This window comes from Pseudomonas sp. SLFW (genome assembly GCF_009905615.1).
Lineage (GTDB): Bacteria > Pseudomonadota > Gammaproteobacteria > Pseudomonadales > Pseudomonadaceae > Aquipseudomonas > Aquipseudomonas bambusae.
This window is the reverse complement of sequence record NZ_JAAAKW010000001.1, coordinates 690764-799213: the sequence shown is the minus strand read 5'-3', so window position 1 is coordinate 799213 and position 108450 is coordinate 690764. Positions and strand designations below refer to the sequence as shown.

At 59.9% G+C, this 108450-nt stretch carries 82 protein-coding genes (1 of these 82 running past the window's edge); 39 read left to right on the top strand and 43 right to left on the bottom strand.

The features are described from left to right. Window positions 1-251: 251 nt before the first annotated feature. From recC to recD, 3 genes are read left to right on the top strand one after another with little or no spacing between them, the layout of a single operon-like run. A complete protein-coding gene (gene recC / locus GVN17_RS03345) occupies window positions 252-3737 on the top strand; it encodes an exodeoxyribonuclease V subunit gamma (protein WP_166593788.1) in 3486 nt (1161 codons plus the stop codon). Then, window positions 3734-7432, top strand: coding sequence for an exodeoxyribonuclease V subunit beta (gene recB / locus GVN17_RS03340; protein WP_371928470.1), 3699 nt, complete (start codon window positions 3734-3736; stop codon window positions 7430-7432). Before recC ends, recB begins: the two co-directional genes overlap by 4 nt. Beyond that, window positions 7429-9516, top strand: coding sequence for an exodeoxyribonuclease V subunit alpha (recD, locus tag GVN17_RS03335; RefSeq protein ID WP_166593787.1), 2088 nt, complete (start codon window positions 7429-7431; stop codon window positions 9514-9516). Before recB ends, recD begins: the two co-directional genes overlap by 4 nt. Window positions 9517-9671: 155 nt before the next feature. On the opposite strand, the gene GVN17_RS03330 is transcribed toward recD, so the two are convergent. From GVN17_RS03330 to GVN17_RS03305, 6 genes are all read right to left on the bottom strand, one after another. After that, window positions 9672-9944 carry a Rho-binding antiterminator gene (locus tag GVN17_RS03330; RefSeq protein ID WP_166593786.1) on the bottom strand — a complete coding sequence of 91 codons (273 nt, stop codon included), beginning with the start codon at window positions 9942-9944 and terminating at the stop codon, window positions 9672-9674. Window positions 9945-9997: 53 nt separating this feature from the next. Further along, entirely contained in the window at window positions 9998-11548 is a 1551-nt protein-coding gene (locus tag GVN17_RS29790) for an amino acid ABC transporter permease/ATP-binding protein (RefSeq protein ID WP_166593785.1), read from the bottom strand. Window positions 11549-11710: 162 nt separating this feature from the next. Next, window positions 11711-12529 carry an ABC transporter substrate-binding protein gene (locus tag GVN17_RS03320; protein WP_166593784.1) on the bottom strand — a complete coding sequence of 273 codons (819 nt, stop codon included), beginning with the start codon at window positions 12527-12529 and terminating at the stop codon, window positions 11711-11713. Window positions 12530-12588: 59 nt separating this feature from the next. Next, window positions 12589-13665 (bottom strand): isopenicillin N synthase family oxygenase, encoded by a 1077-nt coding sequence (locus GVN17_RS03315; protein ID WP_166593783.1) that lies wholly within the window; start codon window positions 13663-13665, stop codon window positions 12589-12591. Between the two features lie 13 nt (window positions 13666-13678). Beyond that, complete coding sequence (locus tag GVN17_RS03310) at window positions 13679-14530, bottom strand: sugar phosphate isomerase/epimerase (RefSeq protein ID WP_166593782.1); 852 nt, start codon at window positions 14528-14530, stop codon at window positions 13679-13681. 379 nt (window positions 14531-14909) lie between these two features. Further along, on the bottom strand, window positions 14910-15857 hold the full coding sequence (locus GVN17_RS03305) for a LysR family transcriptional regulator (RefSeq protein ID WP_218576054.1): 948 nt from the start codon (window positions 15855-15857) through the stop codon (window positions 14910-14912). A gap of 263 nt (window positions 15858-16120) precedes the next feature. Between GVN17_RS03305 and GVN17_RS03300 the strand changes: the two genes are divergently transcribed. The 3 genes from GVN17_RS03300 to mmsB all read left to right on the top strand — a co-directional run bounded on the left by GVN17_RS03300 (window position 16121) and on the right by mmsB (window position 20080). After that, window positions 16121-17452, top strand: coding sequence for an MFS transporter (locus tag GVN17_RS03300; protein ID WP_166593780.1), 1332 nt, complete (start codon window positions 16121-16123; stop codon window positions 17450-17452). Between the two features lie 54 nt (window positions 17453-17506). Next, window positions 17507-19033, top strand: a complete 1527-nt coding sequence (locus GVN17_RS03295; protein WP_166593779.1) for a CoA-acylating methylmalonate-semialdehyde dehydrogenase — start codon at window positions 17507-17509, stop codon at window positions 19031-19033. Window positions 19034-19192: 159 nt separating this feature from the next. Next, entirely contained in the window at window positions 19193-20080 is an 888-nt protein-coding gene (gene mmsB, locus GVN17_RS03290) for a 3-hydroxyisobutyrate dehydrogenase (protein ID WP_166593778.1), read from the top strand. 171 nt (window positions 20081-20251) lie between these two features. Here the strand turns inward: mmsB and argH are convergent, their stop codons facing one another. The 4 genes from argH to GVN17_RS03270 form a co-directional block, all read right to left on the bottom strand. Next, on the bottom strand, window positions 20252-21679 hold the full coding sequence (argH, locus tag GVN17_RS03285; RefSeq protein ID WP_166593777.1) for an argininosuccinate lyase: 1428 nt from the start codon (window positions 21677-21679) through the stop codon (window positions 20252-20254). 313 nt (window positions 21680-21992) lie between these two features. Beyond that, window positions 21993-22256: a glutaredoxin 3 gene (gene grxC / locus GVN17_RS03280; RefSeq protein ID WP_166593776.1), complete on the bottom strand. Its 264-nt coding sequence runs from the start codon at window positions 22254-22256 to the stop codon at window positions 21993-21995. A gap of 250 nt (window positions 22257-22506) precedes the next feature. Beyond that, a complete protein-coding gene (locus GVN17_RS03275; protein WP_166593775.1) occupies window positions 22507-22851 on the bottom strand; it encodes a cupin domain-containing protein in 345 nt (114 codons plus the stop codon). Between the two features lie 62 nt (window positions 22852-22913). Continuing rightward, a complete protein-coding gene (locus GVN17_RS03270; protein WP_166593774.1) occupies window positions 22914-23852 on the bottom strand; it encodes a LysR substrate-binding domain-containing protein in 939 nt (312 codons plus the stop codon). A gap of 254 nt (window positions 23853-24106) precedes the next feature. On the opposite strand from GVN17_RS03270, the gene GVN17_RS03265 reads away from it, so the two are divergent. After that, on the top strand, window positions 24107-24871 hold the full coding sequence (locus GVN17_RS03265) for a sulfite exporter TauE/SafE family protein (protein ID WP_166593773.1): 765 nt from the start codon (window positions 24107-24109) through the stop codon (window positions 24869-24871). Between the two features lie 10 nt (window positions 24872-24881). Here GVN17_RS03265 and GVN17_RS03260 read toward each other — a convergent pair whose 3' ends face one another. Then, window positions 24882-25196 (bottom strand): putative quinol monooxygenase, encoded by a 315-nt coding sequence (locus tag GVN17_RS03260; protein ID WP_166593772.1) that lies wholly within the window; start codon window positions 25194-25196, stop codon window positions 24882-24884. Window positions 25197-25423: 227 nt separating this feature from the next. Between GVN17_RS03260 and GVN17_RS03255 the strand changes: the two genes are divergently transcribed. After that, window positions 25424-26008, top strand: a complete 585-nt coding sequence (locus GVN17_RS03255; protein ID WP_166593771.1) for an NAD(P)H-dependent oxidoreductase — start codon at window positions 25424-25426, stop codon at window positions 26006-26008. Window positions 26009-26047: 39 nt separating this feature from the next. On the opposite strand, the gene GVN17_RS03250 is transcribed toward GVN17_RS03255, so the two are convergent. After that, complete coding sequence (locus GVN17_RS03250) at window positions 26048-27019, bottom strand: alpha/beta fold hydrolase (protein WP_166593770.1); 972 nt, start codon at window positions 27017-27019, stop codon at window positions 26048-26050. Window positions 27020-27100: 81 nt separating this feature from the next. Beyond that, window positions 27101-27745, bottom strand: a complete 645-nt coding sequence (locus tag GVN17_RS03245) for a glutathione S-transferase (RefSeq protein WP_166593769.1) — start codon at window positions 27743-27745, stop codon at window positions 27101-27103. 145 nt (window positions 27746-27890) lie between these two features. Between GVN17_RS03245 and GVN17_RS03240 the strand changes: the two genes are divergently transcribed. Continuing rightward, window positions 27891-28460, top strand: a complete 570-nt coding sequence (locus GVN17_RS03240) for a TetR/AcrR family transcriptional regulator (RefSeq protein WP_218576053.1) — start codon at window positions 27891-27893, stop codon at window positions 28458-28460. Continuing rightward, window positions 28457-29353 carry a LysR family transcriptional regulator gene (locus tag GVN17_RS03235; RefSeq protein ID WP_166593768.1) on the top strand — a complete coding sequence of 299 codons (897 nt, stop codon included), beginning with the start codon at window positions 28457-28459 and terminating at the stop codon, window positions 29351-29353. The genes GVN17_RS03240 and GVN17_RS03235 overlap by 4 nt, the downstream gene beginning before the upstream one ends. Window positions 29354-29377: 24 nt before the next feature. Here GVN17_RS03235 and GVN17_RS03230 read toward each other — a convergent pair whose 3' ends face one another. Further along, window positions 29378-30424, bottom strand: coding sequence for a hypothetical protein (locus tag GVN17_RS03230; RefSeq protein WP_166593767.1), 1047 nt, complete (start codon window positions 30422-30424; stop codon window positions 29378-29380). A gap of 217 nt (window positions 30425-30641) precedes the next feature. Between GVN17_RS03230 and GVN17_RS03225 the strand changes: the two genes are divergently transcribed. Together GVN17_RS03225 and ggt are read left to right on the top strand one after the other, a co-directional pair. Further along, window positions 30642-31541, top strand: coding sequence for an NAD-dependent epimerase/dehydratase family protein (locus GVN17_RS03225; RefSeq protein ID WP_166593766.1), 900 nt, complete (start codon window positions 30642-30644; stop codon window positions 31539-31541). Window positions 31542-31702: 161 nt separating this feature from the next. Then, window positions 31703-33370 carry a gamma-glutamyltransferase gene (gene ggt / locus GVN17_RS03220; RefSeq protein ID WP_166593765.1) on the top strand — a complete coding sequence of 556 codons (1668 nt, stop codon included), beginning with the start codon at window positions 31703-31705 and terminating at the stop codon, window positions 33368-33370. A 187-nt stretch (window positions 33371-33557) separates the two neighbouring features. On the opposite strand, the gene GVN17_RS03215 is transcribed toward ggt, so the two are convergent. Next, window positions 33558-35141: a peptide chain release factor 3 gene (locus GVN17_RS03215; RefSeq protein WP_166593764.1), complete on the bottom strand. Its 1584-nt coding sequence runs from the start codon at window positions 35139-35141 to the stop codon at window positions 33558-33560. 331 nt (window positions 35142-35472) lie between these two features. Here GVN17_RS03215 and GVN17_RS03210 point away from each other — a divergent pair, with 331 nt between their 5' ends. The 5 genes from GVN17_RS03210 (at window position 35473) to GVN17_RS03190 (ending at window position 40789) form a co-directional block, all read left to right on the top strand. Beyond that, the gene (locus GVN17_RS03210; protein ID WP_166593763.1) at window positions 35473-36186 is read left to right on the top strand and encodes an ABC transporter permease; all 714 of its coding nucleotides are present in this window, start codon (window positions 35473-35475) and stop codon (window positions 36184-36186) included. Between the two features lie 26 nt (window positions 36187-36212). Then, a complete protein-coding gene (locus GVN17_RS03205) occupies window positions 36213-37169 on the top strand; it encodes a glycine betaine ABC transporter substrate-binding protein (protein WP_166593762.1) in 957 nt (318 codons plus the stop codon). Continuing rightward, the gene (locus tag GVN17_RS03200) at window positions 37166-37819 is read left to right on the top strand and encodes an ABC transporter permease (RefSeq protein WP_166593761.1); all 654 of its coding nucleotides are present in this window, start codon (window positions 37166-37168) and stop codon (window positions 37817-37819) included. Before GVN17_RS03205 ends, GVN17_RS03200 begins: the two co-directional genes overlap by 4 nt. A gap of 11 nt (window positions 37820-37830) precedes the next feature. Beyond that, a complete protein-coding gene (locus GVN17_RS03195) occupies window positions 37831-39000 on the top strand; it encodes a betaine/proline/choline family ABC transporter ATP-binding protein (protein ID WP_166593823.1) in 1170 nt (389 codons plus the stop codon). Window positions 39001-39625: 625 nt separating this feature from the next. Then, window positions 39626-40789: a type III PLP-dependent enzyme gene (locus GVN17_RS03190; protein WP_166593760.1), complete on the top strand. Its 1164-nt coding sequence runs from the start codon at window positions 39626-39628 to the stop codon at window positions 40787-40789. Between the two features lie 54 nt (window positions 40790-40843). Here GVN17_RS03190 and GVN17_RS03185 read toward each other — a convergent pair whose 3' ends face one another. The 6 genes from GVN17_RS03185 to GVN17_RS03160 form a co-directional block, all read right to left on the bottom strand. Then, window positions 40844-41620, bottom strand: a complete 777-nt coding sequence (locus GVN17_RS03185; protein ID WP_166593759.1) for a hypothetical protein — start codon at window positions 41618-41620, stop codon at window positions 40844-40846. A gap of 28 nt (window positions 41621-41648) precedes the next feature. Further along, window positions 41649-42716 carry an alpha-xenorhabdolysin family binary toxin subunit A gene (locus tag GVN17_RS03180; protein ID WP_166593758.1) on the bottom strand — a complete coding sequence of 356 codons (1068 nt, stop codon included), beginning with the start codon at window positions 42714-42716 and terminating at the stop codon, window positions 41649-41651. Between the two features lie 210 nt (window positions 42717-42926). Beyond that, complete coding sequence (locus tag GVN17_RS03175; protein WP_166593757.1) at window positions 42927-43925, bottom strand: alpha-xenorhabdolysin family binary toxin subunit B; 999 nt, start codon at window positions 43923-43925, stop codon at window positions 42927-42929. 3 nt (window positions 43926-43928) lie between these two features. Then, a complete protein-coding gene (locus tag GVN17_RS03170) occupies window positions 43929-45116 on the bottom strand; it encodes an alpha-xenorhabdolysin family binary toxin subunit A (RefSeq protein WP_166593756.1) in 1188 nt (395 codons plus the stop codon). Between the two features lie 262 nt (window positions 45117-45378). Beyond that, on the bottom strand, window positions 45379-46170 hold the full coding sequence (locus GVN17_RS03165; protein WP_166593755.1) for a tetratricopeptide repeat protein: 792 nt from the start codon (window positions 46168-46170) through the stop codon (window positions 45379-45381). 3 nt (window positions 46171-46173) lie between these two features. Beyond that, a complete protein-coding gene (locus tag GVN17_RS03160) occupies window positions 46174-46854 on the bottom strand; it encodes a Fe2+-dependent dioxygenase (RefSeq protein WP_166593754.1) in 681 nt (226 codons plus the stop codon). 197 nt (window positions 46855-47051) lie between these two features. Between GVN17_RS03160 and GVN17_RS03155 the strand changes: the two genes are divergently transcribed. Both GVN17_RS03155 and GVN17_RS03150 read left to right on the top strand, forming a co-directional pair. Next, window positions 47052-49376, top strand: coding sequence for a TonB-dependent siderophore receptor (locus GVN17_RS03155; RefSeq protein WP_166593753.1), 2325 nt, complete (start codon window positions 47052-47054; stop codon window positions 49374-49376). Window positions 49377-49601: 225 nt separating this feature from the next. Beyond that, a complete protein-coding gene (locus GVN17_RS03150; protein ID WP_166593822.1) occupies window positions 49602-52166 on the top strand; it encodes a sulfite reductase flavoprotein subunit alpha in 2565 nt (854 codons plus the stop codon). 298 nt (window positions 52167-52464) lie between these two features. Here GVN17_RS03150 and GVN17_RS03145 read toward each other — a convergent pair whose 3' ends face one another. From GVN17_RS03145 to GVN17_RS03095, 11 genes are all read right to left on the bottom strand, one after another. Beyond that, a complete protein-coding gene (locus GVN17_RS03145; RefSeq protein ID WP_166593752.1) occupies window positions 52465-53439 on the bottom strand; it encodes a peptide ABC transporter ATP-binding protein in 975 nt (324 codons plus the stop codon). Further along, entirely contained in the window at window positions 53439-54407 is a 969-nt protein-coding gene (locus tag GVN17_RS03140) for an ABC transporter ATP-binding protein (protein ID WP_166593751.1), read from the bottom strand. Before GVN17_RS03140 ends, GVN17_RS03145 begins: the two co-directional genes overlap by 1 nt. Window positions 54408-54417: 10 nt before the next feature. Then, window positions 54418-55329, bottom strand: coding sequence for an ABC transporter permease subunit (locus GVN17_RS03135; RefSeq protein ID WP_166593750.1), 912 nt, complete (start codon window positions 55327-55329; stop codon window positions 54418-54420). A gap of 11 nt (window positions 55330-55340) precedes the next feature. Continuing rightward, window positions 55341-56351, bottom strand: a complete 1011-nt coding sequence (locus GVN17_RS03130) for an ABC transporter permease subunit (RefSeq protein WP_166593749.1) — start codon at window positions 56349-56351, stop codon at window positions 55341-55343. A gap of 75 nt (window positions 56352-56426) precedes the next feature. After that, complete coding sequence (locus GVN17_RS03125) at window positions 56427-57989, bottom strand: ABC transporter substrate-binding protein (protein WP_256665059.1); 1563 nt, start codon at window positions 57987-57989, stop codon at window positions 56427-56429. A gap of 154 nt (window positions 57990-58143) precedes the next feature. After that, window positions 58144-59526 (bottom strand): OprD family porin, encoded by a 1383-nt coding sequence (locus tag GVN17_RS03120; RefSeq protein ID WP_166593747.1) that lies wholly within the window; start codon window positions 59524-59526, stop codon window positions 58144-58146. A 156-nt stretch (window positions 59527-59682) separates the two neighbouring features. After that, the gene (locus tag GVN17_RS03115) at window positions 59683-61284 is read right to left on the bottom strand and encodes an ABC transporter substrate-binding protein (RefSeq protein WP_166593746.1); all 1602 of its coding nucleotides are present in this window, start codon (window positions 61282-61284) and stop codon (window positions 59683-59685) included. A gap of 340 nt (window positions 61285-61624) precedes the next feature. After that, on the bottom strand, window positions 61625-63256 hold the full coding sequence (locus GVN17_RS03110) for an ABC transporter substrate-binding protein (RefSeq protein ID WP_166593745.1): 1632 nt from the start codon (window positions 63254-63256) through the stop codon (window positions 61625-61627). 284 nt (window positions 63257-63540) lie between these two features. Beyond that, a complete protein-coding gene (locus GVN17_RS03105) occupies window positions 63541-65139 on the bottom strand; it encodes an ABC transporter substrate-binding protein (RefSeq protein ID WP_166593744.1) in 1599 nt (532 codons plus the stop codon). 103 nt (window positions 65140-65242) lie between these two features. Next, a complete protein-coding gene (locus GVN17_RS03100) occupies window positions 65243-67414 on the bottom strand; it encodes an HET-C-related protein (RefSeq protein WP_166593743.1) in 2172 nt (723 codons plus the stop codon). Between the two features lie 270 nt (window positions 67415-67684). Then, the gene (locus GVN17_RS03095) at window positions 67685-68401 is read right to left on the bottom strand and encodes an SIMPL domain-containing protein (protein WP_166593742.1); all 717 of its coding nucleotides are present in this window, start codon (window positions 68399-68401) and stop codon (window positions 67685-67687) included. Between the two features lie 328 nt (window positions 68402-68729). Between GVN17_RS03095 and GVN17_RS03090 the strand changes: the two genes are divergently transcribed. The 7 genes from GVN17_RS03090 (at window position 68730) to garD (ending at window position 77673) form a co-directional block, all read left to right on the top strand. Next, window positions 68730-69989 (top strand): ATP-binding protein, encoded by a 1260-nt coding sequence (locus GVN17_RS03090; RefSeq protein ID WP_166593741.1) that lies wholly within the window; start codon window positions 68730-68732, stop codon window positions 69987-69989. Then, entirely contained in the window at window positions 69986-70546 is a 561-nt protein-coding gene (locus tag GVN17_RS03085; RefSeq protein ID WP_166593740.1) for a response regulator transcription factor, read from the top strand. The genes GVN17_RS03090 and GVN17_RS03085 overlap by 4 nt, the downstream gene beginning before the upstream one ends. A gap of 99 nt (window positions 70547-70645) precedes the next feature. Continuing rightward, window positions 70646-72382, top strand: a complete 1737-nt coding sequence (locus GVN17_RS03080; protein WP_166593739.1) for an ABC transporter ATP-binding protein/permease — start codon at window positions 70646-70648, stop codon at window positions 72380-72382. A 121-nt stretch (window positions 72383-72503) separates the two neighbouring features. Further along, window positions 72504-73253, top strand: coding sequence for a FadR/GntR family transcriptional regulator (locus GVN17_RS03075; RefSeq protein WP_166593738.1), 750 nt, complete (start codon window positions 72504-72506; stop codon window positions 73251-73253). A 268-nt stretch (window positions 73254-73521) separates the two neighbouring features. Continuing rightward, window positions 73522-74433: a 5-dehydro-4-deoxyglucarate dehydratase gene (gene kdgD, locus GVN17_RS03070; RefSeq protein ID WP_166593737.1), complete on the top strand. Its 912-nt coding sequence runs from the start codon at window positions 73522-73524 to the stop codon at window positions 74431-74433. Between the two features lie 283 nt (window positions 74434-74716). Beyond that, complete coding sequence (locus GVN17_RS03065) at window positions 74717-76090, top strand: MFS transporter (protein WP_166593736.1); 1374 nt, start codon at window positions 74717-74719, stop codon at window positions 76088-76090. A gap of 29 nt (window positions 76091-76119) precedes the next feature. Next, window positions 76120-77673 (top strand): galactarate dehydratase, encoded by a 1554-nt coding sequence (gene garD / locus GVN17_RS03060; RefSeq protein WP_166593735.1) that lies wholly within the window; start codon window positions 76120-76122, stop codon window positions 77671-77673. Between the two features lie 155 nt (window positions 77674-77828). Here the strand turns inward: garD and GVN17_RS03055 are convergent, their stop codons facing one another. After that, window positions 77829-78833, bottom strand: coding sequence for a ketopantoate reductase family protein (locus tag GVN17_RS03055; protein ID WP_166593734.1), 1005 nt, complete (start codon window positions 78831-78833; stop codon window positions 77829-77831). A 271-nt stretch (window positions 78834-79104) separates the two neighbouring features. Here GVN17_RS03055 and GVN17_RS03050 point away from each other — a divergent pair, with 271 nt between their 5' ends. Then, entirely contained in the window at window positions 79105-80325 is a 1221-nt protein-coding gene (locus GVN17_RS03050) for a zinc-dependent alcohol dehydrogenase (RefSeq protein WP_166593733.1), read from the top strand. A 61-nt stretch (window positions 80326-80386) separates the two neighbouring features. Here GVN17_RS03050 and GVN17_RS03045 read toward each other — a convergent pair whose 3' ends face one another. From GVN17_RS03045 to cra, 5 genes are all read right to left on the bottom strand, one after another. Further along, window positions 80387-81157, bottom strand: coding sequence for a S9 family peptidase (locus tag GVN17_RS03045; protein WP_166593732.1), 771 nt, complete (start codon window positions 81155-81157; stop codon window positions 80387-80389). Then, the gene (locus GVN17_RS03040; protein WP_166593731.1) at window positions 81141-82262 is read right to left on the bottom strand and encodes a DUF3182 family protein; all 1122 of its coding nucleotides are present in this window, start codon (window positions 82260-82262) and stop codon (window positions 81141-81143) included. The genes GVN17_RS03045 and GVN17_RS03040 overlap by 17 nt, the downstream gene beginning before the upstream one ends. 218 nt (window positions 82263-82480) lie before the next feature. After that, window positions 82481-82909 carry a low affinity iron permease family protein gene (locus tag GVN17_RS03035; RefSeq protein WP_166593730.1) on the bottom strand — a complete coding sequence of 143 codons (429 nt, stop codon included), beginning with the start codon at window positions 82907-82909 and terminating at the stop codon, window positions 82481-82483. A gap of 106 nt (window positions 82910-83015) precedes the next feature. Beyond that, window positions 83016-83789 (bottom strand): TatD family hydrolase, encoded by a 774-nt coding sequence (locus GVN17_RS03030; RefSeq protein ID WP_166593821.1) that lies wholly within the window; start codon window positions 83787-83789, stop codon window positions 83016-83018. Window positions 83790-83796: 7 nt separating this feature from the next. Then, on the bottom strand, window positions 83797-84792 hold the full coding sequence (cra, locus tag GVN17_RS03025) for a catabolite repressor/activator (protein WP_166593729.1): 996 nt from the start codon (window positions 84790-84792) through the stop codon (window positions 83797-83799). A 286-nt stretch (window positions 84793-85078) separates the two neighbouring features. Here cra and ptsP point away from each other — a divergent pair, with 286 nt between their 5' ends. The 5 genes from ptsP (at window position 85079) to GVN17_RS03000 (ending at window position 93598) form a co-directional block, all read left to right on the top strand. Beyond that, entirely contained in the window at window positions 85079-87955 is a 2877-nt protein-coding gene (gene ptsP, locus GVN17_RS03020; RefSeq protein WP_166593728.1) for a phosphoenolpyruvate--protein phosphotransferase, read from the top strand. Continuing rightward, entirely contained in the window at window positions 87955-88923 is a 969-nt protein-coding gene (gene pfkB, locus GVN17_RS03015) for a 1-phosphofructokinase (protein WP_166593727.1), read from the top strand. Before ptsP ends, pfkB begins: the two co-directional genes overlap by 1 nt. Continuing rightward, window positions 88923-90665, top strand: a complete 1743-nt coding sequence (locus tag GVN17_RS03010; RefSeq protein ID WP_166593726.1) for a PTS fructose-like transporter subunit IIB — start codon at window positions 88923-88925, stop codon at window positions 90663-90665. The genes pfkB and GVN17_RS03010 overlap by 1 nt, the downstream gene beginning before the upstream one ends. A 191-nt stretch (window positions 90666-90856) precedes the next feature. Next, window positions 90857-92419 carry an alkaline phosphatase gene (locus tag GVN17_RS03005; RefSeq protein WP_166593725.1) on the top strand — a complete coding sequence of 521 codons (1563 nt, stop codon included), beginning with the start codon at window positions 90857-90859 and terminating at the stop codon, window positions 92417-92419. Between the two features lie 237 nt (window positions 92420-92656). Beyond that, window positions 92657-93598, top strand: coding sequence for an AEC family transporter (locus GVN17_RS03000; protein WP_166593724.1), 942 nt, complete (start codon window positions 92657-92659; stop codon window positions 93596-93598). 23 nt (window positions 93599-93621) lie between these two features. Here the strand turns inward: GVN17_RS03000 and GVN17_RS02995 are convergent, their stop codons facing one another. The 5 genes from GVN17_RS02995 to gatC form a co-directional block, all read right to left on the bottom strand. Continuing rightward, complete coding sequence (locus tag GVN17_RS02995; RefSeq protein WP_166593820.1) at window positions 93622-94674, bottom strand: calcium/sodium antiporter; 1053 nt, start codon at window positions 94672-94674, stop codon at window positions 93622-93624. 49 nt (window positions 94675-94723) lie between these two features. Further along, on the bottom strand, window positions 94724-95098 hold the full coding sequence (locus GVN17_RS02990; protein WP_166593723.1) for a septal ring lytic transglycosylase RlpA family protein: 375 nt from the start codon (window positions 95096-95098) through the stop codon (window positions 94724-94726). Between the two features lie 244 nt (window positions 95099-95342). Continuing rightward, window positions 95343-96788 (bottom strand): Asp-tRNA(Asn)/Glu-tRNA(Gln) amidotransferase subunit GatB, encoded by a 1446-nt coding sequence (gene gatB, locus GVN17_RS02985; protein WP_256665045.1) that lies wholly within the window; start codon window positions 96786-96788, stop codon window positions 95343-95345. 11 nt (window positions 96789-96799) lie between these two features. Continuing rightward, window positions 96800-98251: an Asp-tRNA(Asn)/Glu-tRNA(Gln) amidotransferase subunit GatA gene (gatA, locus tag GVN17_RS02980; protein ID WP_166593721.1), complete on the bottom strand. Its 1452-nt coding sequence runs from the start codon at window positions 98249-98251 to the stop codon at window positions 96800-96802. Window positions 98252-98266: 15 nt separating this feature from the next. Next, window positions 98267-98554: an Asp-tRNA(Asn)/Glu-tRNA(Gln) amidotransferase subunit GatC gene (gene gatC / locus GVN17_RS02975; protein ID WP_166593720.1), complete on the bottom strand. Its 288-nt coding sequence runs from the start codon at window positions 98552-98554 to the stop codon at window positions 98267-98269. Between the two features lie 207 nt (window positions 98555-98761). Here gatC and mreB point away from each other — a divergent pair, with 207 nt between their 5' ends. From mreB to GVN17_RS02940, 7 genes are all read left to right on the top strand, one after another. Next, the gene (gene mreB, locus GVN17_RS02970; protein WP_020292894.1) at window positions 98762-99799 is read left to right on the top strand and encodes a rod shape-determining protein MreB; all 1038 of its coding nucleotides are present in this window, start codon (window positions 98762-98764) and stop codon (window positions 99797-99799) included. Window positions 99800-100018: 219 nt separating this feature from the next. Beyond that, window positions 100019-101155, top strand: coding sequence for a rod shape-determining protein MreC (gene mreC, locus GVN17_RS02965; RefSeq protein ID WP_218576083.1), 1137 nt, complete (start codon window positions 100019-100021; stop codon window positions 101153-101155). Then, window positions 101155-101646, top strand: a complete 492-nt coding sequence (gene mreD / locus GVN17_RS02960) for a rod shape-determining protein MreD (protein ID WP_065990112.1) — start codon at window positions 101155-101157, stop codon at window positions 101644-101646. Before mreC ends, mreD begins: the two co-directional genes overlap by 1 nt. Before the next feature lie 174 nt (window positions 101647-101820). Next, window positions 101821-102432, top strand: a complete 612-nt coding sequence (locus GVN17_RS02955; RefSeq protein WP_166593719.1) for a nucleoside triphosphate pyrophosphatase — start codon at window positions 101821-101823, stop codon at window positions 102430-102432. Then, window positions 102429-103886, top strand: a complete 1458-nt coding sequence (gene rng, locus GVN17_RS02950) for a ribonuclease G (protein WP_166593718.1) — start codon at window positions 102429-102431, stop codon at window positions 103884-103886. Before GVN17_RS02955 ends, rng begins: the two co-directional genes overlap by 4 nt. Window positions 103887-104088: 202 nt before the next feature. Next, window positions 104089-107904, top strand: coding sequence for a YhdP family protein (locus GVN17_RS02945; protein ID WP_166593717.1), 3816 nt, complete (start codon window positions 104089-104091; stop codon window positions 107902-107904). Window positions 107905-108095: 191 nt separating this feature from the next. Then, on the top strand, window positions 108096-108450 hold the beginning of the coding sequence (locus GVN17_RS02940) for a carbon-nitrogen hydrolase family protein (protein WP_166593716.1). 497 nt of this gene lie beyond the right edge of the window; only the first 355 of its 852 coding nucleotides appear in the window; it begins with the start codon at window positions 108096-108098; the stop codon falls past the right edge of the window.

Here is a 108450-nt window from a genome sequence, read left to right as displayed (position 1 = left end):
ACTCAGAAGTGAAACGATGTATCGCCGATGGTAGTGTGGGGTTTCCCCATGTGAGAGTAGGTCATCGTCAAGATTAAATTCCAGAACCCCATTTGCGAAAGCAGATGGGGTTTTGTTTTTGCGCGCGGAAAAAGATCGCATTCCACCTCGGGATGCGATCTTGCCTATAGCAGTGCCGGCAAGTCGAACGGCTACAGGTCAAGTGCCCCCTCTGTTAGTCTTCTCCCTCTCCAAACGCCAAGGAAGCAGCCATGCCGGTGACATCCAACCTCAACCCTGGGTTCATGGTGGTTCATGGCAATCGCCTGGATGAACTGCGTAGCCTTGTGGTGTCGTGGATGCGGCGTTACCCGCTGACCCCGCTGGAAAACGAAGTCGCGCTGGTACAGAGCAACGGCATCGCCCAATGGCTGAAGCTTGCCCTCGCGGATGATGCACAGGACGACGACCAGGGGGGCTGCGGCATTGCTGCCGCCATCGACGTTCAACTCCCCGGCAGCTTCATGTGGCAGCTATATCGCGCTGTCTTGGGAAAGGACGAAATTCCCGAAACCTCGCTACTCGATAAAGCCCCGCTCACCTGGCGTTTGATGCGACTGCTGCCTGCATTAATCGACCAACCCCACTTCGAGCCCTTACAGCGCTTCCTCACCGCCGACACTGACCTGCGCAAGCGTTATCAGTTGTCCGAGCGACTGGCCGATCTGTTCGACCAATACCAGGTGTACCGCGCTGACTGGCTTGAAGACTGGGCCGCTGGACGGCACCAACTCAAGAACGTCAGGGGAGAGGCCAAACCGCTCAAACCTGAAAACTGCTGGCAAGCCGAGTTGTGGCGAGCGCTGCTTCATGATGTCGGTGCCGAGGGGATGGCTCAGAGCCGTGCCGGGGTGCATCAGCGTTACATGGAGCGGATCAATACCCTGACCGAGGCCCCCGCAGGCTTGCCCGCCCGGGTCATTGTGTTTGGTATCTCCTCGCTGCCTGCCCAAGCGCTTGAAGCCCTCGCCGGTCTGTCACGTTTCAACCAAGTGCTGCTCTGCGTGCACAACCCCTGCCGTCACCATTGGGCGGATATCGTTGCTGACAAAGACTTGCTGCGGCACGAGTACAAACGTCAATCGCGCAAGGCTGGGATGCCGGTGGTACTCAACCCGGACGCTTTGCACCAGCACGCCCATCCACTGCTCGCCGCATGGGGCAAGCAGGGCCGCGACTACATCAATCTCCTCGACAGCCACGACGACCCTAACAGCTACCGCTCGATCTTCCGCGACGGGCGTATCGACCTGTTCAGCGACGGCGACCCCCAAACCATTCTCAGCCAGATACAGGACGACATTCTCGAACTGCGCCCCTTGAGCGAGACCTACGAGCTGTGGCCCGCCGTCGACATCAAGAAAGACCGCTCGATCCGCTTCCACGTGGCCCACAGCGCCCAGCGCGAAGTGGAAGTGCTGCACGACCAGTTGCTCGCGCGGTTCAGCGCCAATCCTGATCTGCGCCCTCGTGATGTGATCGTGATGGTCCCGGACATCGACAGCTACGCCCCGCACATTCGTGCCGTGTTTGGGCAACTGGACCGTGATGATCGCCGCTTCATCCCCTTCACTTTGGCAGACCAGGGCCAGCGCGGTCGTGACCCTTTACTGATTGCCGTCGAGCACCTTTTGAAGATCCCCGACAGTCGGTTTCCGGTCAGTGAAATCCTCGACCTGCTGGACGTTCCCGCCCTGCGCGCACGTTTCGGCATCGACGAACGCGACCTGCCAACCCTGCATCGCTGGATCGAAGGCGCAGGCGTGCGCTGGGGGCTGAACGCCAAGCAACGCGAGGGTTTGGGCCTTCCTGAAGCCCTTGAACAGAACAGCTGGCATTTCGGTCTGCGACGCATGCTGTTGGGGTACGCCGTGGGTGCAGGCATTGCCTACGATGACATCGAACCCTATGACGAAATCGGCGGCCTGGACGCGGCGCTCATCGGCCCGTTGGTCGCCTTGATCGACGCCCTTCAAGTCGCCCACGCCGAACTGTCGCAGCCTGCCACCCCGCCGGTCTGGGGCACGCGTCTACAAGCGCTGATGCAGCTGTTTTTCACGGCGGACAGCGAGCACGACGACTATCAGCTCAGCCAACTCGAAACCCTGCGTGAAACCTGGCTGGAGACCTGCGAAACGGTCGGCCTGCTGGAAGAATTGCCGCTGACGGTTGTGCGTGAAGCGTGGCTCGCCGGGCTGGATCAAGGAAAACTGTCGCAGCGCTTCCTCGCAGGCTCCGTCAACTTCTGCACCTTGATGCCGATGCGTGCGATCCCGTTCAAAGTGGTCTGCCTGTTGGGCATGAACGACGGCGATTACCCCCGCGCACAACCGCCGCTGGACTTTGACTTGATGGGCAGCGATTACCGCCCCGGCGACCGTTCCCGTCGCGAGGACGACCGCTACCTGCTACTCGAAGCGCTTCTGTCCGCCCGAGATCAGCTCTACATCAGTTGGGTCGGACGCAGCATTCGTGACAACTCTGAACGTCCGGCGTCAGTGCTCATTGGCCAACTACGTGATCATTTAGCCAGCGGTTGGCGGTTGGCAGACGCTGTCGAACCCGAGGACGCGAAGAAGCGCGACCCAGGTCAGCAACTGCTGCACAAGCTGACCCTTGAACACCCGCTGCAACCGTTCAGCGCCAAATACTTCCAGGAGAATCTGGAGTACTTCAGCTTTGCCCGTGAATGGCAGGTCTTGCATGAAGCAGCGGTCCAGTCGGGCGAAATCAAAGCACTGGAAAAGTACGAGCAAGAAGAGCCGCTCAGCCTGATGCAGCTGCAAGATTTCTTGCGTAACCCGGTCAAACACTTCTTCAGTCAACGTCTGAAGATTTTCTTCGAAGTAGCCGAAGCGCCTTTGGCCGACGAAGAGCCGTTTGTGCTCGATGCCCTTGAGCGCTACGGATTGAGCGATAGCCTGCTGCAAGCGGCGCTCCTGGACCCTGAAAGCGCTGACCAATCCCTCAAGGCCCAAGCCGTTCGCTTGCAGGCCAGTGGGCTGTTGCCGATGGCTGGATTCGGCGCGCTCCTACAGGACGAGTTGATCGAGCCGCTGCCGGATCTGGTTCAGCGCTACCATGACCTGTTGTTCAAATGGCCGGAGCGGGTTCACAGCGCGTTGCCCGTGAGCCACGAACATCAACACGTCGCCCTCGACGGTTGGCTCGATGGCCTCTATCAAAATACGCAAGGCGAGTTGCTGGCTGTGACGGCCATTCCCAATGCCATCGGCGGTAGGAAATCTCGGAAGTGGCATCGCCTGACCAAGCCGTGGGTCAATCATCTGGTGGCGTGCGCCTGCGATTTGCCGCTGACCACCGCACTGGTGGCTAGCGATGAAACCCTGCTTTTGCCCCCGTTGGATAAGGCAAAAGCCACAAGCACCCTCAACGATCTGCTGCTCGCCTGGCAACACGGCATGCAGCGCCCGTTACCCGTCGCCGTGAAGACTGCGTTTGCCTGGCTCGGTGAAGCGGACGACGTCAAAGCCGAAGCCGCCGCCCGCAAAACCTACGACGGCGACGGCCAGAACATCGCGGGCGAGCACGCCGAAAGCACAGCGCTCGCTCGACAATTCCCCACGTTCGACACGCTGCTCGACAGCGAAGAGTTCGTCGGCTGGTGTGAGTCGCTGTACAAACCGATTTACGAAGCGCCTTGGCAATCCCTGTCCAGCGTGGAGGCCGGAGCATGATGGACCTTCAAAAACCGTTGGCCCTGCGCTTCCCGCTCAAGGGCAGCCAACTGATCGAGGCCAGCGCGGGCACTGGCAAGACGTTCACCATTTCCGCGCTGTACCTGCGTTTGGTGCTTGGCCACGGCGACGAGGTTTCAGGCTTCGGTCGCGAGTTGCTGCCGCCGCAGATTCTGGTGGTGACCTTCACCGACGCCGCGACCAAAGAGCTGCGCGACCGCATCCGTACACGCCTGGCCGAAGCGGCGCGTTTCTTCCGTCAAGAGATCGAAGCCCCTGACGCTTTGATCGACGACCTGCGCAACGACTTCGCGCCGGATCAGTGGGCGGGCTGTGCGAGTCGTCTCGACATCGCGGCGCAATGGATGGACGAAGCGGCCGTTTCGACCATTCACAGTTGGTGTCAGCGCATGTTGCGCGAGCACGCCTTCGACAGCGGCAGCCTGTTCACTCAAAGCCTGGAAACCGACCACAGCGATTTGCTCGGCGAAGTGCTGCGCGATTACTGGCGCAAGTTCTGCTATCCGATGACCGGCGACGCGCTCAACTGGGTGCGTGAACACTGGGGTGGCCCGGCGGCGTTGTTGCCACGTGTTCGTGCGATGTTCGGCAGCGATCGCGCGCCGGTCACGCAAACCCCGACGCAACTGATCGAAGCTTCGATCACCGAACGCCGCGAAACCCTGAAGACGCTCAAATCGCCGTGGGCCAATTGGGCCGCCGAGTTGCATGCGATCTGCATCGACGGCGTGAACTGCAAGGTTGTCGACGGTCGCAAGATGCAGGAGCGCTACTTCAGACCCTGGTTCGACAAGCTGATCGCCTGGGCTAACGATGACGAACAGGAACAGCTCGATCTGGGCACCGGTTTCACCCGTCTGACCCCTGATGGCATCGCCGAAGCCTGGAAGAGCAACCCGCCGTCGCACCCGGCCTTCGAGGCGATGGTTGAGCTGAAAGTCGCCCTCGACACGCTGCCAACGCCTGACGCGGCCGTACTCGAACACGCCGCGCAATGGGTCGGTGCGCGTTTTGAAGAAGAGAAACGTCGTCGTGCCGAAATGGGTTTTGACGACATGCTGTTGCGTCTGGACGCAGCGTTGCGAGGGAGTGGCGGTGAGCGCCTGGCGACCCTGATTCGCGAGCAGTTTCCAGTTGCGTTGATCGATGAATTCCAGGACACCGACCCGGTCCAGTACCGGATTTTCGACTGTATTTATCGCCTCGAAGCCCATGACGAAAGCACCGGCCTGTTCCTGATCGGCGACCCCAAGCAGGCAATCTACGCCTTCCGCGGCGCCGACATCTACACCTACCTACGCGCGCGCACGGCGACCACCGGACGCCTGCACACATTGGGCACCAACTTCCGCTCCAGCCACGGGATGGTCGAGGCTGTGAACCACGTGTTCGTGCGTGCCGAACTCAACCCCGTTGGGCGCGGCGCGTTTCTGTTTCGCAGCGCCGATCACAATCCTGTGCCGTTCCAGCCTGTTAATTCACAGGGCCGCAAGGAAGTGTTTCAGCTCGACGGCCAGGCCATTCCAGCGCTGAATGTCTGGCAGCTGGAAAGTGATCAGCCGGTGTCCGGCACGCTGTATCGGCAGCAGTTGGCCGCCAGTTGCGCGAGTGGAATCGTGCGCTTACTCAATGCCGGTCAACAAGGCCGTGCGGGCTTCGCCAAACCGGGCGAAGCGCTGAAAGGCGTGATGCCGTCGGACATCGCGATTCTGGTGCGCGACGGCAAGGAAGCCCAAGCCGTGCGTGGCGAATTGTCGGTCCGTGGCGTACGCAGTGTGTATCTGTCGGACAAGGATTCGGTGTTCGCCGCGCAAGAGGCTCACGACCTGTTGGCCTGGCTCAAGGCGTGTGCAGAACCCGATGCAGAACGCACACTGCGCGCCGCCTTGGCCTGCATCACGCTCGACCTGCCATTGGCTGAATTGGAACGTCTGAATCAGGACGAACTGGCGTGGGAAAACCGCGTCATGCAGTTCCGCGATTACCGTCGCATCTGGCGCACCCAAGGCGTGCTGCCGATGCTCCGTCGCCTCTTGCACGACTTCAAACTGCCGCAGACGTTGATCCAGCGCAGCGATGGTGAGCGGGTGTTGACCAACCTGCTGCACCTCTCTGAATTGATGCAACAGGCCGCTGCTGAACTCGATGGCGAGCAGGCGCTGATTCGTCATTTGAGCGAGCATCTGGCGTTGTCCGGCCAGGCGGGCGAAGAGCAGATTTTGCGGCTGGAAAGCGACGAGCAGCTGGTCAAGGTCGTGACGATTCACAAGTCCAAAGGGCTGGAATACCCGTTGGTCTTTCTGCCGTTCATTTGCTCGACCAAACCGGTCGATGGCAGCCGTTTGCCGTTGCATTTCCATGACGCCGAAGGGCACGCGCAGATCAGTCTCAAGCCGACGGCAGCGCTCATCGAGCAAGCGGATGACGAGCGTCTGGCCGAGGACTTGCGCCTGCTGTACGTCGCCCTGACTCGTGCGCAACACGCTTGCTGGCTGGGCGTCGCCGACCTCAAGCGCGGTAACACCAAAGGCTCGATTCTGCACCGCTCGGCGCTGGGTTACTTGCTCGGTGGCGGCAACGTATTGGCAGAGTCGACGCAGCTCGTTCAATGGCTTCACGCGCTGGCCAGCGATCAGCCGACCGTGCACGTCGAAGCCGTACCTGCGCCGACTGAAGACACCTTCAGCGCCCCGCGCAGCGAGGTCGCGTTGAGCAAGCCGCGCATACCCCGCCGCAGCGCGCGGGAGAATTGGTGGATTGCGTCCTACAGCGCCTTGCGCATCGGCGACACGATCACCGACAGCGGCGACCAATCCCCGGACAGCCCGCAGGCGCAGAAGCTGTTCGACGACGAACGCCTCGACCCGGATGCGCCCCGCGAGACCCTGGTCAGCGGCGGCGACATTCATCGGTTTCCCCGTGGCCCGAACCCTGGCACCTTCCTTCATGGCTTGTTGGAGTGGGCGGGGGAAAAGGGCTTCGCGGTCGCCGCCAGCGATCCCGTGGCACTGGAAAAGGTCGTCGCCCAGCGCTGCAATCGTCGCGACTGGAAGGGCTGGATCAACACGCTGACGGACTGGCTGTCTCACCTGTTGAGCTTGCCGTTGCGTCTCGGCGCTGACGTGCCGCCGGTCGCCTTGAGCGCGCTGGATCAACCCAATCAGTACCGGGTCGAGATGGAATTCTGGTTCGCCTGTTCGAAAGTCGACGTGGCGCAAATGGACGCATTGGTGCGTCGGTACACCCACAAGGGCGCGCCCCGTGCGGCGGCGGAAACCGTTTCGCTGAATGGCATGTTCAAGGGCTTCATCGACCTGACGTTCGAGCATCAGGGCCGCTATTACGTGGCGGATTACAAATCCAACTGGCTGGGCGTCGACGACGATGCCTACACAGAAATGGCGATGGAAAACGCGATTCTGGACAACCGCTACGACCTGCAATACGTGCTTTATCTGCTGGCCTTGCATCGCCAACTCAAGGCGCGGCTGGCCGATTATGACTACGACCGCCACATGGGCGGCGCGGTGTACCTGTTCGTGCGCGGCAGTCGTTCGGCCAGCCAGGGCGCATGGTTCACACGGCCGCCACGTGAATTGATCGAAAGCCTCGATTTGCTGTTTCAGGGGCGAGCCTTGGTTGAGGAAGAAACGCTGTCAGGAGACCTCGCATGAACCGCACCTTCGCGCATTTGCTGCCCACGCCGCTGGACGCCGAGAGCCTTGCCGCTCTCCAGCCACTGAGTCGGGTTGAGGACTTGCTGCTGTTGCTGGAACGCTGGGTCGAGCGTGGCTGGTTGCGAGCGCTGGACAAGGCCTTCGTGGGTTTTTTGGCAGACCTCGATCCAGCGGCCGATTCGCTGGTGCTGCTTGCGGCAGCGTTGACCAGCCATCAGCTCGGTCACGGTCATGTCTGCCTCGACCTCTTTGAGACCCTCAAAGAGCCAGACTTCGCGCTGTCGCTGCCGCCCGAAGGTGACGTGCTGCAAACGCCGATGTTGCTGCCCTCCACACTGCTGAAGGCGTTGGACGGCGCGACCTGGTGTCAGGCGTTGGCGGACAGCCCGCTTGTCGCGAAGGCGGGCGACAGCAGCACGACGGCAGCACAGAAGCCGTTGGTGTTGTCAGACCGTCGCCTGTACCTGCGGCGGTATTGGACGTATGAGCGCAGGATCGACGCCGCCCTGCATCGTCGTCTCTGCCAAACCGAACCCACGTCGAGCGACCTGGCCCAGCGTCTGGACGCTCTGTTCGGGAACGCAAGCACTGCACCGGATGCGCTGATCGACTGGCAGAAACTCGCCTGTGCCATTGCCACTCGCGGTGCGTTCAGCATCATCACCGGCGGTCCCGGTACGGGCAAAACCACCACGGTCGTGCGTCTTCTGGCGCTGCTGCAATCCCCTGCGGTGGAGCGAGGCAAACCGCTGCGCATTCGACTCGCAGCGCCGACGGGCAAGGCAGCGGCGCGCTTGACCGAGTCCATCAGTCATCAGGTGCAAACCCTCGATGTATCCGAAGACGTGCGGCAGAAAATCCCCAGCGACGTGACCACGGTGCACCGTTTGCTCGGCAGTCGGCCCGGCACGCGTCACTTCCGTCATCACGCAGGCAACCCTTTGCCGCTGGACGTGCTGGTGGTGGACGAGGCGTCGATGATCGACCTGGAGATGATGGCCAATCTGCTCGACGCTTTGCCGCCCCATGCGCGCATGGTGTTGTTGGGTGACAAGGATCAACTGGCGTCGGTGGAGGCCGGTGCGGTGCTGGGTGATCTATGCCGGGATGCCGAAGCGGGGATGTACAGCGCGGACACGCAGGCGTGGCTTGAATCGGTCAGCGGCGAGGACTTGAGCAAAAGCGGGCTGCAACAGGGCGACCCGCAGCAACATGCTCTGGCGCAGCAGGTGGTGATGTTGCGTCACTCGCGGCGTTTCGTGGCGGGCAGCGGCATTGGGCAACTGGCGAAACGGGTCAATCAGCAGCAGGACCAGGACGCCCGAGCGCTGTTGGTCAATGGCGGCTACCCGGACTTGTATGCATTGGCGCTGAAGGGCGAGCAGGATCGGGCGTTGTCGCGTTTGTTGCTCGACGGCCACGGCGGCGGCCCTCAGGGTTATCGGCATTATCTGACCCTGATGCGCGGCGAGCGGCCACAAGGGCTCACGTCGATCGAAGACCCGCGCTGCGTCGAATGGGCGCGCCAGGTGCTGAACGCGTTCGACGAATTCCAGCTGTTGTGTGCCGTGCGCAAGGGGCCGTGGGGCGTTGAGGGGTTGAATCAGCGCATCACCCAGACGCTGTTTGCTGCCGACCTGATCGAGAGTGATCACCAGTGGTACGAAGGCCGCCCCGTGTTGATGACCCGCAACGATTACGGGCTGGGTTTGATGAACGGCGACATTGGTATCGCGCTCCGTTTGCCGGAAGGCCCGGTCGAGGAAAACCGCACGGCCTTGCGCGTCGCCTTCCCGCGTAACGACGGCGAGGGCGGCGTGCGTTTCGTGCTGCCGAGTCGGCTTAATGATGTGGAAACGGTGTATGCCATGACCGTGCACAAATCCCAGGGCTCGGAGTTTGCGCACACGGCGTTGATTCTGCCCGAAGCGCTGAACCCGGTGCTGACGAAGGAGCTGATTTACACCGGCATCACGCGGGCGAAAAACTGGTTCAGCCTCATCGAACCGCGACAGGGCGTGTTCGAAGAAGCGCTGCGGCGCAAGGTGAAGCGGTTGAGTGGGTTGATGTTGGCGTTATAGCCTTCGCTTTATGGGGGGGCCGCGAGGGATCAACCTGTGGGAGCGAATTCATTCGCGAAAGAGTTATCAGGCGATGAGGGTGTTCCGGCTGTACCAACGCTTCGCGAATGAATTCGCTCCTACAGGGATTGAGGCGTCCTCCTGACTGAATTCCCTCACGTCGCGCAAAACGAATTGCCCAACTCCACCCGACCAAAACTGGCGCCGTCGTCCAGCGGGGTGATGGCGAGCATCTGGTCCATCCGCACTTCATCGAGGCCGTCGGCGAATTGCAGGAATTCTTCCTTGCTCGGCGCAGTGCGGGTGGTGACGGGCCGGCCTTCGAAGGTTGTGCCGTCGATCATTTCGACCTTCAAGCGATAACCGTGCATGCAGGCGATCTCCAGGTAGTCGTAGAGATCGCAGTTCAGTGGGGTGTAGTTGTCCATTTCAGGCTCCGGGGTGACGTGATGCAGGGATCATGTCGCTCCACGATAGCCGCTCACGCTTCCTTGCGCACGGGCTCCGGTTGAGTGGCCAGGCTGTCCAGCCCCATGAACTTGCGCACCCGCTCGCCGCACTGGTCGGCGAGGATGGTCTGTGGCGAAGCATCGACCTGCACCACACCGTTTTCCATGAAAATCACACGGTCGGAAATCGACAGCGCAAAGTCCATTTCGTGGGTGACGATGAGCATGGTCATGCCTTCTTTCGCCAGGTCGCCGATGACTTTCAACACCTCGCTGACCAGCTCAGGATCGAGCGCGGACGTCGGTTCGTCGAACAGCATGATCTGCGGGTCCATCGCCAGCGCGCGGGCAATCGCCACACGCTGTTGCTGACCGCCGGAAAGCTGGTGCGGGTATTTGTGCGCGTGGGCCAGCAAGCCGACCTTGTCGAGCAGGGCATAGGCGCGCTGTTCGCTGATGGCCTTGTCGCGGCCGTGATAACGCGGGGCGAGGGTCACGTTGTCCAGGATCGTGCGATGGGGGAACAGGTTGAAGTTCTGGAACACCATGCCGATGCGCTGCACACCCCGGCGAATCTGCGGCGCGTTGGGGCTGTCACCGGCATGGATGAAGCCTTCACCGAAGAGAATGATCTCGCCCTTGTCGATGCTTTCCAGGCTGTTCACTGTGCGGATCAACGAGGTCTTGCCCGAGCCGGACGGCCCGATGATCGAGATCACCTGCCCCGGATTCACGTCCAGACTGATGCCCTTGAGCACCTCGTGATGGCCGTAGCTCTTATGAATGTTCACCAGTTGCAAGGCAGGGGCCGAACCCGGACCTGCGTCGGACTGGCGGGCCTTGGCGGGCTGTGCGATCAGCGTCGAGCGCAGACGGGCGAGGGCGCTGTCGTCGAGGGTTTGCGGCTTGCGGTTGTTCAGTTCCAGGTGCTGTTCGAGCCAGTGAAACAGCCAGCCGAACACGGTCACGATCATCACGTAATACACCGCGACCGCCGACAGGGTTTCCATCACCAGGAAGTTTTGCGCGTACAGACGCTGGCCGACAGTGAGCAGCTCGGTCAGGGAAATCACTGACACCAGCGAGGTCAGTTTCACCACGGTGATGTATTCGTTGATCAGCGTCGGCAGGGAAATGCGGAAGGCCTGCGGGATCACGATCAGACGCTGCATGCCGATCAGTCCTACGCCCAATGCACGCCCGGCCTCTTTCTGACCCTTGGCCACGGAAATCAGGCCGCCCCGGTGGATCTCGGCCATGTACGCCGCTTCGGTGACGACCAGCGCCAACAGGCCGGAGTAGAAGGGATTGGACAGCACTTCACGGGTGATGGGAAACATCTGCGGCAGGTTGTAGGTGAACACCACCAGCACCAGCAGCGGGACGCTACGGAAGAACCAGATATAAATCGACGCAGGCACGCTGATCCAGCGCGCGGTCGAGAGCTTGGCCGAGGCCAGCAGAAACCCCAGCAGCATGCCGATGAACCAGCCCAAGGCGCTGAGTTCAATCACCGTGATGCAGGATTCCCAGAAGTCCGAGACCGAGAACAGCGAAAAAAAGTAGGACCATTCGAATTGCATACACACCTCAGCGGGGCCAGACCCTGCGGGGAAATCTCTATCAAGCGCAATTTCTGTAGGAGTGAGCTTGCTCGCGATGGCGGTTAGTCAGACATATCAATGTTGACTGATTCAACGCCATCGCGAGCAAGCTCACTCCTACAAGGGGTAGAGCATCAGCCTTTAATTACTCGGCTCTTCCAGGTTGTACTTCTTCAGCAGCGCCGCGTACTCACCGGATTTCTTGGTTTCGTCGAAGGCCTTGAGCAACGCCTGATACAGCTCGTCGTTGCCTTTCTTCACGTAGATGCCCAGGGTCTGTTGGTAGATCGAGTGCTCGGTGCTGACCACCACACGGCCTTTGGTGCGTTCGGCGATCATGCCGGCGGCGCCGTCGATTTCCACTTGGGCCTGAACGTTGCCCGACAACAGCGCCTGGGTCACTTCAGGAGCCGACGGGAATTCGCTGACCGAAATCGCGCCCTTGTTGTTCGGCACGCAGTAATCGGTGGACAGCTTGTTGAACTGGGCAACCCACGTGGTGCCTTTCTCCAGGCCGACTTTCAGGCCGCAGAGGTCTTCCGGCACCTTGGGTTTGATCGTGCTGTCTTTCAGGACCATGATCGCCGCGCCGGTCTTCGCGTAAGCGATGGTCTGGGCCTGGGTCTGACGCTCAGGGGTGATGTACATGCCCGAGATGATGGCGTCGTAGTGACCGGCGTTCAGGCTCAGGATCAGGCTGGAGAACTTGGTGTCGACGAACTCGGCCTTCAGGTCCATGTGCTTGGCCAGCAGGCGCGACAGGTCAGGGTCGGAGCCGACGACGTTTTTCTTCTCGTCGTAGGATTCGAAGGGCGGGTAGGTAATCTCCATGCCGACCTTGAACTGGCCAGGTGTCACAGTGGTGGCAGCGTGGGCAACCGTAGCCTGTAACAAAGAGCTGCCGAGCACGGCGGTGGCAAGAACGGTCAAGCGAACAGCAGTGTTCAAAGTGTTGCGCATCGTCGGTGACTCCACATCAGGAAAGTAAGGCACGGTGTGTTGGGATGGGGTGTGGGGCATCAGGATGCGTCCTGTGCCTGATGCTTCAAATGGCCGAAGCTCGAAGGCTTGCGCGCCTTTTCGTACAGCTTGAGTTCGCCGTTCTCGACCTTGCGACGCAGGTACTGATACGTCTGCAAAGCCTGGCCGAACATGTGTTCGCCGATGGTGATCGCTTCGTACTCCGTGCCCTCTTTCTCGAATTGAGGCAGCGGTTTGATCTGGGTGTGGAAGTCGCAGGCGAAGAACAGCGGGAAGGAATAACGCTCCTCGCTGACCGTGCGTACCCGATGAGCCGTAGCAACGAACGTACCAGCGGTCATCACCTCCAGCATGTCGCCGATGTTCACCACGAACGCGCCTTCCACTGGCGGCGCGTCGATCCACTGGCCCAGATCGTTCATCACCTCAAGCCCCGGCTTGTCGGCCAGCAGCATGGTGAAGCACTCGTAGTCGGTGTGCGCACCAATACCGGGCGCATCCTGCGCGGCGCCGTCGAAGGGGTAGTGGATCAGGCGCAGCTTGGACGGCGGACGCGTGACCATCGCCTCGAAGTAGCCTTCCTCAAGGCCCAAGGCCAACGCGAAACCGTCGAACAGGCGACGACCCAAGGCGAACACGGCGGCGTAATAGGCTTCGACGGCGGCGCGGAAACCGGGCAAATCCGGCCATTCGTTCGCGCCGATCAGTGGGGTCTTGGCGATCACCAGCGGGTCTTCGTCGCCCACTTCGAAGCCGATGTCGAAGGCTTCCTTGTGATCGGGCTTGCCCTTGGCATACACCTCTTCACCTTCCGGGACGAAGCCTTTATGGCTGCGGGACGTGCCGATGTAATGCTGCATCTTGTAGTCGAGGGACTGGGCAAACAGATCCTTGGCCGCCTGGCGCAAACCCGCGATCAGCGCGGGCTCGATGCCGTGATTCTTGACGTACAGAAAGCCCACCTCACGCGCGGCCTTGCCGAGCTCGTCGGCCACGGCCTGACGGTCGGTGATGTCGGCGCTGAACAGACCGGCGATGTCCACCACCGGAATGCTGCTGAAGTTGGCCACTCTTGATTCGGTTGAGACGGCGGCCGCTTGAGACTCATCAGGCATGGCGAAACGCTCCTTATCGGCTTGTTGTGTGGGTGAAGCGCTGGAAATGTTCACGTTCGATCTGGGCCATGCACACGTTCAGCGACCACAGATCGGCCACCGGAACGTTGGTGAAGGGCAGGTGATGCAGGTAACCGTCCGCACCGAATTCCGGGGTCAGCGTGGTGACCTGGTAGCCGCGTGCCTGTTGGGATGTCCAGACCGCTTCCCAGTGCTGCTGATGGAACGCCAGTTCGACGGCGCGCTCCGGCGCGGCGGGGTGCGGGACTTGCGGACCTTGGTCGTAACCGACCCGGGCTTGAACGTGATGAACGCGCTCGACGAAAGCACTGAGGTCGTCTTCCGGGTCGTTGAGCAGGCGCTCGCAGGTGACGATCCAGTGGCTGATGTCGCTGGTGAAACGCAGATCCGGCAACTGACGAATCAGCTCCAGCGTCACCCACGGGTTGAACAGCGAGCGGGCGCGGTGGGTTTCGAAGGTGACGGTCTGGCCATGCTTGCGCGCCAGTTCCAGCGCCTGACCGAAGAACTCAACTTGTTGCGGCAGCTGCCAGCGGTCGTTCCCGGCCAGCACGTTGACGAAGCGCGGCGTCAACTCGGTGGACCAGGCGAGTTTCTTTTCGAGGTCGGTCAGGTGTTCGGCGAGGGTCGCCGATTGTTCAGGGAGGACGTCGTAGGCGGTGAAGACCGTGGCGATGTAAGGCAGGTGATTGGCCCGCAGAAACGCACCGAATTCGGCACGCTCGACCGGCGTCAGCGGCAGGCGCGCTTCCATGCCGTCGAACCCGGCCTCAAGCAGCTCGTCCAGCGCCTGAGCCTTGCTCGCAGCGTAGCCCCACATCGTGCGGAAGATTTCCAGTTTCATCGAACGTCCCCAAAGATTGCGTCTTGCGACTGACACGTGACCTCAGACATGGCTCCGCCACGGCGCGAGCCAAAACGGGGTACAGCGGCAGTCACATCAGAAAAGGCAATCTTCGGGCCGGGTCTCTACTGGACGGGCTCCTTTATTGGAGCCGATCTTAGGTTCGGCCGATGAACGGAAAGAATAGGAAAGCTCAAATGCATAGTTCAGAGATTTCTAAACTATGGTGGCGAGGGGCGGTTTAGACGTGGATGCACGTTTCTCTGTAGGAGTGAGCTTGCTCGCGATTGCGTTCACTCAATCAACACATCTATACCTGGCGGACAGTCATCGCGAGCAAGCTCACTCCTACAGGGTTGCGGTGAATTAGGTTCCTCGACTAATCCACAAAACCCATTACCCGCGTCTCCCCCAACAAAAACGCCTGATTCTGCTCGGTGGTCTGGCGGATGTAATCCCACAACAGGGTGATCCGCTTGAGTTTCCTCAAGTCCTCGCGGCAATACATCCAGAACTGCCGCGTGATGTTCACCTCTTCGGGCAACACCGGAAGCAGCCGCGGGTCTTGGGCGGCGAGGAAACAGGGGAGGATCGCCAGTGCCCGACCCTGCAACGCCGCGACGTATTGGGCGACCACGCTGGTGCTGCGCAGGTGGGCGTGGACGTCGGGGAGCAAATTGTTGAGGTAGAGCAATTCCGGGCTGAAGGCCAGGTCGTCGACGTAGCTGATGAAAGGATGGCCCACCAGATCATCGGTCTTGCGGATGGGCGGATGTTGGTCGAGGTATTCCTGTGTCGCGTACAGGCGCAAGCTGTAATCGCACAGTTTGCAGACGACATACGGGCCATGTTCCGGGCGCTCCAGGGCGATGACGATGTCGGCCTCGCGCTTGGACAGGCTGATAAAGTGCGGCAGGGGCAGGATGTCCACCGAGATGGCGGGGTAGGTGTCGGTGAAGTGGCTCAATTGCGGGGTCACGAAGAAACTGCCGAAACCTTCGGTGCAGCCCATGCGCACATGGCCCGACAATGCCACGCCGGACCCTGAGACTTGTTCGCAGGCAATGTGCAAGGTGCTTTCGATAGACTCCGCCGAACTCAGCAAACGCTGACCTTCTGCCGTTAGCACAAAGCCGTTGTTGCGCGACTTTTCGAACAGCAACGTCCCCAGCGAGGCCTCCAGCGAGTTGATCCGCCGCGACACCGTGGTGTAGTCCACTGCCAGCCGTTTGGCCGCTGAACTGGCCTTGCGCGTGCGCGCAACTTCAAGAAAAAACTTCAGGTCATCCCAGTTCAATGCGCTCAGGGAGGTGATGTGTTTTTGCATGATAGACCTGCTTTTATGTGCGTTCTTATTAGAAGTTTGCACATCTATACTCCGATGCAACCGATATCGCGAATCCGCTTTTGTAGGAGTGAGCTTGCTCGCGATGGCGGTATTTCAGTCACATCTATGTGAAATGACAGATCGCAGTCGTCCGAATGCGGCCCAGACCAAGCTCACTCCTACAGGTACGCGATCACAACGAGACCAACTGCATCACCCACATGCCATAACACCCTGCACAAAAATAATAAGCGGAGGAGTTTATGAAGGACGCTTTCACAGCGGACGCCGGTGTACCTGACGCCAGCGCTGCGAAGACCAAGACCAAGGCCTATCGGCTTGCCGGGGCGGCGAGCATGGCGGGTACGACCATTGAGTGGTACGACTTTTTTCTCTACGGCACGGCTGCCGCACTGATCTTCAACAAAATCTTCTTCCCTGCACTGGACCCGATCATCGGCGTGCTGGCGGCGTTCGCCACCTACGCGGTGGGTTTTCTCGGGCGTCCGTTGGGCGGCATCGTGTTTGGTCATTTCGGTGACAGAATCGGCCGCAAATCCATGCTGCTCGTCACCCTGATGTTGATGGGTGTGCCGACGATCATCATCGGCCTGATTCCCACGTACCAACAGATCGGCTACTGGGCCGCGGTCATTCTGGTGGGCATGCGCTTTTTGCAGGGCATGGCGGTCGGTGGCGAGTGGGGCGGCGCGGTGTTGATGGCCGTCGAGCACGCCCCTGAAGGCAGGAAAGGCTTCTACGGCAGCCTGCCGCAAACCGGCGTTGGCGCGGGTCTGGTGCTGGCGTCGCTGGCGATGGCCCTCGTCGCCAAATTGCCGGAAGCCGACATGCTCAGCTGGGGCTGGCGCATTCCGTTCCTGGCGAGCGTGCTGTTGCTGGGCGTGGGCTGGCTGATCCGTCTGAAAGTGCCGGAGTCGCCTGACTTCGAGAAGCTGAAAAAGGAAAAGATCGCCGTCAAAGTGCCGCTGTTCAAGGTGTTCCGTGATCACCCTCGCGAAACCCTGACCATCATCGGCGCGCGCACGGCGGAGAACGCCTGGTTCTACATGTCGGTGACGTTCGCCCTGGCCTACGCCGCCAACCAGTTGCAGATCCCTCGGGCCGATGTGTTGGGCGCTATCACCGCAGGCGCGGCCCTGTCGCTGGTGACGATGCCGCTGTGTGGGCATATCTCTGACCTCGTCGGCCAGAAGCGTCTTTACTTTGCAGGCCTGCTGTTGCTTTGCGCCTTCATCTACCCGTTCTTCGCCATGCTCGGCACCCGCGATCCGGTGCTGGTCTGGTGGGCGATGGTGCTGGCGGTAGGCGTGGTGTTCCCGATTCTGTACGCCCCTGAATCGCTGCTGTTCGCCCGGCAGTTCCCCGCCGAAATCCGCTACAGCGGCATCTCGGTGTCGGTCCAGCTGGCCGGTGTGCTGGGGGGCGGTTTCGCACCGATGATCGCCACGCAACTGCTGGCCATGGGCGACGGCAATCCGCATTACGTGATCGTGTACCTGATCGGCATGGCGTTGATCGCGCTGGTGTGTACGGCGTTGATGAAGCGCGATCCGTCGCGTCGTAAGCCCGCCTGAATCCTGCTTTTTCGGCGGTCGTGCAAGACCGCCACCTGAATGGAGAGTCCTGTAATGAACGCGTCACTGAATAAAAACAACACCGCTGTCGCTCACGTGAAACTGCTGATTAACGGAGAATGGGTCGATTCGCAAACCCGCGAGTGGCTGGATGTCGTCAACCCGGCGACCCAGGAAGTGCTGGCCAAAGTACCGCTGGCCACTGCCGCTGAAGTGGACGCTGCCGTCGCTGCTGCACAGGCCGCGTTCAAGACGTGGCGTGACACCCCGATTGGCGCCCGTCTGCGCATCATGCTCAAGCTGCAAGCGCTGATTCGCGAACACTCGAAGCGCATCGCCACTGTTCTCAGCGCGGAACAGGGCAAGACCATTGCCGACGCCGAAGGCGATATTTTCCGAGGTCTGGAAGTGGTCGAGCACGCCTGCTCCATCGGCACGCTGCAAATGGGCGAGTTCGCGGAGAACGTCGCAGGCGGCGTTGACACCTACACCTTGCGCCAACCGATCGGCGTGTGCGCGGGCATCACGCCGTTCAACTTCCCGGCGATGATTCCGCTATGGATGTTCCCGATGGCCATCGCCTGCGGCAACACGTTCGTTCTGAAACCGTCCGAGCAGGACCCGATGTCCACGATGTTGCTGGTCGAGCTGGCAGTGGAGGCGGGCGTGCCAGCGGGCGTGCTCAACGTCGTGCACGGCGGCAAGGACGTGGTGGACGCGATCTGCACCCACAAAGACATCAAGGCCATTTCCTTCGTCGGTTCGACCGCCGTCGGCACTCACGTGTACGACCTGGCAGGCAAACACGGCAAGCGCGTGCAATCGATGATGGGCGCGAAAAACCACGCCGTGGTGCTGCCGGATGCCAACCGTGAGCAGACGCTCAACGCCCTGGTCGGCGCGGGTTTTGGTGCTGCCGGGCAACGCTGCATGGCGACGTCGGTGGTGGTGTTGGTCGGTGCCGCGAAGCAGTGGGTGCCTGATTTGAAGGCGCTGGCGCAGAAGCTCAAAGTCAACGCGGGCAGCGAGGCGGGCACCGATGTCGGCCCGGTCATCTCCAAGCGCGCCAAGCAGCGAATTCTGGACCTGATCGAAAGCGGCGTGAAAGAAGGGGCAACGCTGGAGCTGGACGGCCGTGGCGTGAAAGTGCCGGGGTATGAAGAAGGCAACTTCGTCGGCCCGACCCTGTTCACCGGCGTGACCACGCAGATGCAGATTTACACGCAGGAAATCTTCGGCCCGGTGCTGGTGGTGCTGGAAGTCGACACGCTGGATCAGGCCATCGAGCTGGTCAACAGCAACCCGTTCGGCAACGGCGTGGGCCTGTTCACCCAGAGCGGGGCGGCGGCGCGCAAATTCCAGAACGCCATCGACATCGGCCAAGTCGGCATCAACATCCCGATCCCGGTGCCGGTCCCGTATTTCAGCTTCACCGGTTCGCGCGGCTCCAAGCTCGGCGACCTTGGCCCGTACGGCAAACAAGTGGTGCAGTTCTACACTCAGACCAAGACCGTCACCAGTCGCTGGTTCGATGACGACAGCGTGAATGACGGGGTGAACACGACGATCAATTTGCGTTGAGCCGCCATCGCGGGCAGCGTAACCCTTGTAGGAGTGAGCTTGCTCGCGATAGCAATCTGTCAGTTGCAGATGTTCTGACTGAAAACACCTCATCGCGAGCAAGCTCACTCCTACAGGGGGAGGCGGCGTTCGGATCTGAATCTGATAAGGAGAACAACAATGAAAATCGCATTCATCGGTCTGGGCAACATGGGGGCGCCGATGGCGCGCAACCTGATTCGCGCCGGGCATCAGCTGCACCTGTTCGACCTCAACCAGCAAGTGCTGGCCGAACTCGCCGAACAGGGCGGCCTCATCAGCGACTCGCCCAAACACGCGGCGCAAGAAGCCGAGCTGGTCATCACCATGCTGCCGGCCGCCGCTCACGTGCGTGCGGTCTACCTGAATGAAGACGGCGTGCTGGCCGGTATCCGGGCGGGCGTGCCTGCTGTGGATTGCAGCACCATCGACCCGCAGACCATCCGCGACGTGGCGGCAGCGGCCACCAAGCAGGGCGTGACCCTGGGTGACGCGCCGGTGTCCGGGGGCACGGGCGGTGCTCAGGCCGGGACGTTGACGTTCATGGTGGGCGCCAGTGTCGAGCACTTCAACGTGCTCAAGCCGATCCTGGCGCAGATGGGTCGCAACATCGTGCATTGCGGCGATGTCGGCACCGGCCAGATCGCCAAGATCTGCAACAACATGCTGTTGGGGATTTCCATGATCGGCGTGGCTGAGGCGATGGCCTTGGGCAACACGTTGGGGATCGACACCGGCGTGCTCGCCAACATCATCAACAGCTCGACAGGCCGTTGCTGGAGTTCGGAAATGTACAACCCGTGGCCGGGCGTCGTCGAAACCGCGCCTGCTTCTCGTGGCTACACCGGTGGATTCGGTGCGGATTTGATGCTCAAGGATTTGGGGCTGGCGACCGAAGCCGCGAAAGTGGCGCGTCAGCCGGTGATCCTTGGCGCGCTGGCGCATCAGCTGTATCAGGCGATGAGCTTGCGGGGCGATGGTGGGAAGGACTTCTCGGCGGTGGTTGAGGGGTATTTGAAAAAGGATTGATGGCTGTATCGCGTCTGATGCAGCCTTTCACTGTAGGAGTGAGCTTGCTCGCGATAGCGATGGATCGGGCACTTGGAGGTGTCTGATCTGACGCCATCGCGAGCAAGCTCACTCCTACAGGGATTGGGTTTCAACTCAGCGACTGACGGTGGGAGGCAGGTTTGTGAGGGGTTACCCCCTTGGCCCGTTGTAATCCTTCGCCCATTTCTCCTGCGTGACCAAGTGCTGCTTGAACCGCGCAATCTGCTCGGCAACGCGCGTCGGCGATGTTCCGCCCCAGCCGCTGCGCGCCGCCAAGGCTGCGTCGAGTGTCAAGGCTTCCAGCACGTCCGGCGTCAGCCTCGCATCGGTTTGCGCGAGCATGGCCGGGGTCAGTTCTTCCAGCCCGATCTCCTGCGCTTCACACAGTTGCACAAGTTGCCCGGTGATTTCGTGGGCCTCCTTGAACGGCACGCCACGCACGGCCAGCCAGTCTGCGACTTCGGTGGCGAGGGTGAAACCCAAGGGCGCCTGACGCAGCAATTCATCCTTGCGCACGGTCATCGTTCGCACCATCCCCGCAAACGCAGGCAACACCAGGTTAAGCGTGTCCACGGCGTCGAAAATCGCGTGTTTGTCTTCGCTCAAATCGCGGTTGTAGGACAGCGGCTGCGCCTTGAGGACTGACAGAATCGCCGTCAGCGAACCGATCAAGCGCCCCGATTTGCCCCGCGCCAGTTCCGCGATGTCCGGGTTTTTCTTCTGCGGCATGATTGAGCTGCCAGTGGCGTAGGCATCATCGAGCTCCACCCAGCGAAACTGCCGCGAGGTCCAGATGCAGAATTCTTCGGCCATGCGCGAAATGTTGATGCCGAGCATGCTGGCGCAGAACAGGAATTCGGCGACGTGATCGCGGCTGGCGACGGCATCAATGGAGTTCTCGCAGGGCCCTGCGTAGCCCAGCTCTGCGGCGGAGCTTTGCAGGTCGCGGGCAATTGCCGAACCCGCCATGGCGGCGGCACCCAGCGGCGACAGGTTGAAGCGCTTGTCCCAATCCTGAAGTCGCAGGATGTCGCGATGAATCGCTTGGCCGTGGGCCATCAAATGATGAGCGAAGACGATGGGCTGGGCCTGCTGCAAATGGGTGAAGCCGGGCGCGATGGTGTCCACGTGCTGCTCGGCCTGAGCCACGAGCGCATCCTGCAGGTCGAGGATCGACAGGGTGAGCAGGCGAATCTGATCGCGCAGAAACAGGCGCATGTCGTTGGCGGTCTGGTCGTTGCGCGAGCGACCGGCGCGCAGCTTGCCGCCCAGTGCGCCGAGGCGCTCGGTCAGCAGGCGCTCGATGAAGGTGTGCACGTCCTCGTCGGCCGGGATGGGCTGGATCTGCCCGGCGGCGAAGTCATCGTTGATCGCTTCGAGGGTGGCGATGATGTCGCGGGTTTCGTCAGCGGTCAGCAGGCCTGCACGTTCGAGCTCATGGGCATGGGCCTTGGACCCGGCGATGTCGTACGGCGTCATGCGGAAGTAGATGGCAGGCGAGCGCGACAGGTTGGCCATGGCCGCAGCGGGCCCGGATTTGAATCGCGCGCCCCACAGGCGCTCGGTAGCATCAGACATAAGCCTTTTCCCTCGGGTACGTTGATTGCTGGCAAGCCAGACGTCGAGGAATCCTAGGAAATAGCCGGGATCAGGGGAATGTTACAAATGGCAAGTGGACTTGGCAGAAATGGAAAGCTGTCCGGATCGTCAGCTCGGGATTCTCGATGAAAACCGCGATGCCTCTGTAGGCGCGAGTTCATTCGCGAGAGGCCAGTATTGCTGACACATCTCCAGCGCCGGACCCTCTTCGTCGGAATGCCGCCCAGAATAAATTCGCCCTACAGTGGGTAACGACCGGACCGAAACAAAGTAAGGCGTGGTCGGTTATCAATCAGGCAGGCGAACCCGCCAACAGCGCGTTCAACTCGCCTTTGCGCTCCAGCAGCGCCATGTCGTCAAAGCCGCCGACATGAATGTCACCGATGAAAATCTGCGGCACGGTGCGACGGCCACTGCGCTCCATCATGATGGTGCGCTGTTCCATGGAGGCCTGAACGTTGATCTCGTTGTATTCCACGCCTTTCGCTTTGAGCAGATTCTTGGCGGCGACGCAGTAGGGGCAGCTGTTGGTCGTGTAGAGGGTGACTTCGGACATGACAATGAACTCCGTGGTCGGGCCTTGTGTGGCAGCCCTGGAGGAATATTCGAATGGCTCGATGCTTGGCAGGACCATTCATGACGGACGCAATACTATTCCTGTTTCTGGAAATGTCCGCGCAAATTCACGCTATGGGGTCGATAGATCGTCTGAATCACTCGTGGCATCTACTGCCCGTTGCCTACCGTTTTTGCAAAAAAAAGGAGCTGCGATGGGCAGCTCCTTTGGTCGTTGGCGGCGTCAGCTATCACGCAAACACGAAATACTTGCGCACGGTTTCGACCACTTCCCACGTGCCTTTCATGCCCGGCTCGATGATGAATTTGTCGCCGGCTTTCAGGTGGATCGGCTCTTTGCCTTCAGGGGTGATGATGCAATAGCCTTCCTGGAAGTCGCAGTATTCCCACTTCGTGTACTCGACGTACCATTTGCCCGGCGTGCAGATCCAGGTGCCCATGATCTTTTCGCCGTCGGCGCTGGTGTAGGCGTTCAGGTTGACGGTGTGTGGGTCGCCGCCGATGCGCTCCCATTTGCAGGCGTCGACGACGGGCAGTGGGGTGGTGTCGCGAAGAAGGATGATCGAGTCGCTCATGACAGCTCCAGAAAGGGGTGGCGGGAATTGCGCTCACCCACCTTAGGGGTGTCTGAGGCGCGTCAGTTGTCTGGGCTCGACATCGAGGTGTCCAGAAACGCAGTTTCTCCGGCCAAATGACGCACCAGCGCCTTGGCGTATGTCGGCAGCACGGCAAAGTCAGGCGCGCACAGCAGCAGTTTGCGGTCTGCCCACGGGTCGATCAGCGGTACGCTTTTCAGCTGGCCCGCCTGTTGAAAGCGTTCGACCGCCGCTTGGGGCACGACTCCGAGACCCGCACCGCGCAAGACCATGCGCAACACGCCATCGAAGCTCTCGGCGCGCACGCGGGTCTTGATGCGTCGGCCCAAATGCAACGCCTGTTCTTCAAGGTAAATCGCCATGGCGCTGTTGACCCCCAGCCCGACGAACTCGTAGGCCAATGTCTGGCTGAATCGCAGGCCTTCAAGCGAATCATCGATTTGCTCGGTGAGGGGATGATCGAACGGCATGATCAGGGTCAGCGGGTCGGCGCAAAACGGCAGAGTCTGCAGATCACTGGCATCGACGGCATTGGAGATGATGCCGATGTCCGCTGCGCCGTGGCGCACGGCGTGAAGGATGCGCAGGCTGGGATGTTCTTCGAGGCTGATGTCGATGTTCGGGTGGCGGGCGAGAAAATCAGCCAGCTTTTCCGGGAGGTATTCACTGAGCGCCGAGGTATTGCACAACAGGCGGATCTGGCCTTTGAAGCCGTGGGCGTAATCGGTGAGGTCGGCTTGCAAGCGCTCGACCTGTTGCAGAATCAGCCGCGCATGCTGCGCCAAGGCTTTGCCAGCTGCTGTCGGTGTAACCCCCCGTCGCCCGCGTTCCAGCAGCGCGACGCCCAGCGACGACTCCAGCCCACGAATCCGCGCACTGGCCGATGGCAGCGACAAATGACTGCGAGCGGCCCCGGCGGTGATATTGCCGGCTTCGGTCACGTGGAGAAAAAGCTTCAGGTCGATCAGGTCGAAGTGCATGGTTGCTTGTTTTTCCGAATCGAACTGGATTTCCTGGCCTGACGCAGATCCCCTGTAGGAGCGAATTCATTCGCGATGCAGACGTACAAGCGATACACCTCTGTTGCCTGAACCCTCTTTCGCGAATGAATTCGCTCCCACAGATGACCGCCGCCAGGCATGACAACCGGTTCGCACAAGGCTCTGTTTCAGACAAAGGCTGATTCAATATATCGCAGATTCTAAACCCTGCCCGATTGGCTCATCATCCGCCCATGAATACTTTCTTTTCGCTCTATCAAAACATCGGCTGGAGCCTGACCGCTCTCGTGCTGTTCGCCTTCCTGCTGGCAGGCACCGTCAAGGGGGTGATCGGCATGGGGCTGCCGACGGTCGCCATGGGGTTATTGGGCGTGGCTATGTTGCCGACGCAGGCTGCGGCGCTGTTGCTGATTCCCTCGACCTTCACCAACGTTTGGCAACTGGCGGCGGGCGGGCATCTGCGCGATATCGGCAAACGGCTGTGGCCACTGTTGGCGATGATCGTCGTCGGCACAGGGTTGGGTTCGTACGTATTGGGAATGGGCAGCGCGCACAGCATGGGTCGGGCGTTGGGCGGCGCGCTGTTCGTTTACGCACTGTGCGGGCTGTTTCTGCCGACGCTCAAGGTACCGCCCCGCGCGGAAGTCTGGCTGGGGCCTCTATGTGGGCTCATCACCGGCCTGATCACGTCAGCCACCGGCGTGTTCGTGATTCCGGCCGTGCCTTATCTTCAAGGCCTCGGGCTGGATCGCAATCAACTGGTGCAGGCGCTGGGGTTGTCGTTCACCGTGTCGAGCCTCGCGCTGGGCGCGGGTCTGTTCTGGAACGGTGCTCTGGGCAGCGCTGAAATGAGCGCCTCGTTGCTGGCGGTCATTCCGGCGCTGTTGGGCATGATGATCGGCCAATGGCTGCGGCAGCGCATCAGTGCCGTGACCTTCAAGCGCGTATTCTTCATCGGCATGGCGCTGCTCGGGCTGCACCTGATGATCGCCGGTTGAGAGCGTGAACTCAGCGAACCGCAGACGATGGGCTGAGCATGTCCACGCGGCGAATGTCGAAATCTCGCTCCAGATACTCCATGCGTTTCTCGAAAAACTCGGCCATGTGTGGCAGCGCTGAGTGTACGTCCAGGTGCGCCTTCGATTGCCAGATCTCATAGAAAATGAACAGCGTTGGGTCCTGCTGATCGCGCAGCATGTGGTACTCGATGCAGCCGTCTTCGCTGCGGCTCGCCGCGACATAACCGCTGAATAGCGCTTCGAATTCTGCCGCTTTTTCCGGCTTGGTCTGGGCATGGAGAATGAAACCGTGCATGTCGCTCATAACGCCTCCTGAATGAAAGTGGCGGCATTCTAAGTCAACAATAAGCCATCCACTTGTGCGTCTAGGGCAAAAGCGTTTTGCCTGGTCATGGCTTGGTCAACGACCGTTGGGTCGGTACTCTGCCGTCCATTCCAACGCTCTATTCCAACATTCCATCCCATTTATGAATGCTCGACAGCGGCGTTTTTTCGCAAGCGGCCCGACATCGAGTCACGACGAGGTTTTCAATGAAGAAGGTTCTGTTCATTAACGGCGGCAAGCAATTCGCGCACTCCGACGGCCGCTACAACGCCACCCTGCACGACGCTGCGCTGGCCTTCATGGACCGCGCCGGTTTTGACGTGCAGCAGACGTTCATCGACGGCGGTTACGACGTCGCTGCAGAAGTGCAGAAATTTCTTTGGGCTGACGTGATCGTCTGGCAGATGCCGGGCTGGTGGATGGGCGCGCCGTGGACCGTGAAAAAGTACATCGACGAAGTCTTCACTGAAGGCTACGGCAGCCTGTACGCCAACGACGGCCGCACCCGCTCCGACGCTTCGCAGAAATACGGCAGCGGCGGTCTGTTGCAGGGCAAGCAGTACATGATTTCGGCCACCTGGAACGCGCCGCAGCAAGCATTCGACGACCCGACCGACTTCTTCGAAGGCAAGGGCGTGGACGCGGTGTACTTCCCGTTCCACAAGGCCAATCAGTTCCTCGGCATGACAGGCCTGCCAACCTTCCTGGCGGTGGACGTGATGAAAGTGCCGAACATCGAGGCTGACGTGAAACGCTACGAAGCGCATCTGGCGTCGGTGTTCGGCGTCTGAATAACGCTGCGTGTCGGATAACGACGCAGCGTTTGGGGATCACTTCACGCCGTTGAGAAACAGCGTGGCGTGTTTGACGAACAGATCTGGATATTGGTAGATCGCCCCGTGGTTCGAATCGGGGTAGATCTCCAGCTGGGCGTTCGGCAGGTTCTGTTGCAGGGTCACGTCGTTGGCGGTGTAGAACACGATGTCGTGACTGCCCGCGACAACCAGCGTCGGCTGCTTGATGTTTTTCAGGTAGTCGTTGGCGTGGTCCGACGGCGCACCCCAACCCGCGATGGCGGCGGCTTGCGCGGGTGCCGTCTTGTCGCTGACGTTGACGTCGCGGTTGACCTTGCGCGCACGCAGGCGGGTCAGGAACTCGCGACCGGAAGCCTGGCTTTCAGCGCTCTGGGTGAAGAACACGTCCAGCAGCAACTCGTCCGGCACGTCGCGTTTCTTCGCCAGATAGCCCTGGAACTCAGGTGTCAGCGACGCCATGCCCACGCCGCCCTGTGGCGATGAGCCCACCAGAATCAGGCGACGCACCACGTCTGGATGGTCGAGTGCCACTTGCTGAGCAATCAGGCTGCCCATCGAGAACCCCAACAAGTCAGCCTTCTTCACGCCCAACGCCTGGAGCAGGCCGGCAGCGTATTTGGCCATGTCCTGGATGTTGTTCGGCACTTCACCGCTCGAGCTGGCGACGCCTGCGTTATCGAACAGAATGACTTCGCGATCCTTGGCAAAACCGTCGATGACCTTCGGGTCCCAACTGTCGAGGTTGCCCACGAAGTGTTGAAGAAACACCAACGGTACGCCGCCGGTTTTGCCGAAGCGGCGGTAGGCCAGGCGCGCGCCGTTCACGTCGACGAATTGGGTCGGCGCAGTTTGATGGGTATAGCTGTGCGCGGCTTGATGGCCTGCCGGGGGGGTACTCGCGTGAGCGGGCAGAAATGAACAGGCAGCGCTCAGCGCAGCGATGGCCAGGGTCTGGCGCAACGCCCAATGGGTGTTGAAAACGGTCATGTGGGTGTACTCGAAAAGAGCTGAAAGATCAGTGGATTATGGGAACGCCCCGACCCTTTGCAGGCCGGGGCGCACACGTGGTCAGGCCGGGCTTCTGACGCTGGCGCGTTGCTGCACGTTGGCTTGCCAGGACTTCAGCGCCGTGCATTCTTCAGGGATGTCGATGCTGGCGAAGCCGGCAAATACGAGACCTGCAAGCACGGTAATGTCAGCCATGGAGAACGCGTCACCCGCCACATACGGCTGGCTGCTCAGCACCTGGTTGAAATACTTCATGCCGGCGACGGCTTTGTCCCGTTGACGATTGCCCCAGTCCACGCGGCCTTCCCATTCCGGGCTTTTGTACGGCTGCAAGCCTGCGCCCAGACCGGGAGTGGCGTGGTGGAAGTAAAAGCCCACCGGGTCGGCGAGTTCGGATTCCGCACGTTTCTGCATCATATGGATGACGGCCTTTTCCTTCGGCGTCTTGCCGGTCAGGGTCGGATTGCCGTCGAGGTTATCGAGGTATTCGGTGATGGCGGTGCATTCGGAAATATAGGTGCCGTCATCCAGTTGCAACACGGGTACTGTGCCCGTTGGGTTAAGCGCCAGAAACGCCGGTTGCTTGTGTTCCGCTGCGGGCAGGTCGATCTTCACAAACTCCACATTGGAGGCCAGGCCTTTTTCGGCCAGCACGATTCGGATGCGCAGGGGATTGGGGAAACCGGGAATGTCGAAAACTTTCATGCGAGCTCCATAGCTGTCTATCTATCGGTAGGTATACAATGCGCGCAGATGAAATTTGCTGTCAATGCCTATCTATCGATAGGCAGAATTTTTTTGCCGGGCGAGAGTTTGGCATCGCCCGCCAAGGGGGTAACGGAACATGAACATGAACACGAACATGGACACCCGGGAAACGATCATGACGGTCGCCCGCAAAATGGTGCAGACCCGTGGTTACAACGGCTTGAGTTTTCGTGAACTGGCCAAGGAAGTCGGCATCAAGAGCGCGAGCATTCACTACCACTTCCCCACCAAGGGGGATCTGGGCAGTGCCTTGGCCAAGCGCTACACCGAAGACGGTTTCGCCTATCTGAGCGATTTGCGCGCCAATTCCGACGACCTGGAGACGTGGATACAGGGTTACACCGGAATCTTTCGTGCGGCGTTGGTCAACGACAACCGCATGTGCCTGTGCGGGATCATGGCCGCCGAATACGACGACCTGCCGCCGGAGGTGCGGGTCGAGGTTGATCACTTCACCGACGTCAATGTGAAGTGGCTGAGCGAAGTGCTGGCCACCTGTCGTCCGCAGCTGTCCGAAGACGAAGCGCAGCAGCAGGCGATGGCGATCTACGCGGCGGTGGAAGGCGCGCAATTGGTGGCGCGTGGAAGGGGCGACATCGGCGTGTTCGACACCACCATCCTGGCCTACCGCGCGGCGGGTCTGCTGCCATGAAGGCCCGGTCCGATGAGCTGCAGGTCTTCGTTTCAGTGATCGAAAGCGGCTCGATATCCGCCGCCGCGGAACAGATCGGTCAGACGCCGTCGGCCATCAGCCGCACCTTGTCACGGCTCGAAGCCAAGCTCGGCACCACGCTGATCAACCGCACCACGCGGCGCATGGACCTGACCGAAGAGGGCAAGTTTTTCCTCGAACGCGCCAAGCAGATCCTCGGGCAAATGGAAGAGCTGGAAGAGCGCATGTCGCTGCGCCAACAGACACCGTTCGGACGCCTGCGAATCAACGCCGCCTCGCCGTTCATGCTGCATTCCATCGTGCCTTACGTGGCCGAATTCCGGACGCTCTACCCGGATATCCAGCTGGAATTGAACAGCAACGACCTGATCATCGACCTGTTGGAGCAGAGCACCGATGTCGCTATCCGCATCGGCGCATTGGCCGATTCGACGCTGCATGCGCGATCACTCGGTTCCAGCCCGCTGAACATCCTTGCCAGCCCCGATTACCTGAAAAAGCACGGCACGCCGAAGACGGTCGAAGCGTTGAGCGGGCATTCGTTGTTGGGCTTCACGCAGACCGAAACCCTGAATCACTGGCCCTTGCGGCACAGCGAGGGTGACCGGCTGTTCATTCAGCCGACGGTCGCTGCTTCGAGTGGCGAAACCTTGCGTCAGCTGGCGTTGGCGGGAGAGGGCATCGTCTGCCTGTCGCACTTCATGACCCACGAAGACATCCGCCTTGGTCGCCTGAAAGTTGTCCTGTCACAGGCCAACAGCGGCTATCGCCAGCCGATTCACGCGGTCTATTACCGCAACTCGCAACTGGCGCTGAGGATTCAGTGCTTTCTGGATTTCATTCAGGAGAAGCTGGCGAATTATGCGGCGTGAGGTCCTGTGGCCAACCATCCTTTGCTAGCGGAGCGACTGCAACCGCCCGATCCCGCGCGTGAAGGCGAAATTGGCGATGCACTTGTAATTCACCATCGCGAAGGCCGTGTCGGCGGCTGAGCCGTTTCGCAGCGTCTGACCACAGCTGAGCGCTCCGTCCCCGGTCGGGGACGCCCGAAAGATGTACACGACGACATCTGCGCTGCTTTTGTTGCGCAGTGCGATCAAGTCGTCCATCTGCTCATCCTTGAAGTTCTGCGGGCGCGTGGGTTCTGCACCGGGACGCCTTGCTTTCGGCATGTCGTCGGTCACCTGATAGGCGACCAGTCGCAGTCTGATGCCAACCATGCTGTTGATGTAGCTCTGATTGGCGAGGGCCACGGCCAGTTGCATCAAGGCCACCATGTCGCCCTGATACTCAGCCACTGTGCTCTGCGGCACGACCGTCATCACCTCGATGTGGGTGAGCGTGGGATCAGCGGAGGGCACGAGCGACCTCGAAGACGCGGTCGTCTTCTTGCCCGAGGGAGGTTTCGCAAGCAACGGCTCTTCCCGTTCAGGAGGCATTTTCGTGCCGTCCAGGACGACCACCACATGGCGATCCGCTCCGACCGGACGGATTTCAAACAGCTGCGAGCCTTGCCTGATCATCCCCGTGATCGTTTCTCCGGATTTCACCAGAGTGATGGAATTTTGAGGGTCCTGCCATTGCGGGATGTCGGGCTGAACGCTGGCGTGAGGCTCGAGATTGCCGAACCACAGGATACTTTGTGAGCCATCGGGGTTCGTCACCTCTTCAGTGCGGACTTTGGTGGCGGTGATCGGGTGGTCGATCAACGTGAGGTTGAGGGTTTTCTGATTCAGGGTGATGGCGTGGGGATCGACGCTGACTTCCTGCACGCTTTGTGTGGCGGGGAATGCCTCGATCGTCTTCAAGGCTTTTTGAAAGGCAACGTCAGCCTGGACGGGATCAGGTGCTGCCCCGAGGAAGGGCTGACCTTCCAGGTTCCTGAGGAAAAGCGCGGCGAGGGTGATCACCAGGATCGCCATCAGGGTCGAAATCACTTTCATGAACAATGCTCCGTGCAACGGTATTCGCAGCCATGCGTCTCTTTACCTTAGCCACGTCAACCTGCCGCCAACTGATCGATTCGAAATCAAACGCGCCGTGCTTATCGCGATGATTCGTGCGCACAGGTCAAAAGGCATTTGGTCTGTCCTGCCTTTTTCGTAACGAATCCCAGGCCGATACTGACCGCTATCGCTTACCACGAACGGGAGTCACCTCATGAACATATTCATTACCGGCGCCGCAGGTTTTATCGGTGGCTCCAATGCAACGGGCCTGGCTCGTAAGGGCCATCAGGTCACCGGTCTGGTGCGCAGCGCGGAACAGGCAGAAGAACTCAAGGCGCTGGGCATCGTCCCGGTCATTGGCACACTTGACGATAACGCCCTGCTCACCGAGCAAGCCCGCCAGGCGGACGGCGTCATCAACGCGGCCAGCAGCGATCATCGCGGTGCTGTCGAAGCGTTGATCGAAGGCCTGAAAGGTTCGAACAAACCTTTCTTGCATACCAGCGGATCGAGCATCGTCGGCGACGCATCGGGCGGCAAAGGCACCGACAAGATTTACTACGAAGACCAGCTGCCTGCCGCGACGCCGGACAAGGCCGCCCGCGTCGCCATCGACGACCTGGTGCTCGCCGCCGCGAAAGACGGCGTACGTTCGGCGGTCCTCTGCAACACGCTGATCTACGGCCACAGCCTGGGTGTGAAGCGCGACAGCGTGCAGCTGCCACGATTGGTTAAACAAGCACGCAAGAGCGGCGTCGTACGTCACGTCGGCACCGGCGGCAACATTTGGTCCAACGTGCACATCAACGACGTGGTTGAGCTGTACGCACTGGCGCTGGAGAAGAACCCGGCCGGGACTTTCTACTTTGTCGAAAGTGGCGAAGCGTCCTTCCTCGACATGAGCAACGCCATTGCCGACGCCATGGGGCTGGGCAAAGCGCAGGACTGGCCGCTGAAAGACGCCGAGGCCGAGTGGGGTTATGAAATGGCCAATTACGGTCTGGGTTCCAACAGCCGGGTCCGTGGCAAACACGCGCGTGAGCTGCTGGGCTGGGTGCCGAAAACCACGTCGGTGATCGAGTGGATTCGCAATGAAATGATCCGTGCTTGAATGAGCGCGCTCCAACAATGTTTAGCGGCCACCTACGGGTGGCCGTTTGCGTTTGAGCAATATTTACCGGACATCGCAGAGCACAGAGCGCTAGTCTGGTCAGCATTCAGACAGCCCGGCTGTCACAAGCTGATACCTTTGTTCATTCACAAGGAAGCTCCATGCGAGTCGCGACGTTCAAAACCCTCGCCTTGTCGGTGATTTTCGCCGTCAGTTCTCCGGTGTACGCCATTGCGCTGGAGGGCGGCGCCGTGGCCTCACCTGACCAGTACGGCGCTGAAGTGGCCGCGCAAATCCTGAAAAAAGGCGGTAACGCGGTCGATGCCGCCGTCGCGACAGCCTTCACCCTGGCCGTGACCTATCCCGAAGCGGGCAACATCGGTGGCGGGGGCTTCATGACCCTCTTCATGAATGGCAAACCGTACTTCATCGACTATCGCGAAACCGCGCCCAAGGCCGCCAGCCGCGACATGTACCTTGACGACAAGGGCAACGTGATTCCCGGCATGAGCCTGATCGGCGCCCGTGCTTCCGGCGTGCCGGGCACGGTCATGGGGTTGTGGGAGGCACACCAGAAATTCGGCAAGTTGCCGTGGTCTGAACTGCTGACCCCCGCCATCGGCTACGCGAAGAACGGCTTCACCGTCGCCGAGAAACAGAACATGTACGGCGCCGAGGCGATCAAGCAGCTCAACGGCAAGACCCACTTCGGCGACTATTTCGGCAGCATGAAAAAAGGCGAAATTTTCCGCCAGCCCGAACTCGCCAAGACCCTGGAACGTATTGCCGACAAGGGGGCGGATGAGTTCTACAAAGGCCAGACCGCCGACCTGCTCGTTGCACAAATGCAAGCTGACAATGGCCTGATCACCAAACAGGACCTGGCCGATTACAAAGCCGTGTGGCGCAAGCCGCTGCATGTCAATTTCAATGGCAACACCCTTTACACCGCGCCGCTGCCGAGTTCCGGCGGCGTGGCGCTGGCGCAGTTGATCGGCATAAAAGAGCAGTTGGCCGATGACTTCAAGGGCGTGCCATTGAACTCGGCGCGTTACATTCACTTGCTCGCTGAAATTGAAAAACGTGTGTTCGCCGATCGTGCGAATTATCTGGGCGATCCGGACTTTTCAAAGGCGCCGGTCAGCGAGCTGATTGATCACGTGTACCTGGCCGATCGCGCTCGCGAGATCAACCCGACCGCCATTTCACCCACCGAGAACGTAAAGGCCGGGCTCGAGTCTCACCAGACCACCCACTTTTCCATCGTCGATGCCAAGGGCAACGCCGTCAGCAATACCTACACGCTGAATTGGGATTACGGCAGCGGCGTGGTGGTCAAGGGCGCGGGTTTTTTGATGAACGACGAGATGGACGATTTCAGTTCCAAACCCGGTGTGGCGAATGCGTTCGGCGTAGTCGGTGGTGACGCCAACGCCATCGAACCGGGCAAGCGAATGCTGTCGTCCATGAGCCCGAGTCTGGTGACTCGGGACGGCGCCGTGACACTGGTGTTGGGCACGCCGGGCGGCTCACGGATTTTCACCACCGTGTTTCAGGTGCTGAATAACCTCTATGACTTCCACATGCCCCTGAAAGACGCCGTCGCCGCGCAGCGGGTTCATCATCAATTGCTGCCGAAGGACACGATCTACACCGAGAAATTTGCGCCGCTGAACGAGAAAGTCGCCGACGAACTCAAGGCAATGGGCTACACGCTGAAAGATCAGGGCTGGTCGATGGGCAACATTCAGGCGATCAAGATCGACGGCACGAAAGTCGAAACCGCGTCGGACCCGAGAGGGCGAGGCGTAGGGGAGGTTGTGAAGTAGGGCAGGATCAGCGCGGTCTTACGGTTTTGTGCTTTGAGCAGAGCCAGTCAGCCCCGCAAACCACTGTGGGAGCGGATTCATCCGCGAGACGCCGGTACAGACGACAGAAAATTATCGTCTGAGCGTGAGTCTTGCGAATGAATTCGCTCCCACAGTGTGAAAACCATCAGGCCTTCAGGTCATTTGCTTAGTGATGCTCACGCGTCGCACGGAATTTCACGTCTGGCCAGCGCTCTTCCATCAGGCTCAGGTTGACCCGCGTTGGCGCGAGGTAGGTCAGGTGACCGCCGCCGTCCAGTGCCAGGTTTTCCACGGCCTTGTTCTCGAATTCTTCGAGCTTCTTCTTGTCGCTCGAATCGATCCAGCGAGCTGACCACACGGTGATCGGCTCGTAGGAGCATTCCACCTTGTATTCTTCCTTCAAGCGGCTCGCGACCACGTCGAACTGCAGTACACCGACCGCGCCGAGAATGATGTCGTTGCTGCGCTGCGGGAAGAACACCTGGGTGGCGCCTTCTTCGGCCAGTTGCTGCAGACCCTGACGCAGTTGCTTGGATTTCAGCGGATCACGTAGACGAACGCGGCGGAACAGTTCCGGTGCGAAGTGCGGAATACCGGTAAAGCCCAGGCCTTCGCCTTCAGTGAAGGTGTCGCCGATCTGGATCGTGCCGTGGTTGTGCAGACCGATGATGTCGCCCGCGTAGGCTTCTTCCAGCTGTTCACGCTCACTGGAGAAGAACGTCAGCGCGTCGCCGATGCGCACGTCCTTGCCAGTCCGCACATGGCGCATTTTCATGCCCTTGTCGTACTTGCCCGAGCAGATGCGCATGAACGCGATGCGGTCGCGGTGTTTAGGGTCCATGTTCGCCTGAATCTTGAACACGAAGCCCGAGAACTTCTCTTCCACCGGCTCGACGGTGCGCTCATTGGCCACCCGTGCCAACGGCTTCGGCGCCCAGTCCACGACGGCGTCGAGCACGTGATCGACACCGAAGTTGCCCAGTGCGGTCCCGAAGAACACCGGGGTCAACTGGCCGTCGAGAAACTCTTGTTGATCGAAGGTGTGGCAGGCGCCCTGCACCAGTTCCAGTTGCTCGATGAAGCGCTCGTACTCGTCGCCCAAGTGGGCGCGGGCTTCGTCGGAGTCCAGCTTCTCGATGATTTTGGTTTCGGTACGCTCATGACCATGACCGGCGGTGTAGACAATGATGTAGTCGTCGGCCAGGTGATAAACACCCTTGAAGTCACGGTAGCAGCCAATCGGCCAGGTGATCGGGGCGGCTTTGATCTTCAGGACCGCTTCGATTTCGTCCAGCAGTTCGATAGGGTCGCGGATGTCGCGGTCGAGCTTGTTGATGAAGCTGACGATTGGCGTGTCGCGCAGACGGCAGACGTCCATCAGGGCGATGGTCCGCGGCTCTACACCCTTACCGCCGTCGAGCACCATCAGCGCCGAGTCCACTGCGGTCAGGGTGCGATAGGTGTCTTCCGAGAAGTCTTCGTGGCCCGGGGTGTCGAGCAGGTTGATCATGTGTTCGCGATAGGGGAACTGCATGACCGACGTGGTAATGGAAATACCACGCTGCTTTTCCATCTCCATCCAGTCGGACGTGGCATGGCGGTCGGATTTGCGGGATTTCACCGTACCGGCGACGGCAATCGCCTTGCCCATCAGCAAAAGCTTTTCAGTGATGGTGGTCTTACCGGCGTCGGGGTGAGAAATAATGGCGAAAGTGCGGCGTTTCGCGACTTCGGCGGCCTGTCTGGTCATGGGAAATCGCCCGAGAGGTGATTCAAAAAAGGGCGGCGATTATAGCCCAAACGAAAGCAATAACCGAACCGTTCAGTCAATCAAGGGTGGCCAAATAGCATCTCGCGTGGGAACCTTTGCGGTTCCGGAGACGTCCACTCCCTGGCAATGCAAACCGCCAAGGGACGCAAAATCAGCAAGTTAGCTTGACGAAGCTGCGCTCATGGCTCGTGTTTTCGCCGAGGTTCAACCCTTTCCGGCGACCCACCCGCTGCTCTTCGCGAACGTTCGCAGATGGTCAGAAATGGCCGTTCACGCGAGGCGTTCGCCGACTGAAATAAGGAGTCCGCCCGTGGCTAATCGCTATGGCAAGGGGCTGATGGGAGGTGCGACCGCTGTCGTACTCCTGGCCCTGCTGATCCACTGGATCGGCATCGATACACTCAAGCAGTATCAGGATGATCTGCTGTTCTACCTGCAAGCCCACGTCATGTTGGTGCTGGCGTCCATGCTGGCGGCACTGGTGGTCGGAATCCCGACCGGCATTGTGCTTAGCCGACCGAACATGGTTGGCCGCGCCGAACGTTTCATGCAGATCTTCAACATCGGTAACACCGTTCCCCCTCTTGCAGTGCTGGCCATCGCCCTGGGCGTCCTGGGTATTGGCAGCGGACCTGCGATCTTCGCGCTGTTCCTCGCCTCACTGTTGCCCATCGTGCGCAACACCTACGAAGGCCTTAAAAACGTTCAGGGTTCGCTTAAAGAAGCCGCCACCGGCATCGGCATGACACCGCGTCAGGTGTTGTGGCGCGTCGAGCTGCCCAATGCCGTGCCGATCATCATCGGCGGCGTGCGGGTCGCGCTGGCGATCAACGTCGGGACTGCGCCACTGGCGTTCCTGATCGGCGCCAACAGCCTTGGCAGCCTGATCTTCCCCGGCATCGCCCTGAACAATCAGCCGCAACTCGTGCTGGGCGCCGCGTGTACCGCGCTGCTGGCCCTGTTGCTCGATGGCGCCGTGACCCTGGCGAGTCGTCTTTGGCTGGAACGTGGCCTGGCTCGATAACGGGTCGCGCAGAGAAAGGAATTCGCATGAAGAAGTTATGCACATTAATAGTGGGCGCGGGCCTGCTGCTGTCCGGGTTAGCCCAGGCGGCCGAGATGCCGGTGTTGCGCATCGGCGCGCGAGTCTTCACCGAACAGACGATCCTCGCCGAACTGACCGCGCAATACCTGCGCGACAAAGGCTATCAGGTTCAGATCACCGGCGGCCTGGGTAGCAACCTGGCGCGCAGTGCGCAGGAATCCGGTCAGCTCGACATGCTCTGGGAATACACCGGGGTGTCGCTGGTTTCGTACAACCACATCGACGAAAAGCTCAACAGTGAGCAGACCTATCAACGGGTCAAGGAACTGGACGCGAAGAAGGGCCTGGTGTGGCTGTCGCCGTCCAAGTTCAACAACACCTATGCGCTGGCGCTGCCGGACAAGGTCGCGCAGCAATACCCGCAGATCACCAATGTTTCAGGCCTGACGGCTGTGCTTAAAGACGAAGCCAAACAGGGTCATATCGTCGCGCTCGACACCGAATTTGCTAACCGTTCCGACGGTCTGGTGGGGCTGGTCAAGCACTACGATATGAACTTGGGCCGCGAGAACACGCGCCAGATGGACGCCGGTCTGGTGTACACCGCGTTGAAGAACGGGCAAGTGTTCGCCGGTCTGGTCTACACCACCGATGGTCGCTTGAATGCTTTCAAGCTCAAGGTGCTGGACGATGACAAGCACTATTTCCCGGACTACACCGCCGCGCCGGTGATTCGCAAAGAGTACCTGGACAAGCACCCGCAACTGGCCGAACAGCTCAAGCCGCTGGCTGCGCTGCTGGATAACCAGACCATGATCGACCTGAACGCGCGCATCGACGTCAATCACGAAAGTCCTACCGTCGTGGCGGCCGATTTCCTGCGCAGCCATCCGATCAATCCTTCCGCTGACAGCGTGCCGATCAAACAGACGCCGGTAGAGCAACAGGAGAAGAAACTATGAGCTTCTTCAGCGCTTTTTCTCATCTGGACTGGAATCAGGTGTTTCACCTGACCCTGCAACACATCACCCTCGTCGGTATCGCAGTGACCCTGGCGATTCTGGTGGGCGTGCCGTTGGGCGTGGTCATGACGCGCTTCCCGGCGCTGGCCGGCCCCCTGCAAGCCAGCGCGACGGTGCTGCTGACCGTGCCGTCGATTGCCCTGTTCGGGTTGTTGCTGCCGTTCTACTCCAAGTTCGGCCAGGGCCTTGGGCCATTGCCTGCGATCACGGCGGTGTTCCTTTATTCGCTGCTGCCGATCATGCGCAATACCTACCTGGCGCTGACCGGCGTTGAACCCGGCATTCGCGAAGCCGCCCGCGGCATCGGCATGACCTTCGGCCAGCGCCTGCGCATGGTCGAGCTGCCCATCGCCGTGCCGGTGATCCTCGCCGGTGTGCGCACCGCCGTGGTCATGAACATCGGCGTCATGACCATCGCCGCCACCATCGGTGCCGGTGGCCTCGGCGTCCTCATCCTCGCTTCAATCAGCCGCAGCGACATGTCGATGCTCATCGTCGGCGCCGTTCTGGTCAGCATTCTGGCCATCTTCGCTGACCTGCTTCTGCAATGGCTGCAACGCTCGCTGACTCCAAAAGGATTGCTCAAATGACTGCCAAGACCATGATCGAACTGCAAGACCTCACCAAGACGTTCCAGAGCAATGGCAAGGAAGTGAAGGCCGTCGATTCCGTGAGCCTGACGGTCAATGAAGGCGAAATCTGCGTGTTCCTTGGCCCGTCGGGTTGCGGCAAAAGTACGACGCTGAAAATGATCAACCGCCTGATCATGCCGACCTCCGGCAAGGTGTTGATCAATGGCGAAGACACCACTCAGCTCGACGAAGTGACCCTGCGCCGCAACATCGGCTACGTGATTCAACAGATCGGCCTGTTCCCCAACATGACCATCGAAGAAAATATTGTGGTCGTGCCGAAGCTGCTGGGCTGGGACAAGCAGAAATGCCACGACCGCGCCCGCGAGCTGATGAGCATGATAAAGCTGGAGCCGAAGCAGTATTTGCATCGCTATCCGCGCGAATTGTCGGGTGGCCAGCAACAGCGGATCGGCGTGATTCGCGCACTGGCGGCCGATGCGCCGTTGCTGCTGATGGACGAGCCGTTCGGTGCGGTGGACCCGATCAACCGCGAGATGATCCAGAACGAGTTCTTCGAGATGCAGCGTGCGCTGAACAAGACCGTGATCATGGTCAGCCATGACATCGACGAAGCCATCAAGCTGGGTGACAAGATCGCGATTTTCCGTGCGGGAAAACTGCTGCAGATCGATCACCCGGACACGCTGCTGGCGCACCCTGCAGACGATTTCGTCAGCAACTTCGTCGGGCAGGACAGCACCCTCAAGCGCCTGTTGTTGGTGAAAGCCGAAGACGCCGCCGACAACGCGCCGAGCGTCAGCCCGGAAACGCCGGTGGCCGATGCGTTGGAAGCGATGGACGAAAATGACCGCCGCTACGTGGTCGTCACCGACGCCGCGAACAAGGCCATGGGCTACGTACGTCGCCGCGACCTGCACCGCCAGACCGGCACCTGCGAGCAATACCTGCGCCCGTTCAACGCCACCGCCGCCTACGACGAACACCTGCGCATCCTGCTGTCGCGCATGTACGAGTTCAACCGCGCGTGGCTGCCGGTGCTGGACGCCGAGAACGTGTTCCTGGGCGAAGTGACGCAAGAGTCGATCGCGGCGTACCTGAGTTCGGGGCAGTCGCGGGGTAAGAAGACCAATATCGTTTCGCCAGCAGAAGCGGCGGAGCAGGCGGCGTCGGTTTAAGGTAACGGGATCAGGCGCAACCCCCAGCGCCTGATCCCACAGCTTCGCGAATGAATTCGCTCCCACAGTCAGCGCGCGTTCAGCCTTTATAGCAGCACCACTTGCCACCCTCTGACGGTCGAAATGCAATCGACCTGTGGGAGCGAATTCATTCGCGATGGGATCGCACCGATAACGCTTCTCTCGCCTGAGACCCACCTCTCTCGCCACACGGCTTCCCAAGGCAGCGCCATCGAAATCACAGCCGCTGGCAAGTCGTGCCGCTGCAGTGCGTTCGTCTGCCTATTCGATCAGCGGGAACATCAGCCTGTCACATCGGTCGGTTACTACAGGGTGATTGAACGAGCGTACTGGCCCGTCTGGCAAAAACGGGCAGAAACGCGACATTTTTTGTTGATCTCCAGCCCTTCAGGTCCTAAAGTTCGCGCCGAACGTCCATGCTGGAAACGATCCATCCGGCTCAAGTACTGACGACGAGACAGCAAGGCCAACCGGGGATGCATGACCGGATGGCCTTTTTGCTTTCGGTCAACGGCCTTGGGAAGTAGGCGAACCAAAGTGGGGATACGGAGGACGTTCATTTGCACCCATTGTTTTTTACCGTTTGCCAACAGGAGTCCCCCGCATGTCGATCCAGGTCGAAGACTATTTCGAGAAAAGCACCTTCGCCAAAATGAAGGCGTTCGCCGACAAGCAAGAAACCCCGTTCGTGCTCATCGATACCGCCATGATCAGTCAGGCCTACGATGACCTGCGTGCCGGTTTCGAATTCGCCAAGGTTTACTACGCGGTCAAGGCCAACCCGGCCGTCGAAATCATCGACCTGCTCAAAGAGAAAGGTTCGAGCTTCGACATCGCCTCGATCTACGAGCTGGATAAAGTGATGGACCGCGGCGTTGGCCCGGATCGCATCAGCTACGGCAACACCATCAAGAAATCCAAGGACATTCGCTACTTCTACGAGAAGGGCGTGCGCCTGTACGCGACCGACTCCGAAGCCGACCTGCGCAACATCGCCAAGGCCGCTCCGGGTTCGAAAGTCTATGTGCGCATTCTGACCGAAGGCTCGACCACCGCTGACTGGCCTCTGTCGCGCAAATTCGGCTGCCAGACCGACATGGCGATGGATCTGCTGATCCTGGCCCGTGACCTGGGTCTGGTGCCTTACGGCATCTCCTTCCACGTGGGTTCGCAACAGCGCGACATCTCCGTGTGGGACGCCGCGATTGCCAAAGTGAAGGTGATCTTCGAGCGCCTGAAAGAAGAAGACGGCATCGAACTCAAGCTGATCAACATGGGTGGCGGCTTCCCGGCCAACTACATTACCCGCACCAACAGCCTGGAAACCTACGCTGAAGAAATCATCCGCTTCCTGAAGGAAGATTTCGGTGATGACCTGCCGGAAATCATTCTGGAACCGGGCCGTTCGTTGATCGCCAACGCCGGTATCCTGGTCAGCGAAGTCGTACTGGTTGCACGCAAGTCGCGCACCGCCGTCGAGCGTTGGGTCTACACCGACGTGGGCAAGTTCTCCGGCCTGATCGAAACCATGGACGAAGCCATCAAGTTCCCGATCTGGACCGAGAAGAAAGGCGAAGTCGAAGAAGTCGTGATCGCCGGTCCAACGTGCGACAGCGCCGACATCATGTACGAGAACTACAAGTACGGCTTGCCACTGAACCTGGCCATCGGCGACCGCTTGTACTGGCTGTCCACGGGTGCGTACACCACCAGCTACAGCGCTGTTGAATTCAACGGCTTCCCGCCGCTGAAATCGTTCTACATCTAAGCGTCAGCGCTCATAAGAAAACGGCATCCATTGAGATGCCGTTTTTTTTGCATTTCAAAAACTGAATCGCAGGATATAGGCGAACGTGTAGTCCACCAGACGTTGCGCCTCACGGGCAGAACTGGCAGCTGATTGACAGGACACCTTCATACGCCGAGGTGACTGATTTGCCTTCAAACCCCGGACTTCCCGAACCGTGGCGTTCAGAAGGCCAGACAGGCGTGAGCAATAAGCGCCCATATTGCCTGCCGAGAGAATCGTCGTGTTGTAAGCGCGTCGATGCCATTCAAGGCTGCTTCTTGCCGAGGCCAGACGGCTCTCATCTCTTAGCGCGCTGTTGAGTGTCTCGGGAAGTGTTCTGGAGGCTCCTTTGATCAGCAGCCCTTTTCGTTTCGCGTATTCGTACGTCCTCATGTTCATGAAGTCCATGAACCGGGGGATGGTCTGTTTGGCGCAAACGATGATGCGCTCGCATTCTGCCTGTTGTCGTCTGAATGCCTCTTCGTGACGTGACAGGTCCTGCGTGATTTGCCTGATCCGGCTGTCGAACGGGTTGCTGTCCAACAGGGAAATCGCCTCGCTCAGTGTCTTCTTGGTGTCTTGGTGGATCGCGCGAATCTGCGTCGCACTGGTGCGCCAGAGCGGAGCGCCCTGCCGCGCCGTCGCAACGGTCTGATCCATCGCGGGCTCTTTGTATTTGCCGTACTCGGCCTGTGGCACCAGGTCGAGTTTGATCTTGAAGGCTTCGATGTACTGAGGAAGCTTATCGAGATAGCCGATGTTGAATCCAAGATAAGCGACGTCTTCGGAATCGATGAGATGCGTTGTCATTGTGCGCCCTCCTTGGCGTTACAGATGGTCATTGATGCCCGTAATCTCTGCGGAACTCACGGTCGGCGTCTTTGAACACCTTCAGCAACAGGTCCGCCTGGGTTTTGATTTGCTCCCAGGGCTTGGCGACCTGATTGAAAGCGTTCAGCAAACGACGAAGACCCAGTGTGCTGTCGATCTTGCCTGCCTCTTGAACCGAATGTTTCAGGTACGTGTCCAGGGCCGCCCATACGACCGCCATGTTCGTGGTCGCAGTGTAGGCGTCGACAATGACCAGATTAAGGTCCTGCACATCATTGCGTACCCGCTGCAATGAGGCGTGGATAGTGTTTTTCTGCGACAACAGATCGATGCTTTTCTCTTGTTGCAGGCGCAGCGCATTGATCTGTTTGCGCACCTTGTCGGCATCGATGCCGTAGTAGATGCCCAGGCCAATCAGCGCAAAACTTGCGCCAACCGATTTCTTGACCAAGGTCTGGTATTCCCGCTGCATTTCCTCGATATCACTGGCACGTCGATTGATGGCGTTGTTCAGGTCACGAATGTCCTGAGGCAACGAGTGGGTGTCGATGCTTTTTAACTTGCCCGTCAAATCACGCATCACGTCCGCCGACAATTGATCGGAGAAAGTATCGAGGCGACGTTTGAGCGCCACTGTCGCATCCTGGCGGCGCAGGACGAGGGTAGCTACCTCTTGAACGTAGTGCAGGAAATCCGCGTGATCTTCCGGAGCCAATGCTTCGGAAGACTTGGCCTTGATTTCGTCGTAAAGCTGCTGGGCAGCTTTTCCATACACCTGCATCTGATCGGCGAATACCCACAACTCACTGCCGACGTTCATGAGGTCGGTGCGAAGCGGATTCCATTGTGATGCATGACGATGAATGCGGCTGAAACTTGCCTGAAAATCCTTGGCTTCGAGATTAGGGCCCGCACCTTTTTCGTAACCGAGATACCCGACAACCTCTTTAAGCGTCGTCGGCAGCGCGAGGCCATAGGTTTCATAGCGCTTCAAATTGATCAATTGTTCTTTCGTCAGAATGAGGCCGGGCGCGCGAACGGCTTCTTTATCCGTGCCCGCCGCCGCAGCGATCAATGTGCCAGGCAGGCGCTGCGCCAGATCAAGTTTCTCCGTGCGAAGGGGTGCGTCATCCAGTCCATTGGAAGGGTTCATCATGTTGATCCTGTCATGAGAGGAAGTGCGAGAGAGGCAGGGCTGGTGTGAGTCCAGCGGCCTCAGGTAAGAAGCCGGGACGAACAGGCTTCGCTCTTCCCGGCCGGCGCTGTTCAGCGCTGAAGATGAATGTCAGGGGATCACTTTCAGATGTTTCGCCAGTGCCAGCGCGTCTACGATGAGTTGAGCGATAGTGTCCTGATTCTCAGCATTGACAGCGCTGTGCGTGCTCAGGAAAGAGCGCTTGGCGGTAACGATTTTTTCGAACTCGGCGATGTACTGCGCGCGGTGATCGTCGAAATCATGGCATGCGACGATCAGCTGTTTTTTGGACGTGACCAGACGCAGTTCATGGGCCTTTTCCTGAGTGCTGGCGATCAGCGCATCGATCTGCTTGCGCAGCGCGTTGCGGGCTTCGACCATGCCGAGGTAGTTGATCAGGCCTTCGGCTTTTTCCAGGATCTGTTGCACCAGTTCGATGGCGCCTTCCACGGCAATCAGTTGCGGTGGTGTCATGCCCAGTTTCACCAGCTCCTGCGCGGTCAACGCTGTGTCTTTCGCCAATGCGCTGAAACCCTTGGCTTCGATCACCGCCATTGCGTCTGTCAGCGCTTTTCGCTTTTCTTCCAGCGCAGTCTGGCGTTCCTTGATTTCCAGCACTTCCGACGGCAAACGCGCTTGATCGTCTTCGAGTTGCTTGATGTACGACTGGGTGGCGGCGCGGTCAATGGGACTTGCCAAGGCGGTTATCAAATTGCTGAGCGTCATCTCTTTCTTGCCGACGATACCCAGGATGGTTTCAACTCGATGAACGATGTCCTCGATGATTTCTTCCTTATCGGACTCGGGGGCGCTCTGGAACTCCTCATGAAGTTCGCGGAGTGTGCCAACGTTGATGCCTAACAGGATATCCATCGATTGGGCGATGTCGCGAAGCTTGGAATGTGCGTTACGTAGCGAACGATCCAGATCAGAGATTCGGTTATGCAATGATGGCAAGTACTGCGTCTGGGTGAAAAGCCGCTTCACCTCAATGGTGGCGTTCGATGCTTGGGTCTTCGCCTGTTGCAGCGCGTGGATGTCCAATTCGGGGTAATCGGCGCGGGTCGGGAATCGGGAAATAGTGCTCATGGTTTAAACTCCGTAATCTTCTCTGAATTCGCGGTCAGCTTCAGCAAACACGCGTTCTAATTTTTTGGCGTCCACCTCGATGGTTTCCCACGGTTTAACCACCAGGTTGAATTGATTTTTGAACCGGCGCATGGACAGCGCATCGTTGATGCCTTTGACTTCAGCTGCGGAACTGGCGATGAATGTGCCCAGCGAGTTCCAGACACTGATCAGGTTCTTGGTGGCGATGTCAGCGTCAATCACGATGAGGTCAAGGTTCTGAAAGTCCATCCGAACCCGGCCAAGCGACGCCAGGATCCGGTTCTTTTGCGCCATCAGCGCGATGTCCTTTTCCTGCTCTTCGGTCAACTTATTGCGTTCTTTTCGGATCTTTTCGGCTTGAACACTGGAGTAAATCATCATGACCAGATTGCCCGCGACGGCACCGATGGCCTGCTTGACCAGTTCTTTGTATTCCTTGTTTTTCTCTTCGATGGCCAGTGCGCGGTTATCGATTTTTACTTGCAGTGCTTTGATTTCGCTACCGAGCTTGTTGTTGTCAATGAGTGACAGCTTGAACTTGATGGCTGGGCCTACTTGTTCAGACAATTGTCTGCCAAACGCGTCAAGACGCTGTTTGATACGAAGGGCTTCAGTTTCCTGCTCTTTCACTTTATTGAGAACCTGGTCCAGGTAATAACCCAGGTCATTGCGATCTTCGGCCTCAATGCCCGGGAATTTTTTGCCCAGCTGAAGTTCGACTTTGCGCAGGTCTTCAAGTGTCTTGATGTTGTATTTTTCGATCAGACCCAGTGTCTTTATGTCGTCGAAGACCTCTTGCATGCTTGCGCCATAGACCTGGATGGAGCCGGCGAACACCACGAGTTTGGTGTTGACGGTCAGCAGATCTGTGCGCAGAGGATTCCACAGTCGGGCGTGGCCGTTGATGAGTGTGAACGTCTGCTGAAAGTCAGCAGCCTCCAGGCCACGGCCCGCGCCCCTTTCGTAACCCAGATAGGCAATGACGTCTTTCAGAACGGTGGGGAGTGCCAAGCCGGCAATCTCGTATTTCTTGAGGTTTTTGACCTGCTCTTTGGTCAGGATCAGCCCGGTGTCTCGGGCATCGTCTTGCGGGGTCGCTACCGATGAGCCAAACAGTCTCGCAGGATCGTTTGCTGCGTCGGTCGCAAGGTTTTCTGCAAATTGAGACATATCATTAGTCCTTTAATGATGTCGCGTTACTTTTCTGAAGTTAATAAATGCTTCAGATGCAGAGTGTTTAATGTGTCTGCACGAGAAGGAGATTAAGTTGTGCTTTTGAAGAGGTCAAAGCGGAAAAATAGTCTGTGCCTGTAGGACAATTCAGGATTGTGAAAGAGAGAGTCGAGTTCGCTCAATTAAATCAGGGGGGGAAGATGTGATTGCAGGTGTTTTGAAATTTCATTCAGGCAAACCGAGTTACATATTTCGCCCCTCAATCGTTTAAAAGTGCACGATATTCCGCCGCGTCTTCCTGATTGCCCATCTCTGCCGCACGTTGATGGTAATCCAGTGCCAAGGCGCGAACCTGCGGGTGCCTCGCTTGCAACAGCGTCTTGCGGCTCACGCGCAAGTAGTTGAGGTTGCCTATTTGAAGGGCTGTTTTTAGCCAAACGACCGCTTCTTCGATTCGCCCATGATCGGCGAGCACGGCGGCATGGCTGAACTGCCCACGAAAATCACCAGCCTCTGCCGAGCGGCGATACCAGTCGTGCGCGGCCTGCACGTCCTGTTCACAACTCACGCCTTCTTCGAGATAGCGGCCCAGCAGGTTCATAGATTTGGCGTGACCCATGTGCGCAGCCTTGCGATAACACGCCAGGGCGCGGGCCTGATCCTTGTTGACGCCGCGCCCGGTCGCCAGCAGATTGCCGTAGTTATAAAAGCCCCAATCCAGTTCGACTTCTGCGGCTTGCCGGTAATACTCGGCAGCCTTGGTGGCATCGGGTTCGCAGCCCCACCCGTGCTCGTGGCAACGCCCAGCCATGTTGGTGGCCATCGCATGACCGTTGCGCGAGGCGATCTGAAACCAGATCAGGGCCAGCGCTGCGTCCTGTTCGATGCCGGTGCCGTCCAGCAAAATCTGACCCAGCAACGCCTGAGCCTCGACCATGTTCTCCTGCGCCGCAATCAGGATTGCCCGCGCTGCGCTTGCAGGGTTTTCCTGAAGCATGTCACGCAGTTGTTGGCCGTTCAGCACGTCTTCCCGTCGCAGTGTCCAGCTCATGAGTCAGACCTCGACCCATTGGCGCAGCAGGTTGTGGTAGGTGCCTGTGAGTTGAATTAATGACGGGTGATCGGGCACGTCACGGCTGAGCTGTTGAATGGCCGTGTCCATTTCGAACAGCAGCGTGCGATGACCGTCGTCGCGCACCAGGCTTTGCGTCCAGAAAAACGACGCGTAGCGGGCGCCTCGTGTCACGGCGTTGACTTTGTGCAGGCTGGTGGCGGGGTAGAGCAGCATGTCGCCCGCAGGCAGTTTGACCGAGCGGGTGCCGAACGTGTCCTGAATCACCAGTTCGCCGCCGTCATAGTCGTCCGGGTCGCTGAAGAACAGCGTCGACGACAGATCAGTGCGCACGCGCTCGATGCTGCCCTTGGCCTGACGCACGGAATTGTCGATGTGGAAATCAAAACTGCCGCCGCCGGTGTAGCAGTTCACCAATGGGGGAATCACCTTATGGGGCAGGGCGGCGGACATGAACAGCGGGTTCTGCCACAGCCGCTCAAGCATCGCGGCGCCGATTTCCTTGGCCAGCGGATGACCTTCAGGCAATTGCAAATTGTGCTTGGCCTTGGCCGACTGGTGCCCGGCGGTGATCTTGCCGTCCGCCCATTCGGTCTGCTCCAGGGCTTCGCGGATGCGCAGCACTTCCTCGCGAGTGAACAGGGCGGGAATGTGTAGAAGCATGGCCAAAGCTCAGGTGCAAAAAGGTAACGAATGGTAGTGATTCTTATTGGCCGTGTAAAACCCTGCGAGCCCTTGTAGACGAATGAGCGACGAAAATCCGTAAAGCTAAATTGTAAAGATTGTAAGTTTTATGCGAATACAAATTATTCCCAACTATATTTCGCGACCTCAACATTCCTTGGGGAAGGAAATCATTTATGTCGCGCCTCTCATTACAACCGTCTGTCAGCTCACCACGACTACTCGTCTCGGCTATCGGCATGGCCGTGACTGCCATGTCGGCCTCGCAGATGGCCCATGCAGCCGAGGAGTCAGAGAAAGCCAACAGCGGTGCCATTTCGCTGGGCGCGACCAGCATTACCGGTGAGGCCCAAGACTCCACCGACTACAAGACCGAAAAAAGCGCTTCGCAGAAATACACCGCGCCGCTGAAGGACACGCCGCGTTCGGTCACCGTCATTCCTCAGCAAGTGCTGAAAGACACCGCGGCCACCTCGCTGCAAGACGCGCTGCGCACCGTGCCGGGCATCACCTTTGGTGCCGGTGAAGGGGGCAACCCCCAGGGCGATCGTCCGTTCATTCGGGGGTTCGACGCGCAAGGTGACACTTACATCGACGGCGTGCGTGACACCGGTGCGCAGAGCCGTGAAATCTTCGACATCGAATCGATCGAAGTGAGCAAGGGCCCGAACTCGGCCATGGGCGGTCGCGGTTCGGCGGGCGGCAGCATCAACCTGGTCAGCAAGTTGCCGAAAGCCAACGATTTCACCAACGGCGCGTTCACCTACGGCACCGACCAGACACGCCGTTACACCCTGGACGTGAACCGCAAGTTCCTCGACACCGCAGCGTTCCGCTTGAACCTGATGAGCCACGAGCAAAACGTTGCCGGCCGCGACGCGATCAATTACGACCGTTGGGGCGTGGCACCGTCGGTGACCTTCGGCTTGGGCACTGAAAACCGCCTGAACCTCAGCTACTACCACGTTGAAGGCAATGACCTGCCGGATTCGGGGATTCCGTATGGCTACGGCTCGAACTCCCCTACGGCGCCCCATGTGCACGACAAGCCCAACGACGGGGGCAACAGCAACAACTTCTATGGCCTGAAAGATCGCGACTTCCGCAAGACACGCAGCGACATCTCGACCATCAGCTTCGAGCATGACTTCAATGAAGACATGACGCTGAAGAACACCTTCCGTCATGGCAACGTGGGGCAGGACTACATACTGACTCAGCCGGACGACAGCCAGCACAACGTCAACACCCGTGGCACCGTCTGGCGCCGTGCCAATGCCCGGGTCAGCACCACTGAAACCACGACCAACCAGACCGACCTGTTCGGCCAGTTCCAGCTGTTGGGGTTCAAGAACAGCTACTCCACCGGTATCGAACTGACCCGCGAAGTCAGCAAGGTGAGCGGTTATACCTTTGCCAACCCGGCGAACACCAACCCGACGGCAGCCTCTCCGGGTGGCGTCGGTTGCCAGGTGGGTGAAGTCTACGGTGGCACTTGTACGTCGCTGAGCAATCCGAATCCGGATGACGCTTACGGTGGCACCATTGCCCGTAACTACAAAGGCACCAACACCATCGGCTTCACCCGTTCGCTGTATGCCTTCGATACCATCGAGCTGAGCCCGCAATGGCAGGTCAACTTGGGCACGCGTTTCGACAATTTCGATACCTCGGCCAAGGCTGACAGCCTCACCGCCGCGACCACTCGCAGCAAGAACAACAGCAATTTCTGGAACTGGCAGGCGGGTATCGTCTACAAGCCCGTCGAGAACGGCAGCATCTACACCTCGTTCGCGACGTCGGCGACCCCGCCGGGCGGCATGCTCAACGAAGGCATTGATGGCAACGGCCTGGTTGCGGACGGCGGCACCCTGACCAGCGACCTGGAACCGGAAACCACCAAGAACTACGAGATTGGTACCAAGTGGGACTTCCTCAATGAGCGCCTGTCGCTGACGGCGGCGGTGTTCCGTACCGAGAAGGAGAACACTCGGGTATTGGTGAGCAGCAACACGTACGAGAACGCCGGTAAATCCCGCGTTGACGGTGTGGAACTGTCCGCCAGCGGCAAGCTCACCGACCAATGGCAAGTGTTCGCAGGCTATAGCTATCTGGACAGCGAACTGGTGTCTTCCGGTCTGGTCGGCCGTAACGGTGCTGTGACGGCGGGCGCCGCTTCGCAGGATGGCAACGAAATGCCGAACACGGCCAAGCACAGCGCCAGTCTGTGGACCACGTATGACGTTACCCCGAAGCTGACGATTGGCGGCGGCGCGTTCTACGTCGGCCAAGTCTGGGGTGATACGGGCAATACGGTCTACGTACCGTCCTACACCCGCTACGACGCCATGGCTTCTTACAAGCTGACCAAGAACGTCGACCTGCAACTGAACGTGCAGAATCTGACCGACAAGACCTATTACGACAAAGCTTTCTCGACGCACTTCGCCAACCAGGCAGCCGGTCGTACCGCTCTGCTGACCACCAACTTCCACTTCTGATAAAGAAGCGGAATCGAGAAGCCCCACCTGCCCTTGGCGGGTGGGGCTTTTGTGTGTCGAGCGAGTGATGGTTTTCGCATGGCTTGCGGACGTCGTCGAAATTGGGCTTGGCGCAGCTGTTTGTGTCCTGCCTGAAAGCTAATAAAGAATCAGCCACGCATGAGAATGCATTCCGTTTGTGCGCATAATGCGCGCTGCAGCGGGTTATCGAGGTGATCGAGGGTGTTGAAGAAGGTCCTGTTTCAAGTGCATTGGTTCTTCGGGATCACGGCGGGTCTGGTGTTGGCGCTGATGGGCATCACCGGGGCGCTGTATTCCTTTCAAGAGGAAATCATTGATGCGCTCAATCCCGACACGCTGTTCGTGCAGCCGGGCGAACATCGTCTGTCGCTGGCCGAGATGGTCAGCAAAGTCGAAGCACAGGGCCATGACACGGTCTCGATGTTTCGTATCGAAACCGAGGGCAACCGGATCGCTCAGGTCTGGTTCAAACCCGCCCCCGGCGAACGTCGGGGTGTGATGCACAATTTCGACCCCTTCACCGGCGCATTCAAGGAAGACGCGGTCGGTCAGGATTTCTTCGGTTTCATCCTCAACGTGCACCGCTTCCTGGCCGCCGGTGAATACGGCAAGCAAGTCACCGCCGCATGCACGCTGATCCTGCTGTTCTTCTGCCTGTCCGGTTTGTACCTGCGTTGGCCTCGCCAAGCGTTGAACTGGCGCGTCTGGCTGACGCTGGACTGGGCGAAGAGGGGGCGCAGCTTCAACTGGGACCTGCACTCGGTGTTTGGCACCTGGTGCCTGATCGTTTACCTGCTGCTGGCGATCACGGGCCTCAACTGGTCCTACGACTGGGTCAGCAATGGCCTGAACACACTCATCGGCGACCCTCCCGTGGCGGGCGAACAGCGCCGTGGCGGGGGAGGGCCGCGACCTGGGCCGGGCCCGAAAGACGCGACACCTGTCGATACTCCGGCGCCGGACTACGCTGCCATTTGGGCCACGATCCAGAAAGCCGCTGGCCCGGACCTGAAGACTTACAACCTGCGCATGCCTCAGGCGCCGGGTCAGATGGCAACGGTCTTCTACCTTCTCAAAACAGCGCCGCACCCGCGTGCGCTGAACCAGATCACCCTCGACCCGGTAAACGGCCAACTGAAAGCCAACACGCGCTACACCGACAAGGGCTACGGCGCGCAGCTGCTGGTGAGTAACTACGCGCTGCACACGGGCAGTTACTGGGGCCTGACCGGGCGTCTCGTTATTACTCTTGCTGCGCTGATGATGCCGCTGTTTTTCATCACCGGCTGGTTGCTGTATCTGGACCGACGTCGCAAGAAGCTTGAAATCCGCAATGCTCGGGGCGAGGTCGCTGGTTCGACACCTGGCGCTTATGGCAGTCAAGGCCCGGCGTGGCTGATTGGCTTCGCCAGCCAGAGCGGTTTCGCCGAGCAACTGGCGTGGCAGACGGCGGGGCAGTTGCAGTCGGCGGGTTTGCCGGTGCGCGTGCAACGGCTGGCAGACGTGACGGAGCAGGACCTGAATCAAAGCCGCAACGCCTTGTTCGTGGTCAGCACGTTTGGCGACGGCGAGGCGCCTGACAGCGCACGGGGTTTCGAGCGCAAGTTGTTGGGTCGCCCGCTGGACCTGGAAAACCTCAATTACGCAGTCCTGGGGTTGGGGGATCGTCAATATCAACAGTTCTGCGGGTTCGCTCAGCGCCTGCACGACTGGTTGACCGAACGTGGCGGCAACACGCTGTTTGCCCCGGTTGAAGTGGACAGCGGCGACAGTGCTGCCTTGAAACATTGGCAGCAACAGTTGGGAGAGCTGACTGGCTCGACACCGGCCAACGCGTGGACAGCGCCGGAGTACGAAAACTGGGTGCTGGCGCAACGGGATTGGCTGAACCCTGGCAGCGTTGGTTCGAAGGTGTTTTTGCTCGGTCTGATTTCAGCTTCCGACACGCAGTGGCAGGCCGGTGATCTGATCGAAGTGTTGCCACGCAACGCATCCTTGGCGGTCGAGCGATTCCTGGCCGGGTTGGGCATTGCAGCGGACACTCCGGTCACGGTCGATGGCTTGAATGAAACGCTGGGTCAGGCGTTGAGCAGTCGCCAGTTGCCTGCCAATCGCAGCCATCTGGTCGGACTGCACGCGCAGGCGCTGGTCGACGCGCTGGTGCCGTTGGCCATGCGCGAATACTCGATTGCGTCGATTCCCGAAGAGGGCTCGCTGCAACTGATCGTTCGTCAAGAGATTCATCCTGACGACAGCCTTGGCTTGAGTTCTGGCTGGCTCACCGAGCACGCGGCCGTGGGAGACGCGATCAGTCTGCGGGTACGTCGCAACAGTGGTTTCCACTTGCCGGCCGAGTCGGTCCCCATGATTTTGATCGGTAACGGAACAGGACTGGCGGGGCTGCGCAGTTTGCTCAAGGCCCGCATTGCCCAAGGCGAACCACGCAACTGGCTGCTGTTTGGCGAGCGTCATCTGGCTCACGACTTCCATTGTGGCGATGAGCTGAACGGCTGGCTGGCGTCGGGTGATCTGGCGCGGCTGGACCTGGCGTTCTCCCGTGATCAGGCGCAGAAAGTCTATGTGCAGGATCGCCTGCGGGAAGCTGCTGACGAGCTGCGTGTCTGGCTGGCCGAGGGGGCCGCGATTTACATTTGCGGCAGTCTGGAAGGCATGGCGACGGGCGTTGATGAGACGTTGAGGGCGTTGTTGGGAGAGCAGGCGGTTCAGGCGCTGATCGAACAGGGGCGCTATCGCCGGGACGTTTACTGAGGGGGGTAGCGGTTTTCAGAGGGTGGATGGCGTACAGAGATTTTCCGTGCGCCTTGGATCTCCTGTGGGAGCGAATTCATTCTGGGCAGCATCCGACGAGGGGCGAGTACATCCGACACATCTCTAGCGTTCAAAGCATCTTTCGCGAATGAATTCGCTCCCACAGGGACAGTGGCGCTGACGAGAAAATGGGGGCTCAGCTGAATCTCCTGTGGGCCCGGTGTACGTGTCACGGATGAGTGCCAAGCAGCCATAAAAAAGCCCCGCCGAAGCGGGGCTTTTGCTGTTCAGGCGTCGATCACGCCACGAACTGCTCCGCATAGTGGCAAGCCACCTGACGGTTATCCACGGTGCGCAGTTCCGGAATCTCGGTGCTGCAGCGTTCGGTCGCGTACGGGCAGCGCTTGTGGAAGGCGCAGCCTGATGGCGGGTTCAGCGGGTTAGGCAGTTCGCCGACGATCTTGATCTTCGGCTTCAATGGGTCCGGGTGAATCGTCGGGGTCGCCGACAGCAGCGCCTGGGTGTACGGGTGCAGAGGGCGGTTATAAATCTCCTCCTTCGGCCCCATCTCGGCAGGACGACCCAAATACATCACCAGCACCGTGTCCGCCACATGCCGCACCACCGCGAGGTTGTGGGAGATGAACACGTAACCGGTGTTGAATTCCTGCTGCAAATCCATGAACAGGTTCAGCACCTGCGCCTGAATCGACACGTCCAGCGCTGACGTCGGTTCGTCCGCCACCAACACTTTCGGTTGCAGCATCATCGCGCGCGCCAGGGCAATACGCTGACGCTGACCGCCCGAGAACATGTGCGGGTAGCGCTGGTAATGCTCAGGGCGCAGGCCGACCTGCTTCATCATCGCCTGCACTTTCTCGCGGCGTTCTGCTGCCGACAGCTTGGTGTTGATCAGCAGGGGCTCGCCCAGTTGATCGCCGATCTTCTGGCGTGGGTTCAGCGAGGCGTACGGGCTTTGGAACACCATCTGCACGTCTTTGCGCAGTTGCTTGCGTTGCTCCTTGGTCGCGCCGTTGACTTCCTGCCCGGCGATTTTCAACGAGCCCGAGGAAGGCTCTTCGATCAACGTCAGGGCGCGGGCGAGGGTGGACTTGCCGCAGCCGGATTCACCGACCACCGCCAGCGTCTTGCCGGCTTCCAGTTCGAACGACACTCCGTTGAGGGCGCGCACGGTGGCGTGAGGTTTGAAGAAACCCTGGGATACATCGTAGTGACGGGTGAGGTCACGGGCGGTCAATACGATTTCGCTCATTACGCCACCTCCTGATTCAGCGGGTAGAAGCAGCGGGCGAGGCTGTTGGCTTTAGGGTCCAGCGCAGGGCGCTGTTGGCGGCAGGTCTCTTGAACGTACGGGCAGCGCGGCGACAGCAGGCAGCCGCTCGGACGGTCGTAACGGCCAGGGACGATACCCGGCAGCGTCGAGAGGCGCGCGGCGCCCATGCTGTGTTCGGGAATCGCGGCCAGCAGGGCTTCGCTGTACGGGTGCGCAGGCACGTCGAACAGACCGGGCACATGACCGACTTCCACCGCTTGCCCCGCATACATCACGCACACACGCTGGGCGGTTTCGGCCACGACGGCGAGGTCGTGAGTAATGAGCACCAGGCCCATGTCCTGCTCTTTTTGCAGGGCCAGCAACAGGTCCATGATCTGAGCCTGAATGGTCACGTCGAGCGCAGTGGTCGGTTCGTCGGCGATCAGCAGTTTCGGTTCTCCGGCAATCGCCATGGCAATCGCCACACGCTGGCTCATACCGCCCGAGAGTTGGTGCGGGTAAGCCTCCAGACGCTGTGCGGCGCCCGGGATTTCAACCTTCTGCAGCAGCTCCAGCGCACGTTGGCGCGCAGCGCGGCCCGACATGCCGAGGTGGGCGCGCAGCACTTCCTCGATCTGGAAACCCACGGTGTAGCTGGGGTTCAGGGCTGTCATCGGGTCTTGGAAGACCATCGACAGGTCTTTGCCGACGATCTGCCGACGCTGGCGCGGGCTCAACTTGAGCATGTCCTTGCCGTCGAAAATCAGGGAATCGGCGGTGACGATGCCGGGGTGATCGATCAGGCCCATCAGCGCCATCATGGTCACGGATTTGCCCGAGCCGGATTCGCCCACAATGGCCAGCACTTCGCCCTTGTCCACGGCCAGGTCCAGGCCGTCGACGACCGGGGTCGCAGTCGCATCGCCGAAGCGAACGTTGAGGTTTTTGATTTCTAAAAGTGGCATTCGGACGTCCTCAGGCGGCGTTCTTGAGTTTCGGGTCCAGCGCATCGCGCAGACCGTCGCCCATCAGGTTGATTGCCAGCACGCTGAGCAAAATGGTCAGACCCGGAAGGCTCACCACCCACCAAGCGCGTTCGATGTAGTCGCGGGCCGAAGCGAGCATGGTGCCCCACTCAGGCGTTGGCGGTTGTACACCCAGACCGAGGAAGCCCAACGCCGCAGCGTCGAGAATCGCCGAGGAAAAACTCAAGGTCGCCTGAACGATCAGCGGTGCCATGCAGTTCGGCAGCACGGTGATGAACATCAGGCGCGGCAGGGTCGCACCGGCCAGGCGGGCGGCGGTCACGTAGTCGCGGTTCAGCTCACCCATGACAGCAGCACGGGTCAGACGCACGTAGGACGGCAGCGAAACGATGGCGATGGCGATCACGGTGTTGATCAGGCCAGGGCCGAGGATCGCGACGATGGCCACAGCCAGCAGCAGCGACGGCAGGGCCAGCATGATGTCCATCAGACGCATGATGGTCGGGCCGAGGATTCTCGGGAAGAAACCGGCCAGCAGGCCCATGAGAATCCCTGGAATCAGCGACATCACCACCGACGAAAGGCCGATCAGCAGCGACAGGCGCGAACCCTGAATCAGACGCGACAGCAGGTCGCGACCCAGCTCATCGGTGCCCAGCAGGAACCGCCATTGACCGCCTTCGAGCCAGACCGGTGGGGTCAGCAGGAAGTCACGGTATTGCTCGCTCGGATCGTGAGGGGCGACCCACGGCGCGAACAGGGCGCAGAAAACGATCAGCAGCATGAACGCCAGGCCCGCGACGGCGCCTTTGTTCTTCGAGAAATGCTGCCAGAACTCTTTGTAAACGGACGGGTAGAGCAGGCTTTGATCGACTGCTACTACGGGAGTAGGTGTGCTCATAAAAAGTGATCTCAGCGCTGGTGACGAATGCGTGGGTTGGCAAAGCCGTAGAGGATGTCCACCACGAAGTTGACCAGAATCACCAGGCAGGCGATTAACAGGATGCCGTTCTGCACGACAGGGTAGTCACGGGCGCCAATGGCTTCGATCAACCATTTGCCGATACCCGGCCAGGAGAAGATCGTTTCGGTCAGCACTGCACCGGCGAGCAGCGTGCCCACTTGCAGGCCGAACACGGTCAGAACTGGGATCAGCGCGTTGCGCAGGCCGTGGACAAACACCACGCGGGCAGGCGACAGGCCTTTGGCGCGAGCGGTACGCACGTAGTCTTCACGCAGCACTTCGAGCATCGAGGAGCGGGTCATCCGGGCGATCACCGCCAGCGGAATGGTGCCCAGCACGATGGCCGGCAGGATCAGGTGACGCAGGGCGTCGATGAACGAGCCTTCTTCATCGCTGAGCAGGGTGTCGATCAGCATGAAGCCGGTTTTCGGCGGAATGTCGTACAGCAGATCGATACGTCCCGATACCGGGGTCCAGCCCAGCGATACCGAGAAGAACATGATCAGGATCAGGCCCCACCAGAAGATCGGCATCGAGTACCCCGCCAGGGAGATGCCCATCACCCCATGGTCGAACAGGGACCCTCGTCGCAAGGCCGCGATGACACCGGCCAGAAGCCCGATGATGCCAGCGAATATCAGCGCCGCAATCGACAGTTCCAGCGTCGCCGGGAACAGCGAAGTGAATTCGGTCCACACGCTCGTGCGCGTCCGCAGCGATTCGCCCAGGTCGCCATGGGCGAGCTTGCCGACGTAATCGATGTATTGCGCATAAAGGGGCTTGTTCAGGCCAAGACGTTCCATGGCTTGGGCGTGCATTTCCGGATCGACCCGGCGTTCACCCATCATGACTTCGACCGGGTCGCCCGGAATCAGGCGAATCAGTGCGAAGGTCAGCAAGGTGATGCCGAAGAAGGTGGGTATCAGTAACCCCACTCGGCGAGCGATAAAACTAAACATCTTCTCGTGTACCTCATCTGCCGGTTAGGCGTGTTCCAGCGGGGTTCGTTTTTGCGAACCCGCCGGATTCTTCTTCTACTTCACCTGGGTGGTGGCGAAGTTATTAGTGGTCAGAGGGCTAATGTGGTAGCCCTCTACGTTCTTGCGCATTGCGGTGAACATCTTGGTGTGCGCCATGCTGATCCATGGCTGATCCTGATTGAAGATCACTTGTGCCTGCTCATAGAGCGCAGCACGTTCGGCCGGGTCGGTTTTTTCCCGTGCCTGATCGATCAGGGTCTGGAACTTCTCATTGCACCAGCGAGCGTAGTTCTCGCCGTTTTTGGCGGCTTCGCAGCTGAGGTTCGGCGTCAGGAAGTTATCAGGGTCGCCATTGTCGCCTGCCCAGCCCGCCGACACCATGTCGTGCTCGCCGTTTTTGGCACGTTTGAGCATTTCGCCCCATTCCATGACGCGAATATCTAACTTAATGCCGACTTTCGCCAAATCCGACTGCATCATCTGCGCGCCCAGCATCGGGTTCGGGTTGGTTGGACCGCCGCCGTTGCGGGTGAACAGGGTCAACACGGTGCCGTCCGGAACGCCTGCTTCCTTAAGCAAGGCACGTGCCTTGTCCAGATCGTGGGCCGGATTCTTCAGGGTTTTGTTGTAGCCCAGCAGGGTGTCCGGGTACGGGTTGACGCCGACCGTGGCATTGCCCTTGCCGAACAACGCGTTGACGTAGGCTTCCTTATCGAAGGCGATGTCGATGGCCTTCCGCACCCGCACGTCGCTCATGTACTTGTGGGTGGTGTTCATCGCGATGTAGGAGGTGGTCATCGCGTTCAGCTCGTCGACCTTCAGGTTCGCGTCGTTCTTGATACTCGGAATGTCGTCTGGCTTGGGATACAGCGCGACCTGACACTCGTTGGCCTTGAGCTTTTGCAGACGCACGTTGTTGTCGGTGGCGATGGCCAGAATCAGGGTGTCCGCTGGCGGTTTGCCACGGAAGTAATCCGGGTTGGCCTTGAAACGCACCTGTGCATCCTTGGCGTAGCGCTGGAATACAAAGGGGCCGGTGCCGATCGGCTGGCTGTTCAGGCCTTCGAGTTTATTGCTCTTGAGCAATTGATCGGCGTATTCGGCCGAGTAGATCGAGGAGAAGGCCATGGCAACGTCCGCCAGGAACGGTGCTTCGCGACGGGTCAGGGTGAATTTGACGGTGTTGTCGTCAACCTTCTCGACGTTCTTGAGCAGGTCTTTGAAGCCCATGCTTTCGAAGTACGGGAAACCCACGGTCGATTGTTTGTGCCACGGATGGTTCGGGTCCAGCTGACGCTGGAAGCTCCAGACCACGTCGTCGGCATTCATGTCGCGCGTCGGTTTGAAGTAATCGGTGGTGTGGAACTTGACGCCTTTGCGCAGGTGGAACGTGTAATTGAGGCCGTCTTCGCTGATTTCCCACGATTCGGCCAGGGCCGGCTGGATGTCAGTGCTGCCGGGCTTGAAGTCCACCAGACGGTTGTAAATGGTTTCCGCCGCAGCGTCAGCGGTGACGGCGGTGGTGTACAGCGCAATGTCAAACCCTTCCGGGCTGGCTTCGGTGCAGACCACAAGAGGTTTGGCCTGAACGCCGACCGCGGCGCTGAGCAGTGTCATTCCCAGTGCCAATGCGACTGCGTTGCGCAATGTTGCGAGTTTGAATGTCGATTTCAAGAAAACGCCCTCCGCAAGTGATGAAGCCATTACTCAGTGGGTGTTTCGGGGCATTAAGTTCTGTATGAACCTTGCCCCGAAACTGCCCAGCGGTTGATTAAAGGATGTTGAACGGGATGGTGGTCACCAGACGGAACTCGTTGATGTTGCCGTCAGCCTGGTTCGCACTCGCGCGGTGGGTGGTGTACGTGCCGCGCATGGTCGAGGCCTTCAGCGGACCGGACTGCAGGGTGTACGAGGCGCCTACGCCGTATTCGTAGTGGGTTTCGCCGTCCATGCTGCGCACGTCATAGGCGGTGCCTTTGTAGTGCGTACCGTCGATGTCGAAGCCGCGGGCTTGATAGACGTTGAACTTCAGGCCTGGCACGCCGTAGTCGGCCATGTTCAGCAGGTAGCTCAGTTGCACCGACTTCTCGTTCGGTCCGTTGAAGTCCGAGAGCAAGGAGTTGGCGAGGAAGATGGCGTTGCTGTCATGCACGTAGTCGAAGTAGGTGTCACCCTCGACTTCCTGATAGGCAATGCTGAAGCTGTGCGCCTTGTGGGTCGCGGTCAACGACAGGGAGTAGGTGTCGTTGTCGATCGGGCCCATTTTCTTCGAGCCTGAATCTTTGGTTTTGTAGTAGTTCAGGTTGGTGCTCAGGCCCAGGACGTCGGTGTCGCCCAGCTCGTGCAGGAACGAGAAATAGTACTGGTGCCAGAAATCCTGGACGTTCGAAGCGTAGAAGCTGGTCGTCAGGCTTTTGAACGGCTTGTAGTCGACACCGGCCATGTCCACGCGGTCGGCTTCGATGTTCGCGTTGGCGGTGTACTCGGAGCGGAACTTGGTCAGGCTCTGTTCGGAACGCGGTGAGACGCGGTCGAAGCTGCCAGCGGTGAACGACAGGTTATTGAACTCTTCGCTGAGGATGCTCACACCTTCGAAGCTCGACGGCAGCGCACGGTTACCGATGTAGGCCAGTACCGGCGTGTTCAGCGACTGGCGGCCGGCGGTCAGCGTGGTGTTGGAGATGCGTGCCTTGATGTTGCCAAGGCCCAGCTTGCTCCACTGGCCAACGGGGTCGCCGTTGTTCTTGGTCAACGTGCGGTTGGCGCCGCCCATCAGGTCATCCTTGTCGCGGTCCAGCGCAACGGCGTTGTAGACCGCCATCTGCGTGGCGAACCCGACGGTGCCCTGAGTGAAGCCCGAGCTGTAGTCAACGATGGTGCCTTGCACCCAGTTGATACGACGTGGGTCGCGATCGACCACGACGCCGTTCTCGCTGCGGCTGAAATTGCCACCGCGACGCAGCAGTTCATTGGCGTACCAGTTCTTGGTCGAACCGGTGATTTTCGAGTCTTCCAGAAAGCCTTTGGCTTCGCTCTGGGCGTTGGTGGTGGCCAGTGTCGTCGGGACGAACTCCTGACTGGTTGGCTCTGCCTGGGCCGCGACGCTCAAGGCGAGGGCGGAGAGGGCGAATACAGCGGTGCTGGCTTTTTTCACGTGTTGAAGCTCCCTTTTACATCTTTTATAGAGGCCGGTTTTTATGGAGGACCGGCTTTGATGAAGCGGCCTTGTGGGCCTTTTTTCGCTCGTTCCGCGGATTGCGGATAAAGCAGTGCCAAAGGCGAACATTCACCTGTGGCACAGTTGCTCGGGTTAGTCGGCGATGCTGACGCCGGAGAAGTTGTTGCGATTGAACGGACTGACCTGAAACCCCTGAACGTTTTTACGCAACGGCTGAATGACCGTGGAGTGAGCGATCGGCGTGATCGGCACCTGGCTCTTGAGGTAGTGCTGGGCTTGCTTGTAGAGGTCGATGCGCTGGTTTTTGTCCGCCGTGGACACGGCCGACTTGATCAGCGCGTCGTACTTCTCGTCGCACCACATCGAGTAGTTGTTGCCGCCAATGGAGGCGCAGCTGTACAGCGTGCCCATCCAGTTGTCGGGGTCACCGTTGTCGCCGGTCCAGCCGATCAGCGAGATGTCGTGCTCGCCGTTCTTGCTGCGCTTGAGGTACTCGCCCCACTCGTAGCTGACGATGGTCGCCTTGATGCCCACTTTGGCCCAGTCGGCCTGAAGCATCTGAGCCATCAGCTTGGCGTTCGGGTTATAGGGGCGCTGCACGGGCATGGCCCACAGGGTGAGTTCGGTGCCCTCCTTGACGCCGGCAGCGCGTAACAGCTCGCGGGCTTTTTCCGGGTTGTAGGGCGCGTCCTTGACGGTTTCATCGTAGGACCACTGGGTCGGCGGCATAGCGTTCTGCGCCAGTTGCCCCGCGCCCTGATACACCGCGTCGATGATCGCCTTCTTGTCCACCGCCATGTCCAGCGCCTGACGAACCTGCAAGTTGTCCAGCGGCGCATGGCGCACGTTGTAGGCGATGTAACCGAGGTTGAAGCCGGGTTTCTCGATCACCTGAAGATTCTTGTCTGCCTTGATCGACTCGACGTCGGCGGGGCGCGGATTGAGGGTGACCTGACACTCGTTTTTCTTGAGCTTCTGCACACGCACCGAGGCATCGGTATTGATGGCGAAGATCAATTGATCGATCTTCACGCGGCTCGGGTCCCAGAAGTGTTTATTGGCGACGTAGCGAATTTGCGAATCTTTCTGATAACGCTGGAATGCAAACGGGCCTGTACCAACGGGCGAATTATTGATCTCGCGAACATTACCCGATGCCATCAGTTTGTCAGCATATTCAGCCGACAGAATAGAGGCGAAGTTCATTGCAATGTTTTGAATGAAGGCCGCGTCCACTTTGTTCAGTGTGAATACGACCGTCATGGCGTCAGTCTTTTCCACTGACTTGATGTTCTTGTCCAGGCCCATGCTGGTGAAGTACGGGAACTCCGTCGGGTAGGCGACGCGGAAGGGATGATCCCTCTGCAACATGCGATTGAAGGTGAACAGCACGTCGTCGGCATTGAAGTCGCGGGTCGGCGTGAACAGCTTGTTGCTGTGGAATTTCACGCCAGGGCGCAGGTGGAACGTGTAAGTCAGGCCATCAGGCGAGATATCCCAGCTCGTCGCAAGCGCAGGCACCACGCTGGTTTCGCCGCGTTCGAACTCTGCCAGGCGGTTGTAGATCGGCTCGGCGGCGTCGTTGTCAGTGCCCGACGTGTATTGGGCGATGTCGAAACCGGCGGGGCTGCCTTCCGAACAAAACACCAGACTCTTGGTAGCCGCTTGTACGGTTGGAATAGTGGCTAATAGCCCAGCAGTGATTAACGAAGACACAACAATGTTTTTACGCATGACAATCCTTATCGTCTGGGACGTGTATCACTTTTCGATGATGCGGAAAATTCCGGGGCAATCGTTTGCGCAAATGGAATTGTCCGATCAGATAAACCGACCGACGGGAAAACGATAACTATCAGGTGCGGGAACTCAGGACGGTATGTCCGTCCGGCCGCACAGTAAATACTTCAGACTTCTTCGATATTTGTAGGAAAAGTGCATATCGTTAGTAGGCAATTTCTTTCAGCTGCACACTTACTCGTCTAACGATATTCATTTTCGTTTCTGAATCACGCACAAGACGACACGGTCGCGACACCCGAAGGTATCGCGACCGTGCAGTCACAGAGAGTTATTACTTACCGCTGACGCTCACGCCGTAGAACGAGTTCAGACCAAATGGGCTGATCTTGAAGTCCTGAACTTCTTTACGCATCGGCTGGTAAACAGTCGAGTGCGCAATAGGGGTCATAGGGACTGCGGCCTTGAGCAAGTGCTGAGCCTGTTTGTACAGCTCGGTGCGCTTGGACTGGTCGGTGGTTTCCTTGGCCTGGTGGATCAGCTTGTCGAAGCCGTCCTTGTCGCACCATTTGGCGAAGTTGTTGCCGTTGACCGCGTCGCAGCCGAACAGGGTGCCCAGCCAGTTATCCGGGTCACCGTTGTCGCCGCTCCAGCCAATCAGCATCGCGCCGTTTTCGCCGTTTTTGGCGCGCTTGATGTACTCGCCCCACTCGTAGGAAACGATCTTGGCGTTGATGCCAATCTTCTTCCAGTCGTTCTGGAGCATCTCAGCCATCAGCTTGGCGTTCGGGTTGTACGGACGCTGAACCGGCATCGCCCACAGGGTGATTTCGGTGCCGTCGGCCACGCCTGCTTTTTTCAGCAGTTCCTTGGCCTTGGCGACGTCGTACGGTGCATCCTTGATCGTGGTGTCGTAGGACCACTGGGTCGGTGGCATGGCGTTCACCGCCAGTTGGCCTGCGCCCTGGTACACCGCGTCGATGATGGCTTTCTTGTCGACCGCCATGTCCAGCGCCTGACGCACTTCCAGCTTCGCCAGCGGGTTAGGCTTGGTCTCGCCCTTGATTTCCGGCATCACGTTGTAGGCGATGTAGCCCAGGTTGAAGCCCGCCTGATCAGGCATCTTCAGCGCAGGATCGTCTTTCAACGGCTTCAGGTCGGCTGGACGCGGATAAGCGGTGATCTGGCATTCGCCTTTCTTCAGCTTCTGAGCGCGAACCGAGGCGTCGGTGGTGATCGCGAAAATCAGGTTGTCGACTTTGACGTCTTCAGGCTTCCAGTAGTCCTTGTTTCCGGTGAAACGGATGTTGGAGTCTTTCTGGTAGCTCTTGAACACGAACGGGCCAGTGCCGATCGGCTTCTGGTTGATGTCTTCCGGCTTGCCTTCCTTGAGCAGTTGGGCGGCGTATTCAGCGGACTGAATGGACGCGAAGCTCATGGCCAGGTTCTGGATGAACGCAGCGTCGACCACGCCCAGGGTCATCTTGACGGTGTGATCGTCGACTTTCTCGATCTTGGTGATGTTGGTGTCCATCGCCATGTCGGTGAAGTACGGGAATTCAGTCGGGTACGCCTTACGGAACGGATCGTCCTTGTTGATCATGCGGTTGAACGTGAACAGCACGTCATCGGCATTGAAGGTACGGGTCGGTTTGAAGTACGGCGTGGTGTGGAACTTGACACCTTCACGCAGGTGGAAGGTGTAGGTCAGGCCGTCCGGGGACACGTCCCAGCTAGTGGCCAGGCCTGGAATGACGGCGGTGCCGCCGCGTTCGAACTGGCTCAGACGGTTGAAAACGGTCTCGGCCGAAGCGTCGAAGTCGGTGCCGGTGGTGTACTGACCTGGGTCGAAACCAGCGGGGCTGCCTTCGGAGCAGAACACCAGGTTCGATGCTGCTTGAGCGAAGGGAGCGCTGGCGATCAAACCTGCGCCGAGGAGAAACGGAATGACCGCTTTTTTGAGCATGGTGGCCTCAGTTGTTGTCATTTTTTAGTTGAGGGTACGACCTTATGGGTCGGTCCCGCGGATACTTATGCAGGCGCCATACCCAAAGCAAGATGCTGGCGCCAAACAAGTGTCAAAGAGTGGCACGAACGTACACGAATGTCGCAAAAGTATAATTTTTGACGCGGTTGAACGTTTGCGTGTCGCATATCGGCATCTTTGTTGCGCGATTCTGGTGCATCGCGCCGTGGCAAATGCACCCGAATGTCCCGCAAGTGTTACTTCGCTGTTGATAAGCGATGGTGCTATTTGGCCACGCTCACCCCATAAAAGGGCGTCAGGCCAAACGGGCTGAGTTTGAAGTCCTGCACCTCCTTGCGCATGGGCTGAAACACTTTGGAGTTGGCGATCGGCGTAATCGGCACGTCGTTTTTCAGGATGTTCTGCGCCTGCTGATACAGCTTGATTCGCTCGTCGCGGTTGCTGGTCAGCTTGGCCTGGGTCACCAATTTGTCGTAGCTCGGGTTGCACCATTTGGCGTAGTTGCTGCCTTTCACCGCCGCACAGCTATAGAGCACGCCGAGCCAGTTGTCCGGGTCACCGTTGTCACCTGTCCAACCATAGATCATCACGTCGTGTTCGCCAGCCTTGGCGCGCTTGATGTACTCGCCCCATTCGTAGCTGACAATGTTGGCCTTGATGCCGATCTTCGCCCAGTCGGACTGAATCATCTGCGCTGACATCCGTGCGTTCGGGTTGGACGCGCGTTGCACGGTCATGGCCCACAGATTGATCTGCGTGCCCGGCGCGACGCCTGCTTCCTTGAGCAGTTGTTTCGCCTTGTCCGGGTTGTAAGGCGCGTCCTTGATATTCGGGTCATAACCCCATTGCGCAGGCGGCAGCGCGTTTTGCGCCAGTTGACCGGCCCCTTGGTACACCGCCTTGATGATCGCCGGCTTGTCGATGGCCATGTCCAGCGCCTGACGCACCTTGAGTTGATCCAGCGGCGGATGGGTCACGTTATAGGCCAGGAAACCGAGGTTGAAGCCGGGTTGGCTCAGCACTTTCAGGTTCGGGTCCTTCTGCGCTTCCTCGATGTCTTGCGGACGCGGATAGCCGCTGATCTGGCATTCGCCGGTCTTGAGTTTCTGCAGGCGGGTGGCCGCGTCGGTGTTGATCGAGAAGATCAGGTTGTCGAGCTTCACGTCCTCCGGCTTCCAGTAATCCTTGTTGCCGGTAAAGCGGATTTGCGCGTCTTTCTGGTAACGCTTGAACACGAAAGGACCGGTTCCGATCGGCTTCTGGTTGATCTCTTCGGCCTTGCCTTGTTTGAGTAGCTGCGCGGCGTATTCAGCGGACTGAATCGAGGCGAAGCTCATGGCCAGGTTCTGAATGAACGCGGCGTCGATGTTGTTCAGGTGAAATTTGACGGTGTGGTCGTCAACCTTCTCCACCTGCTTGATGGTCTTGTTCATGTCCATGTCGGTGAAGTACGGCGACTCGGACGGGTAAGCCTTGCGGAACGGATCGTCGGCGTTGAGCAGGCGATTGAAGGTGAACAGCACGTCGTCGGCATTGAAATCCCGCGTCGGCTTGAAGTAGTCCGTGGTATGGAATTTCACCCCATCGCGCAGATGAAACGTGTAGGTGAGGCCATCGTCGGAGACGTCCCATTTTGTCGCCAGGCCTGGCTCGACTTCAGTGCCGCCCCGCTTGAACTGGGTCAGGCGGTTGAACACGGTTTCAGCCGACGCATCGAACTCAGTACCGCTGGTGTATTGGCTGGGATCGAAGCCAGCGGGGCTGGCTTCGGAGCAATAGACCAAGGTGCTGGCCGCCTGTACCGACGGCACGCACAACGCCATCGCAGCAGCCAGAAGCAGGGGTTTGAAGGTGTTCTCCATGTGGACCTCATGCAAGTGCGGCATTCATGCCGGAATCATCGACGGATGATAGACCGCGCAGAATGCCGCAGCGTTGAGGGTTCGGAAAAGAAAACCGTCTGGCCTATTTGATGATGCCCAGTGACTCATAAAGCGCATAAAGCGCGGCGCCAGCGGACGTGAGCTTTATCAGTGCCCAGAGTGGCGACTCCTTGTCCAGGAACTCGCCTCTCATGAAGTTCAGATACGCAGCGCCATCTTTGGTCAGGCGATCGAGCGAGGCCTGTCCTGTATCAGCGAGGTGCTCATGAATGGCGCGCAGGTCGAGCTTCGAGGTGGCGCGGCGTACGTTTTCGGGGTTTTTCGTCGCCCATTCAGCGACTTGTGCATCCTGCCACTCACTGTTGTGGGGATGCTTGAAATAGTCGATAGCGATAGCAACGGGATCGGCCTGGGTGTCGCCGTTCCAATGATTGACCATTGCGGTGCCTACCGCTCTCACGGCTTCGGATGCCAGACTGCTTGCCAGCAGGTGCAGTGGGTGTTCTGCATGGTCCTTGGCCAGCTGTGAGTGAGTTGGATCAGTCGAGCCATTGTCGTGCGGATCTTCCCCATACCGGGTCTGCCAGTCCTTGATGTTTTCCCCGAATCGCGTAAGTACACCTTGCATGACGATGCCGAGGGCATTACCCAGCACCGAGGCAGGTCCTGTCAGATAGGCCACGCTTCGCTGAATGAACTCCGCGATGGGCAGGCTGACCCATTCATCACGAGCGTTCAGAAAGGCCTGGAAATGCTTGAGGTAGTCAGGGTTCTCGTGCTCTTCGAGAAGAATCAACAGCACCTGCTCGCGAGGGCTTCGGTCACCCGGTTTGGTCGGCATATAGGTGATGTCGTCGACCGAGAAAAGAATCTTGCCCAGTGGGGCGGCCACACTGGCCAGGACATCGGTGGAGCCGAACATCCCGGTCACGAGCGGCAGGCCCGCTTCACAGTCGGCGGGGGAGGTCCATGGCAGCACCTCGGAGTGGCCATTCTTGATCAGCGCCAGTTCCACGAAGTTGGAGTGAGCGAAAAAGTCTTCGAGTATGTGCAACGCCGAGCCAAAGGCGCGCAAACCCCAGGGCTTGCGCGGGTGCTCCATGGCAAATTGCAGCTGGCGTGCCATGAAGTCAACCGACCTGCCGATGTAGTGCTTCATCGATGTCGTGTAGTCAATTTGCAGGAGTGGATCGCCGTCGAACACCAGCGATTCGAAATCCTGGTCCCTTGACTTCGGGTCTGGGGTATTCCGGTCAATGACGCGCGGGTTGTCGATGTGCTCACTGGGGCGGTACACACCGAGCACATCGGGAGTCACTCTGTACAAATCCCCGCTACCCTGGCGAATCGCCCCGAATCGTTTGATGGAAAGCACGTCGACGATCCGGGTAAGGGCGTCACGGGACAGTACGTCGGGGAAGTCCTTGGGCGTATCGGCGGCCCGAATGATCTTGGGATCGAGCAGCTGCGAATAATCCCGCAGCCAGTTGCCAAAATAGATGGTGTCCAGTTCATAGGGGCTCATCTCCAGGTCGTACAGCACGGCCTCGATCGTCTCGTGGGTATGGTGATGTTCATCGCCATCACCTGCTTCAAAGCGTTCACGCTCTGGGTGCGGGTCGGGAGAGTTTGAGGTTTCGTTGAGGTTCGAGTGGCGCCACACGATGCGTACGCGCACTTTACTCCACTGGGTTTCGATATCCAGCGGGCGGGCTGACCCGAACCGGTAGCTGGCAACGCGCACGCGATCGGTGTCGAACTGGCCGAGCGTAGCCATCGCGAGGGAGAAACGAGTGCCCTCTTCACCGTTGGCATCCTTGGCGAGAGGGATCGAACCCTCTTCCAGATAATCGGCGAAGTCCTGACGCAGCACGTTATCGATGTGATGGCCGAACTCGTGCAGAAGAATATCCAGAAACTCGGCGACCCGAACGTCGCTAAGGGCGTTGTCGATCATTGAGGAATGAATGCGGATGACCCGCTCGCTGTTGCTGTAGTCGGCGAGATGATCGCCGTCCTCGATGAGGATGGCCGGGTTGTCGATTTCTCCGGCAAGCAGCCGGTCTTGCAGGGCGCAGTAAACGCTTTCGGGAATGTCCTGGCCAAAGATGCGCGCCATGTTCTCAATGAACCCATCGGCTGAAAGTGTCGTCGCCACCCGGGTCAGCAGGTCCAGGGCAAACGTGCTGTGCACGAGCGCCTCTGTCAGGTCGGGTTGGTCGAGGAAACGGGTTGTCGCAGGTTGAAAAGCCATGATGGATTCTTCCTTGAATCAGTAATAAACGACCGGTCAGGCGTTGCGGGTCCGGGGATATCCCGACCCATCAGACGCTCCGGTCGTGAAGGTGTTGTTGGTGGTACGGGTGTCGAGTGTACGGATTGCACGGGGCGTGGAAATCGGACAGGGCGCGGCGGTGTGTAGGATGCGCTAGCGCGTCGCAAGGGAAGGGGCGACAGATCGTCTGGAAAAGAGTGCAGCAGGGGGGAGGAAACTGCGGCAGCCCTTGGCTGCCGCGGGCAAGGATCAGGGAATCGCGACTTCGATCACGCCATCGGCGGTCACGCTGACCTGGCTGGTCCCGGCCTCGACATCCGGCGTTGGCGCGGCATCGGCGCGGGCCGCTTTCATCATCATGACTGGCGCACGCATATAAGGCTGTGGGTAGCCCGAGGTGTTGAGGCTCAGGTTCACCAGTTTATAGCCGCTGCCACCCAGGGCATCAGTGACCAGTTGTGCGCGGGCTTTGAATGCGGTGACGGCGTTTTTCAGCAAGGTGTCTTCGCTGGTTTTGCGCGCCGGGTCGGAGATGGAGAAGTCCATGCCGCCCATTTTCATATCACTGCCGAGCAGTTCTCCGGTGAGTTTGGAGAGAGCCGCGAAGTCGGGGCTTTCCAGTCGCAGTTCAGCGCGCTCACGCCAGCCGGTGATTTTCTGACCTTTGTCATCATAGATGGGGTAGCTGTTGCGGCTGCCTTGGCGAATCGTCACTCCCTTGACCTGACGGGCCTCGCCGAGGGCTTTGTTAAGGGATTCGGTGATCCCGGCGGCGAGCTTGGCCGGATCGGTATTCTGCAATTCGGTGTACACGGTGACGGTCATCAGGTCGCGCTGGACTTCCTGATTGACCTCAGCGCGCACGGACACCTGATTGTAATGAACGTCTTCGGCCATGACGCAGGCGCTGGCCAGCGCGGCGGCGCCAAAGGTAAGGGCAGTGGCAGTGGGGCGAAGGCTGAACATGTGAAACTCCTTGTTGGGCGAACCGTCCTGAGCGCAGGTGGGAGCGTTGCTGGACGGATGCCCATCAGACTGTGTTTCCGGGATCTTGTTCCAGCGAGGAACAAACGCAGAACCTCACTGTGGGAGCGAATTCATTCGCGAAAAAATGGCTAAGGCGACAGGGATACGTCGGTTGACTGTCCATTCGCGAATGAATTCGCTCCCACAGAAAGCGTTTGCAGCCTGAAGATCCCTCATCGCTGTGGCGCTTTGACGCACATTGACGGAAAGCGCTGTCGCATTGGTTATACTCGCTCGGATTCCCCTGGAGCGCTCATCAGGAGAGCTCATGCTCGCCCCCGTTCAATTGCTGTCTGCCACGCGCCAGAATCTCTGGCGACTGACGTTCATCCGCATTCTGGTGCTCGGTGCCCAAGCCGGTTCGGTAGGGTTCGCCTACCTGTTCAACCTGCTGCCTTTGCCTTGGCTCCAGTTGGACATCACCTTGGGCTTTTCCGCCATCGTTTGCCTTTTGACGGCGATCAGACTTCGCACGTCCTGGCCCGTGACCGAACTGGAATACGCCGTGCAACTGGCGTTCGACTTGTTCATTCACAGCGCGCTGCTGTTTTTCTCCGGAGGGTCGACCAACCCGTTCGTCTCTTATTATCTTGTGCCGCTGACGATTGCCGCCGTGACCCTGCCGTGGCGCTATTCGCTTATTCTCTCGGGCATCGCCTTGGCCTTGTACACCTTGATGCTGGCGAATTTCTATCCTGTCGAAGCCTTCGCCATCGCTCGGGAGAAGATGCAGATCTACGGCATGTGGCTGAGTTTTGCGCTGGCAGCGGGGGTGATCACCTTCTTCGCGGCGCGGATGGCCGAAGAACTGCGCCGTCAGGAACAGATGCGCGCCCTGCGCCGAGAAGAAGGCGCTCGCGATCAGCAACTGCTGGCTGTCGCGACTGAAGCTGCTGGCGCTGCGCACGAACTGGGCACGCCGCTGGCGACCATGAGCGTGCTGCTCAAGGAAATGCAGCAGGACCACAAAGACCCGGCGCTGCAAGAAGACCTGTCGGTGCTTCAAGACCAGGTCAAACTGTGCAAGGAAACCCTGCAACAGCTGGTTCGTGCGGCCGAAGCCAATCGCCGTCTCGCCGTGCAGGAGCAGACCGTCACCCACTGGCTCGATCAGGCGCTCAATCGCTGGCACCTGATGCGGCCCGAAGCCAGCTATCGTTTCCAGCGTCTGGGGCAGGGCGACGTACCGATGGTCGCGCCGCCTCCCGATCTGACCCAAGCGCTGCTGAACTTGCTGAACAACGCCGCCGATGCCTGCCCCGAAGGGCTGGAAGTGAGTCTGGACTGGAGCGCCTGGGAAATCAGCATCACCATTCGCGACCACGGCGCCGGGGTGCCGTTGGCGGTCGCCGAACAGATCGGCAAACCGTTTTTTACCACCAAGGGCAAAGGCTTCGGCCTGGGCCTGTTCTTGAGCAAGGCCAGCGTGACCCGCGCCGGTGGCTCGGTGAAACTCTATCCTCACGAGGAAGGCGGCACGCTCACCGAGCTGCGTCTGCCCCGGAACGCAACAGGAGATGAAGCATGACTGATGACATTCAGGTCGAGGGCGAAGAACTGCCGCACCTGTTGCTGGTGGACGACGACGCCACCTTCACTCGCGTGATGGCACGCGCCATGGCGCGCCGTGGTTTTCGTGTCAGCACCGCCAGTTCCGCCGAGGAAGGTCTGGTGCTCGCCCAGCAGGACATTCCCGACTACGCAACGGTCGATCTGAAAATGGAAGGTGACTCGGGTCTGGTGCTGCTGCCCAAGCTGTTGGAACTGGACCCGGAAATGCGTGTCCTGATACTGACCGGCTATTCGAGCATCGCCACCGCTGTCGAGGCCATCAAGCGCGGCGCCTGCAACTACCTGTGCAAGCCGGCGGACGCAGATGACGTGTTGGCTGCGCTGCTGTCCGAGCACGCCGATCTGGACACGCTGGTGCCGGAAAACCCGATGTCCGTGGACCGCCTGCAGTGGGAACACATCCAGCGGGTGCTGACTGAACACGAGGGCAACATTTCGGCCACGGCGCGGGCCTTGGGGATGCATCGGCGTACGTTGCAGCGCAAGTTGCAGAAGCGACCGGTTCGCCGCTGAGCGAGGATTGCCAGTTAAAGTTTTTTTCATGGAAGACCGCGTGTAGCGTCTGGCACATTGGTGTCAACGCTACTAAATGCCTGCCGCCGAGCCGTTGCCATGAATGTTGATATCGATGAATCCAGGGTCAATGACGCTGTGAACGGGAGCTTTTTTTCCCGAGTCTGGAAACTGGTCACGCCGTACTGGCGTAGCGAAGAAAAGGGCATGGCCTGGGTGCTGCTGATTGCAGTGATCGTGCTCTCGCTGTTCAGCGTCTTTATCTCCGTGCTGGTCAACAGCTGGTACCGGGATTTCTACAACGCGCTGCAAAACAAGGATCTGGGGGCATTTACCCACCTGATTCTGTACTTCTGCGGTATCGCCGCCATCGCCATTCTCGGCGCGGTGTATCGCCTCTACCTCACGCAAATGCTGACCATCCGCTGGCGTCGCTGGCTCACCGAAAAGCATTTCACCAAATGGCTCGCCCACAAGAATTATTACCGGCTGGAGCAGGGCGGGTACACCGATAACCCTGACCAACGTCTGTCGGAAGACCTCAACAACTTCACCTCTGACACCCTGAGCCTGAGCCTCGGCCTGCTGCGCACCGTCGTGAGTCTGGTGTCGTTCTCGGTGATCCTGTGGGGCGTGTCCGGCAGCATCGAGCTGTTCAGCATCACCATCCCCGGTTACATGTTCTGGGCCGCGCTGCTCTACGCCGCTGTCGGCAGTTGGCTGACTCACCTGATCGGCAAAAAGTTGATCGTGCTGAGCAACCAACAACAGCGTTATGAAGCCGACATGCGTTTCTCGCTGGTGCGGGTTCGCGAAAACGCTGAAAGCATTGCCTTGTCCGAAGGTGAAGCCAACGAAAACCAGCGTCTCAGCGCACGATTTGGCATGGTCTGGAGTAACTTCTGGACCATCATGAAAGTGCAGAAACGCCTGACGTTCTTCACCGCCGGTTACTCACAGATCGCTATCGTGTTTGCGTTTGTCGTCGCTGCGCCGCGCTATTTTGCCGGCAAGATCGAACTGGGCGAGCTGATGCAAATCAACTCGGCGTTCGGCAACGTACAAGAGAACTTCAGCTGGTTCATCGACGCGTACACCCAATTGGCGTCGTGGCGCGCCACCTGTGACCGTCTGCTCAGCTTCCGTCAGGCCATGGACGAAAACGAAGCCCGCGTGCCGTCGATTGAAGTGACCCACCAGAGCAATGCCCTGCACGTTCAGGGTTTGGACCTGTCATTGATCGGCGGTCGCCAGTTGCTGAACAACGCCAACATCGACATCGCCGCAGGCGAGAAAGTCATGCTCAGCGGTCGCTCCGGCAGCGGCAAGAGTACGCTGCTGCGGGCGATGGGCGGGCTGTGGAACGAAGGCCATGGCGCGGTGAAACTGCCGGCCAAGCGTGCGTTCTTCCTGCCGCAAAAACCGTATCTGCCCATTGGCACCCTGCGCGAAGCCCTGAGTTATCCACAAGCGCCGGAGGTCTATCCCGCCGAGCGTTTCGCGCAGGTCCTGGAAACGTGCCGTTTGAGCCATCTGGTGCCGCGCCTGGACGAGAGCAATCACTGGCAGCGCATGCTGTCGCCGGGCGAGCAACAGCGTGTGGCGTTTGCCCGTGCGCTGCTGTTCGCGCCAGACTGGCTGTACCTCGACGAAGCCACCTCGGCGATGGATGAGGAAGACGAAGCCGCGCTGTATCAAGCGTTGATCGACGAGTTGCCAGGGGTGACATTGCTCAGTATCGGCCACCGCAGCAGCCTCAAGCGTTTCCATCGCCGCCATGTGCGCATCGACGAGGGCCAGTTGAAGGAGCAATCCCTTACCGAAACGGCGATCTGATACGGCATCGACAGGCCCATCTGCCGCAAAAACCTACGAACACGCCGGGTTTGTTATGTGATCGTACAACCCGGTTGAGCTATCATTAGCCTTTCACCGTATTTAGAGATGCCTGTTGGATATGGAAAATCAGAGTGCTCCGCCTCGCGCACGTCGAAAGCACCGCAGCCTGGCTCAAGAATTGGTCACCGAACTCTCCGAGCGCATCCGCAACGGCGAATTGAAGCGCGGCGACAAACTGCCGACCGAATCCGCGATCATGGAAGAGCAGGGCGTCAGCCGTACGGTCGTCCGTGAAGCCATCTCCCGGTTGCAGGCGTCGGGGCTGGTCGAGACGCGTCACGGCATCGGTACCTTCGTTCTGGACACCCCAAGCCCAAGCGGCTTTCGCATCGATCCGGCCACCATTGTCACGCTGCGTGATGTATTGGCGATTCTGGAGTTGCGCATCAGTCTTGAGGTTGAATCGGCGGGCTTGGCGGCACAACGTCGCTCCGCAGAACAGCTGGCCGACATGCGTGCCGCGCTGGATGCCCTCAATGAAGGGGCTTCTCACGCCAGCGATGCGGTCGGGGCGGATTTCCAGTTCCACATGGCGATTGCGCTGTCCACGGGCAACCGCTATTTCACCGACATCATGACGCACCTGGGAACCAGCATCATTCCCCGCACCCGGTTGAATTCGGCGCGTCTGGCCCATGACGATCATCAGCACTACATGAACCGTCTGAGCCGCGAACACGAAGAGATCTACGACGCCATCGCCCGCCAGGACTCCGACGCCGCCCGCGCCGCGATGCGCCTGCACCTCACTAACAGCCGCGAGCGGTTGCGTCATGCCCATGAAGAGGCGGAGTCGCAACGCGCCTGAGGTCGTATGACCGACGTCTGTAAAACATCTCCTGTAGCGGTCCGGCTTGCCGGCGGTTGCGATTTCAACGACGCCACCGCCGGCAAGCCATGCTGCTACGGGTTTATTCTCATCCCCGCAAAGCCCCCAAACACCACTCATCCTGTCCGGACATAAATAATTCATCCCCCCTATTGAGAGATGTCATTCCTAGTTGTACGATGACTTACGACATCAGCGCAGGTCTGGTGATCCATTCATACAATTAGCTTCCCAGGGTGTTCGAATAATGAATCCACAAGAACTGAAGTCCATCCTTTCCCACGGTCTGCTGTCCTTCCCGGTTACCGACTTCAATGCCCAGGGCGATTTCCACCGCGCTGGTTACATCAAACGCCTCGAATGGCTGGCCCCGTATGGCGCTTCCGCACTGTTCGCAGCAGGCGGTACAGGTGAGTTTTTCTCCCTGACCGGCAGCGAATACTCCGACGTCATCAAAACCGCCGTTGATACCTGTGAGAAAACCGTGCCGATCCTGGCGGGCGTCGGTGGTCCGACCCGTCAAGCGATTCAACAGGCTCAGGAAGCTGAACGTCTGGGCGCCAAAGGCCTGCTGCTGTTGCCTCACTACCTGACTGAAGCCAGCCAGGACGGCGTTGCCGCTCACGTCGAAGCGGTCTGCAAATCGGTCAAGATCGGCGTGGTTGTCTACAACCGTAACGTCTGCCGCCTGACCCCTGCGCTGCTGGAGCAACTGGCTGAGCGCTGCCCGAACCTGATCGGCTACAAAGACGGTCTGGGTGACATTGAGCTGATGGTTTCGATCCGCCGCCGCATGGGCGACCGTTTCTCTTACCTGGGCGGTCTGCCGACTGCCGAAGTCTACGCCGCCGCTTACAAGGCGCTGGGCGTACCGGTCTACTCCTCGGCGGTGTTCAACTTCGTACCGAAGCTGGCGATGGACTTCTATCACGCTATCGCCAAAGACGATCACGCCACCGTTGGCAAGCTGATCGACGACTTCTTCCTGCCGTACCTGGACATCCGTAACCGCAAAGCTGGCTACGCAGTCAGCATCGTGAAAGCGGGCGCGAAAATCGCTGGCTACGACGCAGGCCCGGTGCGTGCGCCATTGACCGACCTGACGCCAGAAGAGTTCGAAATGCTCGCTGCGCTGATGGACAAGCAAGGTCAGCAGTAACACTCGACCTGCCGCAAAACCGCTGAGCGATCAGCGGTTTTTTGCCGTCGAGGTTTCGCAACACGGACAGGCGTTATCCCATTTCTCGTTTCATGCCATTCGCGTAGGCAAGGTCGCCTGCGCGTGAGTTCGACCCTAGGCGTCACCGTGGCTTCAGCGTGAAGCTGCACCTTTGAAACACGGCTTCAATCGCATCTGGATTTTAGGGGCAGAGGCGAGCAGCACACACACATAAAAAATCGTTTAACCCGCGTAAAAAAATAATGAGTGGGAGTTTTCGAACATGCAAAAAACCAAGCCGACGCACGTCCGCTATTTGATCTTGCTCATGCTGTTTCTGGTGACCACGATCAACTACGCCGACCGTGCCACCATCGCCATCGCTGGCTCCAGCCTGCAAAAAAGCCTCGGCATCGACGCCGTTACCCTCGGTTATATCTTCTCCGCATTCGGTTGGGCCTACGTGGCCGGACAGATTCCGGGCGGTTGGCTGCTCGACCGTTTCGGCTCGAAAAAGATTTACGCCCTGAGCATCTTCACTTGGTCGCTGTTCACCGTGCTGCAAGGCTATGTCGGTGAGTTCGGCCTCTCCACCGCCATCGTCGCGCTGTTCATGCTGCGGTTCCTGGTGGGTCTGGCGGAAGCGCCATCCTTTCCGGGCAACGCACGTATTGTCGCGGCCTGGTTCCCGACGTCCGAGCGCGGCACCGCGTCGGCGATTTTCAACTCGGCGCAATACTTCGCCACTGTGTTGTTCGCACCGATCATGGGCTGGATCGTCTACACCTTCGGCTGGCAGCATGTGTTCGTGGTCATGGGCGGCGTCGGGATCGTGTTCTCGCTGATCTGGCTGAAAATCATCCACAGCCCCCGCAACCACCCGATGATCAACAAGGCCGAACTCGATCACATCGCCAATAACGGCGGCATGATCGACATGGACCAAGAGCAGGGCAAAGGTAAAAGCGGCGGCCCGAAGTGGGACTACGTGAAGCAGCTGCTGACCAATCGCATGATGCTGGGCATTTATCTGGCCCAATACTGCATCAACGGCATCACCTATTTCTTCCTGACCTGGTTCCCGGTGTACCTGGTGCAGGAACGCGGCATGACCATTCTCAAAGCCGGTTTCATCGCCTCCTTGCCAGCGGTCTGCGGCTTCATCGGTGGTGTGCTCGGCGGGATCATTTCCGACTGGCTGCTGCGTCGCGGCAAATCCCTGACCTTCGCTCGCAAGGCGCCGATCATTGGCGGTCTGTTGCTTTCAACCTCCATCGTGACCTGCAACTACGTGGACATCGAATGGGTCGTCGTGGGCTTCATGGCGCTGGCCTTCTTCGGCAAGGGCGTTGGCGCACTGGGTTGGGCGGTGATGTCTGACGCCTCGCCGAAACAAATCGCCGGTCTGAGCGGCGGTCTGTTCAACATGTTCGGTAACATCGCGTCGATCACCACCCCGATCGTCATCGGCTACATCATCAGCTCCACCGGCTCGTTCAAATGGGCGCTGGTGTTCGTCGGCGCCAACGCGCTGGTGGCGGTGATCAGCTATGTGTTCATCGTGGGCGAAATCAAACGCGTGGAATTGAAAGACACCCCAACGCAGGGTGATGTGCGGGCCAGCGACCTTGGCGAAGTTTCCCAAGCCAAAAGCTGAGCGCAAGCAAAAAACTGAGGAATACCGTGATGAACTTGATTCAACATGCCGATTCGCCGCGTTACATCCGTTTGCACGAGCGCGATAACGTCGTCGTCGTGGTCAATGACCAGGGCGTACCGGCGGGGACTGAATTCGACAATGGTCTGGTGACCCTCGACAACGTGCCGCAAAGCCACAAGGTCAACACCGTGGACATCCCCGAAGGCGGGGCGGTGATCCGTTATGGGCAGACCATCGGGTATGCCCTGCAACCGATTCCGCGCGGCAGTTGGGTCAAGGAAGATCAACTGCGTATGCCGAGCGCGCCACCGCTGGACAGCCTGCCGCTGTCCACCGATGTGCCGGGCCGGGGCGAGCCGCTGGAAGGCTTCACTTTCGAGGGCTATCGCAACGCTGACGGCACCGTCGGCACACGCAACATTCTCGGGATTACCACCACCGTGCAGTGCGTGACCGGCGTGCTGGACTTTGCGGTCAAGCGCATCCGCGAGGAGCTGCTGCCCAAATACCCGAACGTCGATGACGTGGTGGCCATCACCCACACCTACGGCTGCGGCGTGGCGATCACGGCCAAGGACGCGTACATCCCGATTCGCACCGTGCGCAACCTGGCGCGCAACCCAAACCTGGGTGGCGAAGCGTTGGTGATCGGTCTGGGCTGCGAGAAATTGCAGGCCGAGCAGGTCATGCATCAGAACGACCCGTCGGTCGACCTGAGCGATGAGTGGATGTACCGCTTGCAGGATTCCAAACACGGCTTCAACGAAATGATCGAGCAGATCATGGCGCTGGCTGAAGTGCGTCTGAAGAAGCTCGATCAGCGTCGTCGCGAAACCGTGCCGGCCTCCGAGCTGATTCTGGGCATGCAGTGCGGCGGCAGCGATGCGTTTTCCGGCATCACCGCGAATCCGGCGCTGGGCTACGCCTCCGACCTGTTGCTGCGCGCAGGCGCGACCGTGATGTTCTCGGAAGTGACCGAAGTGCGTGACGCCATCTACCTGCTGACCTCCCGCGCTGAAACCACGGAAGTGGCCGAGGAACTGGTGCGGGAGATGGACTGGTACGACCGTTACCTGGCCAAGGGCGAGGCCGACCGCAGCGCCAACACCACGCCGGGCAACAAGAAGGGCGGGTTGTCGAACATTGTCGAAAAGTCCCTCGGGTCGATCGTCAAATCCGGCAACAGCGCAATCAATGGGGTGCTGGGCCCTGGCGAGCGGGTCAATCGCAAAGGGCTGATCTTTTGCGCAACGCCTGCCAGCGACTTCGTCTGTGGCACTTTGCAACTGGCGGCCGGGATGAACCTGCACGTGTTCACCACCGGGCGTGGCACGCCTTATGGTCTGGCGATGTCACCGGTGGTGAAGGTGTCGACCCGGACCGAGCTGGCGCAACGCTGGCCGGACTTGATCGACATTGATGCGGGGCGTATCGCCACCGGTCGTGCCAGCATTGAGGACTTGGGCTGGGAGCTGTTCCATTTCTATCTCGATGTCGCCAGCGGCAAGAAGAAGACCTGGACCGAGCATTACCGCTTGCACAACGACATCACCCTGTTCAACCCGGCGCCGATTACCTGATCACATGCGCCGCGAGATCGGCATGGGTCTCAACCTGTGGGAGCGAATTCATTCGCGATACGGTGGTACATCCGGCAAACCTGTGTGGGATGTACCGGCCACTCGCGAATGAATTCGCTCCCACAGGGTGGGCATCAGGCCCTCAATTCCCTATCTCAATGCCGCCCATGCTCCTTATGGTGCGCATGCTCCCCGCAAAACCGCGCCAACGTCAGCACGCTTTTAGTGATCGGCATCGGGATGTTCACTTTCGCCGCCAACTCCACCACCGCATCGCCAATCGCCGCCAGTTCCAGCGGCAAGCCCTTATCGAAGTCCTGCAGCATCGAGGTGCGCACCGGCCCCATGCTGGCGCCGAACTGCATGAAAGTCGTCGGCTCCATGCTCAGCTTCGCGTCATAAGCCGCCGCCACTTGCACCGCCTCGTTGAAGGTCGCCAGCGCCAGCTCGCGCATGTCCGGCAGGCCATAGATTTGCTCCAGCGTTGCGCCGGTCACCACTGAAACCGGGTTGGACGTGAGGTTGGCGATGATCTTGGTCCACAGCTGATCGCGAATCCGGTCAGTGCCTTGGGCTTCGATCCCTGCGCCCTGAATAAGCGACACCAGTCGTTCCAGACGCGGTGTCAGCTCATTGTTCAATTCGCCGAAGATAATGCGATACGGGTTGTGGGTTTTTACGACAGCAGGGGCAGAACTTTGCGCCGTGATGAAGACGACGCAGCCGATGACCTTGTGCAGATCCAGCGTGTCGGTGATGCGCCCATCGGGATCGACCGTTTCTACGCGATTGCCATCGAAACGCCCACCCTCACCATGGAAGTACCACCACGGCACGCCGTTGATCACGGGCACTACAACCGTGTTCGGACCGATCAAAGGGCTGATGTTCGGCAAGAGACCGCTCAGTGAAGGGGCTTTGGTGCACAGAAAAACGATGTCCTGCTCGCCGAGGGTTTCGGCGCTGTCGCTGGCGTTGACCTTCACGTGATGACGGCCTTGCAAATCCTGCAGGTGAATGCCGTTGCGTTGCAGCGCTGCCAGGGTGCGGCCACGGGCGAAGACGTTCACCGGGTGCCCCGTCAACGCGATGCGCGCCGCCAGCGTGCAACCAATGGCGCCAGCGCCAGCAATGCAAATGCGCAAGGGGGAAGAACTCATGGTGGCTCCGGCTGGGGGAATGTTTCAAGGCATTACGCAATTTACACCAATCCTCGCGCATTTCTTTGTAGGCGTGAGTTTTGCTAGCGATTGAGGTGCATCAGTCGCCGTTGTAGGGACCTGCATGACGCTATCGCGAGCAAGCTCACTCCTACAACGCCGCGCACCCATTGGTCGGCTATGGGGTCGTTCCCTGAACTTCATCGCCCCTGCACCTATCCTTGTTGTATGCCTCTGCAAAACGCTCTGGCCTGCGGGCCAAGGAGAAGTCATGCGTGCACTGACGTATCACGGCGCCCACGACGTACGCGTGGAAACCGTCGCCGACCCCATCATCCAGGAAGCCGATGATGTGATCTTGAAGGTCACCGCCACGGCCATTTGCGGCTCGGACCTGCACCTGTATCGCGGCAAGATTCCCGCCACCGAACAAGGCGACATTTTTGGTCACGAATTCATGGGTATCGTCGAAGAAGTCGGGCCCCAAGTCACCGCCGTCAAGCCCGGCGACCGTGTGGTCATCCCTTTCGTCATCGCTTGTGGCAGCTGTTTTTTCTGTCAGATGGATGCCTTTGCTGCGTGCGAAACCACTAACACGGGACGTGGGGCGATTCTGAATAAAAAGTCGATTGCGCCCGGTGCGGCGTTGTTTGGCTACAGCCATTTGTACGGCGGGGTGCCCGGTGGGCAGGCCGAATACGTGCGCGTTCCGAAGGGTAATGTCGGGCCGTTCAAGGTGCCGGGAACGTTAGCGGATGAGAAGGTCTTGTTCCTCTCGGACATCCTGCCCACGGCGTGGCAGGCCGTACTCAACGCGGGTGTGAAACAGGGCTCAAGCGTGGCGATTTACGGCGCCGGACCCGTCGGACTGTTGAGCGCGGCGTGCGCGAAAATGCTCGGGGCTGAGAAGATTTTCATGGTCGATCATCACGCCTATCGCCTCGCGTATGCGCAGTTCACCTACGGCGTGATTCCGATCAACTTCGATGAGGACGACGACCCGGCAGACACCATTGTGCGTCAGACGTCGGGCATGCGCGGTGTCGATGCGGTGATCGATGCTGTAGGTTTTGAAGCCAAGGGCAGCACTACGGAAACCATCCTCGCCACCCTCAAACTCGAAGGCAGCAGCGGCAAGGCGTTGCGCCAATGCATCGCGGCCGTGCGCAGAGGCGGGACCGTCAGCGTGCCGGGCGTTTACGCGGGCTTCATTCACGGCTTCATGTTCGGCGATGCGTTCGACAAGGGGCTGACGTTCAAGATGGGCCAGACCCACGTGCACCGCTACCTGCCAGAACTGTTGAAACTGATCGAAGAAGGCGCGCTGACGCCGGAGGCAATCATTACCCACCGGTTGTCTTTGGAAGAGGCGGCGGACGGCTACAGAATCTTCGATAAACGCGAGGAAGACTGCCGCAAGATCATCCTCACGCCAGGGTTCGACAGCCGGGTGGATGTATCGGCCAATGATGTGGATTTGTCGGGTACCTGACGTTTAGGCGCCGTTGACAGGGCGTGAGCCGACGCCCTCTGGGCGAGCGGCGACTCCAGGATCACGAGTACGCCGCCGAATGATGCGGATAATCGACCAGTCGCGAGCCGATGACCATTTCGCTGATCCAGTCGGTCAACAGCGTCGTGTAGGCATGCTGGCTGGTGTCGCTGCTCAATCCATGATCTGCGCCGTCCAGCAAGCGATAGGTCAACGAATGCGCCAGATCGAACGCCGTGCGGTAACTCATCAACGTCGCGTGGGGCACGTAATCGTCCTGCTCAGACTCGACCAGCAACACATCCCCTTTGAAATCCTTGCACGCCGCCAACGCGCGATTATCCGCGGCGGTTACGGCCGAGCGGCGGTAATGCGCAAGCTTGTCCCGGTCCAGCGCCTGTTTCGGCATGTCCCAATCTGCGTCCCAATACAGCGCCGGAACGCGCAAGGCCAGCCATTTGACCGGGCGCATCCCGCTGAGAATCGTCGCCAGATAGCCGCCGTAACTGCTGCCGATCACAGCAATCGCGTTGTTATCCACAGCGGGGTGACTCGCCAGTCGATCGTACGCGGCAAGCAGGTCTTCCATGCTGTGTTCGCGGGACACCGAGGCGCGCATTTCATGGGTGCGTTCGTGGCCGCGCAAGTCGAAGGTCAGGCACACGCAACCCAGGCCGGTGATGTTCTTGGCCCGAGCGAGGTCGCGCTGCTGACTGCCGCCCCACCCGTGCACGAACAGAATGCCGGGCATTTTCGCGCCGGGCGCCAGGATGGTGCCTGAGATGGTGTCGTCGCTGACGTTGATGTCGATGGTTTCACTGCGTACGGTCATAAGGCTGGACCTGTGTGAATTTGCTGATAAGGCCGACGTCAGGGTCGTCGCCCTCGTAGAGAAGGTGGGCATCGGCCGGCAAGGTAGTCGGCCCGTAGATTTCGTGGCTGGACGCGTGAATTCGCTGCAAGGTCGGGTCGGCGGCAAACGCCACCAGCGCTTCGATCTCGGCAGGGCTGGCGCCACCGATGCGCCAGGATTGCTCCAAAACGCCGGAGCAGACTTCCCCTCGCGAATTGGTGCCATGGGCAATGTCGTAATTGCGCCGCGAGGCGAGGAAATCCGGGAAGCAATCCAGCGCGGCGTTTTCGTAACTCATGGCTTGAGTGACCGAACGCCGCACATCGTCGTCAAGATCGAGCTTGAGCAACGCGTTGTAATCGCCGCGCACCAGCCACAATTGGGAGCCGCCGTAGACAGTTTCGCCATTGTTGTCTTCGGTCAGGCTTTGCGTGCCGTGGTAACTGATGGTGATGCCCGCCACCTGAATCTGGCCCACGCTGTAGGTGATGACGTCGTGCAAATCTTCCTCCAGCACCAGCCCCCATTCCTCCACCTCGGCCATGTCTTGCTGAGCGAGGGCGCTGTCGAGCTCAGCTTCCGTCGTCACCACTAACTGTCCGCGACCTGCTGTGGCTAAGACCGGCTTCACCCGCACCGGGCCGTCTTTGAGCAACAGCACCCCGGCGCGCCTGGCATCGGCCTCGTTGAACACGCTGAAACCTGCAAGCACGGCATCGGCTGCATCTTCGAAAAATCGATCAGACCAGCCTGCCGGTTTCGCGGTTGCGTCTTTGAGGAGAGGATGGGAAATGGCTTTGGTGGCCATGAAGGGATGGTCGATAAGCCCGCCAAAGAAGTCATCGACGCTGCGAATATTCAGCGCGTTGCCATCCTCTTTTCCGATAAGCGTGTCGGACGGGATGTAATACAGCGCATGACCTTGGTGCAGGTCCGGGTCATACGCCCCGACGAATTTCGCTCCCAAGACACCCGCGATCCGTTCGGCCAGAGCCTGTTGGACCACCGTTTCGTGAGTCGCCAAGCGCTTGTGGGTGGCCAGCAGAACGACTTCAGACTTTGCAGTGCTGCGTGATCCGCTCATGGGCGAACTCCCTGGTGAGGCCGAAGTGTTTCGCAATAAATATCTGTAGTCTGATACATCTTTCGCGAATGAATTCGCTCCCACAGGTGCTGTGTCCGTCCACCCGTTTCAGGCGTACGCCAAATCACCTGTAGGAGCGAATTCATCCGCGAGGCGTCAGCACAGACGACACATCCATTTGAGAAAAACCCGACGCCGTGTAGTTCCTCGCCCTCTGATCAATGGTCGGTGGCCGGCTCAGACTTGTCGATGACGACATCGGCATCGCACGCGGGAAACGGCTGGGTGTGGTCGGTGTCTTCACGATCACCCATGGCCTTGTATTTCTTGCGCAGCGCGTGCAGTTCTTTCTGGTCCAGGTTGTCCAGACTCAACACCGCGTTCTGGGCATCCTTGGTGACCCGCAATAGCTCGTCGATCTTGATGTGCAACTCGTCCGTGTCGCGGTTCTGGGTGTTCTGCACGAGGAAGACCATCAGAAACGTGATGATCGTCGTGGAGGTGTTGATGATCAGCTGCCACGTGTCGTTGTAATGGAAGAACGGACCCGTCACGGCCCACACGCAGATCAACAGAACGGCCACGACGAAGGTTTTCGGGTTGCCGGTCCATTTCGACAGCGCCTGCGCGAACTTGGAGAATTTCATTGCCGGTGTCCTTAGCGATCGGGGGTAGGTATGCAAAGGACCGCTGGTCGCGTTTGAAATTTCTTTTTACAAAATGAAATCGGGCGAGTGGTGAGTCAGGCGTGATTCATGCCCAGCCGAAGACTTGGCAGGCGTTCTCGGTGCTGGCGTTGGCGAGGGTGTCGGGCGTGGTATTCATAAGTCCGGCCAAGGCAACGCAAATAGCTGGCAAATGCTCGGGGCTGTTGCGCTGGCCGGGGTACATCGCCGGGGCCATGTCGGGGGAATCGGTTTCCAGCACCACGCTGTCCAGCGGCAGGTCGGCAATCACCCGGTGCATGCGCAGCGCTTGCGGCCAGGTCGCCGCGCCGCCAAGGCCGAGTTTGAAACCGAGCTTGATGTATTCCTTCGCTTCCTCTCGGCTCCCCGCGAAGGCGTGAACGATGCCAGCGCGTTTGAGCTTGAAGCGTTTGAGTGTGGCAATGGTATCGGCGTGACTGCGGCGTACGTGGAGCAGGGCGGGCAGATTGAAGTCAGCGGCCATTTGTAGCTGTTGCTCGAACACGGTTTTTTGGCGATCCCGATCCACCGATTCGACGTAGTAATCCAGCCCGATTTCGCCCACGGCGCAGAGTTTTGGATGGCCCGCCAATTCGGCCAGTCGCTCGCGCAATTCATGAAGGTGCTCCGGGCGGTGTTCATCAAGATAAATCGGGTGTAAGCCCAATGCCGCGTAAATGGAAGGCTCATTGAGGGCCAGATCCCACACCCGCTGCAGATTGCGCTGATAGACCCCCAACACCACGATCCGGTCTACTTGCAGCTCTCGACAATGGCTGAGAACGGCGTCTCGGTCAGCGTCGAAATCATCGAAGTCCAAATGCGTGTGGGTGTCGATCATCCGCACGTCAGGCCTCGTGAATGCGCTGTTTGAACGTGCGCACGATGGCGTGAACGCCCGGCTCGTACAGATCCTGTTCCACGGCCGATAGGGCCAATGCCAGTGCTTTTTCAGCGATCAACTGGTGCTGTTGGGCCATGGCGTTGACCGGCAACGGCAGAAAGTCGAGCAGTTGCGTGTCGCCGAAAGTGCCGAGGTGCAGTTGATCAGGATTGAGACGGCGCGCGTGCAGAAGGTCGAAAACGCCCTGCAACAGAACATAGGACGTGGTGATCAACGCGTCGGGAAAATAGCCGAGGCGATCAAGCATCTCGCCCGCGATGTGCAGGCCGCAATCGCGACTGAACGCTTCGCCATGCTCGACGATCACCGAGCCTTTGAAGCCTTCCAGTGCGTCTTCGAAGCCACTGGCACGGGCTTTACTGACGCTGAGTTCAGGGCGGGCGCCGATGAGGGCAACGTGCCGGGGTCTGGTTTCCAGCAGGCTGCGCGTCAGTTGCTGGCTGGCGTCGTGGTCGTCGCTGACCACCGAGCAGAAATGCGCGGGGTCCATTTCCCGGTCGATGGCGATGACGGGAATGCCATGTTTTTGTAGGTCGCGGTAGCTGTCATCGCTGGCAGGCAGGCAACTGGCAACGAAGAGGGCATCGCAACGACGGGCGCGAAACAACTGCAACAATTGCAACTCGCTGATGGGATCGTCGTCGGAACTGGCGATCAGGAGTTGATAGCCTCGGGCACGGGCGCCTTGTTCGAGTTGCTTGGCGATACGGGCGTAACTCGGGTTTTCCAGGTCCGGCAAAATGAAACCCAATGTGCGGGTGTGGCGGCTGCGCAGCCCCGCAGCCTGTGGATTGGGGCGAAATCCATGGGCCTCGACCACCGCCCGCACACGTTCAACGGTCGCGTTGCTGATGCGTTGCTGCTCGGCCTTGCCGTTGATCACGTAGCTGGCGGTGGTGACGGAGACGCCGGCCAGACGCGCAATATCACTGAGTTTCAAGCGGACCTTCCTTTTATTCTTTGGCACGGACGGAATGCGGTCGGGATTTTCACCGATTTAGAGTCATCATTACAGCAGAGCATTATCGATTACGTTTTCAGAATGCTTTCTGCGCCGGTCAGCAGGATGCGCTTCAATCTGCGCAAGATATCGAGTAACGTGCCCGGCAATCTAGATTAAACGATTCAGCAAGCGCATTTATTGCCGTAATCGTGCAAGAACGCTGGTCTGATGCCGTGTTATCCACGTGCCTCAGGCCCTAAAACAAGAATCACAGGAGAACGCGATGCTCGAACTGACCGTTGAGCAAATTTCCATGGGCCAAACGGCTATGGATAAACCTGCCGCGCTGCAATTGCTCGCTGATCTGCTCGTAGCTGACGGACTCGTCGCACCGGGTTATTTGCAAGGGCTGCAAGCCCGCGAGCAACAGGGTTCGACCTTTCTTGGCCAGGGCATCGCGATTCCCCATGGCACGCCGCAAACCCGCGATCAGGTGTACGCCACCGGTGTGCGTTTGATGCAGTTTCCGGAAGGCGTGGATTGGGGCGACGGGCAGATCGTCTATCTGGCCATCGGCATTGCCGCCAAGTCCGACGAACACTTGCGTCTCCTCCAACTCCTGACCCGTGCCCTCGGCGAGACCGATCTGGGCGAAGCGTTGCGTCAGGCCACGAGTCCAGAGGCGCTGCTCCAACTGCTGCAAGGCGCTCCGCAGGAACTGGCGCTGGATGCACAAATGATCAGCCTCGGCGCGTCAGTCGATGACTTCGAAGAGCTGGTCTGGCGTGGCGCGCGGTTGCTGCGTCGTGCCGAATGCGTGAACAACGGCTTTGCCGCCGTGCTGCAACAGGTCGAGCCGCTGCCGTTGGGCGACGGCCTCTGGTGGCTGCACAGCGAGCAGATGGTCAACAAACCGGGGCTGGCGTTTGTCACGCCGGACAAGCCCATGCGTCATCTGGGGCAACCGTTGAACGGCCTGTTCTGCCTCGCCAGCCTGGGTGAGTCCCATCAGGCGTTGCTCGAAAGGCTGTGCGCGCTGTTGATCGAAGGCCGTGGGCAAGAATTGGGTCAGGCCACCAGCAGCCGCGCGGTGCTGCAAGCCTTGGGCGGTGACGTGCCGCCTGACTGGCCGAGCGAGCGTGTTGCCCTTGCCAACGCTCATGGCCTGCATGCGCGCCCGGCGAAGATCCTCGCGCAACTGGCGAAAAATTTTGAAGGCGAGGTGCGCGTGCGCATTCTCGACAGCGCCGAAAATCCTGTGTCGGTCAAAAGTCTGAGCAAACTGCTGAGCCTCGGCGTGCGTCGGGGGCAGGTGCTGGAATTCATTGCCGAGCCGGCCATTGCCAGCGATGCCTTGCCTGCTCTGATCGCTGCTGTCCGCGAAGGCTTGGGCGAGGAGATCGAGCCGCTGCCGACCGAGTCCGCGCCGAGCCCGATTGCGGCCGTGGTGGAAAAACACCTGAGCGCCCCCTCCGCCGGTTCACAGATCCAGGCCGTTCCCGCCGCCCCCGGCATCGCCACGGGGCCTGCCCATGTGCACGTGTTGCCGGTATTTGATTACCCGCTGCGCGGCGAGTCGTATCACGCCGAGCATGAGCGTCTGCACTCGGCGTTGGGCTTGGTCCGAAGCGACATCGAAGGGCTGATCCAACGCAGCACCGCCAAGGCCATTCGCGAGATTTTCATCACCCACCAGGAAATGCTCGACGACCCCGAGCTGGTGGACGAGGTCACCCTGCGTCTCAAAAGTGGTGAAAGTGCCGCTGCCGCCTGGACGCATGTGATCGACGCGGCGGCGCGCCAGCAGGAACAGCTCAAAGATGCGCTGCTCGCCGAACGTGCGGCGGACCTGCGCGATGTAGGTCGTCGCGTGCTGGCGCAACTGTGTGGCGTGCAGGATCTGGTTGAACCGCACGAACCCTACATTCTGGTGATGGATGAAGTCGGCCCGTCCGACGTGGCACGGCTCGATCCCGCGCGCGTCGCCGGGATTCTCACGGCGCGCGGGGGAGCCACGGCCCACAGCGCCATCGTCGCTCGCGCATTGGGTATTCCGGCGCTGGTCGGTGCCGGGGAAGCGGTGTTGCTGATCAAATCCGGCACCGTTTTGCTGATCGACGGTCAGCGCGGACGCCTGGATGTGGCGCCGGACGACCCGACCTTGGAGCGCGCCTTGCTTGACCGCGACACCCGCGAGACACGTCTGAAAGCCGCTGCCGCGTTGCGCATGGAGCCTGCAATCACCCAGGACGGCCACGCGGTCGAGGTGTTCGCCAACATTGGCGACAGCGCCGGTACGCCCGCTGCGGTAGAGCAGGGCGCCGAAGGCATCGGCCTGTTGCGCACCGAATTGCTGTTCATGGCCCACAGCTCCGCGCCGGACGAAGCCACTCAGGAAGCCGAATACCGTCGCGTGCTTGACGACCTCAAAGGCCGCCCATTGGTGGTTCGTACCCTCGACGTCGGTGGCGATAAACCCCTGCCGTACTGGCCAATCGACAAGGAAGAAAACCCATTCCTCGGCGTGCGCGGCATTCGTCTGACCTTGCAGCGTCCTGACGTGATGGAAAGCCAGCTTCGCGCCTTGCTGCGTGCCGCCGACAACCGTCCGTTGCGCATCATGTTCCCGATGGTCGGCACGGTTGAAGAGTGGCGTCAGGCGCGGGACATGACCGAGCGTCTGCGCCTGGAAATCCCGGTGGCCGACTTGCAACTGGGCATCATGATCGAAGTGCCGTCGGCAGCACTGCTGGCGCCGGTGCTGGCCAAAGAGGTGGACTTCTTCAGCGTCGGAACCAACGACCTGACGCAGTACACCCTGGCCATCGACCGTGGTCATCCGACCTTGTCGGGCCAAGCGGATGGTCTGCATCCCGCCGTACTGCAACTGATCGACATCACCGTTCGCGCCGCCCATGCCCATGGCAAATGGGTCGGCGTGTGCGGCGAGTTGGCAGCGGACCCGCTGGCAGTGCCGGTACTGGTCGGGCTGGGCGTCGGTGAATTGAGTGTCGCGGCGCGCAGTGTGGGCGAAGTCAAAGCCTGCGTCCGTGAGTTGAATCTGACCGGTGCCCGGCAGTTGGCGCAACATGCGCTGGCCGTCGGCAGCGCCGCTGAAGTGCGTGGCCTCGTGGAGAGGCTGTGCGTGGAGAAGCTGTAATGGCGAAGATTTTGACATTGACCATGAACCCGGCGCTGGACCTGACCGTGCAGTTGGGCCCGTTGCAGGTGGGCCAGGTCAACCGCAGCGAGTGCATGCTCACCCACGCGGCAGGCAAGGGCCTCAACGTCGCGCAGGTGCTGGCGGATCTGGGGCACACGCTGACCGTCGCGGGTTTTCTCGGCGTCGATAATCAGATGCCGTTCGAATCGCTGTTCGCCAAACGCCATTTCGTCGACGAGTTCGTTCGCGTGCCGGGCGAGACCCGCAGCAACATCAAACTTGCCGAAAGCAGTGGACGCATCACTGACCTGAACGGGCCGGGACCTGAAGTCAGCGTCCAGGCGCAACAGGCGCTCGCGGCCCGCGTCGACCAGATCGCCAGTGACTTTGATGCCGTGATCGTGGCGGGCAGTCTGCCCCGTGGCGTCGATGCGCAGTGGCTGAAAGCCTTGCTGGTGATGCTCAACAAAAAGGGTCTGAAGGTTGCTCTGGACACGAGCGGCGAAGCCTTGCGTGCAGGCCTTGAGGCGTCACCGTGGCTGATCAAGCCCAACACCGAAGAGCTGGCCGACGCGCTGGATGCACCGATCATTTCCATCGCCGCGCAAGCCGAGGCTGCCGAAGCCTTGCGGCAGCGCGGCATTGAGCATGTGGTGATTTCCCAAGGCTCGGAAGGTGTGCACTGGTTCAGCGCCGATGTGGCGTTGCAAGCGATGCCGCCGAAGGTCACGGTTGCCAGTACGGTCGGGGCGGGGGATTCGCTGTTGGCGGGCATGGTTCACGGTCTGTTGAGCGGCCACGCGCCCGAGCGGACGTTGCGCACGGCGACGGCGATTGCCGCGATGGCGGTGACCCAGATCGGGTTCGGTATCACGGACACCGTGCAACTCAAACGGCTGGAAGGCGGGGTCAACGTTCGCGCCATGGCGAATAACCTCGACAGAACAAGAAAAGAGGAAGAGTGATGAAGTTAGCCATTGTCACGGCCTGCCCGAACGGCAAGATCAGCAGCGTCCTCAGCGCCCGTCTGCTCGATGCAGCGGCGCAGCGTCAGGGCTGGACGACGTGTGTCGAAGTGCACGACCCGCGTCACCCTGAAAAACAGCTCACCGCTGATCAGATCCAAAGCGCCGACTGGGTGTTGGTCGTCAACACCGGCCCTCTGGATTTGAGCCGGTTTGCGGGCAAGCGTCTGCATCAGTCGACGCCCTCCCGAGCGTTGCAGGACATCGACGGTTTCATGCATTCAGCCCAGGAACTGGCGAAGGTGTATGTGCCCAGCGAGCGCGTCGAGTCTGTCGCCGCTGCCAGCTCGGGCAAAATCCCGACACTGGTGGCCGTGACCGCTTGCCCGACCGGCGTTGCCCACACCTTCATGGCCGCCGAGGCCATTCAGCAGGCGGCGAAAAAACTGGGCTACGACCTGCAAGTGGAAACCCAAGGCTCGGTCGGTGCGCGCAATCCGTTAAGCGCTCAGGCGATTGCCGAGGCCGACGTGGTGTTGCTGGCGGCCGATATCGAAGTGGCCACCGAGCGTTTCGCAGGCAAACGAATCTACCGCTGCGGCACCGGCATCGCGCTCAAGCAGTCCGAGGCGACGCTAAAAAAAGCCTTGGCTGAAGCCGAAATCGAGTCTTCTGCGTCGACCTCGAAAGCCCCTGCCAAGAAAGAGAAAACCGGTGTCTACAAACACCTGCTGACCGGCGTGTCGTTCATGCTGCCGATGGTGGTGGCGGGCGGTTTGCTGATCGCGCTGTCGTTCGTGTTCGGTATCACGGCGTTCAAGGAACAAGGCACGCTGGCCGCTGCGTTGATGCAGATCGGCGGTGATGCGGCGTTCAAGCTGATGGTGCCTCTGCTGGCGGGTTACATCGCCTATTCCATCGCGGATCGGCCGGGTCTGGCGCCGGGCATGATCGGCGGGCTGCTGGCCAGCACGCTGGGCGCAGGGTTCATCGGCGGCATTATCGCGGGCTTCATCGCCGGGTACACCGCTGCGGCGATCAATCGTTATGCAAGGCTGCCCGCCAGCGTCGAGGCGTTGAAGCCGATCCTGATCATTCCGCTGCTGGCCAGTCTGGTGACGGGGCTGGTGATGATCTACGTGGTCGGCAAGCCGGTGGCGGGCATGCTCGAAGGGCTGACGCACTTCCTCGACAGCATGGGCACCACCAACGCGATTCTGCTGGGCGTGTTGCTGGGCGCCATGATGTGCGTAGACCTCGGCGGGCCGATCAACAAGGCCTCTTATGCGTTTTCGGTGGGGCTGCTGGCGTCCCAGAGTTATGCGCCGATGGCGGCAGCGATGGCCGCAGGCATGGTGCCGCCGATCGGCATGGGCATCGCCAGCCTCATCGCCCGTCACAAATTCGCCCAAAGCGAGCGCGAAGCGGGCAAGGCAGCGTTTGTGCTGGGGCTGTGCTTCATCTCCGAAGGCGCCATTCCCTTTGCCGCCAAAGACCCGCTGCGGGTGATCCCGGCGAGCATCGTCGGTGGCGCGCTGACCGGGGCGTTGTCGATGTTTTTCGGCTGCAAACTCATGGCACCCCACGGCGGGTTGTTCGTGCTGCTGATTCCGAATGCGATCAACCATGCGTTGCTGTACCTGCTGGCGATTGTGGTCGGCAGCGTAGTGACGGGCGTGTTGTATGCCGTGTTGAAACGGCCGGAAGTGGTGGAACTGGATGCGGTGCCTGCTGGCGCTTGATTCACAAGCGCTGAATACCTTTGTAGGAGTGAGCTTGCTCGCGATAGCCGCCTGCCTATGCCACATGTGGTGACCGGCAGCCAGCAATCGCGAGCAAGCTCACTCCTACAGGTTCTGTGTCATCTGTAATATTCACCCAACATTCGGTTGTTAGGTTCCTGTCTTTGGCATTCGCTGGAGAGGGATGAAACATGACTCAGTTCGACCTGACACGCCGACGCATCATTCAAGCCGCTGGCGCCGGATTGCTCTTGCCGGGCTTGGCCCCGGCGGTCATTGCCTCGGTCAAGGATCGCCCGAAGATGACCGACGGCGTGCAGTCCGGTGACCTCATGGGCGACCGCGCCATCGTCTGGAGCCGCAGCGACCGTCCTTCGCGCATGGTCGTGGAATGGGACACGCGCAGCATGTTCACTAATCCGCGTCGCGCCGTCTCACTGCTGGCTGATCAGCGCACCGACTTCACCGCCCGTGTCGAACTGACCGGCCTGCCCACCGATCAAGCCATTTTCTACCGCGTGTTCTTCGAAGACGCGCAAACCGGTGTCGCCAGCGAGCCGTGGTTCGGTCACCTGCGGAGCATGCCGCAGACCCGCCGTGACATCCGTTTCGTCTGGAGCGGCGACACCGTGGGGCAGGGTTTCGGCATCAATCCGGACATCGGCGGCATGCGCATCTACGAAGCGATGCGCCTGCGTCTACCAGACTTCTTCATCCACAGCGGCGATACCATTTATGCCGACGGCCCGGTGCCCGCCGAGGTGGTCACGGAAGGCGGGCGCATCTGGCGCAACCTCACCACCGAAGCAAAGAGCAAGGTCGCCGAGACCCTTGACGAATACCGCGGCGCCTATCGCTACAACTTGATGGACGAGAACCTGCGCCGCTTCAACGCCGAAGTGCCGCAAATCTGGCAGTGGGACGACCACGAAGTCAACAACAACTGGTCGCCAAGCAAACAGCTCGACGAGCGCTATAAAGTCAAAGACATTCAATTGCTGGCTTCACGCGGACGTCAGGCGTTTCTGGAATACGCGCCGATGCGTTTGCAGAGTGCCGACAATGGCGGGCGGGTGTATCGCAAGCTCAGTTACGGGCCGATGCTCGACGTGTTCGTCCTCGACATGCGCAGCTACCGCGACGGCAACGACGCCAACCTGGCCGACAAACCGGGGTCGACCACGGCATTTTTGGGACGCCAGCAATTGGACTGGCTCAAGCGCGAATTGCAGGCGTCGAACGCGCAGTGGAAGGTGATCGCGGCGGACATGCCCATCGGTCTCGGTGTGCCGGACGGCGAGGTCAGCCCAGGCGTCATGCGCTGGGAGGCGATTGCCAACACTGACAACGGCGCGCCGAAAGGGCGTGAGCTGGAGGTCGCCGAACTGCTGGGGTTCCTGCGTCAGCAGAAGGTCCGCAATACGGTGTGGCTGACCGCCGACGTGCATTACTGCGCGGCCCATCACTATCACCCGGATCAGGCCGTGTTTCAGGACTTCGACCCGTTTTGGGAATTCGTCGCCGGACCCCTGAATGCCGGGAGTTTCGGGCCGAACACGCTGGACAAAACCTTCGGCCCCGAGCTGGTGTTTCAGAAAGCCCCGCCTGCGCAGAACACCTCGCCCTTCGCCGGGTTTCAGTTTTTCGGCGAAGTGAACATCGACGGGCAGAGCGGCGAGATGACCGTGACGCTGCGGGATCTGGACGGGGTTTCGGTGTTTGAGAAAAAATTGCAGCCATCAGTTCTCGTCTAGCCATCTTTCCTGTAGGAGTGAGCTTGTTCGCGATGGCTCAGTGTCAGCCACTACATAAGGCACAGACAGACTGCTATCGCGAGCAAGCTCACTCCTACAGGTCCGTGGCGCATATGAGTTTTTCGCAAAGCCAAGTAGAAATTGGCAGTTGTACGACCTCTACGCATTTCCCGGTAACACTTAGCTCGCCACTCGCCTATCATTAGCCACCTAACGACATCTCAGGGTTTGGTGTGCATGCTGGCAATTTTTTGGGAAACCCTGAACATCACCGCACCGGTCTTCGCCATGCTGTTTCTCGGCGTGTTGCTCAAGCGGATCGGCTGGATCAACGACGGCTTCATTCACACTGCGTCTTCGCTAGTGTTCAACTGCACCATGCCCGCGTTGCTGTTCCTCGGCATTATCCACGCGGACCTGCACGCGGCGCTGCAACCGGGCGTCTTGATCTACTTCATCGTCGCCACGCTGGTGGGTTTCGCGCTGGTCTGGGGCTGGGCGATCTATCGCGTACCCTTCATCGAGCGCGGCATTTACGTGCAAGGGGCGTTTCGCGGTAACAACGGTGTGATCGGCCTCGCGCTGGCCGCCAGCATGTACGGCGATTACGGCATCTCACTGGGCGCGATCCTCGCCGCGCTGGTCATCCTTTTCTACAACACGCTCTCGACCGTAGTGCTGGCGGTCTACAGCCCGGTGATCAAATCCGACCCGTGGAGCATCTGCAAAAGCGTTTTCGCCAACCCGCTGATCATCAGCATCATTGCCGCGACCCCCTTCGCGTACTTCGGCATCAGCTTGCCGAAATGGCTCGACACCTCCGGCAGCTACCTGGCGCAGATGACCTTGCCGCTGGCGTTGATGTGCATCGGGGGGACTTTGTCGCTGAAATCGTTGCGCGAGAGCGGCGGCCTGGCGGTCAGCGCGGGCCTGATGAAAATGGTGTGGTTGCCACTGATCTGCACCGCTGGCGCATGGCTGCTGGGCTTTCGTCACGCAGAACTGGGGATTCTGTTTCTTTACTTCGGCGCGCCCACGGCCTCCGTCAGCTTCGTCATGGCACGCGCGGCCGAGGGCAATCATGAGCTGGCGGCGTCGATCATCGTCATGACCACCTTGGCAGCAGCGGTGACGACCAACCTCGGGATCTTCATTTTGCAGTGGGGCGGATGGATCTGACCGCAGACGTGCAGGCGTTTCCCTCAGTGTTGTCGACGCCATGCGCGAACCGTGCTGAGCAATACCGCCATGCCCAACACCGGCAACGCGTAATGAATCATCAGCCGTTCGAGCCGATCCGCCAGCGGCATACCGGTGGTGAACGACACGATGTGCAGCCCGTACACCGCGTAAAGCACCAACAGCAATAGGCCTTCCAGCCGGGTGATGCGATAACCGGAGTAGAACAGCGGCAGGCACAGGACCGCGACGCCGAGCATCACGGGCAGGTCGAAGTCCAGTGCGTTCGGTGAGATCGACAACGGCGTCGAGGCGATCAGCGAGGTGATCCCCAGCACGCCCAGCAGGTTGAACAGGTTGCTGCCAATGATGTTGCCCACCGCGATGTCACGTTCGCCACGCAGCGCTGCGATCAGTGAAGTCATCAAGGCGGGGAGGGACGTGGCGACGGCGATCACGGTCAGGCCGATCACCCGTTCCGACAATCCCAGGTCCTGGGCGACAACGACGGCCGCGCCCACCAGCAAATGACTGCCAAGGATCATCAAGGCCAACCCGCAGGACATCACCGCCAGGCGGCCAAGGATCGGCCAGACTTTGCGTTTTGGTGTTTCGTCAGTGGGGTTGAAATGCCGGGCGCCGTGGGCGAACTGGCGCACGACCACGACCAGATAACCGGCCATGGCGATCAACAGCACTACGCCATCCAGCCCGCTCAACACCCCATTCCACGCCAGCCCGGCAACCAACGCCGTGGCGCCGATCATCAGCGGCAGGTCCACGCGCACCAACTGCCGCGCCACCCGCAACGGGATGATCAACGCTGACAGGCCGAGGGTCACCAGAATGTTGAAGATATTGCTGCCGATAACGCTGCCCACCGCGATGTCGGTGCTGTCAGTCAGCGCAGCTTGCAAGCCTACGGCCATTTGCGGCGCGCTGCTGCCGAGGGCGACGACGGTGAGGCCGAGAAACAGCGGCCGGGTTTTTAGCAAGGCAGCCAGGACCACCGCCGCGCGCACCGACAGTTCGGCGCCGACGATCATCATCAGCAGGCCACCGATCAGTTCGATCAGCGTGGGCAGTGGCAGGGTCGAGAGCGCGAGAATTCAGGGCACCACTGAGTCAGTCGTCGAGGGCTTGCACCCGCACTTGGGCGGTTCCGCTGCGCAGCATACCCAATTGTTCAGCGGCAGCGCGCGATACGTCGATCAATCGGCCACGGGTATGCGGCCCGCGATCGTTGATGCGGACGATGACCTTGCGGTCGTTGTCGAGGTTGGTGACTTGCACGCGGGTGCCGAACGGCAGTTGGCGGTGCGCGGCGGTCAGGGAATTCTGGTCGAAGCGTTCACCGCTGGCGGTGCGCTTGCCTTGGTGGCGCGAGCCGTAATACGAGGCTCCGCCGGTGGCGTTATAGCCGTGGGGATCGATGACGCCTTCGCTGGCACAACCGGCCAGCAGGGAGAGCAGCGCGCAAGCGCTGAGGAGCCGCCACATGGTTCGCAATCCTTCAGTCCTGATCGTCCCCACGCTTTGCGTGGAAATGCAGCTCGTGACGCTCCGCGTCACAGAAATGGACGCAAAGCGTCCTGAAATGTGCTCCCACGCAAAGCGTGAGGACACTCAAACGTCATCGCGAGCAAGCTCACTCCTATAAGGGCAACGTATTCCATTGTAGGAGTGAGCTTGCTCGCGATTTGGCCGGCCCTGATGTCGAAAGTTCCGGATCAGCGCCTTTGCATCAACCTTCCAGCTTGCGTTTGAGCAGCTCGTTGACCTGACCCGGGTTGGCCTTGCCTTTCGACGCTTTCATGGCCTGCCCGACAAAGAAGCCGAACATCTTGCCGCGTTTGGCTTCATCCGCCGCGCGGTACTGTTCGACCTGCTCGGCATTGGCCGCCAGCATGTCGTCAAGAATCGACTCGATGGCACCGCTGTCGGTCACTTGCTTCAGGCCGCGCTTCTCGATGATCTCGTCCGCACTGCCCTCACCGTTGGCCATCGCCTCGAAGACCATCTTGGCGATCTTGCCCGAGATGGTGTTGTCAGTGATGCGTTGCAGCATGCCGCCCAGTTGCTCGGCGCTGACCGGCGACTCGTCGATTTCCACGCCTTGCTTGTTCAGCAGCGAACCCAGCTCGACCATGACCCAGTTGGCGGCCAGTTTCGCATCGCCTGCAATGCTCACGACCTTCTCGAAGTAGTCCGCCTGCTCGCGGCTGGAGGCCAGCACGCTGGCGTCGTACAGCGACAGGCCGAACTGCGACTGGAAGCGCTCGCGTTTCTGCGGCGGAAGCTCCGGCAGGGTGGCGCGGGTTTGTTCGAGGAACGCGTCCTCGATGATCACCGGCAGCAAGTCTGGGTCGGGGAAGTAACGGTAGTCGTTGGCTTCTTCCTTGCTGCGCATGGCGCGGGTTTCGTTGGTGTTCGGGTCGTACAGGCGCGTTTGCTGAATGACCTTGCCACCGTCCTCGATCAGCTCGATCTGGCGTTCGATTTCGCTGTTGATCGCCTTCTCGATGAAACGGAACGAGTTGACGTTCTTGATCTCGCAGCGAGTACCGAACTCGACCTGGCCTTTCGGGCGAATCGACACGTTGCAGTCGCAGCGCAACGAGCCTTCCGCCATGTTGCCGTCGCAGATGCCGAGGTAGCGAACCAGCGCGTGCATCGCCTTGACGTAGGCCACCGCTTCTTTCGCCGAACGCATGTCCGGCTCGGACACGATTTCCAGCAGCGGAGTGCCCGCGCGGTTCAGGTCGATGCCGGTCATGCCACTGAAATCTTCGTGCAGGCTCTTGCCTGCGTCTTCTTCCAGGTGGGCACGGGTGACGCCGATGCGCTTGATGGTCCCGTCTTCGAGGGTGATGTCCAGGTGGCCCTTGCCGACGATCGGCAATTCCATCTGGCTGATCTGATAGCCCTTCGGCAGGTCCGGGTAGAAGTAGTTCTTGCGGGCGAACACGTTGTGCTGGCCGATTTCGGCGTCAATGGCGAGGCCGAACTTGACCGCCATCTGCACGGCTTCCTTGTTCAGCACCGGCAGCGTGCCGGGCATGCCCAGGTCAACGAGGCTGGCCTGGGTGTTGGGCTCGGAGCCGAACGTGGTGGCGCTACCGGAGAAAATCTTCGATTGGGTGGTGAGCTGGGTGTGAATCTCCAGCCCGATGACGACTTCCCATTGCATGTGTTTTCTCCTTAGAAGCCCGCTGGTGTACGGGTGTGCCATTCAGTGACCTGTTGGTACTGATGAGCAACGTTCAGCAAGCGGCCTTCCTGGAAGTACGGCGCGAGCAGTTGCACGCCTACCGGCAAGCCGTCGGCGAAACCGGCTGGCATCGACAGGCCCGGCAGGCCCGCAAGGTTGGCGGTGATGGTGTAGAAGTCTTCCAGGTACGCGGAAATTGGGTCGGCGTTCTTGGCACCGATTTTCCAGGCCGGGTTTGGCGTGGTCGGGCCGAGGATCACATCGACGTCCTTGAACGCATTCATGAAGTCGTTCTTGATCAGGCGACGGATCTTCTGCGCTTGCAGGTAGTAAGCGTCGTAGTAACCGGCGGACAGCGCGTAGGCACCGACCAGTATCCGGCGCTGCACTTCCGGGCCGAAGCCTTCGCCACGGGAGCGTTTGTACAGGTCGGTCAGGTCTTTCGGGTCTTCGCAGCGGTAGCCGAAACGCACGCCGTCGAAACGCGACAGGTTGGAAGAAGCTTCTGCCGGGGCGATCACGTAGTAAGCAGGGATCGCGTGTTGCAGGTTTGGCAGGCTGACTTCCTTGACCACGGCACCGAGCTTTTTCAGCTCGTCGACGCTGGCCATGACCAGATCGGCGATACGCGAGTCGAGGCCCGCGCTGAAGTATTCCTTCGGCACGCCAATGCGCAGGCCTTGCAGTGAGCCATTCAGACTGGCGCTGTAATCCGGCACGGGTTCGTCGATGCTGGTGGAGTCATTGATGTCGAAACCGGCCATGCCTTGCAGCAGCAGGGCGCAGTCTTCGGCCGTGCGTGCCATCGGGCCGGCCTGATCCAGGCTCGACGCGTAGGCGATCATGCCCCAGCGCGACACACGACCGTAGGTCGGTTTCAGGCCGGTCAGGTTGGTCAGCGCGGCAGGCTGGCGGATCGAACCGCCCGTGTCGGTGCCGGTAGCGGCAGGCAACAGACGTGCAGCCACCGCAGCCGCCGAACCACCGGACGAACCGCCCGGCACGTGTTCGAGGTTCCACGGGTTCTTCACGGCGCCGTAGTGGCTGGATTCGTTGGCCGACCCCATGGCGAATTCGTCCATGTTGGTCTTGCCCAGCGTCACGGTGCCCGCCGCCGCCAGCTTGGCGACGATGGTGGCGTCGTACGGCGCCTTGAAATTGTCGAGCATCTTCGAGGCGCAGCTGGTTCGGATGCCCTGGGTGCAGAACAGGTCTTTATGCGCCAGCGGTGCGCCCAGCAGCGCGCCATTCTCGCCAGCGGCACGGCGGGCGTCAGCGGCCTGTGCCTGAGTGATGGCGAGGTCTTCGGTGACGGTAATGAAGCTGTTGATCTGCGGGTCCAGCTGCGCAATGCGCGCCAGCAGGGAGCGGGTCAGTTCTTCGGAAGAAAACTGTTTGTCGGCGAGTCCGCGAGCGATCTCGGCCAGAGTCATATGATGCATTGCAGGCTCATTCCCTTAGTCGATGACTTTCGGAACCAGATAAAGGCCGTCTTCGACCGCTGGTGCGATGGCTTGATAGGCGTCGCGGTGATTGACCTCGGTAACCGCGTCTACACGCAGGCGTTGCGAGGCTTCGAGCGGGTGCGCCAGTGGTTCGATGCCGGTGGTGTCCACCGCTTGCATCTGGTCAACCAGCCCAAGAATGCTGTTCAGTGCTTCGGTAGTACGCGGGATATCGGCGTCATTGAGCCCCAGTCGGGCCAGATGAGCGATTTTTTCCACGTCGGAGCGATCAAGCGCCATGGGGTTCTCCAGTGGAAGGCGCACGGAATGAGCCGTACGTCAGATTGCGGAACACTACGCGATTTTGACGGTCATAAGGCCGCGATCGTCGAGGGTAGTGCTCGGAAAAACAGCCAATTTAGCATATTGGCTCCTTGCCCAAAATCCCTGTCGTTGTTAGAGTTTGCCGCACTTTTTTACCCACGCGTTCCCTAGGGTCCCTTTCCCATGTTCAAGAAACTGCGTGGCATGTTTTCCAGCGATCTTTCCATCGACCTGGGCACTGCCAACACCCTTATTTACGTGCGTGAGCGCGGTATTGTCCTGAACGAGCCATCGGTTGTGGCCATTCGGACCCACGGAAATCAGAAGAGCGTCGTTGCTGTCGGGATGGAAGCCAAGCGTATGCTGGGCCGTACCCCGGGCAACATCGCTGCCATTCGTCCGATGAAAGACGGCGTCATCGCCGATTTCAGCGTGTGCGAAAAGATGCTCCAGTATTTCATCAACAAAGTGCACGAAAACAGCTTCCTGCAGCCAAGCCCTCGCGTATTGATTTGCGTGCCGTGCAAGTCCACCCAGGTTGAGCGTCGCGCTATTCGCGAATCGGCCCTGGGCGCTGGTGCACGTGAAGTGTTCCTGATCGAGGAGCCAATGGCCGCTGCCATCGGTGCCGGTCTGCCGGTCGAAGAAGCCCGTGGTTCGATGGTCGTCGACATCGGTGGTGGTACCACTGAAATCGCCTTGATCTCGCTGAACGGTGTGGTTTACGCCGAATCCGTACGTGTGGGCGGCGACCGTTTCGACGAAGCGATCATCACTTACGTGCGCCGTAACTACGGCAGCCTGATCGGTGAATCCACCGCAGAGCGCATCAAACAGGAAATCGGTACCGCCTACCCAGGTGGCGAAGTGCGTGAAGTCGACGTACGCGGCCGTAACCTGGCCGAAGGTGTCCCACGTGCCTTCACCCTGAACTCCAACGAAGTGCTGGAAGCGTTGCAGGAATCCCTGGCAACCATCGTTCAGGCCGTGAAAAGCGCGCTGGAGCAATCCCCTCCGGAACTGGCATCGGACATCGCCGAGCGTGGTCTTGTGCTGACCGGTGGTGGCGCCTTGCTGCGTGACCTGGACAAACTGCTGGCCCAGGAAACCGGTCTGCCGGTGATCGTCGCCGAAGACCCGCTGACCTGCGTCGCTCGTGGCGGTGGTCGTGCGCTGGAAATGATGGACAAGCACACCATGGACCTGCTCTCCAGCGAATAACTCGCCGGATGGCTCCATGCTGTCGAACGGGTGGCGCTTCCGGCGCTGCCCGTTTGTGCCTGACCTGTTGACGTCTTCTCTTGACGCTGCAAGGCTGGCACACCTTCTTTCCGTCAATCCGCACCAGGCCGGTTTCATGTCGCATGAATAAGCACAGCCAAACACAAGCATCCCTGGAAGGAGCGGCCCATTAAACCGCTTTTCTCAAAGGGCCCGTCGCTGGGCGTTCGTCTGTTGGTGCTGGTCGTCCTCTCCGTGGCCGTCATGGTCGTGGACGCGCGTTTCACCCTGCTCAAACCTGTTCGCAGCCAGATGTCGCTGGTGCTGATGCAGTCCTACTGGATCGCCGACCTGCCTGAACGTTTGTATCAAGGCGTTGCCAGCCAGTTTGGCAGCCGCACCGAACTCGCTGCCGAAAACGAAAAACTCAAGACTGAAAACCTGCTGCTCCAGGGGCGTCTGCAGAAGCTGGCCGCACTGACCGAGCAGAACGTTCGGCTGCGCGAGTTGCTGAACTCGTCCGCGTTGGTCAACGAAAAAGTCGAGGTCGCCGAGCTGATCGGCATGGACCCTAACCCCTTCACCCATCGCATCATCATCAACAAGGGTGAGCGCGACGGCGTGGTGCTGGGTCAACCGGTGCTCGATGCCCGTGGCCTGATGGGGCAGGTGGTCGAGTTGATGCCGTACACCTCCCGCGTGTTGCTGCTGACCGACACCACCCACAGTATTCCGGTGCAAGTGAACCGCAACGGCCTGCGAGCGATTGCCAGCGGCACCGGGAACCCGGAGCGCCTTGAGCTGCGGCACGTGGCGGACACCGCCGACATCAAGGAAGGCGACCTGCTGGTGAGTTCCGGTCTGGGTCAGCGCTTCCCGGCGGGTTACCCGGTGGCGACGGTCAAGGAAGTGATTCATGACTCCGGCCAGCCATTCGCGATCGTTCGCGCCGTGCCGACCGCCGCGCTGAACCGCAGCCGTTACCTGTTGCTGGTGTTCTCCGATGGCCGTTCGCCGGAAGAGCGCGCCGCCGACGCTGCGCAACAGCAGGAATCACTGGACCGTCAGGCCGCTGATCCGTCTGCCGTGCCGTCTGCCACCGTGCCAGGCGTTGCGCCGGCCGCGACCCCGAACAAACCCGTTGTCCCAGCGACCGTGCCGAAATCCGCTGCGACGGGCCACAGCACGTCGTCAGCCCCGGCCGCGGCGCCTGCAACGACGCCCGCTGCGACGCCAGCCGCCACCCCGGCCAAGCCCGCGAGCAAACCACCGGCCAAGCCGCCCGCCAAGCCCGCTGCGACCAGACCGGCCACGCCAGCGCCTGCCCCTGCGGCAACGCATGAGAGGGAAGAATAATGGCGCGTCATGCCCCTGCACGTAATGGCTGGGTGGTCTGGTTGACCTTCGCCATCGGCCTGCTGCTCAGCGTTTCGCCGCTGCCGCAATTCATGGAAATCTTTCGCCCGCTGTGGCTCGCGTTGCTGCTGGCGTTCTGGGCCCTGGCCTTGCCGCACAAGATCGGCATGGTTACCGCGTGGATGCTCGGCCTGGCTGAAGACGTACTCTACGGGACGTTGCTGGGGCAAAACGCGTTGATCCTGACGCTGATCACCTTCCTCGTCCTGTCGTTGCAACAACGCTTGCGGATGTTCCCGATGTGGCAGCAATGCCTGGTGATTCTGGTGATCTTCGGCTTGGCGCAGTTGGTTCAGCTGTGGCTCAGCGCCCTGACCGGCAACCGCCAGCCGACCCTGGCGTTGGTGTTGCCTGCGCTGGTCAGCGCGTTGCTCTGGCCGTGGGTGAGCTACGGCTTGCGCGGGTTGCGGTTGCGTTTGAAGATTAATTGAAATAGCAGGCTGCGGGCAGGACCCTGTGGGAGCGAATTCATTCGCGATGCGATTTGTCCGGCGACACATCTCTATCGGCTGTACCGGCGTTTCGTCGGAATGCCGCCCAGAATGAATCCGCTCCCACAGGAGTGGCGCTGGCTAAGCTGAAGATCACTGACACGGAGACGTCCCATGCCCCAACTTCTTCTCGCCTCCGGCTCCCCGCGCCGTCGTGAATTGCTGACGCAGATCGGAGTGCCGTTCACCACGCTCAGCGCCGACATCGACGAAACCCCGCTCCCCAACGAAACCCCGACGGCTTATGTCGAGCGCTTGGCCCGTGGCAAGGCTGACGCCGGTTTGCTGCAACTGGCCAACGACCCCGCCTACCCCACCGCCTGCGTTCTCGGCGCTGACACGGCAGTGGTTCTCGACGGTCGCATTCTCGGCAAACCTGCTGACAAAGCCGAATCTCTGGCCATGCTCGCTGCGCTGTCCAATCGCGAACACGAGGTGTTGACCGCCATTGCGGTGGTCGATGAGCAGCGCTGTGAAACACGTGTCGTCAGCAGTCGCGTGCGTTTTCGTCCGATTTCCCCCGAAGAGGCCCGTGCCTACTGGGCCAGTGGTGAGCCACGGGACAAAGCCGGCAGTTACGGCATTCAAGGGCTGGGCGCCGTGTTCGTGGAAAACCTCAGTGGCAGTTATTCCGCCGTCGTCGGCCTGCCCTTGTGCGAAACCGCAGAAATCCTCCAGCGTTTTGGCATACCCTGCTGGCAATGCCTGGAAGGTGAAAAACCATGAGTGAAGAGATTCTGATCAACATCACGCCGATGGAGTCGCGCGTGGCCGTCGTTGAGAACGGGGTTTTGCAGGAAGTCCATGTCGAGCGCACCCAGCGTCGCGGGATCGTCGGCAACATTTACAAAGGCAAAGTTGTGCGTGTGCTGCCGGGAATGCAGGCGGCGTTCATCGACATTGGCCTGGACCGAGCGGCGTTCATTCACGCCTCGGAAATCTCCATGCGCGAAGGCCCGGCGGTGGAAACCATCAGTTCGCTGGTGCACGAAGGCCAGAGCCTGGTGGTGCAGGTCACCAAAGACCCGATCGGCAGCAAAGGCGCACGCCTGACCACTCAGCTGTCGATTCCCTCCCGCTATCTGGTGTACATGCCGCGCACGGCCCACGTCGGGATTTCCCTGAAGATCGAAGACGAAGTCGAGCGCGAGCGGCTCAAACAGGTCGTCAGCGATTGCGTGGCCAAGGAAGGGATCAAGGAGAAGGGCGGTTTCATCCTGCGCACGGCAGCCGAGGGCGCCGGGGCCGATGAGATCATGATGGACATCCGCTATCTGCGCCGCCTCTGGGACCAGATTGGCGAGCAGATCAAGACCATCGGCCCGGCCAGCGTCATTTACGAAGATTTGGGTCTGGCCCTGCGCACGTTGCGCGATCTGGTCAGCCCGCGAATTGAAAAAATCCGCATCGACTCCCGGGAAACCTTCCAGAAGACCACGCAGTTCGTGGCCGAGCTGATGCCGGAAATTGCCGATCGTCTCGAACACTACCCCGGCGAGCGGCCGATTTTCGACCTGTATGGCGTCGAAGACGAAATCCAGAAAGCGCTGGAGCGCAAGGTGCCTCTGAAGTCCGGTGGCTATCTGGTGATCGACCCAGCCGAAGCGATGACCACCATCGACGTCAATACGGGCGCGTTCGTTGGCCATCGCAATCTCGAAGAGACGATTTTCAAGACCAACCTGGAAGCGGCCACGGCCATTGCCCGGCAACTGCGCCTGCGGAATATCGGCGGGATCATCATCATCGATTTCATCGACATGGAAGACGGTGAACATCAGCGTCAGGTGTTGCGCACGCTGGAGAAGCAGCTGGAGCGGGATCACGCGAAAACCAACATCATCGGTATCACCGAGCTGGGCCTGGTGCAGATGACCCGCAAGCGTACCCGCGAGAGTCTGGAGCAGGTGTTGTGCGAGCCGTGCAGCAGCTGTCAGGGGCGCGGCAAGCTGAAAACCCCCGAAACCATCTGCTACGAGATTTTCCGCGAAATCTTGCGCGAAGCGCGGGCCTATCAGGCGTTGGGGTATCGGGTGCTGGCCAACCAGAAAGTGGTGGATCGGCTGCTTGACGAGGAGTCTGGCAACGTCGCCGAGCTGGAAGTGTTCATTGGACGGACCATTCGTTTTCAGGTCGAAACCATGTATTCCCAGGAACAATATGACGTTGTGCTGCTCTGATTGGGCTCAAAACACCGCTTGAACCGCCGCGCCTTGCGCCGCGCGGTCGTTGACCAGACAACCGAGCCTATTGACGGGCGGATGGCAAGGATGCCTTTCAAAGAGAATTTTGCGTGGCGAATGAGCACTTCCCGGACCTACCCGTAACCGCACGACTGAGCCGGATGCCTTTGAAGGGCGCGCTGCCTGGAGGCTCGGCGACATGGAGCGTCTGACACGTTTCCTCGCGACCCTGACGCGTTGGGGCCTGAGCGTGTGCGCCCTGGTTTTGGTGTTGATCGCGCTGTACGTCAGCCTCGGCCGCCAACTGGTGCCGATGGTCGCCGAGTACCGTGCAGATGTTGAGGTCAAGGCGCAGGCGGCGGTGGGTATGCCCGTCAGCATTGGACGTCTCGAAGGCAGTTGGAGCGGCTTTGCGCCGATTTTCACAGCGCGGGACGTCATGGTAGGCCAGGGTTCTGCCTCGGTGCGTCTGGACCATGTGCGTGCGGTGCCGGACCTGTGGGCCAGCCTCAAGGCGCGGCAGGTGCGTATTGCGCGGCTTGAACTCGATGGGCTGCAAGTGGGGCTCAAAGAAGACAAGGACGGGCACTGGGCCCTCCAGGGCTTACCGGTGCAGGATGACAAGCCGTTCGACCCTGAACAGGTGCTGACGCAAATGCAGATGATCTCGACCCTGTCGCTGTTCGACAGTCAGATCACCTTGCAGCCCTATGAGCAAGCTCCGCTGACCCTGACTTACGCCAGCATGACCCTCAAGACCGGGCGCTTCCATCAGCGTCTTGATGCCAAGGTGACGCTGCCGGATGGCCAGCCGCTGTCGCTGAACGTACGCTCTAAAATCCGCGCCAGCGCGTGGCGGGACGCGGAGGCCGAGGCTTACCTGAGCCTGCCTCAGAGCGAGTGGTCCAAGTGGCTGCCCAAGAGCGTGACCCAAGGGTGGAAGATCAAGACCCTCAAGGCCGGTGGCGAGTTCTGGTTGACGTGGGGCAAGGGCACACTGCAATCCGCCGTGGTCCGACTCAATGCGCCACAGTTCAAAGGGGCGTATGCCGCCCGCAAGGCCACGAAGATCGACAACCTGGCCCTCAACGCATGGCTTCAGCGCGATGACGCTGGTTTCAATGTGTCGGTGAGTTCCCTGGCCATGGACCTTGGCGGCAAGCGCTGGGAAAGCCGACTCCAGCTCAAGCAGACGGCGGCGACGTCCGACGCACAAGAGCTATGGAACGTACAGGCTGATCGTCTGGATCTGACGCCGGTGACGCCGCTGCTCGACTCGCTCGCACCGTTGCCTGACAAGCTGATGGTGGTGCTCGATCACCTGAACGTCACCGGCGGCCTGCGCAACGTGCTGGTCGATTATCGTCCGCAGGCCGAGGGCGCCAAGCGTCTGAGCTTTGCTGCCAATCTGGACAAGGTCGGTTTCGACGCCTATCACGGCGCGCCTGCGGCCGGAAATGTCAGCGGCGCCATCAGTGGCGACTTGGGGCAGGGCGAACTGCGCCTGAACGCCGACGATTTCATGCTGCACCTGGACCCGATCTTCAAGAACGAATGGAATTATCACCACGCCGATGCACGCCTGACCTGGGCGTTGGACGATCAGGGGTTCACGCTGATCGCCCCGTACATCAAGGTGGTCGGTGACGAGGGCAAGATCGCCAGCGATTTCCTGATTCGCCTGCATTTCGATCAGGCTCAGGAAGACTACATGGACCTGCGCGTCGGGCTGGTGGATGCCGACGGTCGCTACACGTCCAAATACCTGCCTGCGGTGCTCAGCCCGTCGCTTGATCATTGGCTGCGCACGGCCATTCTCAGCGGCAACGTCGAACAGAGCTTCTTCCAGTATCAGGGCTCGCTGAATCACGATGCGCAGGACGTGGCGCGCGTCATCAGCCTGTTCTTCAAGGTACGGAACGCCAATCTTGCATTCCAGCCCGGCTGGCCGCAGCTGACCGGTGTCGATGGCAATGTGTTCGTCGAGAACAGCGGGGTGCGTATTCGAGCCACCAAAGGCCAGTTGCTCGGCACTCAGGTGAACAACGTGGCGGTGGACGTGCCTCACGTGCCGTCGGGACAATCGAGTCATCTGCTGGTGGACGGTGACTTCAACGGCAGCCTGCAAGACGGCATGAAGATTCTGCAGGAAGCGCCCATCGGCACCGCCCAGACCTTCAACGGCTGGCAAGCGGAAGGGCCGCTGCAAGGGCATATCAATCTGGACATCCCGTTGGTCAAGGGCCAGGAGCCCAAGGTCGCTGTGGATTTCAACACCGACAGTGCCCGTTTGCGGCTGCCTGACCCGGTGCTTGATCTGACCCAGCTCAAGGGCAATTTCCGTTTCGATTACGCCAAGGGCCTGAGCGGCAAGAACATCAAGGCCATGGCGTTCGACAAGCCCGTCAATGCCGAAATATTCGCCGAAGGCAAGCCGGGGGCGCCGCTGACGCGCATCACGGCCAGCAGCCAGATCGCGACCAAACGCCTGACGGACTGGCTGAACGTCACTCAACCGCTGCCAGTGTCCGGGGATATGCCGTACCAGTTGCAACTGACGCTGAATGGCGCCGACAGCCCGCTGCTGATCAATTCCAACCTCAAGGGCGTGGCCATTGACTTGCCTGCGCCGTTCGGCAAAACCGCCGATGAGACCCGCGACACCGATTTTCGTATGAATCTGCAAGGGGCCGAACGGCGCATCGGCGTGGGCTATGGCAACCTGGCCAATTTTGCCTTCGCGGCCCCCGGCGGCAAGTTCGAGGACGGCCGGGGTGAGCTGTTCATTGGCGAGGGCGGGGCGATCATTCCGGACAGCAAGGGCCTGCGTGTACGCGGCTCGCTGCCCGAACTGGACATCGCGCCGTGGCAGGCGATGGTTCAGCGCTATGCAGGTAACGATCCGGGGGGCAGCGCCAAACAGTTGGTCAACAGCGTTGATCTGCAGATTGGCAAGCTGACCGCCATGGGCACGACGCTGGATCAAGCCAACGTGCAGCTCAAGCGCAATGACGCGAGTTGGGGCCTGTCGCTGGACAGCGCAAAGATCAAGGGCACGGCGACGCTGCCAGACGACAAGTCAACACCCGCTGACATCAACCTGCTGTACGTCCGTTTGCCTGCGCCGGACCCGAACGCCGCCGTGGTGGAAAACGCGCCTGACCCGTTGGCGGACGTCGATCCGCACAATATTCCTGCGATGAACATCAAGATCACCCAGCTGTTTCAGGGGGATCAACTGGTGGGGGCCTGGACATTGAAGGCTCGGCCCACGCCTGCAGGCCTTCAACTGAATGACATGGACTTGGGTCTTAAGGGCATTTCGCTGGTGGGCAACGGCGGCTGGGAAGGCACGCCGGGTTCGACGAGCAGTTGGTTCAAAGGCCAGGTGGCGGGGAAAAACCTCGCCGATGTGCTGAAGGCATGGGGTTTTGCGCCGACGGTGACCAGTCAGGAATTTGAGATGAATGCCGATGGCCGCTGGCCGGGTTCGCCTGCGTGGGTGGGGCTCAAGCGGTATTCCGGCAGCCTCGACGCCACGCTCAAAAATGGCCAGTTCGTTGAAGTGGAGGGTGGGGCGCAGGCGTTGCGGGTGTTCGGCCTGCTCAACTTCAACTCCATCGGTCGTCGTCTGCGACTGGATTTCTCGGACTTGCTGAACAAAGGGCTGAGTTACGACCGTGTCAAAGGCCTGTTGGTGGCCAGCGATGGGGTGTACGTGACCCGCGACCCGATCACCATGATTGGTCCGTCAAGCAACCTGGAGCTGAACGGTACACTGGACATGGTGCGTGACCGGGTCGATGCCAAACTGCTCGTGACCCTGCCGGTGACCAACAACCTGCCGATTGCCGCGCTGATCGTCGGCGCCCCTGCGATTGGCGGTGCGCTGTTCCTGGTCGACAAGCTGCTGGGTGACCGCGTCGCGCGTTTCGCGAGTGTGCAATACAAGGTCGAAGGTCCGTGGAAAGAGCCTAAAATCACTTTCGACAAGCCGTTTGAAAAGCCGCAGTAGGCAGAAGCCATTGGCGTCCATCATGAATTGGGCTGATACATGGGCTGTAGGAGTGAGCTTGCTCGCGATAGCGTCGCATCAGTCGACGTAATCGTCACAGAGACATCGGATCGCGAGCAAGCTCACTCCTACAGGGAACACCGTGCTTCGCGTTGGAGTACAGTGCAGTTCTACCGATCAAGGAGCGTTTCATGTCCTTCGCAGTGATTCAGATGGTCAGTCAGAGCGATGTCGCGGGCAATCTCGTTCAAGCGCGCAAGCTGCTGGAACAGGCCGCTGCCTCGGGCGCCAGGCTGGCGGTGTTGCCGGAAAACTTCGCCGCCATGGGCCGTCGTGACATCGCTGCCATTGGCCGCGCCGAAGCCTTTGGCGAGGGTCCGATCCTGCCGTGGTTGAAACTCGCCGCTCGCGACCTCAAGTTATGGATTGTCGCCGGGACATTGCCGCTGCCGCCGAAAGACCGGCCAGAGGGCAAAGTCACGGCATGTTCGCTGTTGGTCGACGATCAGGGCGAACAGGTGGCGCGCTACGACAAGCTGCACCTGT

What these genes read in the sequence shown, in the direction of transcription:
- grxC (WP_166593776.1), bottom strand. Translation starts at nt 22,256, where the DNA reads ATGTCCGAAGTCACCCTCTACACGACCAACAGCTGCCCCTACTGCGTC.
- gatA (WP_166593721.1), bottom strand. Translation starts at nt 98,251, where the DNA reads ATGCATCATATGACTCTGGCCGAGATCGCTCGCGGACTCGCCGACAAA.
- GVN17_RS03195 (WP_166593823.1), top strand. Translation starts at nt 37,831, where the DNA reads ATGATCGAACTGCAAGACCTCACCAAGACGTTCCAGAGCAATGGCAAG.
- GVN17_RS03300 (WP_166593780.1), top strand. Translation starts at nt 16,121, where the DNA reads ATGAAGGACGCTTTCACAGCGGACGCCGGTGTACCTGACGCCAGCGCT.
- GVN17_RS03225 (WP_166593766.1), top strand. Translation starts at nt 30,642, where the DNA reads ATGAACATATTCATTACCGGCGCCGCAGGTTTTATCGGTGGCTCCAAT.
- GVN17_RS03045 (WP_166593732.1), bottom strand. Translation starts at nt 81,157, where the DNA reads ATGACCGTACGCAGTGAAACCATCGACATCAACGTCAGCGACGACACC.
- GVN17_RS03115 (WP_166593746.1), bottom strand. Translation starts at nt 61,284, where the DNA reads ATGCGTAAAAACATTGTTGTGTCTTCGTTAATCACTGCTGGGCTATTA.
- GVN17_RS03250 (WP_166593770.1), bottom strand. Translation starts at nt 27,019, where the DNA reads ATGACCGTTTTCAACACCCATTGGGCGTTGCGCCAGACCCTGGCCATC.
- GVN17_RS03235 (WP_166593768.1), top strand. Translation starts at nt 28,457, where the DNA reads ATGAAGGCCCGGTCCGATGAGCTGCAGGTCTTCGTTTCAGTGATCGAA.
- GVN17_RS03135 (WP_166593750.1), bottom strand. Translation starts at nt 55,329, where the DNA reads ATGAGCACACCTACTCCCGTAGTAGCAGTCGATCAAAGCCTGCTCTAC.
- GVN17_RS03085 (WP_166593740.1), top strand. Translation starts at nt 69,986, where the DNA reads ATGACTGATGACATTCAGGTCGAGGGCGAAGAACTGCCGCACCTGTTG.
- GVN17_RS03040 (WP_166593731.1), bottom strand. Translation starts at nt 82,262, where the DNA reads ATGAGCGGATCACGCAGCACTGCAAAGTCTGAAGTCGTTCTGCTGGCC.
- rng (WP_166593718.1), top strand. Translation starts at nt 102,429, where the DNA reads ATGAGTGAAGAGATTCTGATCAACATCACGCCGATGGAGTCGCGCGTG.
- GVN17_RS02955 (WP_166593719.1), top strand. Translation starts at nt 101,821, where the DNA reads ATGCCCCAACTTCTTCTCGCCTCCGGCTCCCCGCGCCGTCGTGAATTG.
- GVN17_RS03215 (WP_166593764.1), bottom strand. Translation starts at nt 35,141, where the DNA reads ATGACCAGACAGGCCGCCGAAGTCGCGAAACGCCGCACTTTCGCCATT.
- GVN17_RS03320 (WP_166593784.1), bottom strand. Translation starts at nt 12,529, where the DNA reads ATGCGCAACACTTTGAACACTGCTGTTCGCTTGACCGTTCTTGCCACC.
- GVN17_RS03245 (WP_166593769.1), bottom strand. Translation starts at nt 27,745, where the DNA reads ATGAAAGTTTTCGACATTCCCGGTTTCCCCAATCCCCTGCGCATCCGA.
- ptsP (WP_166593728.1), top strand. Translation starts at nt 85,079, where the DNA reads ATGCTCGAACTGACCGTTGAGCAAATTTCCATGGGCCAAACGGCTATG.
- GVN17_RS03035 (WP_166593730.1), bottom strand. Translation starts at nt 82,909, where the DNA reads ATGAAATTCTCCAAGTTCGCGCAGGCGCTGTCGAAATGGACCGGCAAC.
- GVN17_RS03065 (WP_166593736.1), top strand. Translation starts at nt 74,717, where the DNA reads ATGCAAAAAACCAAGCCGACGCACGTCCGCTATTTGATCTTGCTCATG.
- GVN17_RS03140 (WP_166593751.1), bottom strand. Translation starts at nt 54,407, where the DNA reads ATGCCACTTTTAGAAATCAAAAACCTCAACGTTCGCTTCGGCGATGCG.
- GVN17_RS29790 (WP_166593785.1), bottom strand. Translation starts at nt 11,548, where the DNA reads ATGCAATTCGAATGGTCCTACTTTTTTTCGCTGTTCTCGGTCTCGGAC.
- GVN17_RS03145 (WP_166593752.1), bottom strand. Translation starts at nt 53,439, where the DNA reads ATGAGCGAAATCGTATTGACCGCCCGTGACCTCACCCGTCACTACGAT.
- GVN17_RS02990 (WP_166593723.1), bottom strand. Translation starts at nt 95,098, where the DNA reads ATGTGGCGGCTCCTCAGCGCTTGCGCGCTGCTCTCCCTGCTGGCCGGT.
- GVN17_RS02945 (WP_166593717.1), top strand. Translation starts at nt 104,089, where the DNA reads ATGGAGCGTCTGACACGTTTCCTCGCGACCCTGACGCGTTGGGGCCTG.
- GVN17_RS03310 (WP_166593782.1), bottom strand. Translation starts at nt 14,530, where the DNA reads ATGAAACTGGAAATCTTCCGCACGATGTGGGGCTACGCTGCGAGCAAG.
- mreD (WP_065990112.1), top strand. Translation starts at nt 101,155, where the DNA reads ATGGCGCGTCATGCCCCTGCACGTAATGGCTGGGTGGTCTGGTTGACC.
- GVN17_RS03105 (WP_166593744.1), bottom strand. Translation starts at nt 65,139, where the DNA reads ATGGAGAACACCTTCAAACCCCTGCTTCTGGCTGCTGCGATGGCGTTG.
- GVN17_RS03050 (WP_166593733.1), top strand. Translation starts at nt 79,105, where the DNA reads ATGCGTGCACTGACGTATCACGGCGCCCACGACGTACGCGTGGAAACC.
- GVN17_RS03130 (WP_166593749.1), bottom strand. Translation starts at nt 56,351, where the DNA reads ATGTTTAGTTTTATCGCTCGCCGAGTGGGGTTACTGATACCCACCTTC.
- recD (WP_166593787.1), top strand. Translation starts at nt 7,429, where the DNA reads ATGAACCGCACCTTCGCGCATTTGCTGCCCACGCCGCTGGACGCCGAG.
- GVN17_RS03205 (WP_166593762.1), top strand. Translation starts at nt 36,213, where the DNA reads ATGAAGAAGTTATGCACATTAATAGTGGGCGCGGGCCTGCTGCTGTCC.
- gatB (WP_256665045.1), bottom strand. Translation starts at nt 96,788, where the DNA reads ATGCAATGGGAAGTCGTCATCGGGCTGGAGATTCACACCCAGCTCACC.
- GVN17_RS03055 (WP_166593734.1), bottom strand. Translation starts at nt 78,833, where the DNA reads ATGAGTTCTTCCCCCTTGCGCATTTGCATTGCTGGCGCTGGCGCCATT.
- GVN17_RS03190 (WP_166593760.1), top strand. Translation starts at nt 39,626, where the DNA reads ATGTCGATCCAGGTCGAAGACTATTTCGAGAAAAGCACCTTCGCCAAA.
- GVN17_RS03170 (WP_166593756.1), bottom strand. Translation starts at nt 45,116, where the DNA reads ATGTCTCAATTTGCAGAAAACCTTGCGACCGACGCAGCAAACGATCCT.
- GVN17_RS03005 (WP_166593725.1), top strand. Translation starts at nt 90,857, where the DNA reads ATGACTCAGTTCGACCTGACACGCCGACGCATCATTCAAGCCGCTGGC.
- GVN17_RS03080 (WP_166593739.1), top strand. Translation starts at nt 70,646, where the DNA reads ATGAATGTTGATATCGATGAATCCAGGGTCAATGACGCTGTGAACGGG.
- GVN17_RS03010 (WP_166593726.1), top strand. Translation starts at nt 88,923, where the DNA reads ATGAAGTTAGCCATTGTCACGGCCTGCCCGAACGGCAAGATCAGCAGC.
- recB (WP_371928470.1), top strand. Translation starts at nt 3,734, where the DNA reads ATGATGGACCTTCAAAAACCGTTGGCCCTGCGCTTCCCGCTCAAGGGC.
- GVN17_RS03095 (WP_166593742.1), bottom strand. Translation starts at nt 68,401, where the DNA reads ATGTTCAGCCTTCGCCCCACTGCCACTGCCCTTACCTTTGGCGCCGCC.
- GVN17_RS03265 (WP_166593773.1), top strand. Translation starts at nt 24,107, where the DNA reads ATGAATACTTTCTTTTCGCTCTATCAAAACATCGGCTGGAGCCTGACC.
- GVN17_RS03160 (WP_166593754.1), bottom strand. Translation starts at nt 46,854, where the DNA reads ATGCTTCTACACATTCCCGCCCTGTTCACTCGCGAGGAAGTGCTGCGC.
- GVN17_RS03200 (WP_166593761.1), top strand. Translation starts at nt 37,166, where the DNA reads ATGAGCTTCTTCAGCGCTTTTTCTCATCTGGACTGGAATCAGGTGTTT.
- GVN17_RS03165 (WP_166593755.1), bottom strand. Translation starts at nt 46,170, where the DNA reads ATGAGCTGGACACTGCGACGGGAAGACGTGCTGAACGGCCAACAACTG.
- GVN17_RS03305 (WP_218576054.1), bottom strand. Translation starts at nt 15,857, where the DNA reads ATGCAAAAACACATCACCTCCCTGAGCGCATTGAACTGGGATGACCTG.
- GVN17_RS03255 (WP_166593771.1), top strand. Translation starts at nt 25,424, where the DNA reads ATGAAGAAGGTTCTGTTCATTAACGGCGGCAAGCAATTCGCGCACTCC.
- ggt (WP_166593765.1), top strand. Translation starts at nt 31,703, where the DNA reads ATGCGAGTCGCGACGTTCAAAACCCTCGCCTTGTCGGTGATTTTCGCC.
- GVN17_RS03155 (WP_166593753.1), top strand. Translation starts at nt 47,052, where the DNA reads ATGTCGCGCCTCTCATTACAACCGTCTGTCAGCTCACCACGACTACTC.
- GVN17_RS03330 (WP_166593786.1), bottom strand. Translation starts at nt 9,944, where the DNA reads ATGGACAACTACACCCCACTGAACTGCGATCTCTACGACTACCTGGAG.
- garD (WP_166593735.1), top strand. Translation starts at nt 76,120, where the DNA reads ATGAACTTGATTCAACATGCCGATTCGCCGCGTTACATCCGTTTGCAC.
- GVN17_RS03275 (WP_166593775.1), bottom strand. Translation starts at nt 22,851, where the DNA reads ATGAGCGACTCGATCATCCTTCTTCGCGACACCACCCCACTGCCCGTC.
- gatC (WP_166593720.1), bottom strand. Translation starts at nt 98,554, where the DNA reads ATGGCGCTTGATCGCTCCGACGTGGAAAAAATCGCTCATCTGGCCCGA.
- GVN17_RS03295 (WP_166593779.1), top strand. Translation starts at nt 17,507, where the DNA reads ATGAACGCGTCACTGAATAAAAACAACACCGCTGTCGCTCACGTGAAA.
- GVN17_RS03175 (WP_166593757.1), bottom strand. Translation starts at nt 43,925, where the DNA reads ATGAGCACTATTTCCCGATTCCCGACCCGCGCCGATTACCCCGAATTG.
- GVN17_RS03125 (WP_256665059.1), bottom strand. Translation starts at nt 57,989, where the DNA reads ATGACACTGCTCAGCGCCGCGGTCGGCGTTCAGGCCAAACCTCTTGTG.
- GVN17_RS03230 (WP_166593767.1), bottom strand. Translation starts at nt 30,424, where the DNA reads ATGAAAGTGATTTCGACCCTGATGGCGATCCTGGTGATCACCCTCGCC.
- GVN17_RS03075 (WP_166593738.1), top strand. Translation starts at nt 72,504, where the DNA reads ATGGAAAATCAGAGTGCTCCGCCTCGCGCACGTCGAAAGCACCGCAGC.
- GVN17_RS03270 (WP_166593774.1), bottom strand. Translation starts at nt 23,852, where the DNA reads ATGCACTTCGACCTGATCGACCTGAAGCTTTTTCTCCACGTGACCGAA.
- GVN17_RS03100 (WP_166593743.1), bottom strand. Translation starts at nt 67,414, where the DNA reads ATGGCTTTTCAACCTGCGACAACCCGTTTCCTCGACCAACCCGACCTG.
- GVN17_RS03315 (WP_166593783.1), bottom strand. Translation starts at nt 13,665, where the DNA reads ATGCCTGATGAGTCTCAAGCGGCCGCCGTCTCAACCGAATCAAGAGTG.
- mmsB (WP_166593778.1), top strand. Translation starts at nt 19,193, where the DNA reads ATGAAAATCGCATTCATCGGTCTGGGCAACATGGGGGCGCCGATGGCG.
- GVN17_RS03030 (WP_166593821.1), bottom strand. Translation starts at nt 83,789, where the DNA reads ATGATCGACACCCACACGCATTTGGACTTCGATGATTTCGACGCTGAC.
- GVN17_RS03110 (WP_166593745.1), bottom strand. Translation starts at nt 63,256, where the DNA reads ATGCTCAAAAAAGCGGTCATTCCGTTTCTCCTCGGCGCAGGTTTGATC.
- GVN17_RS03240 (WP_218576053.1), top strand. Translation starts at nt 27,891, where the DNA reads ATGAACACGAACATGGACACCCGGGAAACGATCATGACGGTCGCCCGC.
- GVN17_RS03000 (WP_166593724.1), top strand. Translation starts at nt 92,657, where the DNA reads ATGCTGGCAATTTTTTGGGAAACCCTGAACATCACCGCACCGGTCTTC.
- mreB (WP_020292894.1), top strand. Translation starts at nt 98,762, where the DNA reads ATGTTCAAGAAACTGCGTGGCATGTTTTCCAGCGATCTTTCCATCGAC.
- GVN17_RS03090 (WP_166593741.1), top strand. Translation starts at nt 68,730, where the DNA reads ATGCTCGCCCCCGTTCAATTGCTGTCTGCCACGCGCCAGAATCTCTGG.
- kdgD (WP_166593737.1), top strand. Translation starts at nt 73,522, where the DNA reads ATGAATCCACAAGAACTGAAGTCCATCCTTTCCCACGGTCTGCTGTCC.
- pfkB (WP_166593727.1), top strand. Translation starts at nt 87,955, where the DNA reads ATGGCGAAGATTTTGACATTGACCATGAACCCGGCGCTGGACCTGACC.
- argH (WP_166593777.1), bottom strand. Translation starts at nt 21,679, where the DNA reads ATGTCTGATGCTACCGAGCGCCTGTGGGGCGCGCGATTCAAATCCGGG.
- GVN17_RS03260 (WP_166593772.1), bottom strand. Translation starts at nt 25,196, where the DNA reads ATGAGCGACATGCACGGTTTCATTCTCCATGCCCAGACCAAGCCGGAA.
- GVN17_RS03185 (WP_166593759.1), bottom strand. Translation starts at nt 41,620, where the DNA reads ATGACAACGCATCTCATCGATTCCGAAGACGTCGCTTATCTTGGATTC.
- recC (WP_166593788.1), top strand. Translation starts at nt 252, where the DNA reads ATGCCGGTGACATCCAACCTCAACCCTGGGTTCATGGTGGTTCATGGC.